General features: G+C 72.0%; 96 protein-coding genes and 1 pseudogene (2 of these 97 cut by a window edge). 56 read left to right on the forward strand and 41 right to left on the reverse strand.

What is annotated here, in order from left to right:
- Together OHT01_RS26410 and OHT01_RS26415 are read right to left on the reverse strand one after the other, a co-directional pair.
- On the reverse strand, nt 1-933 hold the 5' portion of the coding sequence (locus OHT01_RS26410) for an NADH-ubiquinone oxidoreductase-F iron-sulfur binding region domain-containing protein (protein ID WP_328555595.1). 684 nt of this gene lie to the left of the window's left edge; 933 of the gene's 1,617 nt are visible here — the first part of the coding sequence; the start codon lies at nt 931-933; the stop codon falls past the left edge of the window.
- The gene (locus tag OHT01_RS26415; RefSeq protein WP_328555596.1) at nt 930-2,216 is read right to left on the reverse strand and encodes a cytochrome b/b6 domain-containing protein; all 1,287 of its coding nucleotides are present in this window, start codon (nt 2,214-2,216) and stop codon (nt 930-932) included. Before OHT01_RS26415 ends, OHT01_RS26410 begins: the two co-directional genes overlap by 4 nt.
- Before the next feature lie 422 nt (nt 2,217-2,638).
- Here OHT01_RS26415 and leuS point away from each other — a divergent pair, with 422 nt between their 5' ends.
- The 8 genes from leuS to holA all read left to right on the forward strand — a co-directional run bounded on the left by leuS (nt 2,639) and on the right by holA (nt 14,206).
- Nucleotides 2,639-5,527: a leucine--tRNA ligase gene (gene leuS, locus OHT01_RS26420; RefSeq protein WP_328555597.1), complete on the forward strand. Its 2,889-nt coding sequence runs from the start codon at nt 2,639-2,641 to the stop codon at nt 5,525-5,527.
- Between the two features lie 186 nt (nt 5,528-5,713).
- Nucleotides 5,714-6,445 (forward strand): hypothetical protein, encoded by a 732-nt coding sequence (locus tag OHT01_RS26425; protein WP_328555598.1) that lies wholly within the window; start codon nt 5,714-5,716, stop codon nt 6,443-6,445.
- A 72-nt stretch (nt 6,446-6,517) separates the two neighbouring features.
- Complete coding sequence (locus OHT01_RS26430; protein WP_328555599.1) at nt 6,518-7,363, forward strand: DegV family protein; 846 nt, start codon at nt 6,518-6,520, stop codon at nt 7,361-7,363.
- A gap of 651 nt (nt 7,364-8,014) precedes the next feature.
- On the forward strand, nt 8,015-8,863 hold the full coding sequence (locus tag OHT01_RS26435) for a helix-hairpin-helix domain-containing protein (RefSeq protein ID WP_443043550.1): 849 nt from the start codon (nt 8,015-8,017) through the stop codon (nt 8,861-8,863).
- 179 nt (nt 8,864-9,042) lie between these two features.
- Nucleotides 9,043-11,667: a ComEC/Rec2 family competence protein gene (locus tag OHT01_RS26440; protein ID WP_328555601.1), complete on the forward strand. Its 2,625-nt coding sequence runs from the start codon at nt 9,043-9,045 to the stop codon at nt 11,665-11,667.
- A gap of 4 nt (nt 11,668-11,671) precedes the next feature.
- Entirely contained in the window at nt 11,672-12,502 is an 831-nt protein-coding gene (locus OHT01_RS26445) for an arylamine N-acetyltransferase family protein (RefSeq protein WP_328555602.1), read from the forward strand.
- A 109-nt stretch (nt 12,503-12,611) separates the two neighbouring features.
- Entirely contained in the window at nt 12,612-12,857 is a 246-nt protein-coding gene (locus OHT01_RS26450; protein ID WP_328555603.1) for a hypothetical protein, read from the forward strand.
- Between the two features lie 362 nt (nt 12,858-13,219).
- Entirely contained in the window at nt 13,220-14,206 is a 987-nt protein-coding gene (gene holA / locus OHT01_RS26455; protein ID WP_328555604.1) for a DNA polymerase III subunit delta, read from the forward strand.
- A gap of 620 nt (nt 14,207-14,826) precedes the next feature.
- Here holA and rpsT read toward each other — a convergent pair.
- Complete coding sequence (rpsT, locus tag OHT01_RS26460; protein ID WP_328555605.1) at nt 14,827-15,093, reverse strand: 30S ribosomal protein S20; 267 nt, start codon at nt 15,091-15,093, stop codon at nt 14,827-14,829.
- Between the two features lie 291 nt (nt 15,094-15,384).
- Here rpsT and lepA point away from each other — a divergent pair, with 291 nt between their 5' ends.
- Entirely contained in the window at nt 15,385-17,253 is a 1,869-nt protein-coding gene (lepA, locus tag OHT01_RS26465) for a translation elongation factor 4 (protein ID WP_328555606.1), read from the forward strand.
- A gap of 212 nt (nt 17,254-17,465) precedes the next feature.
- Complete coding sequence (locus tag OHT01_RS26470; RefSeq protein WP_328555607.1) at nt 17,466-19,337, forward strand: AMP-dependent synthetase/ligase; 1,872 nt, start codon at nt 17,466-17,468, stop codon at nt 19,335-19,337.
- Nucleotides 19,338-19,418: 81 nt separating this feature from the next.
- Here OHT01_RS26470 and OHT01_RS26475 read toward each other — a convergent pair whose 3' ends face one another.
- A complete protein-coding gene (locus OHT01_RS26475; protein WP_328555608.1) occupies nt 19,419-20,003 on the reverse strand; it encodes a response regulator in 585 nt (194 codons plus the stop codon).
- Nucleotides 20,004-20,319: 316 nt separating this feature from the next.
- Between OHT01_RS26475 and OHT01_RS26480 the strand changes: the two genes are divergently transcribed.
- From OHT01_RS26480 to OHT01_RS26490, 3 genes are all read left to right on the forward strand, one after another.
- Complete coding sequence (locus OHT01_RS26480) at nt 20,320-22,497, forward strand: SpoIIE family protein phosphatase (RefSeq protein WP_328555609.1); 2,178 nt, start codon at nt 20,320-20,322, stop codon at nt 22,495-22,497.
- 338 nt (nt 22,498-22,835) lie between these two features.
- Nucleotides 22,836-24,068 carry a radical SAM family heme chaperone HemW gene (gene hemW, locus OHT01_RS26485; RefSeq protein WP_328555610.1) on the forward strand — a complete coding sequence of 411 codons (1,233 nt, stop codon included), beginning with the start codon at nt 22,836-22,838 and terminating at the stop codon, nt 24,066-24,068.
- A 27-nt stretch (nt 24,069-24,095) separates the two neighbouring features.
- The gene (locus OHT01_RS26490) at nt 24,096-24,806 is read left to right on the forward strand and encodes a hypothetical protein (RefSeq protein WP_328555611.1); all 711 of its coding nucleotides are present in this window, start codon (nt 24,096-24,098) and stop codon (nt 24,804-24,806) included.
- On the opposite strand, the gene OHT01_RS26495 is transcribed toward OHT01_RS26490, so the two are convergent.
- Entirely contained in the window at nt 24,790-25,596 is an 807-nt protein-coding gene (locus OHT01_RS26495; RefSeq protein WP_328555612.1) for a DUF3097 domain-containing protein, read from the reverse strand. The two genes, OHT01_RS26490 and OHT01_RS26495, sit on opposite strands and share 17 nt — an antisense overlap.
- 31 nt (nt 25,597-25,627) lie before the next feature.
- Complete coding sequence (locus OHT01_RS26500; RefSeq protein ID WP_328555613.1) at nt 25,628-26,368, reverse strand: MBL fold metallo-hydrolase; 741 nt, start codon at nt 26,366-26,368, stop codon at nt 25,628-25,630.
- 178 nt (nt 26,369-26,546) lie between these two features.
- On the opposite strand from OHT01_RS26500, the gene hrcA reads away from it, so the two are divergent.
- The 10 genes from hrcA to OHT01_RS26550 all read left to right on the forward strand — a co-directional run bounded on the left by hrcA (nt 26,547) and on the right by OHT01_RS26550 (nt 37,583).
- Nucleotides 26,547-27,563 (forward strand): heat-inducible transcriptional repressor HrcA, encoded by a 1,017-nt coding sequence (gene hrcA / locus OHT01_RS26505; RefSeq protein ID WP_328555614.1) that lies wholly within the window; start codon nt 26,547-26,549, stop codon nt 27,561-27,563.
- On the forward strand, nt 27,564-28,700 hold the full coding sequence (dnaJ, locus tag OHT01_RS26510) for a molecular chaperone DnaJ (protein ID WP_328555615.1): 1,137 nt from the start codon (nt 27,564-27,566) through the stop codon (nt 28,698-28,700). It abuts the gene before it with no gap.
- A 112-nt stretch (nt 28,701-28,812) separates the two neighbouring features.
- Nucleotides 28,813-29,907: a nitronate monooxygenase gene (locus OHT01_RS26515; RefSeq protein ID WP_328555616.1), complete on the forward strand. Its 1,095-nt coding sequence runs from the start codon at nt 28,813-28,815 to the stop codon at nt 29,905-29,907.
- Nucleotides 29,904-30,653: a 16S rRNA (uracil(1498)-N(3))-methyltransferase gene (locus OHT01_RS26520; protein ID WP_328555617.1), complete on the forward strand. Its 750-nt coding sequence runs from the start codon at nt 29,904-29,906 to the stop codon at nt 30,651-30,653. The genes OHT01_RS26515 and OHT01_RS26520 overlap by 4 nt, the downstream gene beginning before the upstream one ends.
- Nucleotides 30,654-30,707: 54 nt before the next feature.
- Nucleotides 30,708-31,100, forward strand: a complete 393-nt coding sequence (locus tag OHT01_RS26525; protein WP_328555618.1) for a VOC family protein — start codon at nt 30,708-30,710, stop codon at nt 31,098-31,100.
- 197 nt (nt 31,101-31,297) lie between these two features.
- Entirely contained in the window at nt 31,298-31,816 is a 519-nt protein-coding gene (locus OHT01_RS26530) for a hypothetical protein (protein WP_328555619.1), read from the forward strand.
- Nucleotides 31,817-31,889: 73 nt separating this feature from the next.
- A complete protein-coding gene (locus tag OHT01_RS26535) occupies nt 31,890-35,102 on the forward strand; it encodes a S41 family peptidase (protein WP_328555620.1) in 3,213 nt (1,070 codons plus the stop codon).
- A 113-nt stretch (nt 35,103-35,215) separates the two neighbouring features.
- The gene (locus OHT01_RS26540; RefSeq protein WP_328555621.1) at nt 35,216-35,593 is read left to right on the forward strand and encodes a histidine triad nucleotide-binding protein; all 378 of its coding nucleotides are present in this window, start codon (nt 35,216-35,218) and stop codon (nt 35,591-35,593) included.
- A 6-nt stretch (nt 35,594-35,599) separates the two neighbouring features.
- Complete coding sequence (locus OHT01_RS26545; protein ID WP_328555622.1) at nt 35,600-36,505, forward strand: ribonuclease Z; 906 nt, start codon at nt 35,600-35,602, stop codon at nt 36,503-36,505.
- Nucleotides 36,506-36,590: 85 nt separating this feature from the next.
- Nucleotides 36,591-37,583 carry an adenosine deaminase gene (locus OHT01_RS26550; RefSeq protein ID WP_328555623.1) on the forward strand — a complete coding sequence of 331 codons (993 nt, stop codon included), beginning with the start codon at nt 36,591-36,593 and terminating at the stop codon, nt 37,581-37,583.
- Between the two features lie 98 nt (nt 37,584-37,681).
- Here OHT01_RS26550 and OHT01_RS26555 read toward each other — a convergent pair whose 3' ends face one another.
- Nucleotides 37,682-39,010, reverse strand: a complete 1,329-nt coding sequence (locus OHT01_RS26555) for an MFS transporter (protein WP_328555624.1) — start codon at nt 39,008-39,010, stop codon at nt 37,682-37,684.
- Between the two features lie 400 nt (nt 39,011-39,410).
- Between OHT01_RS26555 and OHT01_RS26560 the strand changes: the two genes are divergently transcribed.
- From OHT01_RS26560 to OHT01_RS26580, 5 genes are all read left to right on the forward strand, one after another.
- Complete coding sequence (locus OHT01_RS26560) at nt 39,411-40,520, forward strand: carbohydrate kinase family protein (protein ID WP_328555625.1); 1,110 nt, start codon at nt 39,411-39,413, stop codon at nt 40,518-40,520.
- Nucleotides 40,521-40,702: 182 nt separating this feature from the next.
- Nucleotides 40,703-41,761 (forward strand): PhoH family protein, encoded by a 1,059-nt coding sequence (locus OHT01_RS26565; protein WP_328555626.1) that lies wholly within the window; start codon nt 40,703-40,705, stop codon nt 41,759-41,761.
- A gap of 12 nt (nt 41,762-41,773) precedes the next feature.
- Nucleotides 41,774-42,271: an rRNA maturation RNase YbeY gene (ybeY, locus tag OHT01_RS26570; RefSeq protein ID WP_328555627.1), complete on the forward strand. Its 498-nt coding sequence runs from the start codon at nt 41,774-41,776 to the stop codon at nt 42,269-42,271.
- Entirely contained in the window at nt 42,268-43,581 is a 1,314-nt protein-coding gene (locus tag OHT01_RS26575; protein WP_328555628.1) for a hemolysin family protein, read from the forward strand. Before ybeY ends, OHT01_RS26575 begins: the two co-directional genes overlap by 4 nt.
- Entirely contained in the window at nt 43,578-43,937 is a 360-nt protein-coding gene (locus OHT01_RS26580) for an MmcQ/YjbR family DNA-binding protein (RefSeq protein WP_328555629.1), read from the forward strand. Before OHT01_RS26575 ends, OHT01_RS26580 begins: the two co-directional genes overlap by 4 nt.
- A 25-nt stretch (nt 43,938-43,962) precedes the next feature.
- Here the strand turns inward: OHT01_RS26580 and OHT01_RS26585 are convergent, their stop codons facing one another.
- Entirely contained in the window at nt 43,963-45,507 is a 1,545-nt protein-coding gene (locus OHT01_RS26585; protein WP_328555630.1) for an MFS transporter, read from the reverse strand.
- 141 nt (nt 45,508-45,648) lie between these two features.
- Between OHT01_RS26585 and OHT01_RS26590 the strand changes: the two genes are divergently transcribed.
- A complete protein-coding gene (locus OHT01_RS26590) occupies nt 45,649-46,470 on the forward strand; it encodes a helix-turn-helix transcriptional regulator (protein ID WP_328558271.1) in 822 nt (273 codons plus the stop codon).
- Nucleotides 46,471-46,530: 60 nt separating this feature from the next.
- Nucleotides 46,531-46,884: a cytidine deaminase gene (locus OHT01_RS26595; protein ID WP_328555631.1), complete on the forward strand. Its 354-nt coding sequence runs from the start codon at nt 46,531-46,533 to the stop codon at nt 46,882-46,884.
- A 76-nt stretch (nt 46,885-46,960) separates the two neighbouring features.
- Here OHT01_RS26595 and era read toward each other — a convergent pair whose 3' ends face one another.
- Entirely contained in the window at nt 46,961-47,926 is a 966-nt protein-coding gene (gene era, locus OHT01_RS26600; RefSeq protein ID WP_261702641.1) for a GTPase Era, read from the reverse strand.
- Nucleotides 47,927-48,172: 246 nt separating this feature from the next.
- Between era and OHT01_RS26605 the strand changes: the two genes are divergently transcribed.
- Together OHT01_RS26605 and OHT01_RS26610 are read left to right on the forward strand one after the other, a co-directional pair.
- Complete coding sequence (locus tag OHT01_RS26605; protein ID WP_328555632.1) at nt 48,173-49,480, forward strand: ammonium transporter; 1,308 nt, start codon at nt 48,173-48,175, stop codon at nt 49,478-49,480.
- On the forward strand, nt 49,477-49,815 hold the full coding sequence (locus OHT01_RS26610; protein ID WP_328555633.1) for a P-II family nitrogen regulator: 339 nt from the start codon (nt 49,477-49,479) through the stop codon (nt 49,813-49,815). The genes OHT01_RS26605 and OHT01_RS26610 overlap by 4 nt, the downstream gene beginning before the upstream one ends.
- Here OHT01_RS26610 and OHT01_RS26615 read toward each other — a convergent pair.
- From OHT01_RS26615 to OHT01_RS26630, 4 genes are all read right to left on the reverse strand, one after another.
- Complete coding sequence (locus tag OHT01_RS26615; RefSeq protein WP_328555634.1) at nt 49,709-50,734, reverse strand: WxL protein peptidoglycan domain-containing protein; 1,026 nt, start codon at nt 50,732-50,734, stop codon at nt 49,709-49,711. The genes OHT01_RS26610 and OHT01_RS26615 overlap by 107 nt on opposite strands.
- A gap of 99 nt (nt 50,735-50,833) precedes the next feature.
- Nucleotides 50,834-52,162 (reverse strand): beta-xylosidase, encoded by a 1,329-nt coding sequence (locus OHT01_RS26620; RefSeq protein ID WP_328555635.1) that lies wholly within the window; start codon nt 52,160-52,162, stop codon nt 50,834-50,836.
- 312 nt (nt 52,163-52,474) lie between these two features.
- Entirely contained in the window at nt 52,475-52,951 is a 477-nt protein-coding gene (locus OHT01_RS26625; RefSeq protein WP_328555636.1) for a hypothetical protein, read from the reverse strand.
- A 312-nt stretch (nt 52,952-53,263) separates the two neighbouring features.
- Nucleotides 53,264-54,106, reverse strand: coding sequence for a helix-turn-helix transcriptional regulator (locus OHT01_RS26630; protein WP_328555637.1), 843 nt, complete (start codon nt 54,104-54,106; stop codon nt 53,264-53,266).
- A gap of 119 nt (nt 54,107-54,225) precedes the next feature.
- On the opposite strand from OHT01_RS26630, the gene OHT01_RS26635 reads away from it, so the two are divergent.
- On the forward strand, nt 54,226-55,104 hold the full coding sequence (locus tag OHT01_RS26635) for an NAD-dependent epimerase/dehydratase family protein (protein WP_328555638.1): 879 nt from the start codon (nt 54,226-54,228) through the stop codon (nt 55,102-55,104).
- 132 nt (nt 55,105-55,236) lie between these two features.
- On the opposite strand, the gene OHT01_RS26640 is transcribed toward OHT01_RS26635, so the two are convergent.
- The 5 genes from OHT01_RS26640 to OHT01_RS26660 form a co-directional block, all read right to left on the reverse strand.
- Entirely contained in the window at nt 55,237-56,079 is an 843-nt protein-coding gene (locus OHT01_RS26640; RefSeq protein ID WP_328555639.1) for a GNAT family N-acetyltransferase, read from the reverse strand.
- Between the two features lie 87 nt (nt 56,080-56,166).
- Nucleotides 56,167-57,432, reverse strand: a complete 1,266-nt coding sequence (locus OHT01_RS26645) for an MFS transporter (protein WP_328555640.1) — start codon at nt 57,430-57,432, stop codon at nt 56,167-56,169.
- On the reverse strand, nt 57,429-58,733 hold the full coding sequence (locus OHT01_RS26650) for a GH1 family beta-glucosidase (RefSeq protein ID WP_328555641.1): 1,305 nt from the start codon (nt 58,731-58,733) through the stop codon (nt 57,429-57,431). Before OHT01_RS26650 ends, OHT01_RS26645 begins: the two co-directional genes overlap by 4 nt.
- A gap of 99 nt (nt 58,734-58,832) precedes the next feature.
- Nucleotides 58,833-59,099 carry a protealysin inhibitor emfourin gene (locus OHT01_RS26655; RefSeq protein WP_328555642.1) on the reverse strand — a complete coding sequence of 89 codons (267 nt, stop codon included), beginning with the start codon at nt 59,097-59,099 and terminating at the stop codon, nt 58,833-58,835.
- A gap of 84 nt (nt 59,100-59,183) precedes the next feature.
- Nucleotides 59,184-60,248: a M4 family metallopeptidase gene (locus OHT01_RS26660; protein WP_328555643.1), complete on the reverse strand. Its 1,065-nt coding sequence runs from the start codon at nt 60,246-60,248 to the stop codon at nt 59,184-59,186.
- Nucleotides 60,249-60,568: 320 nt separating this feature from the next.
- On the opposite strand from OHT01_RS26660, the gene leuA reads away from it, so the two are divergent.
- The 6 genes and pseudogenes from leuA to OHT01_RS26690 all read left to right on the forward strand — a co-directional run bounded on the left by leuA (nt 60,569) and on the right by OHT01_RS26690 (nt 69,294).
- Nucleotides 60,569-62,320, forward strand: coding sequence for a 2-isopropylmalate synthase (gene leuA / locus OHT01_RS26665; RefSeq protein WP_328555644.1), 1,752 nt, complete (start codon nt 60,569-60,571; stop codon nt 62,318-62,320).
- 185 nt (nt 62,321-62,505) lie between these two features.
- A complete protein-coding gene (locus tag OHT01_RS26670; RefSeq protein WP_328555645.1) occupies nt 62,506-63,201 on the forward strand; it encodes a tellurite resistance TerB family protein in 696 nt (231 codons plus the stop codon).
- Between the two features lie 255 nt (nt 63,202-63,456).
- Nucleotides 63,457-65,556, forward strand: coding sequence for an MMPL family transporter (locus OHT01_RS26675; RefSeq protein ID WP_328555646.1), 2,100 nt, complete (start codon nt 63,457-63,459; stop codon nt 65,554-65,556).
- A 202-nt stretch (nt 65,557-65,758) separates the two neighbouring features.
- A pseudogene (locus tag OHT01_RS26680) lies at nt 65,759-66,934 on the forward strand (sensor histidine kinase); the annotation flags it as partial.
- A gap of 281 nt (nt 66,935-67,215) precedes the next feature.
- Nucleotides 67,216-67,893, forward strand: a complete 678-nt coding sequence (locus OHT01_RS26685; protein WP_328555647.1) for a response regulator transcription factor — start codon at nt 67,216-67,218, stop codon at nt 67,891-67,893.
- A gap of 180 nt (nt 67,894-68,073) precedes the next feature.
- Nucleotides 68,074-69,294: a sialidase family protein gene (locus OHT01_RS26690; protein WP_328555648.1), complete on the forward strand. Its 1,221-nt coding sequence runs from the start codon at nt 68,074-68,076 to the stop codon at nt 69,292-69,294.
- Here OHT01_RS26690 and OHT01_RS26695 read toward each other — a convergent pair.
- From OHT01_RS26695 to OHT01_RS26720, 6 genes are read right to left on the reverse strand one after another with little or no spacing between them, the layout of a single operon-like run.
- Nucleotides 69,260-70,258 carry a dihydrodipicolinate synthase family protein gene (locus tag OHT01_RS26695; protein ID WP_328555649.1) on the reverse strand — a complete coding sequence of 333 codons (999 nt, stop codon included), beginning with the start codon at nt 70,256-70,258 and terminating at the stop codon, nt 69,260-69,262. The genes OHT01_RS26690 and OHT01_RS26695 overlap by 35 nt on opposite strands.
- Nucleotides 70,258-71,358, reverse strand: a complete 1,101-nt coding sequence (locus OHT01_RS26700; protein WP_443043442.1) for an oligopeptide/dipeptide ABC transporter ATP-binding protein — start codon at nt 71,356-71,358, stop codon at nt 70,258-70,260. The genes OHT01_RS26695 and OHT01_RS26700 overlap by 1 nt, the downstream gene beginning before the upstream one ends.
- Entirely contained in the window at nt 71,355-71,510 is a 156-nt protein-coding gene (locus tag OHT01_RS26705) for a hypothetical protein (RefSeq protein WP_328555650.1), read from the reverse strand. Before OHT01_RS26705 ends, OHT01_RS26700 begins: the two co-directional genes overlap by 4 nt.
- Before the next feature lie 14 nt (nt 71,511-71,524).
- Complete coding sequence (locus OHT01_RS26710) at nt 71,525-73,501, reverse strand: dipeptide/oligopeptide/nickel ABC transporter permease/ATP-binding protein (protein WP_328555651.1); 1,977 nt, start codon at nt 73,499-73,501, stop codon at nt 71,525-71,527.
- A complete protein-coding gene (locus tag OHT01_RS26715; RefSeq protein WP_328555652.1) occupies nt 73,498-74,460 on the reverse strand; it encodes an ABC transporter permease in 963 nt (320 codons plus the stop codon). The genes OHT01_RS26710 and OHT01_RS26715 overlap by 4 nt, the downstream gene beginning before the upstream one ends.
- Before the next feature lie 19 nt (nt 74,461-74,479).
- Entirely contained in the window at nt 74,480-76,108 is a 1,629-nt protein-coding gene (locus OHT01_RS26720; protein ID WP_328555653.1) for an ABC transporter substrate-binding protein, read from the reverse strand.
- Nucleotides 76,109-76,378: 270 nt separating this feature from the next.
- Here OHT01_RS26720 and OHT01_RS26725 point away from each other — a divergent pair, with 270 nt between their 5' ends.
- From OHT01_RS26725 to OHT01_RS26735, 3 genes are all read left to right on the forward strand, one after another.
- Nucleotides 76,379-77,119: a FadR/GntR family transcriptional regulator gene (locus OHT01_RS26725; RefSeq protein ID WP_328558273.1), complete on the forward strand. Its 741-nt coding sequence runs from the start codon at nt 76,379-76,381 to the stop codon at nt 77,117-77,119.
- Between the two features lie 408 nt (nt 77,120-77,527).
- Nucleotides 77,528-78,943: a sensor histidine kinase gene (locus OHT01_RS26730; RefSeq protein WP_328555654.1), complete on the forward strand. Its 1,416-nt coding sequence runs from the start codon at nt 77,528-77,530 to the stop codon at nt 78,941-78,943.
- Nucleotides 78,940-79,617 carry a response regulator transcription factor gene (locus OHT01_RS26735; RefSeq protein WP_328555655.1) on the forward strand — a complete coding sequence of 226 codons (678 nt, stop codon included), beginning with the start codon at nt 78,940-78,942 and terminating at the stop codon, nt 79,615-79,617. The genes OHT01_RS26730 and OHT01_RS26735 overlap by 4 nt, the downstream gene beginning before the upstream one ends.
- A 92-nt stretch (nt 79,618-79,709) precedes the next feature.
- Here the strand turns inward: OHT01_RS26735 and OHT01_RS26740 are convergent, their stop codons facing one another.
- Complete coding sequence (locus OHT01_RS26740) at nt 79,710-80,546, reverse strand: PIG-L deacetylase family protein (RefSeq protein ID WP_328555656.1); 837 nt, start codon at nt 80,544-80,546, stop codon at nt 79,710-79,712.
- Between the two features lie 421 nt (nt 80,547-80,967).
- Between OHT01_RS26740 and OHT01_RS26745 the strand changes: the two genes are divergently transcribed.
- From OHT01_RS26745 to OHT01_RS26760, 4 genes are all read left to right on the forward strand, one after another.
- Nucleotides 80,968-81,201 (forward strand): hypothetical protein, encoded by a 234-nt coding sequence (locus OHT01_RS26745; RefSeq protein ID WP_328555657.1) that lies wholly within the window; start codon nt 80,968-80,970, stop codon nt 81,199-81,201.
- Nucleotides 81,202-81,269: 68 nt separating this feature from the next.
- On the forward strand, nt 81,270-82,016 hold the full coding sequence (recO, locus tag OHT01_RS26750; RefSeq protein WP_328555658.1) for a DNA repair protein RecO: 747 nt from the start codon (nt 81,270-81,272) through the stop codon (nt 82,014-82,016).
- A 136-nt stretch (nt 82,017-82,152) separates the two neighbouring features.
- Nucleotides 82,153-82,998 carry an isoprenyl transferase gene (locus OHT01_RS26755; protein ID WP_328555659.1) on the forward strand — a complete coding sequence of 282 codons (846 nt, stop codon included), beginning with the start codon at nt 82,153-82,155 and terminating at the stop codon, nt 82,996-82,998.
- 75 nt (nt 82,999-83,073) lie between these two features.
- Nucleotides 83,074-83,652, forward strand: a complete 579-nt coding sequence (locus tag OHT01_RS26760) for a YcxB family protein (RefSeq protein WP_328555660.1) — start codon at nt 83,074-83,076, stop codon at nt 83,650-83,652.
- Nucleotides 83,653-83,692: 40 nt separating this feature from the next.
- Here the strand turns inward: OHT01_RS26760 and OHT01_RS26765 are convergent, their stop codons facing one another.
- The 4 genes from OHT01_RS26765 to OHT01_RS26780 are packed head-to-tail and all read right to left on the reverse strand — an operon-like array spanning nt 83,693 to nt 86,829.
- A complete protein-coding gene (locus tag OHT01_RS26765; RefSeq protein WP_328555661.1) occupies nt 83,693-84,109 on the reverse strand; it encodes a Fur family transcriptional regulator in 417 nt (138 codons plus the stop codon).
- A 58-nt stretch (nt 84,110-84,167) separates the two neighbouring features.
- The gene (locus tag OHT01_RS26770) at nt 84,168-85,082 is read right to left on the reverse strand and encodes a metal ABC transporter permease (RefSeq protein ID WP_328555662.1); all 915 of its coding nucleotides are present in this window, start codon (nt 85,080-85,082) and stop codon (nt 84,168-84,170) included.
- Nucleotides 85,082-85,861 (reverse strand): metal ABC transporter ATP-binding protein, encoded by a 780-nt coding sequence (locus OHT01_RS26775; protein ID WP_328555663.1) that lies wholly within the window; start codon nt 85,859-85,861, stop codon nt 85,082-85,084. The genes OHT01_RS26770 and OHT01_RS26775 overlap by 1 nt, the downstream gene beginning before the upstream one ends.
- Nucleotides 85,862-85,866: 5 nt before the next feature.
- On the reverse strand, nt 85,867-86,829 hold the full coding sequence (locus OHT01_RS26780) for a metal ABC transporter substrate-binding protein (RefSeq protein WP_328555664.1): 963 nt from the start codon (nt 86,827-86,829) through the stop codon (nt 85,867-85,869).
- Between the two features lie 197 nt (nt 86,830-87,026).
- Here OHT01_RS26780 and OHT01_RS26785 point away from each other — a divergent pair, with 197 nt between their 5' ends.
- Entirely contained in the window at nt 87,027-88,409 is a 1,383-nt protein-coding gene (locus OHT01_RS26785) for a glycine--tRNA ligase (RefSeq protein WP_328555665.1), read from the forward strand.
- A 144-nt stretch (nt 88,410-88,553) separates the two neighbouring features.
- Here the strand turns inward: OHT01_RS26785 and OHT01_RS26790 are convergent, their stop codons facing one another.
- The 4 genes from OHT01_RS26790 to OHT01_RS26805 all read right to left on the reverse strand — a co-directional run bounded on the left by OHT01_RS26790 (nt 88,554) and on the right by OHT01_RS26805 (nt 92,990).
- A complete protein-coding gene (locus OHT01_RS26790) occupies nt 88,554-89,606 on the reverse strand; it encodes a chitinase (protein ID WP_328555666.1) in 1,053 nt (350 codons plus the stop codon).
- 116 nt (nt 89,607-89,722) lie between these two features.
- Nucleotides 89,723-89,929, reverse strand: coding sequence for a hypothetical protein (locus OHT01_RS26795; protein WP_328555667.1), 207 nt, complete (start codon nt 89,927-89,929; stop codon nt 89,723-89,725).
- A gap of 106 nt (nt 89,930-90,035) precedes the next feature.
- Nucleotides 90,036-91,310 carry a M14 family zinc carboxypeptidase gene (locus OHT01_RS26800; protein ID WP_328558274.1) on the reverse strand — a complete coding sequence of 425 codons (1,275 nt, stop codon included), beginning with the start codon at nt 91,308-91,310 and terminating at the stop codon, nt 90,036-90,038.
- Between the two features lie 249 nt (nt 91,311-91,559).
- The gene (locus OHT01_RS26805) at nt 91,560-92,990 is read right to left on the reverse strand and encodes an MFS transporter (protein ID WP_328555668.1); all 1,431 of its coding nucleotides are present in this window, start codon (nt 92,988-92,990) and stop codon (nt 91,560-91,562) included.
- A 110-nt stretch (nt 92,991-93,100) separates the two neighbouring features.
- Between OHT01_RS26805 and OHT01_RS26810 the strand changes: the two genes are divergently transcribed.
- Complete coding sequence (locus tag OHT01_RS26810) at nt 93,101-94,210, forward strand: helix-turn-helix transcriptional regulator (protein WP_405918517.1); 1,110 nt, start codon at nt 93,101-93,103, stop codon at nt 94,208-94,210.
- A gap of 29 nt (nt 94,211-94,239) precedes the next feature.
- Here OHT01_RS26810 and OHT01_RS26815 read toward each other — a convergent pair whose 3' ends face one another.
- Complete coding sequence (locus OHT01_RS26815; RefSeq protein WP_328555670.1) at nt 94,240-95,685, reverse strand: MFS transporter; 1,446 nt, start codon at nt 95,683-95,685, stop codon at nt 94,240-94,242.
- Between the two features lie 96 nt (nt 95,686-95,781).
- Between OHT01_RS26815 and dusB the strand changes: the two genes are divergently transcribed.
- Complete coding sequence (gene dusB / locus OHT01_RS26820) at nt 95,782-96,945, forward strand: tRNA dihydrouridine synthase DusB (protein ID WP_328555671.1); 1,164 nt, start codon at nt 95,782-95,784, stop codon at nt 96,943-96,945.
- 24 nt (nt 96,946-96,969) lie between these two features.
- Here dusB and OHT01_RS26825 read toward each other — a convergent pair whose 3' ends face one another.
- On the reverse strand, nt 96,970-98,907 hold the full coding sequence (locus OHT01_RS26825; protein WP_328555672.1) for an amylo-alpha-1,6-glucosidase: 1,938 nt from the start codon (nt 98,905-98,907) through the stop codon (nt 96,970-96,972).
- Nucleotides 98,904-100,532 carry an MGH1-like glycoside hydrolase domain-containing protein gene (locus OHT01_RS26830; protein WP_405917181.1) on the reverse strand — a complete coding sequence of 543 codons (1,629 nt, stop codon included), beginning with the start codon at nt 100,530-100,532 and terminating at the stop codon, nt 98,904-98,906. Before OHT01_RS26830 ends, OHT01_RS26825 begins: the two co-directional genes overlap by 4 nt.
- Before the next feature lie 119 nt (nt 100,533-100,651).
- On the opposite strand from OHT01_RS26830, the gene OHT01_RS26835 reads away from it, so the two are divergent.
- From OHT01_RS26835 to OHT01_RS26845, 3 genes are all read left to right on the forward strand, one after another.
- Entirely contained in the window at nt 100,652-101,878 is a 1,227-nt protein-coding gene (locus OHT01_RS26835; protein ID WP_328555673.1) for an ROK family transcriptional regulator, read from the forward strand.
- A gap of 509 nt (nt 101,879-102,387) precedes the next feature.
- Nucleotides 102,388-105,138, forward strand: a complete 2,751-nt coding sequence (ppdK, locus tag OHT01_RS26840) for a pyruvate, phosphate dikinase (RefSeq protein ID WP_328555674.1) — start codon at nt 102,388-102,390, stop codon at nt 105,136-105,138.
- Nucleotides 105,139-105,313: 175 nt separating this feature from the next.
- On the forward strand, nt 105,314-106,249 hold the full coding sequence (locus OHT01_RS26845; protein WP_328555675.1) for an oxidoreductase: 936 nt from the start codon (nt 105,314-105,316) through the stop codon (nt 106,247-106,249).
- 11 nt (nt 106,250-106,260) lie between these two features.
- On the opposite strand, the gene nirD is transcribed toward OHT01_RS26845, so the two are convergent.
- Together nirD and nirB are read right to left on the reverse strand one after the other, a co-directional pair.
- Nucleotides 106,261-106,623, reverse strand: coding sequence for a nitrite reductase small subunit NirD (gene nirD, locus OHT01_RS26850; protein WP_328555676.1), 363 nt, complete (start codon nt 106,621-106,623; stop codon nt 106,261-106,263).
- Nucleotides 106,620-109,265, reverse strand: a complete 2,646-nt coding sequence (gene nirB, locus OHT01_RS26855) for a nitrite reductase large subunit NirB (RefSeq protein ID WP_443043551.1) — start codon at nt 109,263-109,265, stop codon at nt 106,620-106,622. Before nirB ends, nirD begins: the two co-directional genes overlap by 4 nt.
- A gap of 344 nt (nt 109,266-109,609) precedes the next feature.
- Here nirB and OHT01_RS26860 point away from each other — a divergent pair, with 344 nt between their 5' ends.
- From OHT01_RS26860 to OHT01_RS26875, 4 genes are all read left to right on the forward strand, one after another.
- Nucleotides 109,610-110,188 carry a hypothetical protein gene (locus tag OHT01_RS26860; RefSeq protein WP_328555677.1) on the forward strand — a complete coding sequence of 193 codons (579 nt, stop codon included), beginning with the start codon at nt 109,610-109,612 and terminating at the stop codon, nt 110,186-110,188.
- 10 nt (nt 110,189-110,198) lie between these two features.
- Nucleotides 110,199-111,476, forward strand: a complete 1,278-nt coding sequence (locus OHT01_RS26865) for a sensor histidine kinase (RefSeq protein ID WP_328555678.1) — start codon at nt 110,199-110,201, stop codon at nt 111,474-111,476.
- Between the two features lie 20 nt (nt 111,477-111,496).
- Entirely contained in the window at nt 111,497-112,144 is a 648-nt protein-coding gene (locus OHT01_RS26870; protein WP_328555679.1) for a response regulator transcription factor, read from the forward strand.
- Nucleotides 112,145-112,256: 112 nt separating this feature from the next.
- A complete protein-coding gene (locus OHT01_RS26875) occupies nt 112,257-113,039 on the forward strand; it encodes a sulfite exporter TauE/SafE family protein (RefSeq protein WP_328555680.1) in 783 nt (260 codons plus the stop codon).
- 90 nt (nt 113,040-113,129) lie between these two features.
- Here the strand turns inward: OHT01_RS26875 and OHT01_RS26880 are convergent, their stop codons facing one another.
- The 3 genes from OHT01_RS26880 to OHT01_RS26890 form a co-directional block, all read right to left on the reverse strand.
- Complete coding sequence (locus tag OHT01_RS26880; RefSeq protein WP_328555681.1) at nt 113,130-113,750, reverse strand: class F sortase; 621 nt, start codon at nt 113,748-113,750, stop codon at nt 113,130-113,132.
- A 165-nt stretch (nt 113,751-113,915) separates the two neighbouring features.
- The gene (locus OHT01_RS26885; RefSeq protein WP_328555682.1) at nt 113,916-114,434 is read right to left on the reverse strand and encodes a hypothetical protein; all 519 of its coding nucleotides are present in this window, start codon (nt 114,432-114,434) and stop codon (nt 113,916-113,918) included.
- 602 nt (nt 114,435-115,036) lie between these two features.
- Nucleotides 115,037-115,343 carry the 3' end of a M4 family metallopeptidase gene (locus tag OHT01_RS26890; protein ID WP_328555683.1) on the reverse strand. Its footprint extends 1,337 nt past the window's final position, so 307 of the gene's 1,644 nt are visible here — the last part of the coding sequence; its start codon lies beyond the right edge, outside the window; its stop codon occupies nt 115,037-115,039.

Consider the following 115,343-nt stretch of genomic DNA (forward strand, 5'->3'; position numbering starts at 1 on the left):
GCCGAGCGCGCCGCCCACCGCGGCCAGGGAGTCCCGCGAGACGATCGCCTCGCTGACGGTCGCCGCGTCCAGCCACTTGCCGTGGTAGCCGCCGGTGAGCACACCCTGCGGCATCGCCGGGGCGCCGGCCAGCTGGAGCACGTACCGCAGGGGTACGCCGGTGGGGACCTCGATCACCATGGGGCGCGCCACCGCGCCCGAGACGGTGAGCATGACGGTGCCGGGCTCGTCGTACAGACCCGTGTTGCGGTAGCGGTCGGGGCCGATGCGGGCGGCGATGGCCAGCTGCGCGAACGTCTCGGCGTTCGACAGCAGGGTGGGCGCGCCGCCGACACCGGTCTGGGACGCGCTGACCTTGCGGCCCGGCGGAACGGCCGGGCCGCCGTCGATCGAGCGGATCAGCGACGCGGCTGCTCCGGTCACCATGCGTATCGGATTGCGCTGCACACGCGCGCGAAGGGGCGATCCCCTGCGGTTGCTCAGCCCCCGCTCGGCCAGCGCCGCTTCCATGGAGCGCTGGGTGGACTCGCGGGTCACACCGATCACGAGCGTGCGGGCGCCCATGGCCTCCGCGACCAGCAGGGCGCCGTCGAGGATGAGGTGCGGGGCACGGTTGATGAGCACCGTGTCCTTGCGGCAGGCCGGTTCGTCCTCGCTTCCGTTGACGACCACCACCGGGCGGATGCCCTTCTTGATGGCCGACTCGGCGACCGAGCGCAGTTTCTTGCCGAACGGGAAGCCGGCCCCGCCGCGGCCCTTCAGGTTGATGGCCTCGGCGAGGCCCGCGAGCTCCTCCCCGCCCAGGGGTTCGAGCGGACCGTGCACCTTGAGGTGCATGGGTAGATCAAGACGTTCAACCAGGTCGAAACCCGACGTGAGCTGCGGAAGTCCGACGACGCGGACTTCCGGGACGTCGGGCAGGGCCTCGTTCACTTAAAGCCTCCGGAAGGGGCATTCCAGGATTCACCGGAGCCAGGAGCGTCGAAGGCGCCCGGCAGTACGTCAGTCGTGGGACCGCTGTCGTACGTGTCGTTGGTGTTGTACGTGCGGTAGGACGCGTTCGTCTCACCGGTGTTGTACACATCACTCGTGCCGTAGCCGCCGGCGGGTGAATTGCCATAGACCGGGGTGGTGTATCCGGTGTCCTGGAGCGGGTCGTACGCCGACGCCGGTGCCTCGCCGACGGGGGGCGGCGAGGGGACGGGCCAGCTGCTCGGGTTGCCGCCGTTGTCGACACGGGGGAACGTCTGGGTGGGCTGCATGTTCGCGGGCATCTGGAACTGCTGTGTCCCGGGGGCCGCGGGGCCGTCGCCGGGAGGGGTCACGGCCCGGTAGGCCGCCGCGAAGCCGCCCGTGTCCGCGGGGTCGGGCGCGCCGCCGTACTGCGGGGAGGCGGTCTCCTTGCGCTGGGACGGGACGAAGTTGTCGCCGGCGGACCGCTGGGCGGAGCGTCCACCGGAGCCCTGCTGCGGCGACTCCATCGCGGCGGCGCGGGAGGCGTCCAGGTCGTCGCGGAACCCGCGGGGGCTGCCGCCGCCGGTGAGCGCCAGGATCCGCGCCGCGACCTTGTGCTTCACGGAGTTCGGGGCGGCACGCAGCGCGAGGGCGGCGATGACACCGACCAGGCACAACTCGTACGAGATCATGAAGAAGGGCTTGGCCGCGCGCCCCGCGAACAGGCCGTGGATCAGGGCCGCGCACAGTGCGGGGTAGGCCAGCATGTGCATGGCGCGCCAGCGGGCGGCGACCACGGCGGGTGCGGCGAACCGATTGCGCAGTGCGCCGGTGATGCCGACGAAGATCATGAGCAGACCGGCCAGCGAGCCGAGGCCGATGAGTCCGCCGACGCCCTTGACGCCCAGGCTGAAGGGGATCAGCGCGGCGATCAGGACGGTGTGGTCCAGGGCCAGCTTGACGGTGATGTGCACCAGGAGGAACGCGATCGAGGCGATGGCGGTCACCCGGTGGATACCCTGCGCGACGATCCGCTGACGTGTGTCGAGGATGAGCCGGTCCTGGGCGACCAGGCCCCAGATCACCGAGCAGGTCAGGGAGACCAGCGACAGGACGCCGGCGCCGAAGTTCAGGAAGTCCTGGACTGCGTTGCCTCCCACCAGCACGATCGCGGGTATGAGGAGCAGGACGGCAGCCGTAGCCGCCCCGTAGGCCGAACGGCCCACCCGGGGAAGCGAGCTGTTGTTACGACGAGGGTCCATGAGGGGGTACTCCCAAGGGTTCGGGGAAGCGGTCCCGAAGGCGCACTCTAAGTCGAGAAATACCGACGAGTTCCAGGTTTGAGTTATTGCGTTGTTACCAAAGGGCAATGAGGTCTTTGTGTTGTCCGTAAGCGTCCGTTAAGCGAAGTAAAATTTGAACATCGTTCAACGTTTTTGGAGGCCACGAGGGGTGGCACGGGGTGCCGCGCGGTCCCGAAAGTTCGTCGCGGCCCGCACGGGGGCTGCGGTACCCTGACGCCATGCGTGCCGTACGCCTTCTGCTTAGCGAGCCGCGCTGATCAGCCCCGACCACTGACGCATCGTGGTCGGCATCAGCGCGGCGTCCCCTCCTGTGCGAGGGGTTTTTTCATTTCTTGAGTGTCACAGCCGCTGGCAGAGACGATCGATGGAGCTTTGAGGACATGAGCGAGACGAACACCGCTGCCACCGCCGAGCAGGCCGCGCCGCACCGCTACACGGCCGCTCTGGCCGCCGACATCGAGGCACGCTGGCAGGACTTCTGGGACGCCGAGGGCACGTACGAGGCTCCGAACCCCACCGGCGACCTGGCCGGCGACCCCGAGCTGGCCGCCAGGCCCAAGAAGTTCATCATGGACATGTTCCCGTACCCGTCGGGTGCGGGTCTGCACGTGGGTCACCCCCTGGGCTACATCGCCACCGATGTGTACGCCCGGTTCCAGCGGATGACCGGCCACAACGTCCTGCACACGCTGGGCTTCGACGCCTTCGGCCTGCCCGCCGAGCAGTACGCCGTGCAGACCGGCACGCACCCGCGCGTGTCCACCGAGGCCAACATGGAGAACATGAAGGTCCAGCTGCGCGCGCTGGGCCTGGGCCACGACAAGCGCCGGTCGTTCGCCACGATCGACCCGGAGTACTACAAGTGGACGCAGTGGATCTTCCTGCAGATCTTCAACTCCTGGTACGACGACGAGGCCGGCAAGGCCCGTCCCGTCTCCGCGCTGGTCGCCCAGTTCGAGAGCGGTGAGCGTGCCGTCCCCGCCACCGGCTCCACCACGCGCGCGTGGAACGAGCTGAGCGCCACCGAGCGCGCCGACGTCCTGAGCGGCTTCCGCCTGGCGTACGCCTCGGACGCGCCGGTCAACTGGTGCCCCGGCCTGGGCACCGTCCTGGCCAACGAGGAGGTCACCTCCGACGGCCGTTCCGAGCGCGGCAACTTCCCCGTCTTCAAGGCCAAGCTGCGCCAGTGGAACATGCGCATCACCGCCTACGCGGACCGCCTGCTGGACGACCTGGACGCGCTGGACTGGCCCGAGGCCATCAAGCTGCAGCAGCGCAACTGGATCGGCCGCTCCGAGGGCGCCCGCGTCGACTTCCCGATCGACGGCGAAGCGATCACGGTCTTCACCACCCGCCAGGACACCCTGTTCGGCGCCACCTACATGGTGCTGGCGCCGGAGCACCCGCTGGTCGAGAAGTTCACCCCGGACGCCTGGCCCGAGGGCACCCACGAGGTGTGGACCGGCGGTCACGCGACGCCCGCCGAGGCCGTCGCCGCCTACCGCGCGCAGGCCGCCTCCAAGTCCGACGTCGAGCGGCAGGCCGAGGCCAAGGACAAGACCGGCGTCTTCACGGGCACGTTCGCCACCAACCCGGTCAACGGCGAGAAGGTCCCGGTCTTCATCGCCGACTACGTACTGATGGGCTACGGCACCGGCGCGATCATGGCCGTCCCGGCGCACGACACCCGGGACTTCGCCTTCGCGCGCGCCTTCGAACTGCCCATGCGCTGTGTGGTCGAGCCCTCGGACGACCGCGGCACCGACGCCTCCACCTGGGACGACGCCTTCGCCTCGTACGACGCGAAGATCGTCAACTCCACCGGCGACGACATCTCCCTGGACGGCCTGGGCGTGGTCGACGCCAAGGCGCGCATCACGGAGTGGCTGGCGCGCCGCGGCATCGGCGAGGGCACCGTCAACTTCCGGCTGCGCGACTGGCTGTTCAGCCGCCAGCGCTACTGGGGCGAGCCCTTCCCGATCGTCTACGACGAGGACGGCGTCGCCCACTCGCTGCCCGAGTCGATGCTGCCCCTGGAACTGCCGGAGGTCGAGGACTACTCGCCGCGCACCTTCGACCCGGACGACGCGAACACGTCCCCGGAGACCCCGCTGTCCCGCAACGAGGACTGGGTCGCCGTCACCCTGGACCTGGGCGACGGCCGTGGCCCGCAGAAGTACCGCCGCGAGACCAACACCATGCCCAACTGGGCCGGTTCCTGCTGGTACGAGCTGCGCTACCTGGACCCGCACAACGACCAGAAGCTGGTCGACCCGGCCATCGAGCAGTACTGGATGGGCCCGCGCGAGGGGCAGCCGACCGGCGGCGTCGACCTGTACGTCGGCGGCGCCGAGCACGCCGTGCTGCACCTGCTGTACGCCCGCTTCTGGTCGAAGGTCCTGTTCGACCTGGGGCACATCTCGTCGGCCGAGCCGTTCCACAAGCTGTTCAACCAGGGCATGATCCAGGCCTACGTGTACCGCGACAGCCGCGGTATCGCCGTACCGGCGGCCGAGGTGGAGGAGCGCGAAGGCGCCTACTACTACCAGGGCGAGAAGGTCTCCCGGCTGCTGGGCAAGATGGGCAAGTCCCTGAAGAACGCGGTCACCCCGGACGAGATCTGCGCCGAGTACGGAGCGGACACGCTGCGCCTGTACGAGATGGCGATGGGTCCCCTGGACGTGTCCCGCCCGTGGGACACGCGCGCGGTGGTGGGCCAGTACCGCCTGCTGCAGCGGCTGTGGCGCAACGTCGTCGACGAGGCGACCGGCGAGGTCACGGTCTCCGCGGCCGAGCCGGACGAGGACACCCTGCGTGCCCTGCACAAGGCCATCGACGGTGTGCGCCAGGACCTGGAGGGCATGCGGTTCAACACCGCCATCGCCAAGGTCACCGAGCTGAACAACCACCTGACCAAGGCGGGCGGCCCGGTCGCCCGCCCGGTCGTCGAGGCCCTGGTGCTGATGGTCGCGCCGCTGGCCCCGCACATCGCCGAGGAACTGTGGCGCAAGCTGGGCCACACCGACTCGGTCGTCCACCGGGACTTCCCCGTCGCCGACCCCGCGTACGTCATCGACGAGGCCGTGACCTGCGTCGTCCAGATCAAGGGCAAGGTCAAGGCGCGCCTGGAGGTCTCCCCGGCGATCTCCGACGAGGAACTGGAGAAGGTGGCGCTGGCCGACGAGAAGGTCGTCGCGGCGCTGGACGGCGCCGGGATCCGCAAGGTGATCGTCCGCGCGCCGAAGTTGGTGAACATCGTCACCGCGTAGCCGTGACAGTGCCGCCGTCGTGACCCGGGCCCGGGTGCGACGCCCCCACGCGGGTCCCGGCGCCGAAGGCTCGGGGTAGTCCCCTACGGGCAGGTTCGGGGTTCTTTCGGAACTCCGAACCTGCCCGCAGCGTTTACCGTTGAGAGCGCGGCGAAAGCTGCCGCGACCGGTCGGAGGAGGAGTGTGATGGGAACCGTGATCACCGTAATCGCCTTGCTCTTCCTGCTGTTCGTGGTGTTCGGCGCGTACGCGACCGTGAAGGTGATCGGCGCCGCCAAGCGCGGCGTGGACCGCACGATCTCGCAGGCCCGCCGCACGGTCGAGGACACCACTCTGCGCGCCAAGACCTTCGCCCAGCCCGGCCCCCAGGGCGAGCTCGCGCAGCTCAGGCTGACGCTGCGCACCTCGATGCGGGCCACCCAGGACGCGCTGCACGCGAGCGTGGCGGAGGACGAGTCCCTCAAGGAGTCCCTGAGCCTCTTCGAGCGGCTCAGCACGCACGGACGCGAGCTGGACGCCGAGCTGAAGCGCCTGGAGACCGAGCCCGACCGGAACACGCTCGCCACGCGGCTGCCCGGCCTGCGCGAGCGCACCCAGCGGATCACGGGGTCGGCGGACTCGCTGCGCTGGGCCGCCCGCGACCGGGCCCTCCGCTTCGCGGGCGACGACCTGGACACCCTGAGCGCCCAGATCGACGTGGAGGCCGGCGCGCTGCGTCACTGGACCAAGGAGCCGGGTCCCGCCGAGTCCTGGCCCGACGCCACCCCGGCGGACGCGGGCACCCCCGGCGGGCAGGCCAGGGCCCAGGCCCCGGACTCCGGCACGAAGGACCGGCCGAAGCGTTCCGCCATCACACCGCCCGGCCAACGGCCCACCTACCCTTGGCAGAAGAAGCCCCGCCCGGAGAGCACGACATGATCAGGCCGCCCCGACCGCGGGTGGAAGGGGCCGGGCTGCCGCCCACCCGCCCCGCCAGGTAATCTCCAGCTCATGTCCCGCCATGTCGCGATCGTCACCGATTCAACGGCCTACCTGCCGCCGCGGACGATGGAGCGCCATGGCATCACGGCGGTTCCCCTCACCGTGGTCCTCGGAGACCAGGCGCTCGAAGAGGGCACCGAGATCTCGGCCCGGTCGCTGGCGCAGGCCCTGCAGAAGCGGCGCCCCGTCACGACCTCCCGGCCCAGCCCCGAGACGTTCGCCGCGGCCTACCGCAAGGTCGCCGAGTCCGGGGCCACCGGCATCGTCTCCCTGCACCTTTCCTCGGAGTTCTCGGGCACCTACGACGCGGCGGTGCTCGCGGCGCGCGACGCCCCGGTCCCGGTCCGGGTCGTCGACACCGGGATGGTCGCGATGGCCCTCGGGTTCTGCGCGCTGGCCGCCGCCGAGTCCGCCGAGCTGGGCGGCACCATCGACGAGGCGGTCACGGCCGCGGAGAAGCGGGCCGCAGGCACGGCCGCGTACTTCTACGTCGACACCCTCGACTACCTCCGCCGTGGCGGCAGGATCGGGACCGCGCAGGCTCTGCTGGGTTCCGCGCTCGCGGTGAAGCCGCTGCTCCAGCTCAACGACGGCCGTATCGAACTTCTCGAAAAGGTCCGGACGGCGTCCAAGGCGATCGCCCGCCTGGAGGAGATCGTCGCCGACCGCGCCGGCAGTTCGCAGGTGGACATCGCCGTTCACCATCTGGCGGCTCCCGAGCGGGCGTCGGCCCTCGCGGACCGCTTGCGGGCGCGGGTTCCGGGGCTTGCCGAGCTGCATGTGAGCGAGGTGGGCGCGGTGATCGGAGCCCACACCGGACCCGGGCTGCTCGGGGCGGTCGTGTCGCCCCGGTGACCCGGCCGCCGACGCCTGTGCGGTGCGTGTCGCGGTTCGTGTCCGCCGCCCGTACGGGTGATGGAGTTGTCCACAACTGGGCTGCTTTCCACCGGAATTGAGCAAGATCATCGCGGGAGTGCCGGGATGCCGGATCCTCGCCGCATGGCACTTCGATCGAGCTCACGCACCGCCACCCCGACCAGCGGCCCGGGCCGTGGCCACCTATCCGACAGCCGCAGCCGCAGCCGCAGCCGCCATCGCCGTCGCGATCAGAGCGGGCGGGTCCAGCGCCACGACGCATCGGCCGCGGCTCTCCGTCTGCGCGCCGAGGCACTCTTCACCGAACGAGCCCAGGGGCGAAGGGAGTCGGGGAACGCGCCGCCGGGGACGGACCACGACGTCGGAGACGCCCTCAGGGCGAACACGGCGGTGGGCACAGCGGTTCCACGGGTTCCTGACCTCGGTCGGAACCCGTGGAACCCCGGCGCCGCGGCCGACAGCCGCAGCGCCACAACGGATACCGGCGGGATCCCGCGGATTGACCGCCCGCCGGTCGACCGCGGACCGGTCGACCGCGGACCGGTCGACCACGGATCGGTCGGCCGGGGGCTGGCTGACCACGGGCCGATCGGCCGACCGCCGGCCGACGGGACGGTCACCGCGCGGGCGCTGGTCGCGAATGCGCCAGCCGCAGCCGTGTCGGGCGTGACTGCGCAGGCTGCGAAGGCGGCAGCCGTGACCGTTCCCACAGCGGAGGGGCCGGTCGTGGAGGCCGACGGGTGGCGGGACCGGGCCGGGCTCGCCGTGCGGGAGCGGCTGCCCTTGTGGTTGCAGTCGAGGTGCGGTCTGGAACGCAGGAGCGTGGCCGCGCTGACCATGCTGCTGGTCGTGGCCGCGGTCTTCGCCGTGCAGCACTTCTGGGCGGGCAGGACGCGACCGGTCCGAGCGCCTGAGGTGATGAGTGCCGCGGCACCGTACGGCGCGAGGAGCGGGCGGGGCGACCCGCAGGGCCGGAAATCCGGTGCGCCGGACGGACCATCGAGCGCCGCTGCCGGTACCGGCGGGAGCGTTCTCGTCGTGGACGTGGGCGGGAAGGTTCGTGCCCCCGGACTCCAGCGGTTGCCGGTCGGGTCCCGCGTCGAGGACGCCCTGCGAGCCGCCGGCGGTGTGCGTACGGGGACGGACACCGAAGGCCTCAACCGCGCACGTCTCCTCGTGGACGGTGAACAGATCGTGGTCGGCGCGTCCCCGCCCTCGACGGGAGCCGGCTCGGACGGCTCAGGGCCGGTCGGCGCGGGAGGAGGCGCGGCGGGCGCGGTGCCTTCCGCGCCGATTCCCCTCAACACGGCCACCGTCGACCAACTCGACGGTCTGCCCGGGGTCGGTCCCGTCCTGGCCCGGCACATCATCGACTACCGCACGGCGCACGGCGGTTTCCGCTCGGTCGACGAACTCCGCGAGGTGAGTGGAATCGGAGACCGCCGCTTCGCCGATCTCCGGAACCTGGTGCGGCTATGAGCGATCCCGGCAGGAGGGTTGAGCGAGCCGCCTCGGTGACGAGCGCGCGGAGGGACCGACCAGCGGGGTCGGACGCCTCGCGAGGGCTCTGCGGGTCGGCGGGGATCGAGGAACCCGGGGCGGGAGAGGACGCCCCGGCGGGGAGGTCAGGTTCCCCCGGTGTCCCCGGCCGAAGTCCCGTGCACGCCGGCTCGGGGAGGCGGCTGGGGGCCTCTCACCCCAGGGCGGAGGGGCCCACCGATCTGAGGCTCGTGATGCCCGCGGCGGCGGTCTGGCTGACGGCGGCCGTGACCGTCGGGTTGTCACCGGACCGGGTCACGGCTGTCGTGGCCGTGTCCCTGGTCGCCGGTGCTGTCGCACTGGTGGCGGCGGGAAGGAGGGACGCGCCTGCAGGCCGGAGCGACGCCCACGCGGCGCGGGGTCGAGAGACGGCCCGCGCGGTGCCTGGGAGAGAGACGGCGCCTGCGTGGCAGAGCCGAGGGACAACGCGCACCGGGCGGGGGCGGGAGACCGCGCGGCCGGGGGCATCGGCGGGGTCATGGCCGTGGGTGTCCGTCGCCGCGGTGCTGCTCTGTGTCGGAGCGGCCGCGGCCTCCGCGGGGCTGCACGGAGCGGACCTGCGACGCGGACCCGTTCCCGCGCTCGCGAAGCGGTTCGCCGACGTGAGCGCCGAGGTGGAGATCACCTCCGATCCCCGGCTCACCCGGCCCCGGATCAACGGGGATCACCTTGCCCCGACGGCCCTGCTGTTCGACGCGGTCGTCACGCGGGTCACGCGGGCGGACGGCACGGCGTCGGCCACCCGGACGCCCGTCCTGGTGATCGTCGACGCGCGCTCGCGACGGGGCGCGCCCCGGGAGACCGGTGGGCGCTCGCCCTGGCTGTCGCTGCTGCCGTCCACCAGGCTGCGGGTCGCGGCTCGGGTCGTGCCCGCCCTGTCGGACGGGGACGACATCGCGGCGGTCCTGCGGGTACGGGGGAGCGCGCCGCCGGAGGTGGTGGGCGAGCCGTCCGGACCGCAGCGGTTCGCCGGCCGGCTGCGCGAAGGGCTGCGGGAGGCGACCGACGGTCTGGACCCGGACGCGCGGGCGCTGCTGCCGGGCCTGGTGGTCGGGGACACCTCACGCGTCACGCCGGAACTGGACGACGCTTTCAAGGCCACCGATCTCACCCACCTCCTCGCCGTCAGCGGAGGCAACCTCGTCATCATCCTCGCGCTGTTCATCGGGCCACCGGGTCTCGCCCAGCGGGTGGAGCGCCGGGGCCTCGCATCCCGGCTCGGGGTCCCGCTCCGGGCGACCGCCCTGCTCGGCGGAGCGCTCACGCTCGCGTTCGTGATCGTGTGCCGGCCGGACCCGAGCGTGCTGCGGGCGGCGGCCTGCGGATCGATCTCGCTGCTCGCGATCGCGACCGGTCGCCGCAGATCGCTGATCCCGGCGCTCGCCGCTGCGGTCCTGCTTCTGGTGCTGTACGACCCGTGGCTCGCCCGCAGTTACGGATTCCTGCTCTCCGTCCTCGCCACCGGAGCCCTGCTCACCCTCGCCCCGCGGTGGAGCTCGGCGCTCCAGCGGCGTCGGGTGCCTGCGCGTCCGGCCGAGGCGCTCGCCGCTGCGGCCGCGGCACAGGCTCTGTGCGCGCCGGTGATCGCCCTGCTGTCGGCCCGGGTGAGCCTGGTGGCGGTGCCGTGCAATCTGCTCGCGGAGTTCGCCGTCACGCCGGCCACGGTGCTGGGTTTCGCGACGCTCGCGACGGCCTCCGTCGCGATGCCCGTGTCCAAGGCCCTTGCCTGGGGGGCGAGTTGGCCCGCCCGATGGATCGCGGGCATCGCGCGTACGGGGGCGGCGCAGCCCGGTGGGGGAGTGGACTGGCCGGGGAGTTGGACGGGCGCGCTGCTGCTGGCCCTCGTCACGGTGGCCGTCGTGGTCCTCGGCCGTCGGCTGCTGAGGCATCCGGTGCTGAGCGGTGCCTGCGCGGTGCTGTTCCTGCTGGTCGTGGTGCGTCCGCCGCCGCTCACCCGGGCGATCACCGGGTGGCCGCCGCCAGGCTGGCGGTTCGCGATGTGCGATGTGGGGCAGGGCGACGCGTCGGTGCTCGCGGCCGGGGACGGGAGCGCGGTGGTGGTGGACGCGGGGCCCGACCCGCTGCTCGTCGACCGTTGCCTGAGCACGCTCGGCGTCACCAGGATCCCGCTCGTCGTTCTGACGCACTTCCACGCGGACCATGTCGCGGGGCTGCCGGGCGTGCTCCGTGGACGTTCGGTGGGCGCGATCGAGACGACCGGCTTCGAAGAGCCTTTGGACCAGGCCGAGTTCGTCCGGAAGGAGGCGGCCGCACGGCGCATTCCCGTGACCCGGGCCGTGGCGGGGGAGCGGCGACGCACGGGAGGTCTCGACTGGCGTGTGCTGTGGCCGCCGCCGGATCCGGTCCCGCCGCCGGACGGTCCGAACGACGCCAGCGTCACCCTGCTCGTCCGGACGGCGGGGCTGCGGCTGCTGTTGCTCGGTGACCTGGAGCCGCCCGCCCAGCAGGCCTTGGCGAGTTCGCCCGAGGCCGCGGAACTCGACGGTGTGGACGTGCTCAAGGTCGCCCATCACGGTTCGGCGTATCAGGATCCCGGGCTCATACGCAGGGTGGCTCCGCGGCTGGCGCTCATCTCCGTGGGCAGGGACAACCCCTACGGTCATCCTGCGCCGAGTACGGTCGCGGCACTGCGGGCCGGGGGCGCGGTGGTACTGCGGACCGACGTGGACGGTGATCTCGCCGTCACCGGTGCGGGCGGAGGGCTGAGCGTGGCGCGACACTGAGGGTATGAACTCCGCACAGGCCGACGCCTACCTCCGCCGCATCGGGGCCCAGCACCCGGCATGGCCCACGTCCGATGTGCTCCGCGAGCTTCACCTGCGCCATCTGCTGACCGTGCCGTTCGAGAACCTGTCGATCCACCTCGGGGAGGAGATCGTGCTGGAGGAGAAGAGGCTGCTGGACAAGGTGGTGGGCGCGCGCAGAGGGGGCTTCTGCTACGAACTGAACGGCGCGTTCGGGGCGTTGCTGGGGGCGCTCGGCTTCGACGTGACGTATCTCGCGGCGCGGGTGTACGGAGACGACGGGAAGCCCGGGATTCCGTACGACCATCTCGCGCTGCGGGTGCGGACGGTGGACGGGGGCGACTGGCTGACCGACGTCGGTTTCGGGGCCCACAGCCACTACCCCCTGTCCTTCATGGAACGAGGGGAACAGCGGGACCCCGGCGGGCTGTTCCGGGTCGTGGAGTCGGGTCCGGACGCGGCGGGAGTGCGGGGCTCCGGCGGATCGCGGGAGCGCGAGGACCTCGACGTCCTCCTCGGCGACAAGCGTCAGTACCGCCTGGAGGTGAGGCCGCGCGTGCTCGGGGACTTCGTCGTCGGTGCCTGGTGGCACGGCACTTCGCCGCAGTCGAATTTCACCCGGTCACTGGTCTGTTCGCGGGTCACGAAGAACGGAGGCCGGATCACCCTCAGCGGCCGCCGGTTCACCGTGTCGACGGCCGACGGGGCGAAGGATGTGTCGGAACTGGCCACCGACGACGAGGTGCTGGCCACCTACCGGGAGCGTTTCGGAATCGAACTGGACCGGGTACCGGAGGTCAAGGGGGCTCGGTGACTCCGGAACTCCGGTTCGGCCGGCCTTACAGGCCGCGGAGGTTGTGGAGGTCACGCAGGTCACACCGACCCCGGCGTCGGCCGGGCCGGGCGTATCGGAAAATGTTCGGGTGAGCAATGTGAGACATGTACTTGTGCTGCCCGACCGTGATGCCGCGGAAGAGGCGGCGGAGGCCGTCGGTGACCGGTTCGGGCTCGCCGAGGAGCCGCAACTCGTCCGGGACGCACTGGCGGGCGAGGACGATGCCGAGGACGCGCAGTGGCTGGTGGTGCTGACGGATCCCGAGGCACGGCTGGACCGCAAGGAACTGGACGAGTTCGCGGCGGAGTGGGACGGCTGGCACGAGGAGCCGTAGCCCGGGCTGAGCGGGCTTGGCACTGGCCTTGGCCTGGACACTGGCCTGGCCCCGGCCATCCAGCTAGGGCGCCTGATCCAGTGATAGGACGCCAGGCCTCGGCTCAGGCTCAGGCCTGGCATCGGCCCCGGCCTGGCCAGGCTTGGCCCCGACCCGAGCCCTGGCCCCGGCCCGACCCTGGCCCCGACCCCGGCCCGGCCCCGGTCTGGCCCCGACCCCGGCCCGACCCCGGCCCGGCCCCGGTCTGGGCCCTACCCCGGCCCGAGCCCCGACCCCGGCCTCGCCCGAGCCCCGGCCGGGGCTCGGGCGAGGGACGCTGCTTGCGGCACGTGTTGTCAGTGGCGCGTGGGATGCTTTCCGAGATGGCCAAGAAGACCGCACAAGACGACCCTCTCGCCCCTGTCACGCTGGCAGTGGGCCAGGAGGATCTCCTGCTCGACCGTGCCGTGCAGGAGGTGGTGGCCGCCGCCAGGGCCGCCGACGCCGACACGGATGTACGGGACCTCGCCCCGGATCAGTTGCAGCCGGGCACGCTCGCCGAGCTGACGAGCCCCTCGCTCTTCTCCGAGCGCAAGGTCGTGGTCGTACGCAACGCGCAGGATCTGTCGGCCGACACGATCAAGGACGTCAAGGCGTATCTGGGGGCGCCCGCCGAGGAGATCACCCTGGTGCTCCTGCACGCGGGCGGGGCCAAGGGCAAGGGGCTGCTCGACGCCGCGCGCAAGGTGGGGGCGCGGGAGGTGGCGTGTCCCAAGATGACGAAGCCGGCGGACCGGCTGGCGTTCGTGCGGAGCGAGTTCCGGGCGCTGGGCCGGGCGGCCACCCCGGAGGCCTGCCAGGCGCTGGTGGACTCCATCGGGAGCGATCTGCGGGAGCTGGCGGCCGCCGTGTCGCAGCTGACCGCGGATATCGAGGGGACGATCGACGAGGCGGTCGTCGGGCGGTACTACACCGGGCGGGCCGAGGCATCCAGCTTCACCGTGGCCGACCGGGCCGTGGAGGGGCGGGCCGCTGAGGCGCTGGAGGCGCTCCGCTGGTCGCTGTCGACCGGGGTGGCTCCCGTCCTGATCACCAGCGCGCTCGCGCAGGGGGTGCGGGCGATCGGAAAGCTGTCCTCCGCGCGGGGCGGCAGGCCCGCCGATCTGGCCCGTGAGCTCGGGATGCCGCCCTGGAAGATCGATCGGGTGCGGCAGCAGATGCGGGGCTGGACGCCGGACGGGGTCGCCATGGCGCTCACGGCCGTCGCGGCGGCGGACGCCGGGGTCAAGGGCGGCGGGGACGATCCCGAGTACGCCCTGGAGAAGGCGGTCGTGGCCGTCGCGCGGGCAGCTCGCTCCGGTCGGCGTTAGCCGCGGGCCGGGCCGGACGGGCCGGATTCCTCCGACGTCGCCGACGTCGGCACAGGTACCAGCGCCGGCACGGACACCGCACAACGAAGGCCGCAGCTCGCTCCGGTCGGCGTTAGCCGCGGGCCGGGCCGGACGGGCCGGATTCCATCGACGTCGCCGACGTCGGCACAGGTACCAGCGCCGGCACGGACACCGCACAACGAAGGCCGCAGCTCGCTCCGGTCGGCGTTAGCCGCGGGCCGGGCCGGACGGGCCGAATTCCTCGGACGTCGCCGACGTCGGCACAGGTACCAGCGCCGGCACGGACACCGCACAACGAAGGCCGCAGCTCGCTCCGGTCGGCGTTAGCCGCGGGCCGGGCCGGACGGGCCGAATTCCTCGGACGTCGCCGACGTCGGCACAGGTACCAGCGCCGGCACGGACACCGCACAACGAAGGCCCCGCTCGTTCTCCCGGGGAGGGAGGGGCGGGGCCTTCGGCGCGAGCTTTTGGATTCACGCCCGCGTGGCGAACGCAGATCGTGCGTGAATCCGGGGTGTCGGTCGGGAGCGGGAGAGAGGGCCTGCTCGGGTCCGGCCGACGGTCAAGTCAGGGGTCGAGCCCCGGAGGGCTCAGCCGACTCAGCCCTGGAGGGCGGCGACCTTCGAAGCAAGCGCCGACTTCTTGTTGGCGGCCTGGTTCTTGTGGATGACGCCCTTCGAGACGGCCTTGTCGAGAGCGCGCGACGCGGCGCGCGTGTACTCGGTGGCCTTCTCGACGTCACCCGCGGCAGACGCCTCGCGGGCCTTGCGGATCGCGGTCTTCAGAGAAGACTTGACGGCCTTGTTGCGCAGCCGGGCCTTCTCGTTGGTCTTGATCCGCTTGATCTGGGACTTGATGTTCGCCACGAATGAGCCTTTACAGGTTCAGGCGCGCGAGACAGCACGTCTCACTCGCCGTTTGATTTTCTTGGGTGCGTCTCCTGCTGAGAGGGCACGAGACACAGCTACCCAGGCTACCAGTCCCCGTACGACCGGCCCAAACCGGCCGTCCGCCCTCGTAGGGAGGCCCCCGGACCGGGGCGCGGCGGACCCCGCTCGCGCGGCCCAAACCGGTCGCAGCTCCCCGCGCGTGGGACCATGGAACCTACGTATCGATCCGACCCGAGGCGACAGGCGCCTCAAGAGACAGGACCCTGCGTGCCCGCGACCCCTAACAATGTGCCCGAGCCGAGCCGTACCGACCCGGCTCTGATTCGCAATTTCTGCATCATCGCGCACATCGACCACGGCAAGTCCACGCTCGCCGACCGCATGCTCCAGCTCACGGGGGTGGTCGACGCGCGGCAGATGCGTGCTCAGTACCTCGACCGTATGGACATCGAGCGCGAGCGCGGCATCACGATCAAGTCCCAGGCGGTCCGGCTGCCCTGGGCGTCGACCGAGGACCCGGGCAGGACCCACATCCTCAACATGATCGACACCCCCGGGCACGTCGACTTCACGTACGAGGTGTCCCGGTCCCTCGCGGCCTGTGAGGGCACGGTCCTGCTGGTCGACGCGGCCCAGGGCATCGAGGCGCAGACTCTCGCCAACCTCTACCTGGCGATGGAGAACGACCTCAGGATCATCCCGGTACTGAACAAGATCGACCTGCCGGCCGCCCAGCCGGAGAAGTTCTCCGAGGAGCTCGCCAACCTCATCGGCTGCGACCCCGAGGACGTTCTCAGGGTCTCCGCCAAGACGGGCCTCGGGGTCGAGGCGCTGCTCGACAAGGTCGTCGCCGAGATCCCCGCCCCGATCGGCGTCCAGGACGCCCCCGCCCGCGCGATGATCTTCGACTCGGTCTACGACTCCTACCGCGGTGTCGTGACGTACGTGCGTGTCATCGACGGGCAGCTCAACAAGCGCGAGCGGATCCGGATGATGTCCACCGGAGCCACGCACGAGCTGCTGGAGATCGGGGTCTCGGCCCCGGAGATGAAGGCGGCCGACGGGCTCGGTGTCGGTGAGGTGGGCTACATCATCACCGGCGTGAAGGACGTCCGTCAGTCCAAGGTCGGTGACACGATCACCACCCTGCACAAGGGTGCGACCGAGGCGCTCGGCGGGTACAAGGACCCCAAGCCCATGGTCTTCTCGGGCCTGTATCCGCTGGACGGGTCCGACTACCCCGAGCTCCGTGACGCCCTGGACAAGCTCCAGCTCAACGATGCCGCGCTGGTGTACGAGCCGGAGACGTCGGCGGCGCTGGGCTTCGGTTTCCGCGTCGGTTTCCTCGGGCTGCTGCACCTCGACGTGATCCGTGAGCGGCTGGAGCGCGAGTTCGGGCTCGACCTGATCGCGACCGCGCCGAACGTGGTCTACCGGGTCGAGATGGAGGACCGCAGCGAGCACGTCGTCACCAACCCGAGCGAGTTCCCCGAGGGCAAGATCGACAAGGTGTTCGAGCCTGTCGTGCGGGCGACCATCCTCGCGCCCTCGGAGTTCATCGGCGCGATCATGGAGCTGTGCCAGACCCGGCGCGGCACCCTGCTCGGCATGGACTACCTCTCCGAGGACCGGGTCGAGATCCGCTACACCCTGCCGCTCGCCGAGATCGTCTTCGACTTCTTCGACCAGCTGAAGTCGAAGACCCGCGGCTACGCCTCGCTCGACTACGAGCCCACCGGCGAGCAGGCCTCCAGCCTGGTCAAGGTCGACATCCTGCTGCACGGCGACAAGGTCGACGCCTTCTCGGCGGTCACGCACAAGGACGCGGCGTACGCGTACGGCGTCCGGCTGGTCGCCAAGCTGCGCGAGCTGATCCCGCGGCAGGCCTTCGAGGTGCCGATCCAGGCGGCCGTCGGCTCACGGGTCATCGCCCGCGAGACCATCCGCGCCATCCGCAAGGACGTCCTCGCCAAGTGCTACGGCGGTGACATCTCGCGTAAGCGGAAGCTGCTGGAGAAGCAGAAGGAAGGCAAGAAGCGGATGAAGATGGTGGGCTCTGTGGAGGTTCCGCAAGAGGCCTTCATCGCCGTGCTGTCCAGCGACGACAGCGGCCCCGCGGCCAAGGGCAAGAAGTAGCCGCTCCGATTGCCGCAATTCAGGGCCCGTCGCGCTTCGGCGCGGCGGGCCCTGTGCTTGTCTCCTGGGTGTGTCCTGGAGGAAGAGACGGGCCGTCGCCTCTTACGCACCGGCCGGACGCGCTCTAGTCTGATCTCGCTCGGTAGTTACTCGCGAGTTAAACAACAGCCGCAATTGAGCCAGCCGCACTGCCGCGGGCCCCGGAGGATGTCGTGAGCGACACACAGACTTTGATCGAGAACCGTCCGCCGTCCGTCGCGGCCCTCTTCCTGGAGCGGGTGGCGGCCACACCCGACGCCGAGGCATACCGGTACCCGGTACCGGCCTCGGGCGAGGGCCCGGACGAGTGGAAGTCGCTGACCTGGGCGCAGGCCGCCGAGCGGGTCTACGCCGTCGCGGCCGGTCTGATCGAACTCGGAGTGGAGCCGGAGCAGCGCGTCGCGCTCGCCTCCTCGACCCGGGTCGAGTGGATCCTGGCCGACCTCGGCATCCTCTGCGCGGGCGCGGCCACCACGACCGTGTATCCGCAGACCAACGCCGAGGAGTCGGCGTTCATCCTCTCCGACTCGGCGAGCAGGGTGCTCATCGCGGAGGACGCGGCGCAGCTCGCCAAGGCCCGTGAGAAGCGCGCGGAGCTTCCCGAGCTCACGCGTGTCATCGTCATCGACCCGCAGGGCGTGGAGACCGACGACTGGGTCCTCACGCTGACCGAGCTGGAGGCGCGCGGTACCGCGTACCTGGAGAAGCACCCCGAGCTGATCAAGGAGCGCGTCGGCGCGATCACCGCCGACCAGCTCGCGACCCTCATCTACACCTCCGGCACCACCGGCCGCCCCAAGGGCGTCCGGCTGCCGCAGGACAACTGGTCGTACATGGCGAAGGCGATCGCCGCGACCGGCCTGGTCAGCCAGGCCGACGTCCAGTACCTGTGGCTGCCGCTCGCGCACGTCTTCGGCAAGGTGCTCACCTCCGGCCAGATCGAGGTCGGGCACGTCACCGCCGTCGACGGCCGGGTGGACAAGATCATCGAGAATCTGCCGGTGGTGCGGCCGACCTACATGGCGGCCGTGCCGCGCATCTTCGAGAAGGTCTACAACGGGGTCGCGGCCAAGGCGCGGGCCGGCGGTGGCGCCAAGTACAAGATCTTCCAGTGGGCCGCCGAGGTCTCCCGCGAGTACGCGAAGGCCAGCCAGGACAACTTCCGCCGCACCGGCTCGGCGTCCGTGCCCTTCGCGCTCGGCGCCAAGCACAAGGTCGCCGACGCGCTCGTCTTCGCCAAGATCCGCGAGGCCTTCGGCGGCAACCTGCGCGCCTGTGTCTCCGGCTCCGCCGCGCTCGCACCCGAGATCGGCTACTTCTTCGCCGGCGCCGGCATCCACATCCTGGAGGGCTACGGACTCACCGAGTCCTCCGCCGCCTCCTTCGTGAACCCGGGCGAGGCCTACCGCACCGGTACGGTCGGCAAGCCGCTGCCCGGCACCGAGGTGCGCATCGCGGACGACGGCGAGATCCTGCTGCGCGGCCCCGGCATCATGGAGGGCTACCACGGGCTGCCCGAGAAGACCGCCGAGGTGCTGGAGGCCGACGGCTGGTTCCACACCGGCGACATCGGCGAGCTGTCCCCGGACGGCTACCTGCGGATCACCGACCGCAAGAAGGACCTCATCAAGACCTCGGGCGGCAAGTACATCTCGCCCGCCGAGGCCGAGGGCCAGTTCAAGGCCGTCTGTCCGTACGTCTCCAACATCCTCGTGCACGGCGCCGACCGGAACTTCTGCACCGCGCTCATCGCCCTCGACGAGCCGTCCATCCTGGAGTGGGCGAAGGACAACGGCCTGGCGGGCAAGTCGTACGCCGAGGTCGTCGCGGCGCCCGCCACGGTCGCCATGGTCGAGGGCTACGTGAAGGAGCTCAACGGGGGCCTGCAGCGCTGGCAGACCATCAAGAAGTTCCGTCTGCTGCCCCGCGACCTGGACGTCGAGCACGGCGAGATCACCCCGAGCCTGAAGCTGAAGCGCCCGGTCGTCGAGCGGGAGTACAAGCACCTGATCGACGAGATGTACGCGGGAACCCGCGAGGCGTAGCCCCCGGCCCGCGGCCCCAGGCGCGTATCAGGGCGGCCGTGCGGGGCCCTCCGCGATCGAGCGGAGGGCCCCGCACGGCTCCTACGTCTCCCGCCTCCGCCGCATCGTCCCCAGCAGTCTCTCCATCTGCCCTACCCGGTCGAGGAGTTCGGCCGGGTCCGGGCGGCTGCCGGGCGCGAGGTGTGTCCTCATCCTCCCGAGGTGGTCGGCGAGTTCGTCGAACCGGACCTGTTCGCGGGCGAGCAGCCGCTCCAGTTGCCGGTTCTTGCGGTGCAGGTCGAGGAAGACGGTGACCTTGGCGCGCAGGACCCACGGGTCGAACGGCTTCGTCAGATAGTCCGCGGCTCCGGTCGCGTAGCCGCGGAAGGCGTAGCCCGCGTCGGCGTCCGTGCCCGTCAGGAAGATGATGGGCACGTCCTTGGTCCGGTCGAGCCGCTTGATGTTCGCGGCCGTCTCGAATCCGTCCATGCCCGGCATCCTGATGTCGAGCAGGACGACCGCGAACCGCTGCCGCAGCAGGGCCTGAACCGCCTCCTCGCCCGAACGCGCGCGCACCAGCGGCTCGTTGAGGGATCCCAGGACGGCCTCCAGCGCGACCAGGTTGTCCTCCATGTCGTCGACCAGGAGGATGCTGGCGCGCTCGTCGGTCGTTGCCTCAGCGCTCATGATGACGGTGCCCCGCTCGGTCCGCGGTTCCCCGGGGCCTGCCGCTCCGGCGCCGGGTGTCGCCCCGGGCCCTTCGCCGAAGCCGTCGCTCGGTGCCGCTCCTTGCTGCGCCGGGCGGCCTCGCGCCGGGGTCGTCGCGGCGAGCGGTGGACGCGGACCGGATGCTCGAATCTGTCCGTCCTCGGGCACATGCATACCACTGTTCCCACTCATGGCGGCCCACTTCGGTGACTCGGTGCTTATGGGCGCCGCCAGTCTGTCACCCTGGCCGCATCGTCCGAGGTGTATTCGTCCGAACTGCCCAGGGAGCCGCACAGTGGGGGCCATTCCGACGCAACGGGAATCCATGGCGTGCGCCCCGGACGCGCCCGAACAGCACCGCGTCGGCCAGGACCTCGTGTCACGTACCTCGTTGCCGGGTACCCCGCTCGCCCCCGGAGCCGCTCGCCGGTTCCTCCGCGACACGCTCGTGAGCTGGGCCGAACTGGCCCTGCCCGGCTCCGAGATCATCGACGACCGGCTCACCGAGGACGCCGCCGTGGTGGTCAGCGAGCTCGTCACCAACGCCGTCGTGCACGCGGGCACCGACGTCGAGCTGCTGTGCCGTCTGGAGTGCCCGGCCGGCGGCCCGCCCGGCCCGCTGGTCGTCGAGGTCTCCGATCACCACCCCTCGCGGGCCATACGGGACGACGGCGCCGAACCCCCCTACGGGACACCGGAGTACGGGCGGGGCCTGCGCCTCGTCTCCGCGCTCTCCGAGGCCTGGGGGATCACCTACCGTCCGGGCGTCAAGACGGTGTGGTCGAGGCTGCTGGACGACGGGGGCGCCGGAGCGGTGCCCGGGACGTACGTCTTCGCCGACGCGGTCGACGCGCGCCGGGCGGGCCCGTTCGCCGACGCGGACGGGCTCCCCGGCACCAGGGGGTTCGCGGGCACCGGCGGGCTCCCCGGTCCCGGCGGGTTCGCGGGCCCCGGCGGCCTTCCCGGTCCCGGCGGGTTCGCGGACGCCGACCGACTCACGGGCGCGGTGGGCGCGGTGGGCGGGATGGGCGGGAACGGCGGGGTGGAGCGGGCCGGAGCCGTCGGGTACGCCGAGGGGTGGGCTCCGGGGTACTCGACGGGGGCCGACGGCGAGCCGCGTCCCGCGATCTCCGGCCCCGGGGCGATCCGGAGCACCGCGCGGGCTCACGACTGGCTCGACCGGGGAGCGCTCTCCTTCCTCGCCGAGGCCTCCGACCTGCTCGCCGGGCAGCTCGACGAGGATCTGGTCGCCGCGCTCGCCGGGCAACTGCTCGTCCCGCGCCTCGCCGACTGGTGCGCCGTGTGGCTGGAGGACGAGGCCACCGACCGGGCGGGCGGACTCGGCCTCGCCCTCGGACCCCGTCTCGCCCGCGTCTGGCACGGCAGCGAGAACCTCGTCGAGGGACTGCGCCGCTCCCTGGAGGAGGACCCGCCGCGGCTGCCCGACGCGGTGCGGTCCCGTGCCGTCCCGGTGCCCTGGCCCGGCGAGGCGCTGGGTGCGCGCGGGGCGAGCGGGGCGGCGCTGGCGTACCGGCTCATCGCGGGCGGCCGGCCGCTGGGCACGCTCGTCATCGGGCGCGCCGGACTGCCCGGCTTCCCGGACGAGGTCACCGGGCTCGTCGAGGACCTCAGCCGCCGGATCGCCCTCGCCATCGGCGCGGCCCGCCAGTACGCGCGCCAGGCCACCATCAGCCGGGTCCTGCAGCGCGGACTGCTGCCGGGCGCGGTCGCCGAGATTCCCGGGGTGCGCAGCGCCCTCGTCTACGAGCCGCTCGACAAGGGCGGTCCGAGCGGCGACTTCTACGACGTGTTCCCGGCCGGCGACGGGCGCTGGTGCTTCGCCGTCGGCGATGTGCAGGGCAAGGGCCCCGAGGCCGCCGTCGTGATCGGTCTGGCCCGGCCCTGGCTGCGGCTGCTGGCCCGCGAGGGCTACGACGTCGCGGACGTCCTCGACCGCCTCAACCAGCTCCTCCTCGACGACGCGACGGAGGTCGCGGACGCGGCGGCCCGCGCGCTCGTGGCCGCCGGAGGGCCGGGGCTCGGCAGCGACCTCGGCCCGCAGACGCGCTTCCTGTCCATGCTCTACGGCGAGCTGGTCCCCTTCGACGGCGGAGTGCGCTGCACGCTGGCCTCGGCGGGCCATCCGCTGCCGCTGCTGCTGGGCCCCGACGGCGACGTACGGGAGATGGCCAGGCCGCAGACCCTGCTCGGCGTCTTCGAGGACCCCGAATACACCTCCGACTCCTTCGAGCTGTACCCCGGGGACACGCTGCTGTGCGTCACCGACGGAGTGACGGAGCGGCGCGACGGCTCCCGCCAGTTCGACGACGACGACGGTCTCGCGCAGGCCCTCGCGGGCTGCGCGGGCCTGAACGCCGAGCTGATCGCGGAACGGATCCGCGGGCTGGTCCACGCGTTCGGCACCCGCCCGCCGGAGGACGACATGGCCCTGCTGGTGCTCCAGGCGGAGTAGCCCCCGGCCTGCCCGCCCAGCACCGGTCCAGCGCGTTCCGTGCCCCGCCCGGGGCGAGGCCGGTACCTCGCGGGTGCGTGCCGCGTACCCCGTCCAGGACGAGGCCCGTACCCCGCCCCGGGCCAGGCCGCGCGCCCAGCTGGTGCGAGGCCCGCGCCCAGTCCCTCCGCGCCCGGCGCCTGCCCCCGCCCGCCCGTGCCGTGTGCCCCGGAGCGCTTCCCGTGCCTGCCCCCGCAGCACGCGTGCGAGGCACCTGGCCGTCCCGTTTCGGGCAGGTGAGGGCCGGTCCGGGCGACGGACGGAACCGTGCGCGCCGCCCGTACTGGACAATGGAACGCATGCCTTCCGCACTTCCCGACGGTGAGCCCGTCCCCGACGACGGGGCGCTGCCCGCGCACGCCCTGGACGGGGCGGCCGAGCGGCCCCTCGGGTTCTACCTCCATGTGCCGTACTGCGCGACCCGCTGCGGCTACTGCGACTTCAACACCTACACGGCGACCGAGCTGCGGGGCAGCGGCGGTGTGCTCGCCTCCCGCGACAACTACGCGGACACCCTGACCGACGAGGTCCGCCTCGCCCGCAAGGTCCTGGGTGACGACCCGCGTCCCGTCCGCACGGTCTTCGTCGGAGGCGGCACGCCCACGCTGCTGGCCGCCGACGACCTCGTACGGATGCTGGGGGCGATCCGCGACGAGTTCGGGCTCGCGGACGACGCGGAGATCACGACCGAGGCGAACCCGGAGTCGGTCGACCCCGAGTACCTCGCGACGCTGCGCGCCGGAGGCTTCAACCGGATCTCCTTCGGCATGCAGAGCGCCCGGCAGCACGTCCTGAAGGTGCTCGACCGCACGCACACCCCCGGCCGCCCCGAGGCCTGTGTCGCCGAGGCCCGCGCGGCCGGCTTCGCACATGTGAACCTGGATCTGATCTACGGCACCCCGGGAGAGTCGGACGACGACTGGCGGGCGTCGCTCGAAGCGGCCCTGGGCGCCGGTCCTGACCACATCTCCGCGTACGCGCTCATCGTCGAGGAGGGCACGCAGCTGGCGCGCCGCATCCGCCGCGGCGAGGTCCCCATGACGGACGACGACGTGCACGCGGACCGCTATCTCATCGCGGACGAGGTGATGTCGGCGGCGGGCTTCGACTGGTACGAGGTGTCGAACTGGGCCACGTCGGAGGCCGGGCGCTGTCTGCACAACGAGCTCTACTGGCGCGGTGCCGACTGGTGGGGAGCGGGCCCCGGCGCGCACAGCCACGTGGGCGGTGTTCGCTGGTGGAACGTGAAACATCCGGGGGCCTACGCGGCCGCGCTGGCCTCGGGCCGCTCGCCGGGCGCGGGGCGTGAGCTCCTCTCCGACGAGGACCGCCGGGTCGAGCGCATCCTCCTCGAACTGCGGCTGCGCGAGGGCTGCCCGCTCTCCCTGCTCCGCCCCGACGGGCTCGCGGCCTCCCGCCGCGCCCTGTCCGAAGGACTCCTCGAAACCGGTCCGTACGACGCCGGGCGCGCCGTTCTCACCCTGCGCGGGCGGCTGCTGGCGGACGCCGTCGTCCGGGATCTGGTGGACTGAACGCCAGTTCGCCTACGGTCCCTGTCCATGATCATGGACAGGCGGCCGGACGAGGACGCGACCGTCGTTCGGTACGGGGTACGACGGCTCCTCTGGGCGCTGCCGCTGGTGGTGGGGTACGTCGCGGTTGGGGCGTTGGGTGTCGCCTTGGCCCGGCTCGCTGTCCAGGACAACCCACCCGGACTCTTCTGGATACCGATCGCCCTGTTCCTGGCGGTAGGGACTGGCGGTGTGGGGCTTTTTGTCTCCCGCTGGCGGGCCCGCCGTTGGACCATCGCGCTGGACTCGACCGGGTTCTGGTGGCTGCGGGGCGGCGAGACCGCGCTGATCCGCTGGGACTCGCTGGCCGGTGCGGGCATCTACTGGGCCCGCGGCAGCAAAAGCCTGGTCTTCACGCTCGAACTGTGCCCGCAGGGCGAGATCGACCGCGACGATCCGCTGTTGTGGAAGTTCGTCCGTGACACGGATCCGATCCGGCCGGGCCTGCCCCGGCTTCGCTACCGCGTCGACATCGGGTACTCCCACAAGGGGTACGAGAAGGCCCTGCGGCAGTGGGCGCCCGAGCTGTGGTTCGGACGCGAGGAAAAGCCGCTGTCGTACCCGGGCTCGCCGGACGACGCGGGCCACCGGGAGCGAACGGCCGGGCGGGCGGGTGCGGCGGCAGGCGGCCCCGACATGAAGGGCCACCGCCGGCGGATCCGGAAGGCTGCCGGCCCGCGCGTCACTCCGGAGCCGTGACGAAGTCGATCAGCTCCTCCACCCGGCCCAGGAGTTCCGGCTCCAGGTCCTTGTAGGAGCGCACCCGGGACAGGATGTGCTGCCAGGCCGCGCCGGTGTTCTCCGGCCAGCCCAGGGCCCGGCACACGCCCGTCTTCCAGTCCTGGCCGCGCGGGACCCGGGGCCAGCCCGGGATGCCCACGGAGGACGGCTTCACGGCCTCCCAGACGTCGATGTACGGGTGGCCGAGCACCAGGGCGTGCTCGCTCGTGACCGCCTCGGCGATCCGGGACTCCTTCGAACCCGGGACCAGGTGGTCGACGAGGACGCCGAGCCGGGCGTCCGGGCCCGGATCGAACGCGGCGACGATCGCCGGGAGGTCGTCGACGCCCTCCAGGTACTCCACGACGACGCCCTCGACGCGCAGGTCGTCGCCCCAGACCCGCTCGACCAGTTCGGCGTCGTGGCGGCCCTCGACGTAGATGCGTCCGGCCCGCGCGACCCGCGCGCGGGCGCCCGGCACCGCCACCGAGCCGGACGCCGTACGGCCGGGGCGTGCGGGAGCGGCGGCGGACGGGCGCACCAGCGTCACCACCCTGCCCTCCAGCAGGAACCCGCGCGGCTCCAGCGGGAACACCCGGTGCTTGCCGAAGCGGTCCTCCAGGGTCACCGTGCCCGCCTCGCAGCGGATCACCGCGCCGCAGAAGCCGGTGCCGGGTTCCTCGACCACCAGACCCGGGTCCGCCGGGACCTCGGGCACGGGCTTGGGCTTCTTCCACGGCGGGGTCAGGTCCGGAGAGTACTGGCGCATTCGGATGACGATAGGAGAAGCCCGGCGGTGATCACCGCGACACGCCGGAACCCGCCACGCCGAAACGCGCGGCCAGGGCGTCCCGCTGGGCGCGCACGAACGCGGCGTCCACGACCGCCCCGTGGCCGGGTACGTACCGCGCGTCCTCCCCGCCGAGGGCGAGCAGCCGGTCCAGGGCCGCGGGCCAGCGCGACGGTACGGCGTCGGGGCCCGCCTGCGGCTCGCCGGACTCCTCGACCAGGTCGCCGCAGAACACCACCGTCGGGTCGCCCGGCACGACGACCACGAGGTCGTGGGCGGTGTGGCCCTCACCCGTCCGCACCAGCCGGACCTCCACGCCGCCGCCGAGCTCCAGGTCGCAGGTGTCCCGGACGTACCGCCGGGGACGTACGAGGGTGTCGGCCGCCTCCTCCGCCGCCCGCGGGTCGAGGCCGTTGCGCACCGCGTCCGCGCACAGCTCCCCGCGGCCGTTCTCGTACACCTCCGCCGAGCCGCCCGCGACGAACAGCTCCGCGCCCGCGAACGCCGCGGCGCCGAAGACATGGTCGAAATGCGGGTGGGTGAGCGCGAGAAGCGTCACACGGTGTCCGGCGGCGGCCTGCGCCTCCCGGCGCAACCGCGCGCCCTCCGCGAGGCTCGACCCGGCGTCGATCATCAGCGCCGCGCCCTCGCCGACGACCAGCCCGACCGTGCAGTCCCAGTCCGGAAGCCGACGCCGCCCGACCCGGGGCGCCACCCTTTCCCACCCCAGCTCTTCCCAAGTCAGCCTCATGCGGCGACGCTAGCGGTGACCGGGTGCCGTGCACGACATCGCAGGCCCGCCCTTGCCGGGGTCGTGCCTCACCGCCGTACACTGGGCCGGGGAACGCTGGCACTCCCGTGTGCTGAGTGCCAGACGAAAGCCACGAAGGCCACGAAGACCACCGAGTCGATTTCTGGAGGTGTGCGCGATGCTCAGTGAACGCAGGCTCGAGGTGCTCCGCGCCATCGTCCAGGACTACGTGGGCACCGAGGAACCGGTCGGTTCCAAGGCGCTCACCGAGCGGCACCGGCTGGGGGTATCCCCGGCGACCGTCCGCAACGACATGGCGGCCCTGGAGGACGAGGGCTACATCGCCCAGCCGCACACCAGTGCCGGACGCATCCCCACGGACAAGGGATACCGGCTCTTCGTCGACAAGCTCGCCGGCGTCAAGCCGATGACCGCGCCCGAGCGGCGGGCCATCCAGAACTTCCTGGACGGCGCCGTCGACCTCGACGACGTCGTCGGACGGACGGTGCGGCTGCTCGCGCAGCTCACCCGCCAGGTCGCCGTCGTGCAGTACCCCTCGCTGACCCGCTCGACCGTGCGCCATGTGGAGCTGCTGTCGCTCGCCCCCGCGCGGGTGATGCTCGTGCTCATCACGGACACCGGCCGGGTCGAGCAGCGCATGATCAACTGTCCGGTTCCGTTCGGCGAGACCTCGCTGGCGGATCTGCGCGCCCGGCTCAACAGCCGGGTCGCGGGACGCCCCTTCGCGGACGTCCCACAGCTCGTCCAGGACCTCCCGGACGCCTTCGAGTCGGAGGACCGGGGTACGGTCTCGACGGTGCTCTCCACACTGCTGGAGACACTCGTCGAGGAGACCGAGGAGCGGCTGATGATCGGCGGTACCGCCAATCTCACCCGTTTCGGACATGACTTCCCTCTCACCATCCGGCCGGTGCTCGAAGCGCTGGAGGAGCAGGTCGTGCTCCTCAAGTTGCTTGGAGAGGCCGGGGATTCGAGCATGACCGTGCGAATCGGGCACGAGAACGCTTACGAGGGACTCAACTCCACGTCCGTGGTCTCCGTCGGCTACGGTTCGGGCGGCGAGGCAGTAGCCAAACTCGGCGTGGTCGGCCCGACCCGCATGGATTACCCGGGAACGATGGGAGCGGTACGAGCGGTGGCACGGTACGTCGGACAGATCCTGGCGGAGTCTTAAGTGGCCACGGACTACTACGCCGTACTCGGCGTGCGCCGCGACGCGTCCCAGGACGAGATCAAGAAGGCGTTCAGGAGGCTCGCTCGCGAGCTGCACCCGGACGTCAATCCCGATCCGAAGACGCAGGAGCGGTTCAAAGAGATCAACGCCGCGTACGAGGTGTTGTCGGACCCGCAGAAGAAGCAGGTCTACGACCTCGGTGGCGACCCGCTGTCCCAGCAGGGCGGCGGTGGCGCCGGCGGCTTCGGCGCGGGCGGCTTCGGGAACTTCTCCGACATCATGGACGCCTTCTTCGGCACGGCGTCGCAGCGCGGACCGCGCTCGCGCACCCGCCGCGGCCAGGACGCCATGATCCGGCTGGAGATCGAGCTCGACGAGGCGGCCTTCGGCACCACGAAGGACATCCAGGTCGACACGGCCGTCGTCTGCGCCACCTGCAACGGCGAAGGCGCCGCGCCCGGGACCTCCGCGCAGACCTGTGACATGTGCCGCGGTCGCGGCGAGGTGTCCCAGGTGACGCGGTCCTTCCTCGGCCAGGTCATGACCTCACGGCCGTGTCCGCAGTGCCAGGGCTTCGGCACCGTGGTCCCGACCCCGTGCCACGAGTGCGCGGGCGACGGCCGGGTCCGGTCCCGTCGCACCCTGACGGTCAAGATCCCGGCCGGTGTGGACAACGGCACGCGGATCCAGCTCGCGGGCGAGGGCGAGGTCGGCCCCGGTGGCGGCCCCGCAGGCGACCTGTACGTCGAGATCCACGAACTGCCGCACTCGACGTTCCAGCGGCGCGGCGACGACCTGCACTGCACGGTCACCCTCCCGATGACCGCGGCGTCCCTCGGCACGAAGGTGCCGCTGGAGACGCTCGACGGCCTGGAGGAGGTCGACATCCGTCCGGGCACGCAGTCCGGCCAGTCGATCCCGCTGCACGGCCGGGGCGTCACCCACCTGCGCGGCGGCGGCCGTGGCGACCTCATCGTGCACGTCGAGGTCACCACGCCGACCAAGCTCGACGCGGAGCAGGAGCGGGTGCTGCGCGAGCTCGCCATACTGCGCGGCGAGGAGCGGCCCACCGGTCAGTTCCAGCCCGGTCAGCAGGGGCTCTTCTCCCGGCTGAAGGACGCCTTCAACGGCCGCTGATCCAGGACGGACGCGGGGTGGCCGTGCCACCCCGCGTCCGACCGTCCCGGTGGCCCGTGCCGGGCCGACGGCCGGATTCGGACTTGCCCTGGGGACGTGACAACATGCCGTCATGTCCACCGCGCTGACCGATCTCTTCCCGTATCCGATCGTGCAGGCCCCCATGGCGGGCGGCGTCTCCCTCCCGCAGCTCGCGGCCGCCGTGTCCGAGGCCGGCGGTCTCGGATTCCTCGCCGCCGGGTACAAGACGGCCGACGGCATGTACCAGGAGATCAAGCAGCTGCGCGGGCTGACCGGGCGTCCCTTCGGCGTCAATCTCTTCCTGCCGCAGCCCGAGCACGCGGACCCCGCCGTCGTCGAGGTGTACGCCCACCAGCTCGCCGGTGAGGCCGCCTGGTACGAGACCGAGCTCGGCGACCCGGACAGCGGCCGCGACGACGGTTACGACGCCAAGCTCGCCGTCCTCCTCGACAACCCGGTGGCGGCGGTCTCCTTCCACTTCGGCGTCCCCGGCAAGGACGTGCTCGACTCGCTGCGCCGTGCCGGCACCTTCACCCTGGTCACCGCCACCACCGCGGAGGAAGCCCTCGCCGTCCAGCGGGCCGGCGCCGACGCGGTCGTCGTGCAGGGCATCGAGGCCGGCGGACACCAGGGCACCCACCGCGACAACCCGGAGACGGACGGCACCGGCGTCGGCCTGCTCTCCCTGGTCGCGCAGGTCCGCGAGACCGTGCGGATCCCGGTCGTCGCGGCCGGCGGCATCATGCGCGGCAGCCAGATCGCCGCCGTCCTCGCCGCGGGCGCGAACGCGGCCCAGCTCGGCACCGCCTTCCTCGCCACCCCCGAGTCCGGCGCGAGTGCCGTGCACAAGCAGGCGCTGACCGACCCCCTCTTCGTCCGCACCGAGCTCACCCGGGCCTTCTCCGGACGCCCGGCGCGCGGGCTCGCCAACCGCTTCATGCGTGAGCACGGCCCGTACGCCCCCGCCGCCTACCCCGAGATCCACCACCTCACCCTGCCGCTGCGCAAGGCGGCGGCCAAGGCGGGCGACGCGCAGGGCATGGCCCTGTGGGCGGGACAGGGCCACCGCATGGCGCGCGAGCTGCCCGCCGGGCAGCTCGTGGAGGTACTGATCGCCGAGATCACGGCGGCCGAGACAGCGTTGTCGGCCGCCGAGGAGACCCCGGAAGAGGGAGCGGCCCGATGACGGCACCGGTGTTCCTGGTCGAGCACTTCGACGCGGACGGCGGCGGACGCTACGTCCTCGACGGCCCCGAGGGACGGCACGCCGTCTCCGTGAAGCGGCTGAAGCCCGGCGAGGAGGTCGTCCTCACCGACGGGGCCGGGCGCTGGGCGGACTGCGTGGTCCTCGACACCGAGGGCAAGGACCGGCTGATCGTACGAAGAGGAGCGGTGGCCGAGGAACCGGCCGAGGAGCCGCGCATCACGGTCGTCCAGGCCCTGCCCAAGGGCGACCGGGGCGAGCTGGCCGTCGAGACCATGACCGAGACCGGCGTCGACGCGATCGTCCCCTGGGCCGCGTCCCGCTGCATCACGCAGTGGAAGGGCGAGCGGGGTCTGAAGGCGCTCACCAAGTGGCGCGCCACCGCCCGGGAGGCGGGCAAGCAGTCCCGCCGGGTGCGCTTCCCGGAGGTCGCGGACGCGATGACGACCAAGCAGGTTGCCGCACTTCTCGCCAAAGCCGATCTCGCCGCCGTACTCCACGAGGACACCGACCTCGGCACCGAACCCTTCGCGACGGCCGCGCTGCCCGGCTCCGGGGAGATCGTCCTGGTGGTCGGCCCCGAGGGCGGGATCTCCCCCGAGGAGGTCGCGCTCTTCACCGAGGCCGGGGCGAAGACGTTCCACCTGGGGCGCACGGTGCTGCGCACCTCGACGGCGGGGACCGTGGCCACGGCACTGCTGCTGGCCCGCACCGGCCGCTGGTCCTGACCCACCGCCGCCGGACCCGACCCGACCACCGCCCGCACATCCACCGGGGAACTCATGGAACTCGCCCAGGTACGGCTGCTCGTCTCCGACTTCGCCGCCTGCTACCGCTTCTACGCCGAAGTCCTCGGCCTCAGGCCCCAGTCGGGCGCCACCGAGGGCCCGTACGAGAAGTTCAGTCCCGTCGCCGGATCGGCGGGCATCGCACTCCAGGACCGCACGATGATGGCGGAGGTCCTGGGGGAGCTCGGCGACGTGGTGACCGGGCACCGGTCGCTGGTGGTGCTGCGGGTGGACGACCTCGACACCTACTGCGAGCAGGTCGTCTCGCGCGGCGCGGTCCTGCTGCACGGCCCGGCGCCCATGACCGACCGCATGCGCGTCGCCCACCTCAAGGACCCCGAGGGCAACCTCGTGGAACTCCAGGAATGGCTGCTGCTGCTCGGCTGACGAGCGGCCCGGGGCCCGCCCGACCGGGGGACGAAGAACTCGTCCGTCGCCCGGCCTCGGGGACGGGCAACTCCTTCGGGTGGTTGTGCCCCCGATGGCCGCATGCGGTCTATCGCGCATCGCCGTGCGGTGGCACGCTGCCGTGCATGGGGGCTTTGAGGCATATCAGGCGCCGGACGGGGCGCGGGCGAACTCTGATGGCCCTCGGGCTGGGCGCGGCCGGAGTGTTCACGGTGACCGCGTGTCAGCCCGGGGACGGACTCAGCACCGCCGCCGTGGCCTACACGACCGACCAGACGGCGACCAGGCAACTCGAACGGCAGCACGTGGATGTCCGCTGGCTGACCTGCACGGCCAACTACGGCACCGCCGGCAAGGCCTCCACACCCGGGAAGACGCCCTCGCCGACGGAGAACACCGTGGCGACCGTCGACTGCCGGGGCCAGACCGGCGACGGCCGCGCCATCGTCGTCAAGGGAAAGGTCACCCGGGCGGTCAACGGCGCCTGCGTACGCGGCGACCTGCGGGCCACCGTCGGCGGCAAGCAGTGGTTCCACGTCACCGGCCTGGGCGACTGCGGTGCGACCAACGGGCCCACCCCGCCGGTCACCTACCACCCCACGAACGGACAACCCAACCCCACCGTCACCGTCACCGTGACGAAGACCATGTGGTGCAAGGGCGACCCCACCTGCTGGCCCTCGCAGGGCAAGTGACCTGCCGGGCCGTACAAGGATCAAGTGATCCGAACCCCTGTCGGGGCACGCGTGGGCTGCATAGGGTGACCGGGTGACTGAGTCCGCACCCTCCGCGTATCTCCGGTTTCCGCACCTGCACGGCGAGTTGGTCGTCTTCACGGCCGAGGACGACATCTGGGCCGCCCCGCTGGACGGCGGCGGCCGCGCCTGGCGGGTCAGCGCCGACAACGTACCGGCCGGCCATCCGCGCGTCTCCCCGGACGGCACGACCGTCGCCTGGACCTCGACACGCGACGGAGCCCCCGAGGTCTACGCCGCCTCCCTGTCCGGTGGACCCTCCCGACGCCTGACGTACTGGGGCAGTTCGAAGACCCAGGTGCGCGGCTGGACCTCCGACGGACAGGTACTCGCCCTCAGCGCCCAGGGCCAGGCCAGCCTGCGCCGCACCTGGGCACGGTCCGTCCCGCTCGACGGCGGCCCCGCGACGACCCTGCCGTACGGTCCCGTCGGCGACGTGGCCCACGGCGCGCCCGGCGTCGTCCTGCTGTCCGCCCCGATGGGGCGCGAGGCCGCCTGGTGGAAGCGGTACCGGGGCGGCACGGCCGGCAAGCTGTGGATCGACCGGGACGGCGACGGCGAGTTCGTCCGGCTGCACGAGGACATCGACGGAAACCTCGAATACCCCTTCTGGGTGGGCGAGCGGATCGCCTTCCTGTCGGACCACGAGGACGTCGGGGCGCTGTACTCCTCCCTCGCCGACGGATCCGACCTGCGGCGCCACACGCCCGTCGACTCCTTCTACGCCCGCCACGCGGCCACCGACGGCACCCGCGTCGTGTACTCCTCCGCCGGTGAACTGTGGCTCCTGGACGACCTCGACGGCGCCGAGCCGCGACGGCTGGACATCCGGCTCGGCGGCCAGCGCGTCGACCAGCAACCGCACCCCGTGAGCGCCGCGCGCTGGTTCTCCGCCGCCGCGCCCGACCACACCGGGCGCGGCAGCGCGGTCTCCGTGCGCGGCGCCGTCCACTGGGTCACCCACCGCGCCGGACCGGCCCGCGCGCTCGCCGCCGAACAGGGCGTCCGCGCCCGGCTGCCCCGCACCTTCCGCGCCGAGGGCGAGGAACACGTGGTCTGGGTGACCGACGCGGAGGGCGACGACGCCCTCGAATTCGCCCCGGCCACCGGCGTCGCCCCCGGAGCCACCCCCCGACGGCTCGCCGCCGGCGCGCTCGGCCGGGTCCTCGGCCTCGCCGTGGCACCCGACGGCAGCCGTGCCGCCGTCGCCTCCCACGACGGGCGCGTGCTGCTCGTCGAGCGCGAGAGCGGCGAGGTCCGCGAGGTCGACCGCAGCGAGGACGGCGAGGTCACCGGCCTCGTCTTCTCGCCCGACTCGGCCTGGCTCGCCTGGTCGCACCCCGGACCGCGCCCGCTGCGCCAGCTCAAGCTCGCCAACACCACCGACCTGTCGGTGACCGAGGCGACCCCGCTGCGCTTCCGGGACTACGCACCCGCGTTCACCCTCGACGGCAAGCACCTCGCCTTCCTGTCGGCCCGCGCCTTCGACCCCGTCTACGACGAGCACGTCTTCGACCTGGCCTTCGTCGGCGGCTCCCGGCCGTATCTGATCACCCTGGCCGCGACGACCCCGTCCCCCTTCGGACCGCAGCGCCACGGCAGGCCCTTCGAGGCCCCCGACAAGGACGAGACACCCGACAGCGAGGGCACCCCCAGTACCCGTATCGACCTGGACGGACTCGCCGACCGGATCGTGCCCTTCCCCGTCGAGGCCGCCCGCTACTCCGGGCTGCGCGCCGCCAAGGACGGACTGCTGTGGCTGCGCCACCCCGTCCGGGGCGTGCTCGGCGCCTCCCGCGCCACCCCGGACGACCCGGACCCGAAGACCGAACTGGAGCGGTACGACCTCGCCCAGCAGCGCATCGAGCACCTCGCCGCCGACGCCGACCACTTCACCGTCACCGGCGACGGCAAGCGGGTCCTGCTGTGGACCGACGGCAAACTCAAGGTCGTCCCCAGCGACCGGCGTGCCTCGAACGACGACGAGAGCGACACGAACATCACCGTCGACCTGTCGCGGGTGCGCCAGACCGTCGACCCGGCCGCCGAGTGGCGCCAGATGTACGACGAGACCGGTCGCCTCATGCGGGACAACTTCTGGCGTGCCGACCTGGGCGGTGTCGACTGGGACGCGGTCCTCGACCGGTACCGGCCGGTCCTGGAACGGGTCGCCACCCACGACGACCTCGTCGACCTGCTGTGGGAGGTGCAGGGCGAACTCGGCACCTCGCACGCCTACGTCACCCCACGCGGCCGGTGGAGCGGCCAAGACCGGGCACAGGGGCTCCTCGGGGCGGACATCTCCCGTCACGAGGACGGCAGTTGGCGCATCGACCGGATCCTCCCCTCGGAGACCTCCGACCCCGAGGCGCGGGCCCCGCTCGCCGCGCCCGGCGTCGCGGTGCGCGCCGGGGACACGATCGTCGCGGTCGGCGGCCGGCCGGTGGACCCGGTGGCCGGACCCGCGCCGCTGCTCGTGGGCACGGCGGGCAGACCGGTCGAGCTGACGATCTCCCCCTCCGGCGGAGGCGATCCGCGCCACGCGGTCGTCGTACCCCTCGCGGACGAGGAACCGCTGCGCTACCACGCGTGGGTCGCCGACCGGCGCGCCTACGTCCACGAGCGGTCCGGCGGACGCCTCGGCTATCTGCACGTGCCGGACATGGTCGGCTCCGGGTGGGCGCAGCTCCACCGCGATCTGCGCATCGAGGTGGCCCGCGAGGGCCTCGTCGTGGACGTCCGCGAGAACCGCGGCGGCCACACCTCCCAGCTCGTGGTGGAGAAGCTCGCCCGGCGGATCGTCGGCTGGGACCTGCCCCGCGGCCTGCGCCCCTACAGCTACCCGGAGGACGCGCCGCGCGGCCCCGTCGTCGCCGTCGCCAACGAGTTCTCCGGCTCCGACGGCGACATCGTCAACGCGGCGATCAAGGCGCTGGGCATCGGACCGGTGGTCGGCACCCGCACCTGGGGCGGTGTCATCGGCATCGACAGCCGCTACCGCCTCGTCGACGGCACCTCCGTCACCCAGCCCAAGTACGCCTTCTGGATGGAGGGTTACGAGTGGAGCGTCGAGAACCACGGCGTCGATCCCGACGTCGAGGTCGTCCAGACGCCGCAGGACCACGCGGCCGGGCGCGACACCCAGCTCGACGAGGCCATCAGGATCGCGCTGGCCGCGCTGGAGGAGAACCCGGCGAAGACCGCGCCCGCGCTGCCGCCGCTGTGACCGGCGCGGGCGGCTCGCGAGCGGACGGCGACGCGAGCCGCCCGCGAGCCGACCGGCCCGTCGGGCCGCTAGCATGCGGAGGTAATGATCGGCTGGCGTGAGGAGGCACACGCATGGCGCAGGAGCCGAGGCGGGACGAGGGCGGGGAACCGCAGGACGACTGTCTGTTCTGCAAGATCGTGGCGGGGCACATCCCGGCGACCCTGGTGCGCGAGAGCGACACGACCGTGGCGTTCCGCGACATCAACCCACAGGCACCGACCCACATCCTGGTCATCCCCCGGGTGCACTACCGGGACGCGGCCTCCCTGGCCGCCGCCGAACCCGCCGTCGCCGCCGACCTGTTGCGTGAGGCCGGCGAGGTCGCGGTCGAGGAGAAGCTGGAGAGCTACCGCATCGTGTTCAACACGGGCAGCGGTGCCGGACAGACCGTGTTCCACGCGCACGCCCACCTCCTGGGCGGCCGCGGCATGCAGTGGCCGCCGGGATAACCGGCCTTGTCCGCACGTGAACTGGTCGTCCTCGGCACCGCCAGCCAGGTCCCGACCCGGCACCGCAACCACAACGGCTATCTGCTGCGCTGGGACGGCGAGGGTCTCCTCTTCGACCCCGGCGAGGGCACCCAGCGCCAGATGCTGCGTGCCGGGGTCGCCGCGCACGACCTGAACCGCATCTGCGTCACCCACTTCCACGGCGACCACGCGCTCGGACTCGGTGGGGTGATCCAGCGCATCAACCTCGACCGGGTACCGCACGAGGTGACCGCGCACTACCCGCTCTCCGGACAGCACTTCTTCGAGCGCCTGCGCTACGCCACCGCCTACCGCGAGACCGCCCGGCTCACCGAGGCGCCGGTCGGGGACGACGGCGTCCTCGTCACGACCCCCGCGTACACCCTTGAGGCCCGCAGGCTCTCCCACCCCGTCGAATCCTTCGGGTACCGGCTGGTCGAACCGGACGGGCGGCGGATGCTGCCGGAGCGGCTCGCCGAGCACGGGATCAAGGGGTCCGACGTCGGGGCGCTGCAACGGGAGGGCTCGCTGCGGGGCGTCACGCTCGACGACGTCAGCGAGGTCCGGCGCGGACAGCGGTTCGCGTTCGTCATGGACACCCGGCTGTGCGAGGGCGTGGACGCGCTCGCCGAGGACTGCGACCTGCTCGTCATCGAGTCGACCTTCCTGGACGGTGACCACCAACTGGCCGCCGACCACGGGCATCTGACGGCAGGTCAGGCGGGCCGGGTGGCCAAGGAGGCGGGCGTACGGCACCTCGTGCTCACCCACTTCAGCCAGCGCTACTCCGACCCCGGCGAGTTCGAGCGCGAGGCCCGCGCCGCGGGCTTCGACGGGGAGCTGACGGTGGCGCACGACCTGGTGAGGGTGCCGGTCCCGAAGCGACGGTGAGAGCGGCAGCGGGGCGACGGAAGCGATGCGGTGTCGGGAAGGTGCCGGTTTCGGTGTGCCGGGGGATCGACCGTACGATGCTTCGATGTCCCTCCCCAAGGCTGAACTGCACCTCCACATCGAAGGCACCCTCGAACCCGAGCTGGCCTTCGCGCTCGCCGCGCGCAACGGCGTCACGCTGCCGTACGCGGACACCGAGGAACTGCGCAAGGCGTATCTCTTCGACGACCTCCAGACGTTCCTGAACCTGTACTACGAGCTGATGGCCGTCCTGCGGACGGAAGCGGACTTCGCCGACCTGGCCGACGCCTACCTCGCCCGCGCCGCAGCCCAGGGAGTACGGCACGCGGAGATCTTCTTCGACCCGCAGGCGCACATCGCCCGGGGCGTGCCGATGGGGACGGTCGTCGAAGGCCTGTGGCGGGCGCTCGGGCGCAGCGAGGAGACCCACGGAGTCTCCACCCAGCTGATCATGTGCTTCCTGCGCGACGAGTCCGCCGAGTCCGCCATGGACACCCTTCAGGCCGCGAAGCCCTACCTCGACCGGATCGTCGGCATCGGCCTCGACTCCGCCGAGGTCGGCCACCCGCCGGTCAAGTTCCGAGCGGTGTACGAGGCCGCCGCCGAGCTCGGTCTGCGCCGCGTCGCGCACGCGGGCGAGGAGGGGCCGCCGTCGTACATCACCGAGGCCCTCGACGTCCTCGGCGTCGAGCGCATCGACCACGGGCTGCGCTGCATGGAGGACCCCGAGCTCGTCGAACGCCTGGTCCGGGAGCGGGTGCCGCTGACCCTGTGCCCGCTGTCGAACGTACGGCTGCGCGCCGTCGACGTCCTGGCGGAGCACCCGCTGCCCGCCATGCTGGACGCCGGGCTGCTGTGCACGGTCAACTCCGACGACCCCGCCTACTTCGGCGGGTACGCCGGTGACAACTTCCACGCGGTGCGCGAGGCCCTCGGTCTCGGGGAGGACCGGCTGCGGGAGCTGGCCCGCAACTCGTTCGAGGCGTCCTTCCTGGAGCACGACGAGGAGCGGCGGGCACGCTACATCGCCGAGGTCGACGCGTACGAGTTCGCGTAGCCCGGCCATGTCCGTGAGCTCGTGAGCTCGTGAGTCCGCGCGTCTGCCCGGTCGCCGACCGGGGGACGGACGGCAGGACGGCGGACGGACGGCGGGCGTCAGACGGTCACGGACCCCGGCGCGGACGCGGTGGCCGCCGGGTACCGGGGCCCCGCCGCGCCGTGCGCCTCCCGCTGGGCGGGTACGCCCTCCAGCGGCATCTCCCTCTCCACGACGTCCGCGAAGGCGGCCTCCGGGCCGGCGGTGTCCACGACCGGGACCGGCGCCACGGAGATCTCCACGACCGGGATCTCGACGATCTGGGTGGCGCGGCGGAGGCGCAGGGCCACGAAGGTCATCGGGACGCCGACCAGCAGCAAGCCGGCCGCCAGGACCACTCCCATCGCCGGGTAGCCCGCCCGCGCGGACAGCAGGCTGCCGGTGAGCGGGCCGCACGCCGTGCCCAGCGAGGACGCGGAACCGACGAGGACCGCCCACCGGCCGCGCGGGTCCATGGACGCTGCGAGGCCGATCACGTACGAGAGCACGACCGGGTACAGCGCGTTCCAGGCGATCTCCCCGGCGGCGAAGGACGTCAGACCGGTGGCCGCCGCGCTCAGCGCGATACAGCCGGCGATCAGCGCCGTGCCCAGGCCGATCGGCAGCGCCCGGCCGAGCCGGGGGCCGAGGGCGCCCGCGCCGACGGTCCCCAGCAGTCCGGCGCCGAGCGCCACCGCGAAGACCGCGCCGACCTCGACCTCGGTGAGGCCCGCCTGCGTCAGACCGATCCGGCCGCTCACCCCCCACAGCGAGTTCTGCGCGAGCGACCAGAAGAGCATCGCGCCGGCGAGGAGCAGTCCGGAGCGGCGGTGCGGGAGCGGGGCGGCGGAGCGCCGGGTCCGGGCGGCCGGCGTGCCCGCGGGAAGCCGTCCCGTCAGGAGCAGCGCGAGCAGGGCTGTGCAGCCGATCGCGGCGAGCGGGACACCGTGCCCGGGGCCCAGACGGGGGATCGTCAGATACAGCACGCCCGCGAGGGCGGAGACGCCGAGCAGCCCCAGGGTGGTGACCCGGTGCGGATCGCGCCGGCCGGCGATTCCGGTCGCGGCGACCGTGGTGGCCGTACCGGAACCGAAGCCGCCGACGATCGCGCCGGTGACCACGAGCGGGACGTCCGCCGAGAGCGCGGCCGTGCCGAATCCGGCGGCCGCCAGGAGCAGACCGGCGCGGGCCAGCCCGCGCGGGCCGAAACGGTCGACGCGCGAGGCGAGCAGGAAGCCGGCCGAGGCCGAACCCAGCAGCAGGACGCTGCCGACGGCTCCGGCCTGGGTGGCCGACAGCGGGAGCCCCGCGTCCAGGCGGCCGACGGTGGTGGGGAGCAGATACGCGGCGAGGTACCCGGCCGTGAAAAGGGCGACGAGGGGCCAGGGCGTGGGGGTGCGGGCGGACACGGGCGTTCCCAGGGCAGGCGAGAGCGGCTCAAGAAGAGGGGGAGGGGCGGCTGTCGACGGACAGGAACGCGCGGGCAATTTGTATCAAGGTGGGGGGTCCGCGAAGAAGGCCGAAAGATGTGATCTGGGGCACTCTTCGTTTCGCGGCGAGGGGCCCGGGGTACGAGCGCCGGTCCCGCGGGCGCCGAGCGGGGCCGGGTGCAGGCTCCCCGTCACGGGGGCGAGGGCGTTTCGGCAGGTGAGGGACCGGAGCGCGTACCCGGACGCGGGGCGGGCGCGGGCCCTGAGGGGACGACACCCACGCGCAGCACGGGCGGGGGCCGCCCCGGCGTGACCCACGGGCTCGTGGGGCCGGTGTGGTGCACACTGGCCAGATCCGGACCACCCCAGGGAGCGCACCGTGATCGCGTCCAACGGCGAGGGACCGTTCCGCCAGGCCCATGTCGACCCGCTCGCCGGGCTGCGCGCGGCCGGAGACCCGCCCTGGGACGTCTACCTCACGGGAACCGTCTTCCTGGACATCATCTTCACCGGGCTGGACTCCGCCCCCGTGCGCGGCACCGAGTCCTGGGCGCGCGGCATGGGTTCGAGCCCCGGCGGAGTCGCGAACATGGCGACCGCCCTCGCCCGGCTGGGCCTGAAGACGTCCCTCGCCGCCGCCTTCGGGGACGACCACTACGGCGAGTACTGCTGGGACGCCCTGGAGCAGGGCGAGGGCATCGACCTGACGCCGTCGAGGACCGTGCCCGACTGGCACTCGCCGGTCACCGTGTCGATGGCGTACGAGGGCGAGCGGACCATGGTCAGCCACGGGCACGAGCCGCCCTACGAGGAACCGGCCCCGGACCGCCCGCCACGCGCGCGTGCCGCCGTCGCCTCGCTGACCCCGGGAATCCGCGCGCCCTGGATCGCGCAGGCCGCGAGCCGGGGCACCCGGATCTTCGCGGACGTCGGCTGGGACGACACCGGCCGCTGGGACCTCGCGGGCCTCGCCGATCTGGCGCACTGCGAGGCGTTCCTGCCGAACGCCGAGGAGGCCATGCGGTACACCCGCGCCGACTGCCCCCGCGCGGCGGCGCACGCCCTGGCCGAACACGTACCGCTGGCCGTCGTCACCCTCGGCGCCGAGGGCGCCTACGCCGTGGACGGCCGCTCGGGGGAGAGCGCCGAGGTTCCGGCGATCGCCGTCGAGGCGCTGGACCCCACCGGTGCCGGTGACGTCTTCGTCGCCGGGTTCGTCATGGGGACCCTGGCCGACTGGCCGCTCGCCGACCGGCTCGCCTTCGCCGGGCTGACCGCCGCGCTCTCCGTCCAGGAGTTCGGCGGTTCGCTGTCGGCGCCCGGCTGGTCGGAGATCGCCGCCTGGTGGCGCCGGGTCCAGTCGGTCGACGACCAGGACCCGGCGGCCCTCAGCCGGTACGCCTTCCTGGAGGGACTGCTCCCGGAGGTCACCCGCCCCTGGCCGCTGCGCCGGGCGGTGCCGACGATCGGGTTCGGCCGCTCGGCGTGAGACCACCTGGTCGCGAGGCCGGTGCGTCCTCGGGTCCCGGCCCGGCCTGAGGTCACGACCTCGTGACCTCAGGAAAAGCCCTACGGCTCCGGGAGTGCCGCGACGTAGGCTGGGAACCGCAAGGCTGCCCGTGTGGCAAGCGTGCCGACCGAGGAGGATACGCAGGCCTACAGAGCCGGCCCATGACTCAGACTCCCACAGCTCACGGCCCCGCACAGGGGCAGGCGCGCGCGCACTTCGCCGTCCCGGCCAAGCACCCCATGGTGACTGTTCTGGGTTCCGGGGACGCCCTGCTGCGCGTGATCGAGAAGGCCTTCCCGGCGGCCGACATCCACGTCCGGGGAAACGAGATCAGTGCGGTCGGCGACGCCGGTGAAGTCGCTCTCGTCCAGCGCCTGTTCGACGAGATGATGCTGGTGCTCCGCACGGGGCAGCCCATGACGGAGGACGCAGTGGAACGCTCGATCGCCATGCTCAGGGCGAGCGAGAACGGGGAGGGCGACGGCCAGGAGACTCCGGCCGAAGTGCTCACGCAGAACATCCTGTCCTCGCGAGGCCGCACCATCCGCCCCAAGACGCTCAACCAGAAGCGCTACGTCGACGCCATCGACAAGCACACCATCGTGTTCGGCATCGGCCCCGCCGGTACCGGCAAGACGTACCTGGCCATGGCGAAGGCCGTCCAGGCGCTCCAGGCCAAGCAGGTCAACCGGATCATCCTGACCCGCCCTGCGGTCGAGGCCGGCGAGCGGCTCGGCTTCCTGCCCGGCACCCTCTACGAGAAGATCGACCCGTACCTGCGCCCGCTGTACGACGCCCTGCACGACATGCTCGACCCGGACTCGATCCCGAAGCTGATGGCCTCGGGCACGATCGAGGTGGCGCCGCTGGCGTACATGCGCGGCAGGACCCTCAACGACGCCTTCATCATCCTGGACGAGGCCCAGAACACGAGCGCCGAGCAGATGAAGATGTTCCTCACCCGGCTCGGCTTCGACTCGAAGATCGTGGTCACCGGTGACGTGACGCAGGTCGACCTGCCGAGCGGCACGAAGTCGGGGCTGCGGCAGGTGCAGGACATCCTGGAGGGTCTCGACGACGTCCACTTCTCGCGGCTCACGTCCCAGGATGTCGTCCGGCACAAGCTGGTCGGCCGTATCGTCGACGCGTACGAGAAGTACGACAGCGAGAACGGCACCGAGAACGGCTCCCACAAGAGCCGGGGCCACAAAGGGAAGTAGACCAGCACCGCCATGTCGATCGACGTCAACAACGAATCCGGAACCGAGGTCGACGAGCAGGCGATCCTCGACATCGCCCGCTACGCGCTCGCACGGATGCGCATCCACCCGCTCTCCGAGCTCTCGGTGATCGTCGTGGACACCGACGCCATGGAGCAGTTGCACATCCAGTGGATGGACCTGCCGGGACCGACGGACGTCATGTCCTTCCCGATGGACGAGCTGCGCCCGCCGTCGAAGGACGACGACGAGCCGCCGCAGGGACTGCTCGGCGACATCGTGCTCTGCCCCGAGGTCGCCGAGCAGCAGGGCAAGGACGCGCCCACGCAGCACTCCATGGACGAGGAGCTCCAACTGCTCACCGTCCACGGTGTGCTGCACCTGCTCGGCTACGACCATGAGGAAGCCGACGAGAAGGCCGAGATGTTCGGCCTGCAGGCCGCCATCGTGGACGGCTGGCGCACGGAGAAGGGCATCACGGGTCCGTCTCCGGCCCCGACCGTGTCATGAGTCCGCAGCTGGTCATCGGTGCCATCGCCCTCGTCGTCGTCGCCTGGCTCGCCGCCTGCGCGGAAGCGGGCATCGCCCGCGTCTCCAGCTTCCGCGCCGACGAAGCGGTCCGCAGCGGCCGGCGCGGCAGCGCCAAGCTCGCCCAGGTCGCCGCGGACCCGACGCGTTATCTGAACGTGGCGCTGCTGGTCCGCGTCGCCTGTGAGATGGCTGCCGCCGCGCTCGTCGTGTTCGCCTGCCTGAAGGAGTTCGACCGGACCTGGCAGGCCCTCGCCGTCGCCATCGCCGTGATGGTCCTCGTGTCGTACGTCGCGGTCGGTGTCTCACCGCGCACCATCGGCCGCCAGCACCCCCTGAACACCGCGACGGCGGCGGCGTACGTCCTGCTGCCGCTGGCCCGGATCATGGGGCCGATCCCGCCGCTGCTGATCCTGATCGGCAACGCGCTGACACCCGGCAAGGGCTTCCGGCGCGGCCCGTTCGCCTCCGAGGCGGAGCTGCGGGCGCTGGTCGACCTCGCCGAGAAGGAGTCCCTCATCGAGGACGACGAGCGCCGCATGGTGCACTCCGTCTTCGAACTCGGCGACACCCTCGTGCGCGAGGTCATGGTGCCCCGCACGGACCTCGTCGTCATCGAGCGGTACAAGACCATCCGGCAGGCCCTCACCCTCGCCCTGCGCTCGGGCTTCTCGCGCATACCCGTCACCGGGGAGAACGAGGACGACATCGTCGGGATCGTCTATCTGAAGGACCTGGCCCGCAAGACGCACATCAACCGGGACGCCGAGTCGGAGCTGGTGTCCACGGCCATGCGGCCCGCCGCCTTCGTGCCCGACACCAAGAACGCGGGCGATCTGCTCCGCGAGATGCAGCAGGAGCGCAATCACGTCGCCGTCGTCATCGACGAGTACGGCGGTACGGCCGGCATCGTCACCATCGAGGACATCCTGGAGGAGATCGTCGGCGAGATCACCGACGAGTACGACCGCGAACTGCCGCCCGTCGAGGACCTCGGCGGCGACAGCTTCCGGGTGACCGCCCGCCTCGACATCGGCGACCTCGGCGAGCTGTACGGCTTCGAGGCCTACGACGACGAGGACGTGGAGACCGTCGGCGGACTCCTCGCCAAGGCACTGGGACGGGTCCCCATCGCCGGTGCCTCCTCGACGGTCGAACTGCCCGACGGGCGCGAGCTGCGGCTGACCGCGGAGGCCGCGGCCGGCCGCCGGAACAAGATCGTCACGGTGCTCGTCGAGCCGGTCGAGCCGGCAGGAGAGGCCGGGGCGGCCGAGGAGGAGAAGCCGGAGTGACCCCGCAGCGACTGCGCGAGTTCTGCCTGTCCCTCAACGCGACCGTCGAGGACTTCCCGTTCAACCCCGAGACCTCGGTCTTCAAGGTGCTGGGCAAGGTCTTCGCGCTGACGAACCTGGACGGGCGCCCGCTCAAGGTCAACCTCAAGTGCGACCCGCAGGACGCGATCCGGCTGCGCGAACAGCACCCCGGGCTGATCATCCCCGGCTATCACATGAACAAGCGGCACTGGAACACGGTGACCGTCGACGGCGAGCTCCCGGACCGCCTGGTCCGGGAGCTCATCGAGGATTCGTACGATCTCGTCGTGGCCGGTCTGCCGCGGGCCGAGCGGCTGCGCCTCGACCGTCCCTGACGCTCGGCCGGAGCGTTCCCGACCCTCAGCGGGTGCTCGCCGCGCCGCGCCGCCCGAGTCCGGCCGCCACCAGGGCCGCGGCCACCAGCACGATCGCCGCGTCCAGGGCGAGGACCGTGTGGACGCCGCTCAGCAGGTCGTCCGACGTGGTCGCGAGGACACCGAGCAGCGGGATGCCGATGGTGATGCCCACCTGCTGGGTGGAGGTCACCAGGCCGGTGGCCAGGCCCTGCTCCTCGTCGGGGACACCCGAGGTGACGGTCAGGCCGTACGAGATGATCGCGCCCAGATGGCACATGCTGGCCAGCGACACCCCGGCGGCGGCGATCCAGACGGACCAGGTGTGCGCGTTCAGCAGCAGCATCCCGGCGACGAACAGACCCTGCCCGGCCAGCGAGCCGACCAGCGTACGGCGGGCGCCGAAGCGGCCGATGACCTTCGGGGCGTACACCCCGGCGGCTGCCGACAGCACCCCCTGCGCGCCGAAGACCAGGCCGGTCTCGAAGGCGGAGAGGCCGAGCGTCTCCTGCAGGTACAGCGTCAGCACGAACACGACCGTCGACATCATCGAGAAGGTGACCAGGCCACCCAGGTTGCCCCACGCCACCGTGCGGCGGCGCAGCATCGCCAGGCTGACGAGCGGGGCGTCCGCACGGGACTCGATCCGGACGAAGGCGCCGAGCAGCAGCACGCCCGCGACGAGCGTCGCGATGACGTCCGTACCGCCGAAACCGCGCTCCGCCGCCGTCGACAGGGCGTAGATCAGGGCCAGCAGGCCGCCGGTGACGGTGACCGCCCCCGGGACGTCCAGGCGGGGGCGGTCACCGTCACCCGCCGTGCCCTCGGCGCCGGACGCGGGCAGCAGACCGGGGGCCAGCGGAAGCACGATCAGCGCGAACAGCGACAGCAGGCCCATCGTCGAACGCCATCCCAGTACGTCGGTCAGGACACCGCCCGCCACCATGCCGACTGTGAAGCCGAGCGACAGGAGCGTGCCGGAGATGCCCAGGGCGCGGTCCCGCGCGGGACCTTCCGGGAAGGTCGTGGTCAGCAGCGACATGCCGGTCGGCACGATCGCCGCCGCGCCGAGGCCCTGCAGGGCCCGTCCGGTCAGGAACGACGCCGGGTCCCAGGCGAGGGCCGCGAGCAGCGAGGCCGTCCCGAACAGGGCCAGCCCGGCGAGGAAGAGCCTGCGGCGGCCGAAGAGGTCGCCGATCCGGCCGAAGAGGAGCAGGAAGCCGCCGGACGGCAGCGCGAAGGCGGTGATCGCCCACTGGAGCGCGGACCGGCTCATGCCGAGGTCGGTGCCGAGCACGGGCAGCGCCACGTTCAGGACGGAGAAGTCCAGCGCGACCATGAACTGGGCCGCGCACAGCACGAAGAGCACGAGCCCGTCGCGCCGCGACAGCCGGGCGGCCCGGGGTGGCCGGCTGTCCTCGCCCGGAGCGGGTGGAGCGGGTGGAGCGGAGGAGGTGTCGGCCCGGGGGCCGTTCGTGGTGCCCTGACCGGTGCCCGGCGTGCCGCCGTAGGGGGTGCGGTCGGTGGACTCGGTCGTCGTCTCGGTGGTCATGGCAAGAGCTTGCGGCGGCCGGAATATCCGTGGGGAGCCGGAACTTATGCTGGTGGCCGCACCACCAGTCACCGAAGGGGGAGACACGTGACGGAGGCCGCGCCGAAAACCCAACGACGCCCGGAACTGCGCGAGTTCCTGATGAGCCGCCGGGCGCGGGTGTCACCGGCCGAGGCCGGGCTCCCGGACGGCGGAGCCCGCCGCCGTACGCCGGGGCTGCGCCGCGAGGAGGTCGCCGTCCTCGCGGGCGTGGGCGCCTCCTGGTACCAGTGGCTGGAGCAGGGGCGGGACATCTCCGTGTCGCCGCAGGTCCTGGACTCGGTCGCCCGCGTGCTGAGGCTCAGCAACACCGAGCGGCGGCATCTGTACACGCTGGCCGGACTGAACCCGCCCGCGCCCGAAGTCGCCCCCGGGGACCGGGACATGTGCGAGGGGCTGCGTCGGCTGATCGACACGTGGATGCCGTATCCGGCGCACATCATGGACCCGTACTACAACTGCGTCCTGTACAACGACGCCGCCGCGGTGGTCCTCGGCATGCGTCCCGAGATCACCCAGAACTGCATCGTCGACTTCTTCACCGACCCGCTCTACCGGGGCCGTTCCCGGACCTGGGAGCACAACGCGCGTACCGTCGTGGCCCAGTTCCGCGCCTCGTGCGCCGCCGCGCCGGACGACGAGGGGTTCCGCGAGCTGCTGGCCGAACTGACCGGGGCCAGCGCCGAGTTCGCCGAGCTGTGGGAGCGTCGGGACATCGAGGACGCCGGGCAGATCCGCAAGGAACTCGACCATCCGCTGGTCGGACTGCTCGCCGTCGAGTCCACCGCGATGAAGGTGCCGGTCCGGCCCGATCTCACGATCGTGCTGCACACACCGCTGCCGGAGGCGAACACGGCCGCGAAGCTGGAGTGGCTCGCCTCGCCGGAGGGCCGGCGCGGGTCGATGTACCCGGTGGCCGGCTGACCTGCCGCGTCGGGTGACCCGTCGGCGGGGACCCGGGCCGGCACTTCGTATGCTCTGGTCATGACCGACAGCAGCGCGCTCGACCCCGAGGACCGCAAGATCGTCACCCTGGCCCGTTCCACCCGGGCCCGCAACGGAGTGCCCGAGGGCGCGGCCGTACGCGACGAGACGGGGCGTACCTACGTCGCCGGGACCGTGGAGCTGGAGTCGCTGCGGCTGAGCGCCCTGCAGACGGCCGTGGCGATGGCCGTGGCGTCCGGGGCCAGGTCCCTGGAGTCGGCGGCCGTGGTGTCCGAGGCGGAGGCCGTCACGGACGCCGACCGCGCGGCCGTACGGGACCTCGGCGGCCCCGGGACGCCGGTGCTGCTGGCCGGGCTCGACGGGGTCGTACGCGTGACGGTGACGGCCGGCTGAGGCCTTCTCCCCTTTCGGAAACGACGGACGGCCCGGAGAACGGGCCGTCCGTCGTGCCTTCAGGGGCCGAGACCGCTCAGAAGCCGAGCTTGCGCAGCTGCCGCGGGTCGCGCTGCCAGTCCTTGGCGACCTTCACATGGAGGTCGAGGAAGACCGGCGTGCCGAGCAGCGCCTCGATCTGCTTGCGGGACTTGATGCCGACGTCCTTCAGACGCTTGCCCTTGGGGCCGATGATGATGCCCTTCTGGCTGGGACGCTCGATGTAGACGAAGGCGTGGATGTCGAGCAGCGGCTTGTCGGCCGGGCGGTCCTCACGGGGCAGCATCTCCTCGACCACGACGGCGATGGAGTGCGGAAGCTCGTCGCGGACACCCTCCAGGGCGGCCTCACGGATCAGCTCCGCGATCATGACCTGCTCCGGCTCGTCCGTCAGGTCGCCCTCGGGGTACAGGGCGGGCCCCTCCGGCAGCAGCGGGACGATCAGATCGGCCAGCAGACCCACCTGCGAGTCGCCCACCGCCGACACCGGGACGATCTCCGCCCACTCGAACCCGAGCTCCCGGCCGAGCTGGTCGATCGCGATGAGCTGCTCGGCGAGCGTCTTGCTGTCGACGAGGTCGGTCTTCGTGACGATCGCGATCTTCGGCGTCTTCTTGATCGACGCCAGTTCCTTCGCGATGAAACGGTCACCCGGGCCGAGCTTCTCGTTCGCGGGCAGGCAGAAGCCGATCACGTCGACCTCGGCCCAGGTGGTGCGCACGATGTCGTTGAGCCGCTCGCCCAGCAGGGTGCGCGGTTTGTGCAGGCCGGGGGTGTCGACGAGGATCAGCTGCGCGTCGGGCCGGTGCACGATGCCCCGAACGGTGTGCCGCGTGGTCTGCGGCTGGTTCGCGGTGATCGCCACCTTCTGGCCGACCAGAGCGTTCGTGAGGGTGGACTTGCCCGCGTTGGGGCGGCCCACGAAACAGGCGAAGCCGGCGCGGTGGTTCCCCACTGCCTCGGACGGCTCGGATGACTGGTTGCGAACGCTCATGGCGCCCATTCTCCCTGATCGTCGGGCGCCCGCCGTACCAAGCTGTTCGATACCCGTGAAGCGGGCGTTCCGGCCCCTCCGCACAGGGGTGCGCGGCACTCGCCCGCCGGGCGGTCCGACGCCGTGTTCCGGACACCTCATCCGTGAGGATCCGGAAATCCCGGCGCAATGAAACACGGCGGAAACGCGGGTGTGCGCAACCGGAAATGCGCGCCCGTGACGCTCTGACGACGCCCCCACCCCGTTGGAGAGACCGTGACTCTGGCCGCTGCCCGGATCGACACCGGCGACACAGCCTGGCTGCTCGCCGCCACCGCGCTCGTCCTCCTGATGACGCCCGGCCTCGCCCTGTTCTACGGCGGCATGGTCCGGGCGAAGAGCGTGCTCAACATGCTGATGATGAGCTTCGTGTCGATCGCCCTGGTCACGGTGGTGTGGCTGGCCGCCGGGTACTCCCTGGTGTTCGGCCCCGACACGTTCGGCGGGCTCATCGGCGGGCTCCGGCACGCGGGGATGGCCGGGCTCGGGCCGGACAGCGTGCGGGGCGGTGTCCCCACCCTGCTCTTCGCCACCTTCCAGCTCACCTTCGCGATCATCACCGCCGCGCTGGTCAGCGGGGCGGTCGCCGACCGGGCGAAGTTCGGTGCCTGGCTCGTCTTCGTGCCCGTCTGGGCGCTGCTCGTATACGTTCCCGTCGCGCACTGGGTGTGGGGTCCGGGCGGCTGGATCCGCGACGGTCTCGGCGCGCTCGACTTCGCGGGCGGTATGCCGGTCGAGATCACCTCGGGTGCCTCCGGGCTCGCGCTGTGCCTGGTCCTCGGGCCGCGGCTCGGCTTCAAGAAGGACGCCATGCGCCCGCACAACCTCCCCATGGTCATGCTCGGCGCCGGTCTCCTCTGGTTCGGCTGGTTCGGCTTCAACGCCGGGTCCGCCCTCGGCGCCAACGGTCTGGCCGCCGCGGCCTTCCTCAACACCCTCACCGCCGGCTGCACGGGCCTGCTCGGCTGGCTCCTCGTCGAGCAGCGCCGCGACGGCCACCCCACCACGCTGGGCGCCGCCTCCGGCGCGGTCGCCGGTCTGGTGGCCGTCACCCCGTCCTGCGGGTCGGTGTCCCTGCTGGGCGCGCTCGCCGTCGGGCTGGCCGCCGGTGTCGTCTGCTCGTACGCCGTGAGCTGGAAGTTCAAGCTGAACTACGACGACTCGCTGGACGTCGTCGGCGTCCACCTGGTCGGCGGTGTCATCGGCACGCTGCTCATCGGGGTCTTCGCCGTCCACGGGATGACGGGCGGGGTCGAGGGCCTGCTGTACGGCGGCGGGCTCGGCCAGCTCGGCCGGCAACTGGTCGGGGTGCTGGCCGTCGGGACCTACGCGTTCGCCGCCACGTACGGCATCGGCAGGCTGCTCGACCGGCTGATCGGCCTGCGCGCGGACGAGGAGCACGAGCAGACCGGCCTGGACCTTACGGTGCACGCCGAGAGCGCCTACGATCACGGGGTCCTGGGCCACGGCGCCCCGGTGTCGTCGTCCCTCACCACCGCTCAGAAGGCCAAGTCCCAGGCATGAAGCTCATCACCGCGATCATCAAGCCCCACCGCCTCGACGAGGTCAAGGCGGCCCTTCAGGAGCTCGGCGTGCACGGGCTGACCGTCACCGAGGCCAGCGGCTACGGGCGTCAGCGCGGGCACACCGAGGTGTACCGCGGCGCCGAGTACCGCGTCGACCTGGTCCCCAAGGTCCGGATCGAGGTCGTCGTGGAGGACGCCGAGGCCGACGCGGTCATCGACGCGGTGGTCAAGGCCGCGCAGACCGGGAAGATCGGGGACGGAAAGGTGTGGTCCGTGCCCGTGGAGACAGTCGTACGGGTACGGACGGGTGAACGCGGGCCCGACGCACTCTGATCGTCACCACCACCGCGGCGGCCGCGGCTCCCGCCAGCACGGCCACCAGCCACGGCAGCGCGAGGAACGACGCGCTCGCCGACTCCCGGGTCCCGGGCGCGCTGGCCGTCAACGTCACATCGCCCCAGTCGAGTTGGGGCGCGCCGTGCCAGGGCGCGGTGAGCCGGACCCGCTGGCCCGGGAGCAGCTCCGAGGGGATGCCCGTGAGGTCGCGGGACAGCAGGGTCCGCCCGAAGAGGCCCTCGGCCTTCAGGCGCACCTTCGGGTTCAGCGTCACGTTCCCCGTGTTGTGCAGGGTGTACGAGACGGTCGTCCCCGAGGCGCCCGTGCCCGGGATCAGCGGCTGGTGGTGGGTGAGGCCGACCTTCTCCACGGCGAGGGCGGGAACCGTCGGCCCGCCGACCCGGAGATAGACCCGGGCGGCGACCGCCCGCTGTACCCCGACCGACAGGGAGCCCGAGCCCGTCTCGATCCGTTCGTCGAGCGCCACCAGCGCGCCCGGATGGTCGCCGGGTTCGGCCCGCTCCGGGACGTGGAGTGTGAACGGCACGGTGATCCTGCCGTGGGCGGGCACCGTGATCCGGGAGCGGGCCGGCCGGGCCCACGCCCCCACCCCGCGTTGCTTCTCCTTCAGTGTGCGCACGGCGAATCCGCCGTCGCGCGCGGTGTTGTAGGCGTCCGCCGCGTACAGCCGGAACGTCAGCGGACCGCTGGTCTTGTTGGCGACCGTGACCTTGTCCCGCAGGGTCTGTCCGGGGTCGGCGGAGAGGTAGAAGTACGGCCGTGCGGCGATGCGCGAGGAGACCGGGTAGACCGACCAGCTGCCGTTGTCGGCCGCGTACGAGGGCGTGGCCCACAAGGCCGAGAAGGCCAGCAGGGCAGGGAGCAGGCTCAGGAGGAGGGCGTACGGCTTGCGCATGGGTGCGGACCCCCGCGGACGGCATGGGCGGACGAGGTGGACGGGCGGGTGCGCGCCCGGCCACCGGGGTGCGGACGGACCGGTCGAGTGGCGGACCGGTCAGCTGAGCGTCAGCGTGAGCACGCCGGAGTAGGAGCCGGGGGGCGTGAACTCCGGTACGTTCAGCGACAGTCCGGCGTCGACGGTGAACTCACCACCGGTGAGCGTCCCGTTGGGGGTTGACGCCAGCGTCGCTCCCGAGGTGCCCACCGTGCCGGACGAGCCGGACTGGCAGGTGCTCGGGCTGCCAGCCTTGGTGGCGCAGGCCGGGGTCCAGCTCAGGGCGCCGGCGTCGATCTTCGCGCCGGGGCCGGTGAAGTCGGTGACCTTGCCGGTCAGGGACCAGCCCGCGGGTCCGCCGCGGAAGTCCTTGACCGTCACCGTCTGCAGGGCGCCCGTGGAGGCACCGCCCTTGCCGAAGTCGACCGCCGACAGTGCGACGGCGTCCCCGGCCTGGGTCATCGACAGCGTTCCCGCCCTCACCGTGGTGGTGAGCTTCTGACTGCCGTCCGGGACGGGTGTGTTGTCGACGACGACATACGCGGCGGGACCCGCGCCGGTGTCCGCGTTCCAGCTTCCTCCCTCGTACGCGACCACGCCGGTCGTCGTCTTGTCGTTGACGACGAGCGAGCCGCTGAAGGAGCCCTCGGCGTTCGCGGTCACGGTCGCCGTGTCGGCGGTCTGGGTGGCCCCCGACCGTCCGGCGAGGGTGACGCTGGCGCCCGGGGTGAAGTCGCTGCCGGTGACGGTCACGCTGTCACCGGGGTTACCGGAGGCCGAACCGAGCTGGATGGCCCGGGTGTTGGTCTGTCCGCCGCCCGTCGCGGTGACCGTCTCGGACACCGGAGCGGGCGGGTTGGTGACCGTGCACGGGGTGTCCAGCTCCAGGATGTAGCTGGTGTGGATGTTGTAGTCGCCGGGCGAGAGGGTGATCGCGCCGGGAGCGGTGACCGTGAACGTGCCGGTCATGGAGAACGACGGGAAGGCGCCTCGCCCCGGCACCGGGTCGTTCTTCTTCGGCCCCGCGACCGTGACGCTGCCCGTCTGCGCACCGCCGACGGTGACCTTGCCGGTCGGCGTCATGATGTCGGCCGGCAGGGCGAGGTCGGTGGGGTTGCTCGCGGCGGGCGTGACCACCGTGTAGGTCACGGTGACCGTGTCGCCGACCTTGGGGCTGGCGTTGTCCACCGTGATCTTCGCGGTGGTGGTGCCGTCGATCGGGGGGAGGCCCGCGATCGCCGGCGGGATGCAGTGTGTGGCGAAGTCCACGTTCGTGGGAGCGGCTCCGGCCGGGGCGGCCAGCGCACCTCCCGCGGTGAGCGCGAGGGCGGCCGCCCCGAGCAGTGCCGCGAGGCGGCGTCTTCGGGTTGTCGGACCCGTGGTTGACATGGTTGTGCCCCCTCCTGAGGGATGCGGGCGCAGCGGCTCTTCTGCGCCGACAGGGGGCCATTGATGTGCTGGTTGTGTGAGAAGTCAATGGAGTCCCGGCGCAGTGACTGATGGGCCATCAGTTTCTGTCATGGTCATCGACCTGATCGCCGACCTGATCGCCGACCTGATCGCCGACCTGATCGCCGACCTGATCGCCGACCCGGGCCGGGGGCGGGGGAGTTGCGCCGAGGAGTCGGCCGGGGAGCCACGGGAGAGCCGGTGCCGCTGCGCGCGGCGGCACCGGCTCTCGTCACGTCGTCGCGCGGTGGGTCAGTCGAAGACGAACGGGCCCGGGGACTGCGGCGCGTCCGTCGTGCAGGTGATGGTGATGCCGAAGACCACCATCTTCAGGGAGCCACCGTAGGTCTCCAGGCTGTCGCCGGAGGCGACGGTGCCGTCCAGGGGGCCCACCGAGACTCCGCCGCCCGCGGCGATCGCGGGGTTCTTCTTGCCGCTGAAGGCGGTGGTCCCGCCGCTCGCGTTCACCAGGGTCAGCGTGGAGGTGACCGAGTTCTCGGCGAGGGGGAGCGGGGACGTGATGGTGGTGGAGCTGAGGGTGATGGTCGCGGCCGTGCCGTCCTGGGTGGCCGTGAGGGTGGCCGCACCGCCGCCACCGAGGGTGCAGGTCGCGTTGATGGTGGCCGTCTGGGGAGTGACGGCCGCGGCGGCCGGCGCGAAGGCCAGACCGGTCGCGGCCAGGGTGCCGGCGGCTAACGCCGCGACGGTACAGAGTCGCTTGCCTCTCATCGGATTCCCTTCCCTTGTGGGGGAATTGCCATGTGGGGATGGTCGGGACGGGGCCGTCCGCCCTGGTCCGGGCACACGGGCTGCTCACCTCTGTGCTCGGTGAGGGTGCGGGGAGACGTGTACGCGGACCGTCCGCGGGTGGGGTGCGGGACGCCGTGCGGAGGCGTATCTGACGGTCCGTCGGAATGTGCGGTTCCATTGAGGCGCGGGTGTCTCACGATTGCAAGGGAAGCGGACCCTTTCCTTCAACGGTTGGGGAAAGTGGCCGAAGTTGGCCCTGGCACGAGCCCGGTCCGGGCCGCGCCCGGGAGGTCACCGCGGTCCGGCCGCCGGAGCGAGGTTCTGCAGGCCCACCACGCGCAGCAGTTGGAGCCGCTCGTGAGCCTCGGTGCCGGGGCGCGCCGTGTGGACGACGAGGAGCTGGTTGTCGCCGGAGCTGAGGAGGAACTCGCAGTCGAGTTCCAGCAGACCCACCGCGGGGTGCAGGAAGCGCTTCGTGGCGGAGCGCCGCACCGCGACCTCGTGGGACTCCCAGAGGGTCGCGAACTCCTCGCTGGCGGAGCGGAGTTCGGCCACCAGGGCGGCGGGGGCCGGGTCGGCGGGGCGGGCCGCGGTGACCGCGCGCAGATTGGCGACGTGGGAGCGGGCGTGCTCGGGGCGGTCCTCGGGCGGGAAGAGGGTGCGGGAGCGCGGGTCGGTGAAGAACCGTCGTACGACATTGCGCCCGGGGGCCGCCTCACCGGTCAGCGCGGACGCCATCGCGTTCTGCGCGAGGACCTCGCCGTAGTCGGTCATGACCTGTGCCGGTGCGTCGTTCAGCCGGTCGAGGATCAGCAGCAGCCCGGGGCGCACGTGCGGGGAGGCGCTCCCGGCCCGCGGCGGCTCCTCGCCCACCAGGTGGAACAGGTGGTCGCGCTCGTCGCCGGTGAGCCGCAGCGCCCGCGCGAGCGCGCTCAGCATCTGGCGGGACGGGTGCGGTCCGCGCGACTGTTCGAGCCGGGTGTAGTAGTCGACGGACATGCCCGTGAGCGCCGCCACCTCCTCGCGGCGCAGGCCCGGGGTGCGGCGGCGGGAACCGGCAGGGAGCCCCACGTCGGAGGGCTCCAGACGGGCCCGGCCGCGGCGCAGGAAGTCGGCGAGTTCGGCTCGGTTCACCTCTCCAGCGTGGCGCAGGCCGCCGGACTTATCCAGGCACTGCCGGTCCCTGGATCAGCGGGGCTCTCCCGCCCCGCCGGGCGCGGGGGGACGGTGGAGGCCGACGAGAGGAGCAGAACATGCTGACACTGGTGACCGGGACCACCGGCGAGGTCGGACGCCGCTTCGTGCCCCGCCTTCTGCAGCAGGCACCCCCCGGCGACCGGGTACGGGTCCTGGTCCGTGACGAGTCCGGGGCGACGGCCCTCGCCGCACTCACCGGTCCGACCGGCCTGGGGGCGGAGATCGCCGTCGGGGACCTGCGCGACGCCGAGGCGCTCGGCAAGGCGCTCGCGGGCGTCGACGCGGTGGTGAACATCGCGGCCGCCTTCCGGGGCGTACCGGACGACGAGGCCTGGTCGGTCAACCGCGACGCCGCGCTGGAGCTGGGCCGCGCCGCGGTCTCCTCCGGGGTACGCCGGTTCGTGCAGGTCAGCACCACTCTGGTGTACGGGACCGGCCGGGGCCGCCCGCTGACCGAGGACGACCCGAGCAGGCCCGGCGGCGAGATGTGGGGTGCCTACCCGGCGTCCAAGGCGGAGGCGGAACGCGGCCTGCTGGCCCTGGAGGGCGACCTGGACGTCCGGATCGGCCGCCTCGCCTTCGTCTACGGGGAGGGCGACCCGCATCTCTCGGCGTCGCTGCGGTGGGCCGCGCACTGGGCCGCCGGCCAACGGCTCCAGATGGTCCACCACGCCGACGTCGCCCAGGGCCTGCACCGCCTGCTGTACGCCCCCGGCGTGGGCGGCGGCCGGATCTACAACATCGCCGACGACGCCCCCGTCACGGCCCTCGACCTCCACCGGCTCAACGGTGCCGAGGTCCCCGGTGCCCTGTACGAGCGCACCGACCCGGACCCCTGGAACGGCGTCGTCTCCACCGCCCGCATCCGCCACGACCTGGGCTTCCGCCCGGTGTACCCGTCCGTGTGGACGGCCAGGGACGCCGGGGCACTGTGACCGGACCGTTCGGTCGGGCCCGGCGGGGCTGCCCGGGGCGCTCGGCCGCGCCGAGATCGCGGGGACCGCTCGGTCCGGCGGGGTCACCCGGATCGCCCGGCCCGGAGGGACGGTCACGGGCGGCCGGTCCGGTCAGTCGCCCGGCTCGGCGATCAGGGCCGTGGCCACGCGCCGGAAGCCGAGCCGGGCGTAGATCCGGGCCACGTCGTCGTCACCGGCGGACAGGAACACCGTCTCGACGCCGCGCGTCCCGGCGTCGGCCACCAGGGCGGCGGTCACCGCGAGGGCCAGACCGCGACGGCGCGCGGCGGGCAGCGTACCGACACCCGTGATCTCGCTCACCCGGCCGACCGGCACATGCATCCCGGAACAGAGGACCACGCCGTCCTCGACGGCCGCCGACACCACCGTGCGGCCCACGCGGACGCGCTCCGCCGCGGCGGGCAGATCACCGGCCCGGGCAGCGGTCTCGGCGGCCAGTTCGGCGGACCCCGCCGCGCCGACGGCCGTACCGGGCGCCGCGAACGCCACGTGCGGGACCGCCAGCGCACCGGCCAGGGACGGGTCGTCGGGGCCGAGCACGCGGACCAGCGGGTGCGGGCCCGGGAGGGCGACGTCCGGACCGTCGCCGTCCCGGACCATCAGCGGGTGGGTGTGCACCCGCAGTCCCGACGCCTCGGCGGCCTCCCGCAGGGCGGGCGTCACCTCGGCCACCCACTCGAACGCCTCCGGCACCCCGAGCTCGCGCTGCCTCGCCCGCACCCGGTCGACGTCCTCGGCGGTCGCGGCCGGGCCCGTCCAGTCCCGCGCGGGGCGCGCGTAGTACGGCCAGCCCGGGGACTCCCGGACGAAGAGGGTGAGCGGGCCGAAGTCCTCGGCCCGTGCGGCGGCACGCGGCACCGCGTCGTAGTACCGCTCCAGTCGGCCGAGCGACGGGTTCGGGGACGAGCCGAGGGAGGGGGAAGTGGCGGTCATGGCGTCATCCAAGACGACCGTCGCACCGGAGTCACCCGATTTCGGACCGCCTCCGCCGGCCCCTCGACGACTCCCTCGATCCACCCGTCAGTCCACCCCCTTGATCCGCCCCACCAGCACCGCCCCCGCGAGACCGATCACCGCAGCGACCAGGTACAGGACCCGGTAGCCGCCCAGGTACGTCACGATCGGGGCCGCCAGTACGGGGGCCGCGACCTGGGGGAGGGCGTTGGCGATGTTGATGACGCCGAGGTCCTTGCCGCGGTCGAGGGCCTTCGGCAGGACGTCGGTCATCAGGGCGAAGTCGACGGAGGTGAAGACGCCGAAGCCGATGCCGAGGACGGCCGCGGCGGCGATCGCGCCGGGCCAGGTCTGCCAGCCGGCCAGCACCGCCGTGGCCACCGCCATCAGGACGCCGGACCAGATCACGAACGGCTTGCGCCGGCCCAGCCGGTCCGACCACACCCCGCCCACCACGACGGTGGCGAGCAGCGTGACCCCGTTCACCGCCGTGAGGATCAGGACACCCTGCTCGGGGTCGCCGTAGTGCAGCCGGTCGCGCAGGTAGTAGAGCAGGTACAGCAGCACCAGGGCGTTGCTGAGGTTGATCAGGAAGCGGGTCAGCCAGGCCCACGCCAGGTCGGGGTGCTCGCGGGGGCTCAGCCGGAAGGAGGCGAGGAACGCGCGCCCGGACCAGGGCGGCCTGGCCGACTCCGGCAGGCGCAGGTCCGGGTGGCGGAGCACGTACGGCAGGACGCCCACCAGGGTGAACACCGCGCACGCCGCGTACCCGCCGCCGGTGCCCCCGGCCACCGTCGCGAGTCCCGTGCCGCCGACCACACCGAGGATCTGCGCCGCGCCCAGCCAGCCGCCCACGGAACCCCGTTGCAGCCGCGGCACCCGGTCGGGGACGGCCGCGGTGACCGCGGCGAACGCGGCGTTCAGGGTGAGCTGGACCAGGCACCAGCCCGCGGCCATCGTCCACACGCCGCCCGCTCCCGCGAGAAGCAGCAGGGACAGCGCCCCGCCCGCCGCCCCGCCCACGATCCACGGCGTACGGCGGCCCCGGCGCGCGGTCGTACGGTCCGACAGCGCGCCGAACAGCGGGTTGGCGATCAGCGAGACGACCGCGCCCGCACCCGTCACCCAGGCCAGCATCGCCTCCTTGGACATGCCGGTGCCGGGCGCGAAGTCCTCCGCCTGGGAGGCGAGCAGGATCTGCAGCGGGCCGTACCAGCCCACCCAGATCGCGCCGTTGGCGAGCGAGAGCGCGGAGGTCCAGCCCCGGCCGACCCGTTCGACGGGCTCGGCGAGGGCGGCCACGGGTATGACCGGGTGGTCGGCCGCGGTCATCTCTGCGCCCGCAGGGCGTCCCGCAGCCAGTTGTACGACGCCTTCGGGGTCCGTTCCAGGGTGTCGAAGTCGACGTGCACGAGACCGAAGCGGCGCGCGTACCCCTCCGCCCACTCGAAGTTGTCCATCAGCGACCAGACGAAGTAGCCGCGTACGTCGACGCCCTGCTCCAACGCCCGGTGCAGCGCCCGGACATGGCCGTCCAGGAAGGCGATCCGCTCCTGGTCGTCGATGCCGTCGTAACTGCAGCCGTTCTCGGTGATGACGACGGGCGGGAGCCGGTCCCCGTAGCGCTCGCGGAAGCCGGTGAGCAGCTCGGTGAGTCCCTCGGGCACCACCGGCCAGCCGAAGTCGGTGATCGGGTAGCCCTCCAGTTCCTTGACGGTGAAGGGCAGTTCGGCGGGCAGCGTGAGTCCGCTGAACTCGATCTCCGCGCCCTCGGGAGCGCCCACCTTCGTCGGCTGGTAGTAGTTGATCCCGTACCAGTCGACCGGCTCACCGATGATCTTCAGGTCCGCCTCGACGTCGCCGGGCATCAACTCGCCGATGCCTTCCGGGTACCGGCCGAGCAGGACGGGATCGGCGAAGAGGCGGTTGAGCAGCAGGTCGTAGAAGTCGGCCGCCTCCACGTCCTCGGCACGGTCCGAGGCCGCCCAGGTCGGGCCGTGCGAGTTGGCGATCCCGATGTCGCCGGCGTCGGCCGCGCGCAGCGCCCGTACGGCGAGACCGTGGGCGAGGAGCTGGTGGTGGGCCACCGGCAGCGCGTCGAACAGGAGCTGCTTGCCGGGGGCGTGCGCGCCGAGGGCGTGGCCCAGCAGGGTGTGCTCGGCGGGCTCGTTGAGGGTGATCCACTTCTTGACGCGGTCGCCGAGGCGTCCGGCGACGACCGAGGTGTACTCGGCGAACCGCTCGGCGGTGTCCCGGTCCAGCCAGTCCAGCTCCGCCGGCAGGTCCCAGTGGAAGAGGGTCGGTACGGGCCGGACGCCCGCCTCGCACAGGGCGTCGACCAGCCGGTCGTAGAAGTCGAGGCCGCCGGGGGAGTTCACCCGGGGCCAGGAGACGGAGAAGCGGTACGCGTCCACCCCGAGGCCGGCGAGGAGGGCCACGTCCTCGGGGTAGCGGTGGAAGTGGTCGCAGGCCACCGCCGCCGTGGAGCCGTCCTTGATGTGTCCGGGCCCGGCGCTGAAGGCGTCCCAGACCGAGGGGGCGCGTTCGGCCACGGCCCCCTCGATCTGGTGGGCCGAGGTGGACACGCCCCAGAGGAAGCCGGACGGGAACTGCGGGAGGGGGTTGGTCGCCATGCGCGATCATCTGTACCGGCGGTAAGGGAAGTCAACGGTTCGGCGGCAACCTGTGGTCTCCCGGCCTCCTCGTTCCCGGGCCCGTCCGGTGCGCCGGGTTCAGGCGCCCTCCTTGAGCACCCGTGAGATCAGCTCGCGCTGGTCCTCCGTGAGTCTCGGGTCGGCGGCGTAGACCGTCCTCCCGTCCACGGTGATCCGGTAGCCGAAGCCGTCCGGGACGCCGACCGGGGGAGAGCCCCGGCCGGCGGCGAGCGCCCGTTCCGCCAGGGCGTGCCACTCGGGGGCGTCGGGCCGTGCCGAGGTGTCCACCTCGGCACGGCGCTCGATGCCCGCGAATCCGCCCGTGCGCCGTACCTCGATACGCATGGGTCCTGTCTAGTACGAGTCGGGTGTCCGGGGCCATGCCTCCGGGCCGCGGGTTGCGGGTCCGGAGCGCCGGACCCGGTCGGTCTACGTGGACGGGACGCCGACCTGTTCCCAGGCCTTCGTCACGGCCAGCAGTTCCTCCCCCTCGTTGTACCGGGTCCGCGCCGCGGCCAGCGTGAGCCGCGCGAAGTCCGAGAAGAGGGCCTGCTGCGGCAGCTCCCCGCCGGTGAGGACGTCGTACCAGATCTGTCCGGCCCGCTCCCACGCGTGGCCGCCGAGCGCCTGGGCGACGAGGTAGAAGGCGTGGTTCGGGATGCCGGAGTTGATGTGCACGCCGCCGTTGTCGCGGCCGGTGCTGACGTAGCCGTCCATCGTCCCGGGCTGAGGGTCCTTCCCGAGGACGTGGTCGTCGTACGCCGTGCCCGGTTCCTTCATGGAGCGCAGGGCGGTGCCGGTGACCCGCGGGGCGAGCAGGCCCGCGCCGATCAGCCAGTCGGCCTCGGCGGCGGTCTGGCCGAGCGCGTACTGCTTGATCAGCGAGCCGAAGACGTCCGACATGGACTCGTTCAGGGCGCCCGGCTGGCCGAAGTAGGTGAGGTTCGCCGTGTACTGGGTGACGCCGTGGGTCAGCTCGTGGCCGATGACGTCGACCGGAATGGTGAAGTCGAGGAAGATCTCGCCGTCACCGTCGCCGAACACCATCTGCTCGCCGTTCCAGAAGGCGTTGTTGTAGTTCGTGTCGAAGTGCACGGTGGCGTCGAGCGGCAGGCCCTCGCCGTTGATCGAGGTGCGGCCGTAGGCGTTCAGATAGAGCTCGAAGGTCGCGCCCAGGCCCGCGTACGCGCGGTTGACCGTGGCGTCCTTGCCCGGCTTGTCGCCCTCGCCGCGGACCTTCCTGCCGGGCAGGTCCTGGCGATGACGGGCGTCGTAGATCGTGCGGTGCGGTGTGCGCTCGTCGGTGCCCGCGGGCACGGCAGGCGCGCCGATGACGGTGGTCAGCCGCCGGTGGGTGCGCTCGTACGCGTCGCGCTCCAGGGTCTGGCGCGCGGGACCGGAGAGCGCCGGGTCCTCGTGCTGGGAGAGCTTGTCGAGGATGTGGGGCGGCACGATGGTGCAGTGGACGGGCTCGAAGCCCCCGTTGGTCGTCATGCCCGGCACCCTTGCACTGAGTGATCTGTATGTCACTACGTGCAACCATGATTGGTGAAATGCGGCGATAAGGAGCCGGGGATTCCGCCCGGAAGTGGTATGGCGCACTTTTTGTACCTTTTGGGGGGTGCGATCCCGCATACTGATACAGCCCTCCGTACGGAGCGAGGCTCCGCTAGGCTGCGGAGCATCATGCGTTTCGGGCTGCTTCTCCTTAGCTGCCGCGGCGAGGGCCTGTAGTCGAGGCCGACCCCCTCCCCGCGGAGTCTGGCGTTGCGCCGTCGGCCGTCCTTTCGGACATCCTGAGGAGCCCACGCATCATGGCGAACAGCCACAGCAGCGAGCAGACCCGCGCCAACCGTCAGCGTCCCACGTCGATGCCGGTCCACAAGTACGGCCAGTACGACCAGGTCGACATCGCCGACCGCGACTGGCCGAACAACCGGATCACGGTCGCCCCCCGCTGGCTCTCCACCGACCTGCGCGACGGCAACCAGGCCCTGATCGACCCCATGTCGCCCGCTCGCAAGCGCGAGATGTTCGACCTGCTGGTGAAGATGGGCTACAAGGAGATCGAGGTCGGCTTCCCGGCGTCGGGCCAGACGGACTTCGACTTCGTCCGCTCGATCATCGAGGACGGGACCGCGATCCCGGACGACGTCACGATCTCCGTACTGACCCAGGCCCGCGAGGACCTGATCGAGCGGACCGTCGAGTCGCTGAAGGGCGCCAGGCGCGCCAACGTGCACCTGTACAACGCCACCGCCCCGGTCTTCCGCCGGGTCGTCTTCCGCGGCTCCAAGGACGACATCAAGCAGATCGCCGTCGACGGCACCCGCCTGGTCGTCGAGTACGCGGAGAAACTGCTGGGCCCCGAGACCGAGTTCGGGTACCAGTACAGCCCCGAGATCTTCACCGACACCGAACTGGACTTCGCCCTGGAGGTCTGCGAGGCGGTCATGGACGTCTGGCAGCCCGGTCCGGGCCGCGAGATCATCCTCAACCTGCCCGCCACGGTGGAGCGTTCGACCCCCTCCACGCACGCGGACCGCTTCGAGTGGATGGGCCGCCACCTGTCCCGCCGCGAGTACGTCTGCCTGTCGATCCACCCCCACAACGACCGCGGCACCGCCGTCGCCGCCGCCGAGCTGGCGCTGATGGCCGGCGCCGACCGCGTCGAGGGCTGCCTGTTCGGCCAGGGCGAGCGCACCGGCAACGTCGACCTGGTCACCCTGGGCATGAACCTGTTCTCGCAGGGCGTCGACCCGCAGATCGACTTCTCCCACATCGACGAGATCCGCCGTACGTGGGAGTACTGCAACCAGATGGAGGTCCACGCGCGCCACCCGTACGTGGGCGACCTGGTCTACACGTCCTTCTCCGGCTCCCACCAGGACGCCATCAAGAAGGGCTTCGACGCGATGGAGGCCGAGGCGGCCGCCAAGGGCGTCACGGTCGACGACATCGAGTGGGCCGTCCCGTACCTGCCCATCGACCCGAAGGACGTCGGCCGCTCCTACGAGGCCGTCATCCGGGTCAACTCGCAGTCGGGCAAGGGCGGTATCGCGTACGTCCTGAAGAACGACCACAAGCTGGACCTGCCGCGCCGGATGCAGATCGAGTTCTCGAAGATCATCCAGCAGAAGACGGACGCCGAGGGCGGCGAGGTCACCCCGAAGGACATCTGGGCGACCTTCCAGGACGAGTACCTGCCCAACCCCGGCAACCCGTGGGGCCGTATCCAGGTCAGGACCGGCCAGTCCACCACGGACAAGGACGGCGTGGACACGCTGACCGTCGAGGCCACGGTCGACGGCGCGGACACCGTCCTGAGCGGCACCGGCAACGGCCCGATCTCCGCGTTCTTCGACGCCCTGCAGTCCATCGGCGTCGACGTGCGCCTGCTCGACTACCAGGAGCACACGATGAGCGAGGGCGCCTCCGCGCAGGCCGCGTCGTACATCGAGTGCGCGATCGGCGACAAGGTCCTGTGGGGAATCGGCATCGACGCGAATACGACACGCGCCTCACTGAAGGCCGTCGTCTCCGCCGTCAACCGCGCGGCCCGCTGACCGCGTTCACCTGGCTCTTTCCGGCCCCGTCCGCCTTTTCAGGCGGGCGGGGCCGTGTCGTGTCCCGGCCAATCCCTGTGCAGGTCACGAGCAGGTCTCGTCCTAGGTACTGACTACACCTCAACAATGTGGCTAACATCACGCCAGCACGGCGATGTTGCCGTGGCATTACGGAGGTGTGCGACGTGCTGCCAGGATGGGGACGAAACGGTCGTGCAGTTCAGGTTCCCCGTGTCCTGGGCACCCGTACCGCGTGGAGCACCGTCGGCGACGGGGAGTTCTTCTGCCCCGGCTGCGGCGGCGACCGCAACTACCAGCGGCTCACGGGCCGACGCCGCTTCACTCTTCTGGGTGTTCCCGTTCTCCCGGGAGGCGAGACGGGACCCGTCGTCGAATGCGCCGCCTGTCGGCACCACTACGGCGCCGACGTCCTCGACCACCCCACCACCACCCGCTTCTCCGCGATGCTCCGCGACGCCGTCCACACCGTCGCCCTCGCGGTCCTCGCGGCGGGCGGCGGCTGCGCCCGTGCGTCCCTGGAGACCGCCGCCGCGGCCGTGCGCTCGGCCGGTTTCGACGACTGCACGGAGGACCAGCTCGGCGCCCTCGTCGAGGCCCTCGCCGCCGACACGGGCCGCTTCTTCGGCGAGCCCTGCGGAGCGAGCCTGGCCATAGAGCTCCACGAGGCCCTGGACCCGCTGGCCCCGCACCTCGCCCCGACGGGCCGCGAGGCGATCCTGCTCCAGGGCGCCCGCATCGCCCTCGCCGACGGCCCGTACACCCCCGCCGAACGCGACGTCCTCGCCACCGTGGGCGCGGCCCTGACGATCTGCTCGGACGACGTGACCCGCCTCCTGGCCACGGCGCGGACGCCGTCGTAGGCCCGCCCCGCCTCCAGGCGAGGCGCTGACGCCGTCGTCACGTCCTTGCCTCCTGGCGAGGGCGCCGACGCCGACGCCGACGCCGACGCCGTCCTGCCCGTCCCGCTCCCGCCGGTACTCCCCAGGGAGTAGTCCGGCCCCCGCGCCACCCCTAGCAGTACCCCCGAACTCGCCCTTCCGCGCGACGTATGCCATCCGCCGTGCCGGGAGTCTGGAGCCTGTCCAGACATTCCGCGAGAAGGGGAGGACCCCGCCATGGGGCCCGAGAAGGCCGGAAAGACGAGCAGGGGCCCACGGCGACGGACGGCCGTGCCCTGGCTGCTGCTCGCGCTGTGGATCGGGCTGCTCGCCGTCGTCGGGCCGTTCGCGGCGGAACTGTCGGGGGTGCAGCACGACCGGGCCGTCGACTATCTGCCCTCCGGCGCCGACTCCACCCGGGTCGCGAAGATCGAGGACCGGCTGCCCGGCGGGTCGGCCACCGAGCTGGTGCTCGTCTACCACCGCGACGGCGGCCTGCGCTCCGCCGACCGGGCCACGGCGTCCCGCCAGGTCGCCGCGATCACCCGGGCGAACCCGCTCACCGGCACCCCGGAGGCCGTGCCGTCCCCCGACGGCAGCACCCTGATGTACGCGGTCTCCAGCAACGCGCCCGGCACCGACGAGAAGAAGCGCGACGCGTTCGTGAACGACGTACGCGAGGCCGCCCGGGGGACGGACGGGATGAGCGTCCTCGTCGGCGGGCCCGGCGCCCTGGCCACCGACGCCGGCGAGGTCTACGACTCGCTCGGCGGACCGCTGCTCTACACCACCGTCGCCGTCGTCGCCGTGCTGCTGATCCTCATCTACCGCAGCCCGCTGCTGTGGCTCGTCCCGCTCGCCGTCGCGGGCGTCGCCGACTACCTGTCGATGGGCGTCACCTACGGCCTGCACCAGGCGTTCGGCACCAGCGTCTCCGGCCAGAGCACGGGCGTGATGACGATCCTCGTCTTCGGCGCCGGCACCGACTACGCGCTGCTGATCATCTCCCGCTACCGGGAGGAACTGCGGCGCGTGGAACGGCCCTACGACGCCATGAAGGAGGCCCTGCGCGGCTGCGGGCCCGCCGTCCTCGCCTCCTCCGGAACCGTCGCCGCCGGACTGCTCTGCCTGCTCGCCGCCGACCTCAACAGCAGCCGTGGCATGGGCCCGACGGGCACCGTCGGCGTGCTCTGCGCCCTCCTCGCCATGCTGACCCTGCTGCCCGCCGTGCTCGTCCTGCTCGGGCGGCGGGTGTTCTGGCCGCTCGTCCCCGCCTTCGGCAGCGAGCCCAAGCGGCGGCGGAGCCTGTTCGCCGCGATGGGGACCTCCGCCGGCCGCCGGCCGCTCGTCGTCCTGGCGAGCGGAGCCGTCCTGCTCGGGGCGCTCGCCCTCGGCACCCTGAACCTGCCCGGCCCGCTCAAGCAGCAGGACTCCTTCGCCCACCGGCCCGACTCGGTCGCCGCGATGGAGACGCTGGCCCGCGCCTACCCGGGGCGGGGCACCCAGCCGATCACCGTGATCACCCCGACCGGGCGGGCGGACACGACACTGGCCGCGGTGCGCGGTCACGCCGGGGTGGCGAGCGCCGAGCGCGGACGCAGCGGCGCGGGCGGCTGGACGGAGATCTCCGTCATCGCGCGCGGCGCCCCGCAGTCGGCGGCCGAGACCGCCACGATCGAGGCCCTGCGGGCGGACCTCCGCGGATCGTACGTCGGTGGACCGAGCGCCCAGCAGATCGACCTCCAGGACACCGACGCCCGCGACCGGCTCGTCGTCGTACCGATCGTCCTCGTCTCGGTGCTGCTGATCCTGGTCCTGCTGCTGCGGTCGCTCGTCGCCCCGCTGATGCTCGTCGCCGCCGTGATCGCGGTGTGGGGAGCGGCGCTCGGCATCGGCGGCCTCGTCTTCGGCCCGCTGCTCGGGTTCGAGGGCACCGATCCCGGCCTCGGCCTGCTGTCCTTCGTGTTCCTGGTCGCCCTGGGTGTCGACTACGGGATCTTCCTCATGCACCGGATGCGGGAGGAGTCCCTCTCCGGTGCCGAACCGGCCGCCGCCGCGCTCACCGCGCTGCGCACCACGGGAGGGGTGATCGCCTCGGCCGGCCTCGTCCTCGCGGCCACCTTCGCGGTGCTCACGAACATGGGCCTCCTCCAGCTCGTCCAGCTCGGCTTCGTCATCTCGGTCGGTGTGCTGCTCGACACGTTCCTCGTCCGTACGTACCTGGTGACCAGCGCGAGCGTGGCCCTGGGACGGAAGGTGTGGTGGCCGGGCGGCCTCTCCCGCGAGCCGGACGCCGAGGCGGTGGCCGGGCAACAGGAGCCCGTCGCGGTCGCCTGAGCCACCGGGCGCCCGGAGCCCGGGCGTCCGCGTCGGACCGGCCGGTGGGGGCGGCCGGGCCCGGTGACCCCGCACACTGGATGCCGGGCCACGGCCGGCCCCCGCCCGCCGCGGCCCGGCCGGCCCTCACACAACGGACATCGGGCGCCCCTCTCCCGGAGGGGCGCCTCTCACGGAGGACGAAGCGGTGGACGTCAGACGCGTGCTGCACCTCAACGGCCCCGGACAGCGGGGGAACGCCGACCCGGCGCGGATCCTGCGCCAGGACGCGCTGCTCGCCGGCGTACTGCTGATCCTCGACATCACGGTGGCACTCACCGTGCACACCGACGGCCGGCGACCGGACGCGCTCGGCTGGTCCCTGCTGATCGGCGCGCACCTCGCGTCGATCTTCCGGCGGCGCGCCCCGCTCGCCGCGTTCCTCGCGCTCGTCGCCTGCGTCGCCCCGTACCACGCACTCGACTTCAACCACAACGCGCCGCAGCTCGTCTCGATGACCGCGCTGTTCACGGTCGCCGCCACCGGGGGCCCGCTGCGCTCCCTGGTCATCGGCAGCGGCGTCATCGGGATCATGCTCGCGGTCAAGTTCGCGCAGGGCACCACCGAGGGCACCCAGGCGCTGCGCGTCACCGGCTGGATCGTCTCGTTCATCGTGCTCGGTGTGTGCGCCCGGGTGCACGGGCAGTACTTCGCCTCGGTCGTCGAACGCGCCGAGCGCGCCGAACGCACCCGTGAGGAGGAGGCCCGTCGACGGGTCGCCGAGGAACGTCTGCGCATCGCCCGTGACCTGCACGATCTGCTCGCCCACAGCATCACCCTGATCGGCGTGCAGACCTCCGTCGCCGCGCACGTGCTGGCCGCGGACCCCGACCGCCTCGACCGTACGGCCGTCGCCAAGGCCCTCGACGACATCTCCGAGACCTGCCGGAGCGCGCGCGGCGAACTGCGGACCACTCTGGAGGTGCTGCGCGACTCCGAGAACGGCGGCGGCGACGGGCGGGGGCCGCTGCCCGGCCTCGACGGGGTACCCGATCTGGTGGCGGCGGCCCGTTCGGCGGGCGCCGAGGTGGAGTCGGCGGCCGTGCCGGGGGCGGACGGCGTTCCCTCCGCAGTGGGGGCCGCCGCCTACCGCATCGTCCAGGAGGCGCTGACCAACGCGGTACGGCACGCGGGCCCCGGGGTGAGCGTCCGCGTGGACCTGAACACGGACGGCTGGGCGCTGCGCGTGACGGTCACCGACGACGGCATCGGCGACGCGGGCGGCCCGCCCGGCTTCGGCCTGGTCGGGATGCGGGAGCGGGCCCGCAGTGTGGGCGGCACGCTGGCGACCGGGACGCGGGACGAGGGCGGATTCGCGGTGGTGGCGGTGCTGCCCCTGGGTACCGCGCTGCCGGAACAGAGGCCGGCAGCGGACGGCTCGGTCCGGCTCACGGCGCCGGGCGGCTTCGAGGGCGTACGGGTTTCCGCCGGTGGCCCCGGGTGCGATTCCGGGCCCGGACCCGGACTCGGCTCCGGGCGGCCTGGCCCCGGCTCCCGCTCCGGCTCCGGCCAAGGCTCCGGCTCCCGCTCCCGCTCCGGCCCCGGCTCCGGCTCCGGCCAAGGTTCCGGTCCCGGACTCGACTCCGTGGCCGCGTCCGGGACCGGAAGGGGCGAGCCCCGATGACCATTCGCGTCGTCCTCGCCGATGACCAGAACCTCGTGCGGGCCGCGTTCGCCATGCTCGTGGAGTCGGCGCGGGACATGGAGGTGGTCGGGCAGGCGGCCACCGGGCGGGAGGCCGTCGAGCTGGCGCGCGCCGAACGGGCCGACCTGATCGTGATGGACATCCGCATGCCCGACCTGGACGGCATCGAGGCGACCCGGCTCATCGCGGCCGACGAGAGCCTGGCCGGGATCAGGGTGCTCGTGCTCACCACGTACGACACCGACGAGCACATCGTGGAGGCGCTGCGCGCGGGCGCCTCCGGCTTCCTGGTGAAGGACACCCGGCCCGCCGAACTCCTCGACGCGATCCGCACGGTGGCCGCCGGGGACGCGCTGCTCTCACCGGGCCCCACCGCCCGCCTGGTCGCCCGCTTCCTGCGGGCCCCGTCGGTTCCCTCGCTCGCGGTGGGCGGCCCCGAGGGGCTCTCCGAGCGCGAGCGCGAAGTGCTCACCCTGGTCGCGCGCGGCCTCAACAACACCGAGATCGCGGCGGCGTTGGGGCTCAGCCCGCTCACCGCGAAGACCCATGTCAGCCGCATCATGGGCAAGCTGGGCGCCCGCGACCGCACCCAGCTCGTCATCGTGGCGTACGAGTCGGGCCTGGTGACCCCGGGAGACGCGGGCCGGGTCTGACCGGCAGACCGGCAGACCGGCCGAGGTCCGTCCGGCGCGGCGCCGGAAGTGGCTGACGAGACGTCAGTACGCGGTGAAGGAGCGGGTATCGCCGTGGCGTCCGGGGCACATTGACTTCACCGGGACGTCCGACGTCCCACGTTCCCTGTCCGATGCCGTCGACGTAGCCCAGGGAGTGCCATGACCAGCACGAGCCGCATGGCCGCGTTCGCAGCCGCCGCCGGACTCCTCACCGCCCTCACCACCCTCGCCGCCACCGGCGGTACCGCCTCGGCCGCACCCCTGGCGGGCCGGGGCTGCACCTCCTCCGTCCCGTACGCCGCGGGCCAGGAGGGCTATGACACCTACCGCATCCCCGCGACCGTCCTGACCCGGGCCGGCACCCTGCTCGCCTTCGCCGAGGGACGGCACGGCGGTGCCGGTGACACCGGGAACATCGACGTCGTCCTCAGGCGTTCGTCCGACGGCGGCTGCACCTGGGGCCCGCTCCGGGTCGTGGCGTCCGGCGGCGGCGACACCCGCGGCAACCCGGCGCCGGTGGTGGACCCCAGGACCGGCCGGATCGTGCTCCTCACCTCCTACAACAGCGGTGCCGTGACCGAGGCGCAGATCATGCGGGGCGAGGTCGCCGAGGAGCAGGGCCGGCGCGTCTTCGTCCAGGTCAGCCGTGACGACGGGCGGCACTTCTCCACCCCGCGGGACATCACGGCGCAGACGAAGCTGCCCGGCTGGCGCTGGTACGCCACCGGCCCCGGCCACGCGATCGCGCTGCGCCACGGGCCGCACGCCGGGCGCCTGGTCGTGCCCGCCGACCACTCCGCCGCCCCGCCCGCCGGGTCCGCCGACACCGGCCAGGAGCCCAGGTACTACGGGGCGCACGCGCTCTACAGCGACGACGGCGGGTTCACCTGGCGGCTCGGCTTCGTCGACGACTCGTACGACGGGGCAGACAACGCCAACGAGAGCGCGGTGGCCGAACTCCCCGACGGGAGGCTCTACTTCACCTCGCGAGACCAGAACGGGACGAGTCCGGGCAACCGCCTCGACTCCTATTCCAGCGACGGGGGCGAGACCCTGGACCGGCCCTTCGCCGTCCAGCCCGCACTGAACGACGTCCCTGTCGTCCAGGGCAGCGTCCTCCAGCCGACCGACCGCCTCTCCCCGCTCCTCTTCTCCGGACCCTCCGTCCCCACCGCCCGCCGGTCCATGGCCGTCTGGCGCAGTACCACCGGCGGCCAGACCTTCGTGAAGGCGGCCACCCTGTCCACCCGGCCGGCCGCCTACTCGGACCTCGTCCAGCTCGGCGCCACCCGGGTCGGCATCCTCTACGAGACCGGGGTCACGGGACCGTACGAGAGCGTCGAGTTCAGGCGGCTGCCGGTGAGCGGGCCGCTCGGGTAGCGGTACCCGGTCCCGGCCCGCACCCGTCCTGGAGGAGTCCCGCCGAGGCCAGGTACGCTCCCACCCGCTCGACCTCACCGGGCGACAGCGGCACCTGGGGTTCCGCTGTCGCCGGGCAGTCGATGACGCCCCGCAGGTACAGCGCGGCCTTGAACGCGCCGAGGGCCGAGGAACTGCCGCCCATCCGGGCCGGGTCGCCGACGCCCACCATGCCGAACAGCTCGCACAGCCGCTCCTGCTCCTCCCGGGCCCGTTGCCGGTCGCCCGCCGCGCACAGCTCGTACAGCCGTACGTAGCCTGCCGGGTCCACGTTGGCGAGGCCGGGGACCGCGCCGTCCGCGCCGAGGGCCAGGGCCGAGTCCACGACCACCTCGGAGCCGGTGAGGGTGGTGAAGCCGTCGATGCCGGGGTGGGCGCGCGTGCCGGTGACGACCGCGCGGAAGGAGCCGAGGTCGCCGCTGGAGTCCTTGAGACCGGCCAGGACGCCGTCGGCGGCGAGTTCGAGGACCAGCTCGGGGCTCAGCTTGGTGTGCACGGAGGCGGGCAGGTCGTACGCGAACACGGGGAGCGCCGCGCCGGCGGCGACGAGGCGGAAGTGGCGGGCGATCTCCGCGGGATGGGTGCGGGTGTAGAAGGGTGCGGTGACGACGATCGCGTCCGCGCCCGCGGTACGGGCTGCCCTCGCGTGGTCCAGGACGCGCGGGGTCGTCATGTCGATCGCACCGGCCAGCACGGGCAGTCGACCGGCGACATGCCCCACCGTCGTCTCCACCACCAGCCTGCGCTGAGCATCCGTCAGATAGGCCACCTCGGACGTCGAGCCGAGGACGAACAGGCCGTGCACCCCGCCCTCGACCAGGTGGTCGATCAGCCGGGTGAGCGACGGGACGTCCACCTCGCGGTCCGGTGTCAGGGGCGTGCAGACGGGCGGTACGACACCGGTCAGCGGGGCGGGGAAGGTCATCAAGGCTCCCTGATGTGCTGCTGGAACGGAACGTCGGCCGGGGCGGCGGCCTCGGCGGCGGACTCGGCCTGCGCGACCAGGGCGCGCGTCGGCCGGCCCTCCTCGACAGGATGGTGACACCGGAAGCGGTGACCCGGCGCCGACGCGGCCGTGAACTCCGGCATCCGGGTCGCGCACTCCTCGTCCGCCTTCCAGCACCGGGTACGGAAGGGGCAGCCGCTCGGCGGACGCGTCGCCGAAGGGACGGGCCCGGTCAGCGGAATCGGCTCGATCGGGTCCAGCAGCCCCGGAGTCGCCGAGAACAGCGCCCGGGTGTACGGGTGACGGGAGCCGTCGGTGACCACGTCGGCCGGGGACTCCTCCACGATCCGGCCCAGGTACATCGTGATCACCCGGTCGCTCATCCGTCGCACCGTCTGGATGTCATGGGACACGAACACCAGCGCCAGGCCCAGGCGTTCCCTCAGATCGAGCAGCAGGTTGAGGATCTGCGCGCGCACCGACACGTCCAGCGCGCTCGTCGGCTCGTCGGCCACCACCAGGCCGGGATCAAGTGCCAGGGCGCGGGCGATCGCCACCCGCTGGCGCTGACCGCCGGAGAGCCGGCCGGGCAGGGCGTCCGCGAGCGCCCGGGGCAGCCCGACCAGAGACATCAACTCCCGTACCCGGTCCTCCCGTTCGGCCACGGTGCCGCGACGGTGCACATCCAGCGGGTCACGCAGGATCCGGCGCACGGGCAGCCGGCGGTTCAGTGCCGTCGACGGGTCCTGGAAGATCATGCCCGTGCCGGCGCCGACGGCCGTGCGGCGCTCGTCCGGTGTCAGGGACCACAGGTCACGGCCGCGGAAGGTCACGCTGCCCGAGGTCGGCCGCTGCACGCCCACCAGCACCTTCGCGAGCGTCGACTTGCCGCATCCCGACTCGCCCACGACGCCGATCGTCTCGCCGGGCGCGATGGTGAGATCGGCACCCGTCAGGGCGTACACCCGGTCCCGGGTGAACACACCGCCGCTGCGCGCTCGGTGGACGACATGGGCGTCGGTGAGCCGCACGAGCGCGTCCGTCCGGCGGTCCCCGGCCTCCCGCACCGGCGCGGTCACGCGACGGCCTCGGTCGCCGTCGGCGGAATCACGTTCGGCGCGAGCGCGTCGGGCGCGAGCGCGTGCGGCGCGAACGCGCCGGACGGCATCACGTCGGACGCGAACACGTCGGACGGCATCACGTCGGGCCGAATCGCGTCGCGCGGCATCATGTCGGGCTGAGTCCTCACGTCACGGCCTCGCTCCGCGTGGTCGCCAGGTCGACGGCCGGATGGTGGCAGGCCGCCGTGTGGGTGGGCGTGCCGGCCAGGTCCGGCGCCGTCGTCCGGCAGACCTCGCTCGCCATCGGACACCGGTCGGCGAACCGGCAGCCGGCCGGGAAGTCGGCGGGGGAGGGGACGACCCCCTTGATCTGCGTCATGCGCTCCGCCCCCGACTCCAGGGACAGCACGCTGCCCAGCAGCCCGCGCGTGTAGTGGTGCGCCGGGAACTCCACCAGGTCGGCCGTGACGCCCGTCTCCACGATCTGGCCGCCGTACATCACGACCACCCGGTCGGTGACCGCCGAGACCAGCGCCAGGTCGTGCGAGACGAGGATCAGGGCGAAGTCCAGCTCCGCCCGCAGCCGCAGCAGCAGCTCCATGACCTGTGCCTGGACCGTCACGTCCAGGGCCGTCGTCGGTTCGTCCGCGACGATCAGTCCGGGTTCGCGGGACAGGGCCATCGCGATCAGGACGCGCTGGCGCTGGCCGCCGGAGAGCTCATGGGGGTAACTGCGCAGGGTGCGCTCGGGATCGAGGCCGACCAGGGCGAGCAGCTCGGCCGCCGTGCGCCTGCCGCCCCGCCGTATCACCTGCTTCAGCTGCGCCCTGACCGTCATCGCCGGGTTCAGGGACGACAGCGCGTCCTGGTAGACCATCGCCATCTCGTGGCCCAGCAGCGGGCGCCGTACCCGCATCGGCTCGCCCACCAACTGCCGCTGACCGAAGCGGACATGGCCGCGCACCCGGGCGCCCTTCGGCTCCAGGCCCATCACGGTCAGCGCCGTGAGCGACTTCCCGCAGCCCGACTCGCCCACCAGGCCCAGGACTTCACCGGGATACACCTCGAAGCTGATGCCGTCGACGATGTCCACACCGTTGTGCCGGTTCTCGAAGCCGATGGCCAGCCGCTCGACGGCGAGCACGGGCTGCCGGCCCGTGACCGGTGGCCGGGCGCGTGCGCGCAGCCGGGCCGCGGCCCGCGCCAGGCCCGGCAGTTCGACCACCGTGGCGCTGCCCGGCTCCGGGGCTTCCAGCCGGTCCGCGGCGGGCGGCACGGACACCTCGCGGGCGGCGGGAGCGGCCCACGCGTCGGAGACACCCTCGGAGAGGATGTTCAGCGACAGCACCGTGACCAGGATCAGCAGCCCCGGGAAGACGGTGGCCCACCAGCCGCCGGTCAGCACCATGTTCTTGCCGTCGGCGATGACACTGCCCCAGGACGGGTCCGGGGGCCGTACGCCCGCGCCGATGAAGGACAGCGAGGCCTCGAACACGATCGCCTCGGCGACCTGCACGGTGCAGAACACGAGGATCGGGGCGGCGCAGTTGACGGCCACGTGCCTGAGGACGATGTGCGGGGTACGGGCGCCGATCACCTGCTCGGCGGTGACGTAGTCCTCCCCGTACTGGTCGAGGACGTTCGCCCGTACGACCCGGGCGACGGGCGGGGTGAACAGGAAGGCGATGGCGCAGATCAGCACGGTGATGCCGCCGCCGAACACCGCGACGAGCACGGCGGCGAGCGCGATCCCGGGGAACGCCATCACCACGTCCAGGCAGCGCATCAGCGTCTCGTCGACCGCCTTGCGCGAGGTCGCGGCGAGGGCGCCGAGCAGGGCCCCGACGACCAGGGCGAGCGCGGTGGCGCCCAGACCGATCGCCAGCGACCAGCGCGCCCCGTACATCAGCCTGCTGAGGATGTCCCGGCCGAGACTGTCCTGCCCCATCCAGTGACCGGCCGACGGATGCCCGGTGCCGTCCGTGAGCGGCTGCTGGTCGAGCGGGTCGTGCGGCGCGAGCAGCGGGGCGAACACCGCCACCACGAGCACCACGGCCAGGAAGCAGACCGCGATCCTGGACACCGCCGGCAGCCTGCGCCAGCCGCGCAGCCGGATTCCGGGCCTGGCGAGGGCTCCGGCCGGCTCCTTCCGCGTGATCATCGGCTCGCTTCGCTCAGGCGTGGGTTGACCAGCAGATACAGGATGTCGATGGCGAGGTTCACGACCACGAAGCCGACGGCCGTGGTCAGGACGACGCCCTGCACGACCGCCGGGTCGCCGTTCTGCACGGCGTCGATCATCAGCTTGCCCATGCCGGGCAGCGAGAAGATCGTCTCGATGACGACCGCCCCGCCCAGCAGATAGCCGACCCGCAGCCCCAGCACGGTGAGCGGGTTCATCAGGGCGTTGCGCAGGACGTTGCGGCCCACGACCACCCGGGGCGGCAGCCCGCTGCCGATCGCGGTGCGCACGTAGTCCTTGTCGAGCTCCTCGACCACGGACGTCCGCACGATCCGGGTGAGCTGGGCGGCGACCGGCAGGGACAGCGCGAGCGCGGGCAGCGCCATCGTCCTCAGCCAGCCGGACAGCGAGTCGGCCGGATTGACGTAGCCGCCGGTCGGGAACCAGCCCTGGTCGACGGCGAGGTACTGGATCATGAGCAGGGCCAGCCAGAAGCCCGGTGCGGCGACCCCGGTCAGGGACACCACACGGATGATCTGGTCGGGCAGCCGGTCGCGGTGGATCGCGGCCGTGACCCCGCCGAGCAGCGCCAGCACCACCGCGATGCCGAGCCCCAGGAAGGTGAGCTGGAGCGTGAGCGGCAGCGCGGTGGTGACCTGTTCGACGACCGGCGCCCTGGTCAGCGCGCTGGTGCCCAGGTCGCCGTGCAGCAGGTCCCCCACGAAGTGGAAGTACCGCACCGGCAGCGGATCGAGCAGCCCGTTCCGCTCTCTGAAGTCGTGCAACTGCCGCGGGGTCGGATTGGCGCCCTGGAAGAACGCCGACGCCGGATCGACGTCGGAGAACCGCATCACCAGGAACACGAACAGGATGATCCCGAGCATCAGCGGCACGAGCAGCGCGACACGGCGCAGCAGGATCCTGACGATGGCGACCACGTACGAACTCCCCTGTCGCCTAGACCCACTTGGCCTGGAGCAGATTGATGCCCGGGTAGGGCTGGGGCCTTATCCCCGCGAGCCGGCGCGGATTCCACGCGGTCATCAGCTCGTTGTGCACGACCGGGTAGAGCACGGCCTGTTCGGCGACGACGTCGATGTAGTCCTGGATCATCGCCTTCTTCTTGTCGGCGTCCGGTTCCTGGGTCGCCCGGTCCATGTCCTTGAAGAGCTGCTTGGCGACCGGGTCCCCGGCCCAGCGGGCGTAGCCCATCCAGAGGTTCTGGGGGCCGTAGTTGTAGTGCATGATCAGGTCGGCGTCGAGGCCGAACTGGTTGGGGTTCGAGGCGGCGGCGACGACCTGGTAGTCCTGCTTCTGGTCCATCTTGGTGAACACGGCCGTGGTCTCCTGCGGGGACAGCGTCGTCTCGACACCGATCGCGTCCCAGGACGCCTTGACGGTCGGCAGGCAGTCGACGATCCAGCTCACGTTCACCGACAGGATCTCGATCCTGAGCCCCTTGACCCCGGCCGCCTTCAGGAGCTTCTTCGCCTTCTCCGGGTCGTAGGCGTAGACGGTCTTCGCGCGCCGGTAGGAGGGGTTGGCCTCGTTGAGGAAGGAACTCGACGGCTTCCCGTGCCCCCGGAGGGCGACCTCGACCATCTTGCCGGTGTCGATGGCGTAGCGCAGCGCCTGGCGGACGCGTACGTCGTCGAACGGCTTGTGCCGCGTGTTGAACATGAGGAACAGGTTGTTCATGCCCGCGCCGCCCTGGACGGTCATACCGCCCTTGCGGAGCTGCGCGATGTTGGCGTACGGGATGTTGTCGGCGATCTGGGCACCCGCGCTCGCTCCGGAGATCTTCGCGACGCGGGGCGCGGCGTCCACTATGGTCAGCCAGTTCATCTTCTCGAAGGCGGGCCTGCGCGGCCCGTTGTAGGCGGCGAACGCCTCGAACGTCGTGTTGGACTTCGGGTGGTGCGCGGTCTGCCGGTACGGGCCCGAACCGATCGCCTTGCCCTTGATCGCGTCGTCCCAGGCGCCCGGCCGGGAGAAGACGTGCTTGGGCATGATCTTCGCCAGGGTGAGCCGGGAGATCCCCTCGGGGAAGGGGAACTTGAGGACCAGCTCGACGTTCCGCGCGTCGGTCTTGCGCACTTCCTTCAGCCAGGGGGCGAAGAAGCCCTTGGCGAGCGTCTGGGTCCTCGGATCGAGTATCCGGTCGAAGACGAAGACCACGTCGTCGGCGGTCACCGGCTTCCCGTCGTGGAACGTGGCACCGGCGCGCAGGGTGAACTTCCAGGAGGTGCCGGTGAGGTCGGCGGGCACCTGGGTGGCGAGCGCGGCGTAGGGCTCGCGGGAGATCGGATCGGTGTCGAGCAGGCCCTCGTAGACGTGGTTGTTGGCGGCCATGCAGAAGGCGGACGCGGTCTGCGTCGGATCCCAACTGCCGTCGTTCCCGTAGCCGATCACGGCCGTAAGCGTGGCGTTCCGGCCGCTGCCCGAACCGCCCGTGTCGTTCGTGGACTCCGGCCCGGACGAGCAGGCGGCGAGGGCCGAGGAGAGGGCGGCGGCCGCGCCCATGGCCCCGGTGTACTTCAGGAACGAACGGCGGTGCGGCGTCGGAGTGGGGTTCACGTCGCGCACGGTTCCTCCAGCAAGGAGTGGTCCAGTTGAACGGTCCGGTGAGGTGGTGGAGCGGTCGGTGCGATGGCCCGGGGTGACAGGAGATACGACGTCCTACGTCATAGGGGGCAGCGCGACCATAGGAGGGGGCGCGGAGAGGGTCAAGGGCCCGCACACGAATGGCGTATCTTCCACAGGCGCGACCAATGGCGGTATGAAACAGGGACAGTTGGCCGAACTTGGCGTTTGATCAGCCCGGAGGTGGGACGTCCGATGTCCAGCGAGCGTACGATGCGGCGCATGCCTGAGGAGACCGGGAACCGGCGTCGGCCGGAGCGCCGGGTGAGCAGCCAGATCCAGCGCGAGGTCATGCAGCTGATCCTTGACCAGCAGCTTCCGGCCGGTGCGCCGCTGCCGACCGAGACCGAGCTGATGGCCGATCTCGGGGTGAGCCGCAACTCGGTCCGCGAGGCGCTCAAGGCCCTTCAGGCGCTCGACATAGTCGAGATCCGGCACGGCTACGGCACCTATGTGGGCGAGGCGTCCATGACGCCGTTCGTGGACGGACTCACCTTCCGCACGCTCGCCCGTCCGGACGATCCGACCGGGGCGCTGGCCGAGATCCTCCAGGTCCGCGAGGTACTGGAGGAAGGGCTGATAAGCCGGGTCGCCCAGGTACTGACCGAGGAGGAGCTGGACCGGCTCGAAGCGGTCGTCACTGAGATGGAGACGGCGGGCGCCGACGGACGTTCCTTCCCCGAACTCGACAGCGAGTTCCACGAGTTGCTGTACGCCTCGCTCGGCAACCCGCTCGTGCCGCAACTGCTCGGCGCGTTCTGGACCGTCTTCCGGCGGGTCGCCGTGGTGCGCGGCTGGACCGACGACATCACCCCGGAGGTGACGGCCCGCCGCCACCGCGACATCCTCACCGCCCTGCGGGTACGGGACGTCGAGGGAGCGCAGCGCGCGATGGCCGACCACTTCCGGGGAATCGAAGCACGCGCGGCCCAGGGATCCCGGGGCGTGAGCTGACCGAGACCCCACTGCACCGGGCCCGTCCACTCCGGGGCCCGCTCAGTCCCGGTCCGGCTCTCCCTGACCGGCTCGCTTCGACGGCCGGCACCGCGGCCCAGGCGGCGAAGGTGATCGAGGCACCCGTGATGGTGGCCCGATGGCGGGGGACCAGGGTGAACGGGTCGTGGCCGTGGGAGATGTCCGCCGGCCCCGCGAGCGCGCAGACCGGGGCGAGGAGCGCCGGGGCGCGGACGACGCGCGGCCGCCTTCGACCACGCCCACACCGTCCGCCGACGTCCCGTCGGACGCATCGGTCCCGCGCGGACGCATCGGTCCTGTGCGGACTCTCTCCGGCGACCCGTGTCGACTCCGGTTGTACGCCCATGGGCCGATGTCCACGCCCCACCGCCTGCCTACGATCGGCGCATGCATGTCACGCCGCCGCTTCCCCCGCTCAAGCGTTTACAGCCCGGCGCCTGGGTGGCCCTGGCCTGGTGCGCCAGCACCCTGTTCACGGTCCTCGCCCGGATCCGGCTGCCCGGCCAGAACGGGCCGAACGAGATGGCCGCCGCCCAGTTCTACCGCTGGGACGGATTGACGTTCTTCACCGTGGCATGCGCCCTGGCCCTGGCCGGCAGCGCCTGGCTCGGCCGCCGGCCCCTGGCCGCCCTGACCCTGCTGCTGGCGGCGGGCGCCCTGTTCACCACCAATCTCGCCGTCACGGCCATCCAGCTCCCCCAGTACCTCGCCGTCGACGTCGCCCTCTACTTCATCGCGGCCGGCCGCTCCCGCCGCACCGGAGTGACCGGGCTCGCGATGGCGCTCGCGGTCCTGGCCGCCTGGTTGACCGGACGGCTGGTGCAGGGCTGGGGGATCGGCACCCTCGTCGAACTGACCGTGGCCCTGACCGTCGTCGTCTCCTGGCTGCTCGGCGACGCGGGCCACCGCACCCGCGTCCACGCCGAGCAACTGCGTGTCAGGGCCGAGGGCCAGGCCGTCACCGCCGAACGCCTGCGCATCGCCCGCGAGATGCACGACATGGTCGCCCACAGCATCGGCATCATCGCCCTCCAGGCCGGCGCGGCGGCCCGCGTCGTACACACCCAGCCGGACGCCGCCCGCGAGGCGATGACCGCGGTCGAGACGGCAGGCCGCGAGACCCTTGCCGGGCTGCGCCGCATGCTCGTCGCACTGCGCCACGCCGACCACGCGGACCATGCCGACCACGCGGACGGTGCGGACGGCTCGGACCGTGCGGGTCGGGGCGGCCGGTCCCAGCCGGCCGGAACCCCGGGCGGCGGCACCTCCGACGCGCCGCGTGGCTCGCGCGAAGACGGCGACCCCGGCGCGCCGGGCGGGTCCCGTGACCACGACCCCGCTGAGCCGGCCCTTTCCCCGGAGTCCGGCGGGAACCCGTCCCCCGCCGCGCCGCTGCGCCCCGCCGAAGGGCTCGCCGATCTCGACAGGCTGGCCGCCGCGACGACGGCCGCCGGGGTCCGCGTGGATCTCCGCTGGAGGGGCGAGCGGCGTCAACTCCCTCCGGACATCGACCTGTCCGCGTTCAGGATCGTCCAGGAGTCCATCACCAACGTGGTGCGTCACGCGGCGACGGCCGTATGCAGGGTGACCGTCGACCAGCGCGACACGGAGGTCGCCGTCGAGATCACCGACGACGGCCGGGGAAGGGGCAGCACCACGGACACCGGGTTCGGCCTGATCGGCATGCGCGAGCGAGCCGCCCTGCTGCACGGCGAGTTCACCGCGGGCCCGCGCCCCGAGGGCGGCTTCCGCGTGAGCGCCCGTCTCCCGGTCCCGGCCCAGAGCCGGGCGGCCGCCCGATGACGGTCCGGGTGGTCCTCGCCGACGACCAGCAGCTCATCCGTACGGCCCTGCGCATGGTCATGGCCGACATCGAGGACATGGAGGTGGTGGGCGAGGCGGAGAACGGCGGGGAAGCGGTGGCCCTCGCGCTTCGACTGCGCCCCGATGTGGTGGTCATGGACATCCGGATGCCCGGCATGGACGGCATCGAGGCGACCCGTCGGATCACCGCGGACGCCGCCGGGCCGGGGAGCGAATCCAGGATCGTCATCCTCACCACCTTCGACGACGACGAATACGTCTACGGGGCGCTGCGCGCCGGCGCGTCCGGGTTCCTGGTCAAGGACATGGGCCTGGACGACATCATCACGGCGGTCCGCGTCGTGGCGGCGGGCGACGCCCTCATCGCCCCCGCCGTCACCCGCCGGCTCATCCAGGACTTCACCGCCGCCCGTCCCGAACTCGCCCGGGAACAACGCGAGTTGAAGGGGGTGACCGAACGCGAACGCGAGGTCCTGACGCTGGTCGGCAGCGGGCTGTCCAACACGGAGATAGCCGAACGGCTCTTCATCAGCGTGGCCACGGCGAAGACGTATCTCACCCGCCTGCTCTCGAAGTTGGACGCGCGCGACCGCGTCCAACTGGTGATCATCGCGTACGAGGCGGGGCTGGTGTCGGTGAACCGGTCGGCGTGAACCCGCCAGGGGGCGAACCGGTCGGCGTGAATCCGCGACGGGGCGAAGGGGTCGGATCCGGCGGCGGATCCACGGGCGGCAGGACCGCGTTCTCAGACGGTCAGGTCCGTCCCGGCCGGTGCCGCGGAAGCGGGTGACGCGGGCGCCGGTGGTAGGGAACCCGGTGGTACGGAACCCGGTGGCGCGGGCGCCGGTGACAGGGGCGCGGACTCATGGCGGATGAACCACTCCGTGGCCAGCACCCTCTCCCGGTCCGCCCGGGGAAGGGCGGCGAGCCGGCCCGGCAGCGCTCCCCGTTCGACCTCGGAGCGGTGGGCGAGCACGGCCTCGATCTTCCGGTCCAGCCAGGGACGTACATCCACCGTCGCGCCGACCCACTCGTCCGGGACGCTGAACATCGGCCTGCCCTCCCGGATCAGCAGCGCGCCCAGCGTCCGGGCGGCGGAGTCGGGATGGGTGGCCAGGTAGAGGGAGCGCGGACGCCATGCGGGGCCGGCGTCGGGGTGGAGCCGGTCCAGTCCGGCGGCCTGGACCGCGAGCACGGTGACCCGGTGGGTGTGGACATGGTCGGGGTGTCCGCTCAGGCCGCCGTAGCCGTCGTGCGTGACCACGATGTCCGGGCGGACCTCCCGGATGTGCGCGACCAGCCGCCGCACCGATTCGTCGAGCGGCGCGTCGCGGAGCCCGACGGCTCCGGGTGCGGACCCGGGCACCCGCGCGTCGGCGTAGCCGAGCAGGCGTGGCGGGCCCGCGCCGAGGACGCGCAGCGCGTCGGCCAGCTCCGCGGCACGGTGGGTGCCCTCCGCCCAGGTCGCCGTGACGACCGCGGTCCGGGCCCCCGACGCCGCGTGCCGGGCGAGGACACCGCCCGCCGACAGGGACTCGTCGTCGGGATGCGCGAACACCGCGAGCAGGCTCGGAAGGGTCATCGCCGGGATCGCCCTCCCATCGTCCGCGGTCCCTGGCCGCCCCGTCGACCGGGGCGGGGGACGTCTCGGGGGACGGTGCGACGGCCCTGAGTGGAGCGTAGGCGTGCCGTGCGCGCCTCACCACCGCCGGCGTCGAGACGAAAACTGGCACATCCAGCTCCGCTTGGGTGAAACCCGCGTCCTCCCTGCGTCGTTCCAGTTCTGAACCGGAAAACTCCCAGGCAGTCTGCCGAGAACCGTTGGCCACGGCCAACCCCCTTGCGCCGCGCCGTATTTGCGGTGAACCGAATCCTGTCGATTCCGGATGCGGAGCGGCACCACGAGGATGCGAAGCGTGAAACGAAAAGGGACGGGTGAGCAGAGTGAGAGAAGAACCGTCACCGGCACACGAAGGCGCCACCCGGCACGCGGCGGCCCTGCGATGAAGCCGCCGGAACCGCCGGAGCCTCCCGTCGGTTCCTACGCCGTCGACACGTACACGGGAAAGCTGGGCATGGTCATGGGGAGCGAGGGCTCCTACGTGCAGCTCAGGCCGCTCGGTGGCGGCCGGGAATGGGACTGCGCGCCGGAGGCCGTCCGGCGGGCCACCACGGCGGAACGGCTCAGCGCCGCGACCGCGTACGTCAACGCGCGCAGCCGCGGCGAGGTGCCGTGAAGCGCTCCCCGGACGCAAAGGGACCCATCGGGGCCGGGGCGCGGGCGCCGTAGGCGAGAATGGGCCGCATGAGTCTGTTCCGCGACGACGGCATCGTGCTGCGCACCCAGAAGCTGGGTGAGGCGGACCGGATCATCACGCTGCTCACACGCGGTCACGGCCGCGTACGGGCGGTGGCGCGCGGCGTCCGGCGGACCAAGTCCAAGTTCGGGGCCCGCCTCGAACCCTTCTCCCATGTCGACGTGCAGTTCTTCGCGCGGGGCAGCGAACTGATCGGCCGCGGCCTGCCCCTGTGCACACAGAGCGAGACGATCGCTCCGTACGGTGGCGGGATCGTCACCGACTACCCGCGCTACACCGCGGGCACCGCCATGCTGGAGACGGCCGAGCGGTTCACCGACCACGAGGGCGAGCCCGCCGTGCAGCAGTACCTGCTGCTCGTCGGAGGGCTGCGCACCCTCGCCCGGGGCGAGCACGAGCCGCACCTCGTCCTCGACGCCTTCCTGCTGCGCTCCCTCGCCGTCAACGGCTACGCGCCCAGCTTCAGCGACTGCGCCAAATGCGGCATGCCGGGACCGAACCGTTTCTTCTCGGTCGCCGCGGGAGGAACCGTCTGCGTCGACTGCCGGGTGCCCGGGAGCGTCGTACCCTCGCCTCAGGCCCTCGAACTCCTCGGTGCGCTGCTCACGGGAGACTGGGAGACCGCGGACGCGAGCGAGCCACGGCACGTCCGGGAGGGCAGCGGGCTGGTGTCGGCCTATCTGCACTGGCATCTGGAGCGCGGACTGCGTTCCCTGCGCTACGTGGAGAAGTAGCCGCCGCGTCCGGCAGGGGCCGGGGCGGCGACAGCGTACGAGCGCGGCACGAGCGCGCGAGAACAGCACAGAACAGCAAGCAGAGCGAGACGAGCGCCCGGCGCACGCGAGCACATAAGAAGGAGACGAGAAGCACATGGTCGTACGCGGGATCCTGGGCAGCCGGCGCCGCGAGTACAGGGCGCCGGAACCGCACCCCTCCGGTGCCCGCGCGCCCAAACTCCCCGGCGAGCTCGTCCCGAACCATGTCGCGATCGTCATGGACGGGAACGGCCGCTGGGCCAAGGACCGCGGGCTGCCCCGCACCGAGGGGCACAAGGTCGGTGCGGAGCGCGTCCTCGACGTCCTCCAGGGCTCGATCGAGGTCGGTATCGGGAGCATCTCCCTGTACGCCTTCTCGACCGAGAACTGGAAGCGCTCGCCCGACGAGGTGCGCTTCCTGATGAACTTCAACCGCGACTTCATCCGCAAGACCCGTGACCAGCTCGACGAGCTCGGTATCCGGGTGCGCTGGGTGGGCCGCATGCCGAAGCTGTGGAAGTCGGTCGCCAAGGAGCTCCAGGTCGCCCAGGAGCAGACCAAGGACAACGACCGGCTCACCCTGTACTTCTGCATGAACTACGGCGGCCGCGCCGAGATCGCCGACGCGGCGCAGGCGCTGGCCGAGGACGTGAAGGCCGGCCGCCTCGACCCGTCCAAGGTCAACGAGAAGACCCTCCAGAAGTACCTGTACTACCCGGACATGCCGGACGTGGACCTGTTCCTGCGCCCGAGCGGCGAGCAGCGCACCTCCAACTACCTGCTCTGGCAGAGCGCCTACGCCGAGATGGTCTTCCAGGACGTGCTGTGGCCCGACTTCGACCGGCGCGACCTGTGGCGGGCCTGCGTCGAGTACGCGCAGCGCGACCGCCGCTTCGGCGGAGCCGTCCCCAACGACCAACTGCTCGCGATGGAGCAGGCCATGCGAGGCGACGGGTCGTAACACCGGCCGCCCGGAGCCTTGTTCGAATCGGGCGCTACGATCACGGCTCATCACCACCGAACCGGGGGAGGGGCCGTGGTCGAGGGCCAGGGCGCTGCGCAGCAGCAGGAGTTGCCGGAACAGCCGCAGGAGCGGTCGCAGGAGCACGGGGGCGATGCCGTCGAGCTGGAGTACCGGCCGGTCGTCGGGGACTTCAGGTCGGCGCTGAAGGCGCGCGGCGGGGTCAGCAGGTCGGCTCGGATCCAGCGCCGGATGTTCGCTCTCGTGGGCTTCTGCGCCGTCATGGGGATCGTGGCCACGCTGATCAGCAGAGAGACGCCGGACTTCACCCTGGTCTGGCTCCTGCTCTGCGCGCTTCTGGTCAGCTTCATGCCCCGGCTCCTGGCCCGCCAGTTCCAGCGCCTCGGGGAGCGCCAGGGCACCTTCCGCGTGACCGTCACGGACGCCGGGGTGACGGTCGCCACGGACAACTCCAGCACCGCGCTCACCTGGGGCGCGCAGCCCCGCTACCGGGAGACGGAGGACGTCTTCGTCATGCTCAGCCCCGACAAGAACGCCAGTTGCTTCACCGTGCTGCCCAAGCGCGCCGTACGCACCCCCGAGGACGTCGACCGGCTGCGGGCGATCCTCGACCGCCATCTGACCCGCGTCTGAGCCCGCGGGGCTCTCACGTGCCGGCCCCCGGGGAGGGTGCTCAGCCCTTCGCCGCCGCGCACTCCGCGCACGTACCGAAGATCTCCACCGTGTGGGCCACGTTCACATAGCCGTGCTCCGCGGCGATGGCCTCCGCCCACTTCTCCACCGCCGGGCCCTCCACCTCCACGGCCTTGCCGCAGACACGGCAGACGAGGTGGTGGTGGTGCTCGCCGCTGGAGCAGCGCCGGTAGACGGACTCGCCCTCCGAGGTGCGCAGCACGTCGACCTCGCCGGCGTCGGCGAGGGACTGGAGCGTTCGGTAGACGGTCGTGAGCCCGACCGAGTCGCCCTTGTGCTTGAGCATGTCGTGGAGCTCCTGCGCGCTGCGGAACTCGGTCACCTCGTCGAGCGCGGCCGCCACGGCGGCACGCTGCCGGGTGGAACGGCCCCGGACGGGCGATCCAGCGGTTGTCACCGTTGCCTCCTCACGTCTGCCCTTGCCCGGCCATTGTGCCAGTCCGGGCTGTGCCCGGTCAGACGCCGACCGTGCTCTCCGGGCCGCGGGTGGCCGGAATCGCGCACTCCGTGGGGTCCTGGCCCGGCTGCGCCGCCGTCCGCGCCGCGCTCGCCGCACGGGCCCGGCGCCGGGCCAGCGGCGACGCCAGTGCCGTCAGCGCGATGAAGGCGGCGATGGTCAGCAGCACGATCGTCGAGCCGGGCGGCACATCCTGGTAGAACGACGTCACCGTGCCGCCGATCGTCACGCTCACCCCGATCGCCACCGCGCCGGCGAAGGTCGCCGCGAAGCTCCGGGTGAGCTGCTGGGCCGCCGCCACCGGGACGACCATGAGCGCGCTCACCAGCAGCAGGCCGACCACCCGCATCGCGACGGTCACCGTGACCGCCGCCGTGACCGCCGTCAGCAGGTTCAGGGCGCGCACCGGCAGACCGGTCACCCGCGCGAACTCCTCGTCCTGGCTGACCGCGAACAACTGCCGTCGCAGCCCCAGGGTGACGAGCAGGACGAAGGCGCCCAGCAGGCAGATCGCCGTCACGTCGGACTCGCTCACCGTCGACAGCGAGCCGAAGAGGTACGAGGTCAGGTTGGCGTTCGAGCCGCCCGGCGCGAGGTTGATGAACATCACGCCGCCCGCCATGCCCCCGTAGAAGAGCATGGCCAGCGCGATGTCACCGCGCGTCTTCCCGTACCAGCGGATCAGCTCCATGAGTACGGCGCCCAGCACGGACACGGCCGTCGCCATCCACACCGGTGACGTGTTGAGCAGGAAGCCGAGGCCGACGCCCGTCATCGCCACATGGCCGATGCCGTCGCCCATCAGGGCCTGACGGCGCTGGACGAGGTAGATGCCGACGGCGGGCGCGATGACGCCCACCAGGACGGCGGCGAGCAGCGCCCGCTGCATGAAGGCGTAGTCGAGGATGTCCATCAGCTCAGGAGTCCCGTCCGGATCGGTTCGGCGTCGTGAGCCGCGTGCGGGTGTACGTGGTCGTGGCCGGGCAGGGCGTGCTGGCCGACCGCTCTCGGCGGCGGGCCGTCGTGCAGGACGCAGCCGTCGCGCAGCACGACTGCGCGGTCGATCAGCGGCTCCAGCGGGCCCAGCTCGTGCAGGACGAGCAGCACGGAGGTGCCCTGGGCGACCTGGTCGCGCAGGGCGGCGGCCAGTACCTCCTGGCTGGCGAGGTCCACGCCCGCCATCGGCTCGTCCATGATCAGCAGTTCGGGTTCGCAGGCCAGCGCGCGGGCGATGAGGACCCGCTGGTGCTGTCCGCCCGACAGGGCGTTCACGGAGTCCTTGGCACGGTCGGCCATCCCGACGAGCTCCAGGGCCCGCCGTACGGCCGCGTGATCGGCCTTGCGCAGGATCCCGAAGCGGGCCCGGGACAGCCGCCCCGAGGCGACGATCTCGGTCACCGTCGCCGGCACCCCGCCCGCCGCCGTGGTCCGCTGCGGGACGTAGCCCACCCGGTGCCAGTCGCGGAAGCGGCGGCGCGGAACGCCGAAGATCTCGATCTCGCCCGCGCTGACGGCGACCTGGCCGATGACACTGCGCACGGCGGTCGACTTGCCGGAGCCGTTGGCGCCGAGCAGCGCGACGACCTCCCCGCGGCGCACCGTGAGATCGATGCCGCGCAGGACCGGGCGCGAGCCCAGCTCCGCCCGCACACCGCGCAGGGACACGACGGACTCGTTCACGACGTCCTCCATGGTGATCACTTGGTGCCGAGCGCTGTCTGCAGCGCCTTCAGGTTCGACCGCATGACCTGCATGTAGTCGCTGCCCCTGGACTTGCCGGTGATGCCTTCGAGGGGGTCGAGGACATCCGTGCGGAGCCCTATGTCCCGGGCGATCGTGCCGGCCGTCCTGTCGCTGACGAGCGTCTCGTAGAACACCGTCGTGACGCCGTCGGCCTTCGCCAGGTTCTCCAGGCCCTTCACCCGGTTCGCGCTGGGCTCCGACTCCGGGTCGAGGCCGTTGACGGCCTCCTCGGTGAGCCCGTAGCGCTCGGCGAGGTAGCCGAACGCGGCGTGGGTGGTGATGAAGGTCCTGGTCCTGGTGTGCGCGAGACCGTCGCGGAACTCGGTGTCCAGCGTGGTGAACTTCTTCCGCAGGGCCGCCATGTTCTTCGCGTAGTCCGCGGCGTGCTTCGGGTCGGCCTTCTCCAGCGCGGCCGAGACGCCCTCGGCGACCTGGCCGAACCGCACCGGGTCGAGCCAGACGTGCGGGTCGGTGGCGCCCGACTCCTCGCCCTCGCTGTGGTCGTGGGCGGCGGCGTGTCCGCCGACCTCGTTGCCGTGCTTCTCCAGCGTCGTCAGCGAGGCGGCGTCGATCTTGGTCCTGACCCCGGACTGGGCCACCGCGTCGTCGACGGCCGGCTGGAGGTTCTTGAGGTAGAGGACGACGTCGGCGTCCTGGAGCCGCGCGGTCTCGCGGGCGCTGATCTCCAGGTCGTGCGGTTCCTGGCCGGGACGGGTCAGGTTCGTGACGTTCACATGGGTCCCGCCGATCTGCTCGGCGAGGTACTGGAGGGGATAGAACGACGCGACCACATCGAGTTCTCCGTTGCTCTTGGCGTCGGCCGAGGCGGAACCCGAGCAGGCCGTGAGGGCGCCGAGGCCGAGGGCGGTGGCCGCCACGGCCGAGGCCCCCGATATGAGGCGTCGTCGTACGTTCATGACACTCATTTTCAACAAATCTGGAAACGATTGTCAACAAGCCCTCGTCCGGGGGCCCGCGCACCCCCCGGCAACAGGCATCAAGCGGAACCAATCGGCAGTAAGCGGCCCACTCCGTGAACCGATTTGATACAGGGGTGGGCGACGCCGGTAACCTGAGGCATTCGCTGCCGTCCGTTCGTAATGAAGAGAGCACCGTGGCCGCCGACAAGATCGACACCATCGTCAGCCTGAGCAAGCGCCGTGGCTTCGTTTTCCCCAGTAGTGAGATCTACGGTGGACAGCGTGCCGCCTGGGACTACGGCCCGCTCGGCGTCGAGCTCAAGGAGAACATCAAGCGCCAGTGGTGGCGTTACATGGTCACCTCCCGTGAGGACGTCGTCGGTATCGACTCGTCGGTGATCCTGGCCACCGAGACCTGGGTCGCCTCCGGCCACGTCGCCACCTTCTCCGACCCGCTCACCGAGTGCACCTCCTGTCACAAGCGCTACCGCGCCGACCACCTGGAGGAGGCCTACGAGGCGAAGCACCACCGCCTCCCCGAGAACGGCCTCGCGGACATCAACTGCCCCAACTGCGGCAACAAGGGCATGTTCACCGAGCCCAAGCAGTTCTCCGGCCTGCTCAGCACCCACCTCGGCCCCACCCAGGACACCGGCTCGGTCGCCTACCTGCGCCCCGAGACCGCCCAGGGCATCTTCACCAACTTCGCCCAGGTGCAGACCACCTCGCGCCGCAAGCCGCCGTTCGGCATCGCGCAGATGGGCAAGTCCTTCCGCAACGAGATCACGCCCGGCAACTTCATCTTCCGGACCCGCGAGTTCGAGCAGATGGAGATGGAGTTCTTCGTCAAGCCGGGCGAGGACGAGAAGTGGCAGGAGTACTGGATGGAGCAGCGCTGGAACTGGTACACCGGTCTCGGCCTGCGCGCGGAGAACATGCGGTGGTTCGAGCACCCGCAGGAGAAGCTCTCCCACTACTCCAAGCGCACCGCCGACATCGAGTACCGCTTCCAGTTCGGCGGCAACGAGTGGGGTGAGCTGGAGGGCGTCGCCAACCGCACCGACTACGACCTCGGCGCGCACTCCAAGGCCTCCGGCCAGGACCTCTCCTACTTCGACCAGGAAGCCGGAGAGCGCTGGACCCCGTACGTCATCGAGCCCGCCGCCGGTGTCGGCCGCGCCATGCTCGCCTTCCTGCTCGACGCGTACGTCGAGGACGAGGCCCCGAACGCCAAGGGCAAGATGGAGAAGCGCACCGTGCTGCGCCTCGACCCGCGCCTCGCGCCCGTCAAGGTCGCGGTGCTGCCCCTGTCGCGCAACCCGGAGCTCTCGCCCAAGGCGAAGGGCCTGGCCACCGCGCTGCGCCAGAACTGGAACATCGACTTCGACGACGCCGGCGCCATCGGCCGCCGCTACCGCCGTCAGGACGAGATCGGTACCCCGTTCTGCGTCACCGTCGACTTCGACACCCTCGACGACAACGCCGTCACCGTGCGCGAGCGCGACTCGATGAAGCAGGAGCGTGTCTCGCTCGACCAGATCGAGGGCTACCTGGCCTCCCGTCTCGTCGGCTGCTGACCCGGCCTCCGGCCGAAGCGTTCACGAAGCCCCCGGTTCCCGCGCAGGGAACCGGGGGCTTCGCTTGTCCCGGACCATGGGGTGTCCGGGCGTCGGGGGCACCGGCGGCCGGCCCGGTTCCGGCCTCGGGCGCGCCGGTGGGTCTCAACGGCCTTGCAGGGCCTTCACGTTGTCGCCGAAGGTCCAGTTCTTCGAGCCGTCCCAGTTGACCGACCAGGTCATGAGTCCCTTGAGCGCGGTGCCGTAGTGCCGCCAGGCCTGGGAGACCAGGCTCGGCGCCATGTAGCCGCCTCCGGCGCCGGACTGCGCGGGCAGCCCCGGTACCTGCTTGTCGTAGGGGACCTTGATGGTGGTCCCCTGCACCACGAGCCCCTTGGCGAGACAGTCCGTCTGGGCGGTGAACCCCTGGACGGTACCCGCGGAGTACGCGTCGCCGGAGCAGCCGTACATGCTCCCGTTGTAGTACTGCATGTTGAGCCACCACAGGCGCCCGTTGTCCGCGTACTTCTTGACGATCGGCAGGTACGCGCCCCAGATCGAGCCGTACGTGATGCTGCCCCCGGTGACGTACGCCGTCTCCGGTGCCATCGTCAGCCCGAAGCCGGCCGGCATCCGCGACAGCACTCCGTCGATGATCCGGATCAGATTGGCCTGCGAGGCGGAGAGCTGACCGATGTTCCCGCTGCCGACGAGACCGGTCTCGATGTCGATGTCGATCCCGTCGAAGTTGTACTTCTGCAGGATGGGCACGATCGTCGCGACGAAACGGTCGGCGACCGTGGACGAGCTCAGGTCGATCCCGGCGGCCGCCCCGCCGATGGACAGCAGGATCGTCTGCCCCGAGGCCTTGGCCGCGCACATCTCGGCGGGCGTCGCGACCTTCACGCCCGTGTCCATCCCGTCCTCCCACAGCGCGGTGCCGTCCGAACGGATGACGGGGAACGCCGCGTCGAGGACGTTGTAGCCGTGCGCGGCGATACGGGAGTCGGTGACCGGGGTCCACCCGAAGGGCGGATGCACACCGTTGGACGAGCCGTCCCAGTTCTCCCAGTAGCCCTGGAGAACCTTTCCGGCGGGACGGGACTTCACGGCGCAGGTGTCCGCGGCCGACGCGCCGGGAGCGCCCGCGATCGACAGGGGGGTGAGGACGGCCGCGGCCAGCGCGACGGCGAGCAGACGAAGCTTTCGGCGCATCATGCGAGGCCTCCCGGTGGGGGTGCGGTGAGGTGTCGTAGGCATGACAGTCGCGCGGTCCAGACCTTTCGTCAATAGGTCTGGACCAAAGTGGGGGTGGTTGCTCCCCAGGGTCGCCCCTAGGCCTCCTTGGGGTCGACCGTCGCCTGGTGTTCCTCCGCCAGGTGTTCCTCCGCCTTCAACCACGGGAGGAATTGGGCGTTTTTGCGCCAGTCGCACGTGTCGCATCTGATGGTGCGCTGCACGCCCGCTCGTTGTACGCGGACGGTGTGCTCGCGGCCGTGCTGGTCCCAGCGGCTCACTTTGCTCGTGTTGATCTGAAGCATGACACCTCCTGGTTCTACGGCTTCGTGTGCGCAGCAAGGAGTGTGCAGCATGGTGAAGATCAACGGGGGTTCTTCGGCGTCGAGTTCGGTGAGGGCAGGATCACGCTCAGGAGGGGGCCAAGTGCCCTTCGGCGGCCTCGACGGCGGCGGTGGTGACGTTGACCTGGTGTTCTATCTGCCGGTCCACCGGAACCCAGGTCGCCGTGAAACTCGCCGAGTAGGCGGCGCACCAGCGCGCGACGAGGGCTTCCAGCTCGGCGCGTTGAGGCGCGGTACCCGGGGTGGGCGCGTACTCCTCCAGGAGCCGCAGCAGCATGGCGGCGGCCCGCAGGGGAGTTCTCCGGGCGAAGCCCTCGATGCTCGCCGTGCGGGCCCGGGTGAGCCCGGGGAGCGGGGTGAAGGACGGGTGCGCGGGGTCCCAGCTGTCGGCCAGCGGACCGCAGACGCGCAGGGTTTCGGCCACCGCCCGGCGCATGCTGAAACCGGGGTCGGGGCCGGGCGCCGGGAGATGGGGGCGGGCCCGTTCGTAGTGTTCGCGGACGGTGTGGGCGTAGGCCCGCAGACGCTCCGCCCAGTGCTGGAGCCGTTGTTCCGGAGCGCGATGGGGCGCGAGGTCGGCGAACCGGGGGGCGGCCCAGACCGGTACCTCCACCACCGCGGTGACGCCGCCGTAGGCGTGCGGGGCGAGCCAGGTGGAGCGGTGGGCGTTCTCCGGGAAGGCGGTGGGGCGTTCGGGCGCTCCGGGCGGTGGCAGCACGAAGACACCGGGAGCGCTCGTGGGCCAGTGCAGGGCGTCCAGCGGTGCCCTTTCGACCGGGATGCCGAGCTGCTCGGCGGAGACGGCGAGGATCCGGTCGAGGCCGGGGACGTCCCGGGTGAGCTGGGCGAAGGTGCCGCCGATGTCCGTGCCGTGCAGGGAGATCTGGATGTAGGGACGCAGGCGCCGGATGACGTCGAGCAGGGCGCGGCTCTCCGGCAGGAACCGCGGCCGGGGGAGGGAGGGCGCCCATTCGGGTTGTTCGTCACCGGCGGGACGGAAGAAGGCGCGGTAGTGGCCGAAGACGGTGTCCGCGCGGTGTCCGCCTTCGTTGAGACGGGCTCCGTCCGGGTCCAGGCACAGCACCAGATGCCATACGGTGCCGGGCCGTTCACCGCCCAGTGCCCGGTGGGCCAGCGCCACGAGGGTGCCCCCGCCGACGTACTCGTTGGGATGTGCGCCCGCGACCACCAGGGCGTGCCGTGACCCTTTCCCGACGCTCAGCATCTTCAGCGGGACGCCGTGCCGGGAGTGGCCGATCGTGCTCAGCCGGCACAGGCCGGGATGCCGGGCGGCCAGGGTTTCGGCGGTGCGGGTGACGTCGGCGGGCGTCGGGTAGCTCAGTGTCCGGAACCGCTGTCGTCCCCGGTCTCTCTCTGGTCCAGCGCTCGGAGCTTGGTCTCGGCCACGGAGTCTCCTCGGATCACGGATCGTGGATCGGCCGGACGGAACGCCCCGGGCCGGTGCCGGGCGCGTTCCGTTCGACTCCAGTGCGACTCAGTACGACATGACGCATCACCGGTGTCAACAGCCCCTGTAGGAAGGGGAGTTGGATTCACGGCCGACGCATATGCCGCTGGCCGCACGGGGGATTCAGCTGATCGTGCGCGGCAGCCGCAGGCTCAGTGCCGTCGTCAGGGCCACGCCCGCCAGTTGGACCAGGAGGGTCGTCACCAGGGCGTCCCGCATGCCGTGGGCCGGGGCGAGGGACAGGAACAGGGTGCCGAGCGTGGCCACCCCGACGGCGAACGCCGCCTGCTGGGTGGTGGCCATGACGCCGCTGCCGACACCGGCCCGCACCGCCGGCACCTCGGAGAGGACGATCCGGATGAGGACGGGCAGTTGGAGCGCCTGACCCGCGCCGGCGACGGCCGCTCCGGGCAGCAGTTCCACCACCCCGAGGTCCGGCCAGGAACGCCAGGCGGCCAGCGCGATGAGGCTCAGGCCCACCGCCTGGATCAGCCCCCCGGCGGTGACGACCCGGGTACCGTACCGGCCGATCAGCCGGGGTCCGCACAGCGACGTGATGAAGAAGACGACGGCCATGGGCGCGAGGGCCAGCCCCGCCGGGACGGGACCGAGGCCCTCGCCGCGCTGGAGGGCCACCGCGATCACGAACATGAAGCCGCTGAATCCGATCGAGAACGGCACGATGATGATCAGGCCCCGGCGCAGCGAGGTCAGCTCGAACAGGCTCGGCGGGACCAGGGGGGTGCGGCCGTTGCGGTCCGCCCGGCGTTCGACGAGGTAGAAGGCGGCGGCCGCGAGCGGGAACAGGGCGAGGGACACCCAGGTCCACAGCGGCCAGCCCGCCGCCCGGCCCTCGGTGAGCGGGATGAGCAGGGCCAGCAGGGAGACCGCGAGCAGGACCGTGCCGGGGGCGTCGATGGGCTCCGGGCGCTGTGAGCGGGTCTCGGGGACGGCGCGGCGGGCCAGGATCAGACCGAGCACGACGACGGGCACGTTCACGAGGAACACCGAGCGCCAGCCGGTGCCCGCGATGTCGGCGGCGACCAGCAGGCCGCCGAGGATCTGGCCGGCCACCATGGACAGGCCGGCCGTGGCGCCGTACAGACCCATCGCCTTGGCGCGGCGGGGCCCGGAGGTCGTCGACTGGATGGTGGCGAGGACCTGGGGCAGCATCGCCGCGGACGCCGCCCCCTGGGCGACGCGCGCCGCGACCAGGGTCCATGCCGTGGGCGCGAGACCGCAGGCGAGCGAGGTCAGGCCGAAGGCCGCCATGCCGCCGAGGAAGAGCCGGCGGCGCCCGAACAGATCGCCGAGGCGTCCCCCGAGGACGAGCAGGACGGCGTACGCGACCCCGTAACCGGCGACGACGAGTTCGAGGACGGCCTCGCTCGCGTTCAGGTCCTGCCCGATGGTCGGGAGGGCCACGTTGACGATGAAGAAGTCGATCAGCGGCAGTGCCGCGCCCAGCAGCACGGTGAAGAGTCCGAGGCCGCCGAGAGCGGGTGGCGCGGTGGGTGAACGGACGGGGGTGATGAGAGTTCCGGTTTCGGTCACGTCCTCCAGACTTCTCCGGTACTCAAGGGGGTACCAGAGTCTTCTTATCCTGGTACAAGCACTACCTGGCAACAGGCTGCGGTGAGCGGCAGGCTGGAGGCATGACAACCATGGCACGGGAAACGACCACCGGCCCGGACGTGGAGCGACCGGCTTCGGACCGGGCCTCGGCGCGATCGACCGCGGGCCGGGACGCGGCACGAACGGCCACCGGCCGGGGCACGCGTCCGGCCACCGGTGGGGCCCCGCGTCCGGCCACCGGCGCGGACCCCGCGCGGCCCGCCCCGGGCGGGACCGGTCCGGCCGCCGCCGCGGCGCCCCGTGGCAGTGAGATCCGGCGGCACGAGCTGGCCACCTTCCTGCGCAGCCGACGCGAGCGCATCACGCCCGAGCAGGTCCAGCTTCCCCGGGGCCGCCGCCGGCGTACGCCGGGCCTGCGCCGTGAGGAGGTCGCCCAGCTCTCCGCGGTGGGTGTCACCTGGTACACGTGGCTCGAACAGGCGCGTGACATCCAGGTCTCCGAGCAGGTCCTCGACGCCCTGGCCCGCACCCTGCTGCTGGACACCAGCGAGCGGGCCCACCTCTTCCAGCTCGCCGGAGCCGCCGACCCCTCGCCCGCCGCCCAGTGCGCGGTCATCACCCCGGCGCTGCGCCTGCTCCTGACGCAGTTGGAGCCCGTCCCGGCCTGCATCCAGAACAGCCGGTACGACATCCTGGCGTACAACCGCACCTACGCGCGGCTGATGATGAGCGACCTCGGCACGGTCCCGCCCGCCGACCGCAACTGCGTCCTGCTCGCCTACACCAACGCGGAGTGGCGCGAGTCGATCGTCCTGCTCGAAGAGACCACGCGGCTGATGGCCGCGAAGCTGCGCGCGTCGATGGCCGGGCACCTGGGGGAGCCCGCCTGGAAGACCCTGCTGAAGCGGCTGCGGGCCGAGTCGGCCGAGTTCCGCGAGAACTGGGACCGGTACGAGGTGGCCGCCACCCGGGGCAAGACCAAGAAGTTCATGAACCCCTATGTCGGGCTCGTCACCGTCGATCACACGGACCTGTGGCTCGCGCCCGACCTGGGTGCCCGCATGGTGACGTACGCGCCCCACGACGAGGAGACCCGCGAACGGCTGGAGAGGCTGTACGCCATCGCGCTGGAGGCCGAGGCGGCTGCCGAGGCGGCGGTCGCAGCGGTGTCCCGGGTCGAGACGGCGGGGGCCGCCTGACCCGGGGGGCGGGTCCGGGTCGTCGCGGGTCAGGCCCCCACGCCCGCCGCTTCCCGGATCTCCGGGGATTCCAGGAGACGGGCCGTGCGGTCGGCCGAGGCGCGGGCCCGGCGGCCGCTGGTGAGCGCGCCGAGGACGAGGACGGCGACACCGCAGGCGGTGATGATCCACCAGCCGGGCCGGGAGGCCGGGACGAAGGTGTCCCGGTACGCGGAGGCGCTGATGCCGGAGGCGAGGGCCGCGCCGATGACCGCGACACCGAGGGTGCCGCCGATCTGCCGGCTGGTCGAGGCGACGGCGGCGGCGACACCCGCCTGGGAGCGGGGCATCCCGGAGACGGCGGTGTTGGTGATGGGCGCGTTCACGAACCCGAAGCCGATACCGAAGAAGACGTAGCCGATGACGAGCGTGACGTTCGAGGTCTCCGCCTCGAACGCGGCGAACAGCACTCCGCTCACGGTCATCGCCACACCCGCGATCAGCAGGGAGGGCCGGGGGCCGCGACTGCCGACCAGGCGTCCGGAGACGGGCGCGCAGACGAAGCACAGGGCCGCCATGGGCAGCATCCACAGGCCGGCATGCAGGGCGTTGAGCCCGCGCACGTTCTGCAGGTACAGCGTCGACAGGAACAGGAAGCCGCTGAGCGCGGCGAACGCGCTCACCGCGATGACGGTGGCGCCGCTGAACGGCACCGAGCGGAAGAAGCGCAGGTCGATGAGGGGTTCGTCGCGCCGGGGCTCGTACCACAGGAGTCCGAGGAGCGCGGCGAGGGCGATCACCGAGAAGCCGAGGGTGTGGACGAGGCCCGAGGTGGGGGCCTCGATGATCGCGTACGTGAGGGAGCCGAGCAGGGCGATCACGAGGAGCTGGCCGACCGGGTCGGGGCGGCGGGCCCTGGGGGCGCGGGACTCCGGGACGAAGCGCAGGGTCAGCAGGAGCGCGGCGAGACCGACGGGGAGGTTGATCCAGAAGATCGACCGCCAGCCCACCGTGTCGACGAGCAGCCCGCCCACCAGCGGTCCGGCGGCCATGGAGATGCCGACCACGGCACCCCAGACGCCGATCGCGCGGGCCCGTTCGCGCGGGTCCGTGAAGGTGTTGGTGATGATCGACATCGCCACCGGGTTCAGCATCGAGCCGCCGACGGCCTGGACCATCCGGAAGACGATGAGCGTGTCGAGGTTCGGGGCGAGGGAGCACAGCACCGAGCCGATGGTGAACAGGACCAGGCCCGCCGTGAAGACCTTGCGCCGGCCGATGCGGTCGGCGGTGGAACCCGCGAGCATCAGCAGGGAGGCCAGCACGAGGGTGTAGGCGTCGATGGTCCACTGCATGCCCGCGACGCTCGCGTGCAGTTCCTGCTGCATCGAGGGCAGGGCGACATTCAGAACCGTGACGTCGAGGCTCACGATCAGCAGACTCATGCAGCAGATCGCGAGCACCAGCATCCGGTGACGGTGGCTGAGCTCAGGCATTCCCCAAGCCTACGCCGCTGTCGATAGTGTGTCTAACTAATGACCTCTACACGATCTTCCGCGCGAGCACCCGGCGCCGTGCGCCACAATGGGGGAATGCCCACGCCCACGTCCACCGTGAACTCCACGCTGAACTCCACGCTCTCGATCGGCCCCCACCAGGTGCAGCCGCCCGTCGTCCTGGCTCCCATGGCCGGGATCACGAACGCGCCGTTCCGCACGCTGTGCAGGGAGTTCAGCGGCGGCAAGGGACTGTTCGTCAGCGAGATGATCACCACGCGGGCGCTGGTCGAGCGCAACGAGAAGACCATGCAGCTGATCCACTTCGACGCGACCGAGACACCGCGCTCGATCCAGCTGTACGGCGTCGACCCCGCCACCGTCGGCAAGGCCGTCCGTATGATCGCGGAAGAGGGCCTCGCCGACCACATCGACCTGAACTTCGGCTGCCCGGTCCCCAAGGTCACCCGCAAGGGCGGCGGCTCCGCCCTCCCGTACAAGCGCCCCCTGCTCCGCGCGATCCTGCGCGAGGCCGTCAGCGGCGCCGGGGACCTGCCCGTCACCATGAAGATGCGCAAGGGCATCGACGACGACCACATCACCTTCCTCGACGCCGGACGGATCGCGGTCGAGGAGGGCGTGACGGCCATCGCGCTGCACGGCCGTACGGCGGCCCAGCACTACGGCGGCACCGCGGACTGGGACGCCATCGCCCGGCTGAAGGAGCACGTGCCGGAGATCCCCGTCCTCGGCAACGGTGACATCTGGTCGGCGCACGACGCGCTGCGGATGGTGCGCGAGACCGGGTGCGACGGGGTCGTCGTCGGGCGCGGCTGCCTCGGCAGGCCGTGGCTGTTCGGCGATCTGGTGGCCGCCTTCGAGGGCCGCGAGGAGTACGCCCGCCCGACCCTCCGCGAGGTCGCCGCGGTCATGGTCCGCCACGCCACCCTGCTCGGCGAGTGGATCGGCGACGAGGCGCGCGGCGTCATCGACTTCCGCAAGCACGTCGCCTGGTACCTCAAGGGCTTCGCGGTCGGCTCGGAGATGCGGGGGCGTCTCGCCATCACCTCGTCGCTCGCCGAACTCTCCGACGGGCTGGCCGAGTTGGACCTCGACCAGCCGTGGCCCACGGGCGCCGACGGACCCCGCGGCCGTACCTCGGGCAACAACCGGGTCGTCCTGCCGGACGGCTGGCTGAAGGACCCCTACGACTGCGCGGGCGTGTCCGAGGACGCCGAGCTGGACACCTCCGGCGGCTGAGCCGCCGGAGGCCGCCCCGGCTCTCTAGGCTCCGCCCACCGCCGTGAGCAGGGCCAGCGGCGCCGCCGCCGAACGGGACTCCCGTACGCAGGCGTGCGGGTAGGGCACCGGCTCGGCATGGGTGTCACGGCCGTAGCCCGCGAGGACCTCGGGGAGGCGGTGACCGGCGGCCGTGGCCGCGTCCACGAGCGCGTGGGCCACCGTACGGGCCTCGTCGTGCAGGCCGTACCGCGCGAGCCCCAGGGTGATCAGGGCGTTGTCGTGCGGCCAGACGGAACCCCGGTGGTACGACAGCGGGTGGTACGCGGACTGGCCGGAGGCGAGCGTGCGCACACCCCAGCCGGAGAAGAAGTCCGGTTCCAGGAGCCGGCGGCCGACCAGCTCGCCGTACTCCTTGTCCAGCAGCCCGGACCACAGCAGATGGCCCGCGTCCGAGGCGAGCGCGTCGACATGCCGGCCGTCGCCGTCCAACGCCAGGGCGGGGAAGGAGTGTTCGCTCATCCAGAAGTCCCGCTGGAAGCGGTCGCGCAGATCGGCGGCGGCCTGTTCCAGGAGCGCCGCGTAGACCTCGTCGTCCCAGACCGTGCGGGACAGGTGCGCGGTGCGGCGCAGCGCGTCGTACGCGTAGCCCTGCGCGCCCGCCGCCATCACCGGACCGGAGGGGCGGCTGCCGTCGGCCGAACAGATCGCGCCGGGGGAGTCCTTCCAGTTCTGGTTGGCGAGGCCTCCGCCGTCCGCGCGGTACACGAGATAGCCGCGCGAGGTCAGCCCGCCGTGGTCCAGCATCCAGCCGATCGCCGCACGGGCGTTGGGTTCGAGGCGGCGGGCCAGGGCCACGTCGCCGGTCTGCTCCGTGTAGGCGCCGAGCAGCACCAGGAACAGCGGCGTCGCGTCCACCGAACCGTAGTAGCGCCCGTACGGCACCTGCCCGAAGTGCGCCAGCTCGCCGTGCCGCACCTCGTGCACGATCTTGCCCGGCTGGGCGACCGCGCCCAGCCCCACCTCGACCGCCTGGGTGGCGGCCAGCGCGGGCAGGGTGGAGGCGGCCAGCTGGGGCCGGTAGGGCAGCGCGAAGAGCGAGGTGAGCAGCGCGTCGCGGCCCAGCAGGGTGAGGAACCAGGGGACCCCGGCCGCCGGGACCCGCAGTTCCTCGCCGTCCAGGCCCGTCGCCGGCACCTGGAGCGCCGCGAGATCGGACAGACCGCGCGCGCAGGCCGCGGCCAGCTCGGGCCAGCCGGTCGGGAAGGGCACTCCTTGCGCGAACTCGCCCTCCAGGGCGAGGAGCCGCTCGTTGGCCGCGGCGGGGGAGACGGGCACGCGTGGCTCGTGCGCCGCGCCGTGCGGACGCGCCGCGACCCGCAGCGCCAGCTCCGCCGAGCCGTGCGGTTCCAGGTCGAGGGTCCACACGAGGCGGCGCGCGCCCGTGCCGGTCTCCTCCACCCCGTCCGGCGCGGGCTCGGAGGTGACCGTCGTACGGGACTGCCACTCCCCGCGCCGGTAGCTGAACTCCACGCCGTCGTCGAGGACTTGGCGCTGGCGGACGACGCCCGTCTTGGCGTACGTGCGGTAGTCGGAGCGCAGTTCGAACTGGTCCGTGAAGTCGGCGTCCGCGGTCACCGCGATCCGGACCGTGGTGGCCGTCGGACGGTTGCTGGTGACGCGCAGCGCCTCCACGAACGAGCCCTCGGCGACGGCCTGTTCACGGAAGAGCGTGTACGCGGGCGGCTCGTTGCGACCGCCCCGCGGCACCAGCACACAGCGTGCCGTGTCGCCGTCGGCGACCGGTGTGAGTGCCTCGGGCACCGCGCCGTCCACCGTGAGCTGCCAGCGGCTGAGGTGCCGGGCGTCCCGTACGAATAATCCGTCCGGAGAGCTGCCGCCCCGCACTCCGCTGATGTCCCCGCCGTCGCCCACGGCGGCGAACGTTCCACCGTGCACGAGCAGATGATGCCGGTCCGTCATCCCCGGTCCCCTCCCTTGGCGCCCGTCTCGAACTCGAATACGCGCTGTCCCGCAGCGCTGTGTGCCGTGTCGGTCAACGCGTCGCGCCCCATGGGGGACACGATCGGTGCGGCCCCGGAGGGCTCGTGCAGCAGGTCGAGCGCCAGCGCCGCCGTCCAGCTGAATCCGAGCGCTCCGCAGGCCTCGCCGGTGAACGGGTCCACGTACTCCGCGAACCCGGACTCCCCGGCGGTGTCCAGCAGGGCGGTCCGCAGGGCGTCCGCCCGTCCGTGCTCCCCGTGCAGCCGCAGCCCGCGCTCCAGCAGCCAGTTGGTGTTGAACCAGGCGGGCCCCCGCCAGTACCGGTGCGGGTCGAACGCCTCGCCCGTCAGGTCGTAACTGGGGGCGAGGCGCGCCGCCCCGCCCAGCCCGAAATGCGGCCCGCCCGCGGTCCGTACGAGCGTGGCGGCGATGTCGCGCGGCAGCGTGGGGAGGATGAGGGGGAGCAGCCCGGCGACACTGCGCTCGGGGATCAGCGCGCCGCCCGCGCTTCCCCCTTGGCTCCGCCCGCCCTTCCCGTCGCTCTCCCCGCCGCCACCGCCGGCCCGCTCGTCGCGGCAGAAGAACATGCCCTCCGCCGGATCCCACAGGCGCTCCACCAGGGCCGCCGTCAGCCGTTCGGCGCGCGCGTGGCGGGCGGTGCCCGTCGCGCCCAGTTCCCGCGCGATGCGGGCCAGCGCGTGTTCCGAGGCGATCAGCAGGGCGTTGAACGCCGGGTCCTCGACGGCGAACTCGCCGCCGCCGTCGGCGTACCCCCGGTCCCGGTAGTCCGTGGCCAGCCGCACGTACCGCCCGTAGTCGAGATCCGTCGGCCGGTCCTCGGGGGCCCCGTGGTCGAGGTCGGCGCGCCGGAAGGAACGGGCGGGTGCCGGGGCGACACGGCCGAGCGGCGCGTCCCAGCAGGGGCTGTTGTCCATGCCCTGCTCCCAGGGGTGGACCACGCTGGCGAGACCGCCGCCGCCCAGATCCCGGCGGTGCAGGAGATAGCGGTGCCAGGCCGCCAGCCGGGGATACATCCGGGAGAGGAAGGAGCGGGACCGGGACAGCCCCGGGTCCGCCCGGTGCACCAGCCACACCGCGAGCGCGTGCACCGGTGGCTGCACGATGCCCGACGTCTGTACGGTGCGCGGGGCGCCCGCGGCGCGCCCGGCGGTCGAGGAGCGCCAGAAGTCGGGGCTCGGGAAGTACGCGTCGAGCGGGACGGAGGGGTTGAACACGATGTGCGGGACACGCCCGTCGGCCCACTGCGCGCCGAGCAGGGTCTCCAGTTCCGTCTGCGCCCGCAGCGGGGACAGATGCCGCAGCCCGATCGCGATGAACGCGGAGTCCCAGGACCACTGGTGCGGATACAGACCGCGCGAGGGAACGGTGGACGTTCCCGTCCAGTTGCCGTTCAGCACCCGGGACGCCCTGAGGTGCAGGGACCCCGAAGGGCTCGCGGGATCGTATACGGGTGATCCGGTACGGACGATCCCGTCGGGGCCGGGCGGAGCGGGCGGACCGGAGGCGTGCGCGGGTGCGCCGGAGGTACGCACGGGGGTGATGGGCCCCCTGCGCAGGGCGGTGAGCTGGGTTGTGCTGTCCACTCAGGTCTCCCCGAAGACGTCCGACCGGCCAGTTCGGCAGTAGCTGCCGTAGGGTTACGTCTATTTAACACGCAAAACTCAATATGTAATGCAGAGTTGGGGAACGCAAGAGGGTGCGCATGACAGAAAGGGCGGGGAGGACCGTGAAGACCGGTAACCAGGCAAGCTCCGGAGAACTGCTCGAACTGGTGCGCAGCGGCCGGGCGACCACGCGCGGGGCGCTCCAGCGGGCCACCGGTCTGTCGCGGGCCACGGTCGGCCAGCGTCTCGACCGGCTGTTCCGCGCGGGCTGGCTCCGCGAGGGGGCCGGCGGGCCCGTCGACTCACCGCTCGGCGGCCGGCCCTCCATCACCCTGGAGTTCGACGACGAGCACGCCGTCGTCCTCGCCGCCGATCTCGACACCCGGCACGGCCGGGCCGCCGTCCTCACGCTGACCGGGGAGATCCTCGCCGAGCACGGGGGACCCCTGGTGATCGACGACGGCCCCGAGGCGGTCCTCGGCGAGCTCGGACGCTGGTTCGCCGAGCTGGTGGACAAGTCCGGCCGACGCGCCGACGCCGTCTGCGGCATCGGCCTCGCGGTGCCCGGACCGGTCGACAGCGAGACCGGCCGCGTGGTGCAGCCGCCGATCATGCCGGGCTGGGACGGCTACGACATACGGGGCCGGCTGGGACGCGCCTTCGCCGAACACGCGGGCACCGGCGCCGCGCGCGTCCCCGTGCTCGTCGACAACGACGCCAACCTCATGGCGTACGGGGAGCAGCGCGCCGGCTATCCGGACTGCTCGGCGTTCGCCCTGGTCAAGGTCTCCACCGGTATCGGCGCGGGCATGGTCGTCGGCGGCACCGTCTACCGGGGCATCGACGGCGGGGCCGGCGACATCGGGCACATCCGGGTGGGTGCCGAGGCGCTGTGCCGGTGCGGCTCGTACGGCTGTCTGGCCGCCGTGGCCAGTGGTGGCGCGGTGGCGCGACGGCTCGCGGAGTCCGGGGTCCCTGCCGCGTCCGGCTCGGATGTCCGGGACCTGCTGGCCGCCGGGCACCCCGAGGCGATGGCGCTGGCCCGGGAGGCGGGCCGGCAGGTCGGGGACGTCCTGGCCACCGTGGTGACGCTCCTCAACCCGGGCGTGCTGATGATCGCCGGGGATCTGGCCGGGACCCCCTTCCTCACGGGTGTCCGCGAACTGCTCTACCAGCGGGCGCTGCCCCGCTCGACCGCTCATCTGGACGTGGTGACCTCCCGGCTCGGCGAGCGGGCCGGGCTGGTGGGTGCGGGGGCGATGGTCGTGGAGTACCTGTACGCGCCGGAGCGGGCCGAGGAGCGGCTGGCGGCGCTCGGCGTGTGACGGCGCCGGCGCTCCGGCCCCGACGCCCGTCCCGGGGCGTCCGCCCCCGGGTGCCCGTGCGGGGCATCGGCACGGGGCATCCGTGCGTGATGCCCGTGTGTGACGTCCGTGTGTCGTGTCCGGATGGTGGTCCGGATGATGAAATCCGACGTCTCCCGGGGGCGTGATTCTCGCCACCCTTGATAGGGGTCACGCTCAGATGAGCGGATCTTGAGCGGTTGCACTTCCCTAAGGGGTGGCACTCAGTGCCACCCTCTGATCGTTCATCGATTAAACTCAGACGTGTCGAAGGCCGCTCGCATGAGCGCCTCAAGCGATCTACGTGCGTTGATTCGTTCAAGAAGTGAAAACATCGCCACCCGATGGCTTGCCAAGCCTTGACTTTTGATCTGGTGGCGGACGAGTGGTTACAGGCGCATGACGCGCAAGTGGACGTACCCAGACGCCTTCGATCTGGGTATGTTCCCCGTCGTCAGGGCAGCCACCGCGACGTCGAGGAGTCGAGACTCGTGTCGGAAAACAAAGATCCCCACGTAGCTGAGAGCGGCGAAAGCGGCGTTGGCGAAGTGAAGTTCGTTTATGACTTCACGGAGGGCAACAGGGACCTCAAGGACCTCCTCGGGGGCAAGGGCGCCAACCTTGCCGAAATGACCAACCTGGGCCTTCCCGTCCCGCCCGGCTTCACCATCACCACCGAGGCGTGCAAGACGTACCTCGACAGTGGCGAGGAGCCGGCGGCACTGCGTGACGAGGTGAGTGCGCACCTCGACGCCCTTGAGGCCAGGATGGGCAAGAAGCTCGGCCAGGCCGACGACCCCCTGCTCGTGTCCGTCCGTTCCGGGGCGAAGTTCTCCATGCCCGGCATGATGGACACCGTCCTGAACATCGGGCTCTCCGACAAGTCGGTCCAGGGCCTCGCCAAGCAGGCAGGCGACGACCGCTTCGCGTGGGACTCGTACCGCCGGCTCATCCAGATGTTCGGCAAGACGGTCCTCGGGGTGGACGGCGAGCTCTTCGAGGAGGCGCTGGAGGCGGCGAAGGTCCTCAAGAAGGTCACCGTCGACACGGACCTCGAAGCGGCCGATCTGAAGAAGCTCGTCACCAAGTTCAAGCGGATCGTCAAGACCGAGGCCGGCCGGGACTTCCCGCAGGAACCGCGCGAGCAGATGGACCTCGCCATCCACGCGGTCTTCGACTCCTGGAACACCGACCGCGCCAAGCTCTACCGCCGTCAGGAGCGCATCCCGCACGACCTCGGCACGGCCGTCAACGTCTGCTCGATGGTCTTCGGCAACCTCGGCCCCGACTCCGGCACCGGCGTCGCCTTCACCCGCGACCCCGCCTCCGGCCACCAGGGCGTGTACGGCGACTACCTCCAGAACGCCCAGGGCGAGGACGTCGTCGCGGGCATCCGCAACACGGTCCCGCTCGCCGAGCTGGAGTCGATCGACAAGAAGTCGTACGACCAGCTCATGCAGATCATGGAGACCCTGGAGAACCACTACAAGGATCTCTGCGACATCGAGTTCACCATCGAGCGCGGCCAGCTCTGGATGCTCCAGACCCGTGTCGGCAAGCGCACGGCGGGCGCGGCCTTCCGCATCGCCACGCAGCTCGTGGACCAGGGCCTGATCGACGAGGCCGAGGCGCTCCAGCGGGTGACCGGCGCCCAGCTCGCGCAGCTCATGTTCCCGCGCTTCGACGAGGACGCGAAGGTCCAGCAGGTCGGCCGGGGCATCGCCGCGTCGCCGGGCGCCGCGGTCGGCAAGGCGGTCTTCGACTCGTACACCGCCGTCAAGTGGTCCCGTTCCGGCGAGAAGGTCATCCTGGTCCGCCGGGAGACCAACCCCGACGACCTGGACGGCATGATCGCGGCCGAGGGCATCCTCACCTCGCGCGGCGGCAAGACCTCCCACGCGGCCGTCGTCGCCCGCGGCATGGGCAAGACCTGTGTCTGCGGCGCCGAGGAGCTGGAGGTCGACACCAAGCGCCGCCGGATGACCGTGCCCGGCGGGCACGTCGTCGAGGAGGGCGACCTCATCTCGATCGACGGCTCCAGCGGCAAGGTGTACCTCGGTGAGGTCCCCGTCGTCCCGTCCCCGGTCGTCGAGTACTTCGAGGGCCGGATGCACGCCGGCGCCGACGACGCCGACGAGCTGGTCGAGGCCGTCCACCGGATCATGGCCTTCGCCGACCGCAAGCGCAGCCTGCGCGTACGGGCCAACGCCGACAACGCCGAGGACGCGCTGCGCGCCCGCCGCTTCGGAGCCCAGGGCATCGGTCTGTGCCGCACGGAGCACATGTTCCTGGGCGACCGCCGCGGGCTGGTCGAGCGCCTGATCCTCGCGGACACCGAGGCCGAGCGCGAGGAGTCGCTGAAGGCGCTCCTGCCGCTCCAGAAGAAGGACTTCGTGGAGCTGTTCTCGGCGATGGACGGCCTCCCGGTCACCGTCCGTCTCCTGGACCCGCCGCTGCACGAGTTCCTGCCGGACATCACCGAGCTGTCGGTGCGGGTCGCGCTCGCCGAGTCCCGCAAGGACGCCAACGAGAACGACCTGCGCCTGCTCCAGGCGGTGCACCGCCTGCACGAGGCGAACCCGATGCTGGGCCTGCGCGGTGTGCGCCTCGGCCTCGTCATCCCCGGCCTGTTCACCATGCAGGTACGGGCCATCGCGGAGGCGGCCGCCGAGCGCAAGAACGCCAAGGGCGACCCGCGCGCGGAGATCATGATCCCGCTCGTCGGCACCGTCCAGGAGCTGGAGATCGTCCGCGAGGAGGCCGACCAGGTCATCGCCGAGGTCGAGGCGGCCACCGGCGTGCACCTGAAGCTGGCGATCGGCACGATGATCGAGCTGCCGCGCGCCGCGCTGACGGCCGGCCAGATCGCCGAGGCGGCGGAGTTCTTCTCCTTCGGCACCAACGACCTCACCCAGACGGTGTGGGGCTTCAGCCGCGACGACGTGGAGGCCTCCTTCTTCACGGCGTACCTGGAGAAGGGCATCTTCGGCGTCAGCCCGTTCGAGACGATCGACAGGGACGGCGTCGGCGCCCTGGTGAAGTCCGCGGTGCAGGCCGGCCGCGCGACGCGCCCCGACCTGAAGCTCGGCGTCTGCGGCGAGCACGGCGGCGACCCCGAGTCGGTCCACTTCTTCCACGAGGTCGGACTCGACTACGTCTCCTGCTCCCCCTTCCGGATCCCCGTCGCCCGCCTGGAAGCGGGCCGCGCGGCCTCCACCTCGAAGGGCAGCGACCACCGGTAGAGACCCCGGAGCCCAGGCCGGTCACCTCACCCTCACCGACCGGCGACGGGCCCCGGCATCCAGAACGAAGGGGCGGCACCCTGTGCGGGGGGCCGCCCCTTCGCGCTCGGTACGTCGTCCCGGGCGCGGGGACCCCCTAGGCTGGGCCGCCCTCAGTCACCTGGAAGGAAACGCCATGTCCGGCTGGAACGCGCAGGACGTCCCCGAGCAGAGCGGGCGCACCGCCGTCGTCACCGGGGCCAACAGCGGGCTCGGTTACGTCAGCGCGCGCGAGCTCGCGCGCAAGGGGGCCCGCGTGGTGCTCGCCTGCCGCAGCGAGCGGCGGGGCGCCGAGGCCGTGGACCGGCTCGTGGCCGAAGTGCCGGGCGCGAACGTCGAGTTCATACGCCTCGACCTCGGAGAACTGGACTCCGTGCGGGAGTTCGTGAGCGTCTTCGAGCGGACGCACGACCGGCTCGATCTCCTCCTCAACAACGCCGGGGTGATGGCCCTGCCCCTCGGCCGCACCGCCGACGGCTTCGAGACGCAGTTCGGGGTCAACCACCTGGGCCACTTCGCGCTGACCGGGCTGCTGTTCCCGGTGATCGCCGAGACCCCCGGCGCGCGGATCGTCACGGTGTCCAGCATGGTGCACGCGCTCTCCGACCTCGACCTCGACGACCTCAACAGCGAGAAGGGGCCCTATCGGAAGTGGATCGCCTACGCCCGGTCCAAGTCCGCCAACCTCCTCTTCACCCGCGAGCTCGCGCGACGGCTGTCCGGCGCCGGGTCCGATGCCGTCGCCGCCGCCGCGCATCCCGGCTACGCCTCCACCAACCTGCAGACCGCAGGGCCGCGTCTTGAGGGGCGCAAGGCCGCCGAGCGGCTGATGGAGCTCGGCAACCGCGTCTTCGCGCAGAGCGCCGAGGCCGGGGCCCTGCCGACGCTCTACGCGGCCACCGCGCCCGGTGTGGAGCCCGACACCTTCGTCGGACCCTCCTTCGCGATGTGGCGCGGCTCGCCCGCGACGTCCTGGCGGGCCCGCTGGACCCGCGACGACACCAGGGCCCAGCAACTGTGGGCCGCGTCGGAACGGCTGACGGGCGTCACCTACGAGGGACTCAAGGGCTGATGGCGACCTGATCAGGCGGTCCGCACCTCGTACGTCGCCACCCGCACGCCGTCGTCGTCCAGGCACCGCCCCGACTCCAGGTCGAAGCGCTGCTTGAGCAGCGGCGAGGCCACGAACGGGCGGCCCCGGTGGGTGCCGGTCAGCCCGCGCGAGAGCACCGCCGCCCCGCTGAACGGGTCACGGTTGTCGATGGCGTACGTCCGTCCCGCCCGGTCGGTGAACAGGGCGGCCTGGCGGCCGTCCGGGAGGAGGGCGGCGACACCCCGCCCCGGGGTCAGCAGGGACAGCTCGCAGACCGTGAACCAGTCGTCCTCCAGCAGGAGCTGGAGCGTGAGGGCGGTCGTCGTCCGGGTCGTCTCGGGTGCCAGGGTCATCGCTGGGCACTTCCTTCCAGGGCTTGCAGGGGACGGTGTCCGATGGTCAGCAGCGGCAGGTCGGGCTTGATCTGGTCGCGCTCGGGAACGAAGCCGACGACCGGGTCCGGGGTGTCCGGGGCGTTCACGAAGGACACGAACCGGCCCAGCCTCTCGGGGTCGTTGATGGTCTCGGCCCACTCGTCCCGGTAGTTCGCGACATGCGCGCTCATCAGCGACTCCAGCTCCTCGCAGATGCCGAGGGAGTCCTCGACCACGACCTCCCGGACGTGGTCCAGGCCGCCCGGAATCCGTTCCAGCCAGGTCGAGGTGCGCTCCAGACGGTCGGCCGTGCGGATGTAGAACATCAGGAAGCGGTCGATGAGCCGGACCAGTTCGGCGTCGCTCAGATCCTGGGCCAGCAGATCCGCGTGGCGGGGGGTCGCGCCGCCGTTGCCGCCGACGTACAGGTTCCAGCCGTTGGAGGTGGCGATGACGCCGAAGTCCTTGGACTGGGCCTCGGCGCACTCGCGGGCGCACCCGGAGACCGCAGACTTCAGCTTGTGCGGCGAGCGCAGACCCCGGTAGCGCAGCTCCAGGTCGATCGCCATCCGGACCGAGTCCTGCACGCCGTACCGGCACCAGGTCTGCCCGACGCAGGACTTCACCGTCCGCAGCGACTTGCCGTACGCGTGCCCGGACTCGAAACCGGCATCCACCAACCGTGCCCAGATCAGCGGCAGTTGCTCCACCCGCGCACCGAACATGTCGATGCGCTGACCGCCCGTGATCTTCGTGTAGAGCCCGAAGTCCCGCGCCACCTCGCCGATCACGATGAGCTTCTCGGGAGTGATCTCGCCGCCGGGGATGCGCGGCACGATCGAGTACGAGCCGTTCTTCTGGAGGTTGGCGAGGAAGTGGTCGTTGGTGTCCTGGAGCGCGGCCTGTTCGCCCGCCAGGACGTAGCCGTCGGCGCCGATCGTCGGGGCGAGGGAGGCGATGACCGAGCCGACGGCGGGTTTGCAGACCTCGCAGCCGTCACCGCCCCGCGCGTCCTCGCGGCCGTACCGGTCGAGCAGCGTCCGGTACGAGGTGATCCGCAGGGCGAGGACGATCTCGTACAGCTCCTCGCGGGTCTGCGCGAAGCAGCCGCACAGGCCGTGGTCGACCTCGACACCGCTCGCGGCCAGTTCCTCGTTGACGAGCTGGCCGAGGACCTTGACGCAACTCCCGCAGCCCGTACCGGCCTTGGTGCACTTCTTGACCTCGGGGACGTTCGTGCAGGAGTGCTCGGTGACCGCGCCGCGGATCGTTCCCTTGGTGACGTTGTGGCAGGAGCAGATGACGGCGGAGTCAGGGAGCGCCGAGGGGCCGAGGGCCACCGGGGCGCCCGCGCCCGCCGGCAGCACCAACTGCTCGGGGGCGATCGGCGGCACCGAGCCGGTGAAGGCGCGCAGGGTGCCGTAGGCGTCGGCGTCGCCGACCAGGATGCCGCCGAGGAGCCGTCCGTCGCGGCCGATGACCAGCTTCTTGTAGATGCCCGAGCGGGAGTCCGAGTAGACGACGTCGAGGCAGTCGGCGGCGGCCCCGTGCGCGTCGCCGAACGAGGCGACGTCGACGCCGAGGAGCTTCAGCTTCGTCGACAGGTCGGCGCCGGTGAAGCTCGCCTCGTCGGCGGCGATCGTGGCGGCGGCCGTCGCGGCCATCTCGTAGCCGGGCGCGACGAGACCGTAGACGCGGCCGTCGGAGGCGAGCGCGCACTCGCCGATCGCGAAGACGGCCGGGTCGGAGGTGCGGCACTGCTCGTCGACCGTGATGCCGCCGCGCTCGCCGACCGTGAGTCCCATGGCGCGGGCGAGCTGGTCGCGCGGCCGGACTCCCGCCGAGAACACCACCAGATCCGTGGGGAGTTCGGAGCCGTCGGACAGCCTCATACCGGTCACGGCGCCGTCGTCGCCGGTCACGATCTCCTGGGTGCCCGTGCCGGTGTGCACGCTCAGGCCCATGTCCTCGATGGTGCGCAGCAGCGCGGCACCCCCGCCGTCGTCCACCTGCACCGGCATCAGGCGCGGCGCGAACTCCACGATGTGCGTGGCCAGTCCGAGTCCCTTGAGCGCGCCTGCCGCCTCAAGTCCCAGCAGACCGCCGCCGACCACCGCTCCGGTCGTCGCCCGCGCCTTCGCGTACTCCTCGATGGCGAGCAGGTCCTCGATCGTGCGGTACACGAAACAGCCCTCGGCGTCCTTGCCGGGGACCGGCGGCACGAAGGGGTAGGAGCCGGTGGCGAGCACGAGAGTGTCGTAGCGGACCGTCAGGCCGGACCTGGCCGTCACCGTGCGCGCGGCCCGGTCGATCGACTCGGCGGGGTCGCCGAGGTGCAGCTCGATGCCGTGCTCCTTGATGAACTCCGCGTCCGTGAGCGAGAGTTCGTCGGGCGTGCGGCCCGAGAAGTACGAGGTGAGCCGGACCCGGTCGTAGGCGGGGCGGGGCTCCTCGCAGAGCACGACCACGCGGTGCGTGGCGGTCGTTCCGCGTTCGGCGAGCGCCTCCAGGAAATGCTGGCCGACCATGCCGTGGCCGACGAGCACGATCGTGTGCGCGTTCCCGGCCGAGGCGTCCGGGACCGTCGCCGTCCCGGTCGTCGCAGTCGTCGCCGCCGTCATCGTCGTATGCGAGGTCATGACCACACCGTGCGGTGCCGGTGTTACCCGGTGGCATCACACCTGTTTCCCGGGAGGAACGCTGCCCTCAGCGGGGACGGGGCCCCGGTGTGAGGGCTCCCGGCGGTACGGGACGGGGCCGGGGGTGGGGTCAGCCGTACCCCCGGTTCACGTGCGGGCACGATCGATCGAGGCGTCCTCGCGCGGAATCCTCTGAAGGGCCGGACCTTGCTCACGAGGGTCGGCCGGATCTTCTGAGGGAAGGCCGGATCTCCCGCGGGAAAGGCCGGACCTCATCCGTGAAGGGCCGGACCCCACTCGCCCAGGACCAGCCGGAGGAACCCGCCATGGCCACCAGCCGCGCACACCGCACCCCGACCGCCCATGACGTCCGGCACGGGCCGCCGCCGGACGACGGCCTCCGGGACCGGCCGGCCCCCTCCCGTGACGAAACCTCCGTACGCGTCCGGCGGTTCGTCCGGGAGCCGTTCACGGCCGACACCTGGCGGCGGGTCGCGTACGCACTGGCGGCCCTGCCGCTGGGGGTGGCCTGCGCCCCGCTGTCGCTGCTGGGAGCCCCGACCGGACGGTGGCAGCGGGCACTCGCCCGGCGCCTCCTCGGCCTCCCCGCGGGCGCCGAGCCGCCGGGTCCCCGGAGGGGGCTCGCCCGCGCGCTCCTCGCGGCGCCCCTCAACCTCCTCGTCCTCGCCGTCACCGGCTACGGCTGGTCCGTCGTGCCGATGAACCTCGGCCGGCCGCTGCGCGCGGGCTCCGACTACGCCGACTCCTGGGGCGGACCCACCTTCGCCGGCGCCTGGGCCTTCCACGCCCTCCTCGGCGGCGTCGGCTTCCTGCTCGTCATGCCGTGGCTCGGCCGGGCCATGGCCGCCGTCCAACTCCGCCTCGCGGCGGCGCTCCTCTCCTAGGTTGGGATTCATGAACCGCCTCCGCGCCACGCTGGGCTTCCCCTTCGGTCGGCGGGCCCTCGCGGCCCTCCTCTACGCGCTGATCGCCTTCCCGCTCGCCCTCGTCGGCTTCGTCCTCACGCTCGTGGGTCTGCTGGTCGGCGGCGCGCTGTCCGTGACCACGCTCGGGCTGTGGCTGATCGCCGGCACCGTACGCGGGGCACTCGCCCTTGGCGGGCTCCAACGCGCCCTGGCGCGCGGCCTGCTGGGGATGGACATCGAGGAACCGGAACGCCGCCCGGGTGCCGGGCCGCTGGGCCGGCGGCGGGCGCTGCTCGCCGACCGGAGCGGCTGGCGCGCCGTCGCCTGCGCGCTGGCGACGCCCTTCACCGCCGTCTTCGGTTACGTCGCCGTCGTCGTCGGCTACGTCTGGGGTGTCCTGCTCACCCTCCACCCCGTCCTCGAACACTGGAACTACGACACCCGGCGGGCCGGCGACGGCACGGAGCGCCGGGTGTCGCTGGAGTTCTTCGGCTTCCAGGTCGACTCCTGGCCGCGCTGGCTGATCCCGGTGGCCCTCGGGCTGCTGCTGCTCGCGACCGCCGCCTGGCTGCTGCGCCAGGCGCTCGCCCCGCACCGATCCTGGATCGCCACCCTGCTCGGCCCGGACCCCGCCGACCGCCGCATCCGCACCCTGGAGGAGACCCGCGCCCAGGCCGTGGACGACGCGGCGGCGACCCTGCGGCGCATCGAACGCGACCTCCACGACGGCACCCAGGCCCGGCTCGTCGGTCTCGCGATGCACCTCACGATGATCAGGGAGCTGATCGGCGCCGGAGCCCCCGAGGACCGGCTGCTCGCCGTCGTCGACACCGCACAGGGCAATGCCCGGCAGGCCATCGCCGACCTGCGCAATCTCGTCAAGGGCATCCATCCGCCCGTACTGGACCAGGGCCTGGACACGGCGCTGGCCACCCTCGCCGCCGACAGCCCGCTGTCCGTCGAGGTGAGCGCCGGCATCGGGGAGCGGCCGATCCCGGCGGTCGAGTCGATCGCCTACTTCTGCGCCGCCGAACTCCTCGCCAACGCCACCAAGCACAGCGGGGCCACCCGGGCCACCGTCACGGTGACCGCCCGGGACGGGCTGCTGCGGCTGACCGTCCGCGACGACGGCCGCGGCGGAGCGGTGATCGGCGCGGGCTCGGGGCTGACCGGACTGCTGGCCCGCGCGCGGACCGTCGACGGCACGCTGGCCTGCGACAGCCCGCCCGGAGGGCCTACCGTGGTCACCGTCGAACTGCCCTGCTGACCCTGGTGAACGGGAGCCCCATGCGCGTCGTCATCGCCGAGGACTCGGCCCTGCTGCGTGACGGTCTTGCCCAACTGCTCCAACTGCGCGGCGTGGAGGTCGTCGCGGCGGTGGGCGACGCGGACGCCCTGCTCGCCGGTGTCGCCGAACACGAGCCGGACGTCGCCGTCGTCGACATCCGGCTGCCGCCGACCCAGACCGACGAGGGCATCCGCGCGGCCGTGCGGCTGCGCCGGGACCACCCCGGCACCGGGGTACTGGTCTTCTCGCAGTATGTGGAGACGACGTACGCCACCCAACTGCTCGGCAATCCTGCGGGGTTCGGCTACCTCCTCAAAGAACGCGTCGTCGACATCGGCGAGTTCGTGGACGCCATGGAGCGCGTCGCCTCCGGCGGTACGGCCCTCGACCCCGAGGTCGTCTCGCAGCTCTTCGGCGCGAGCCGCCGGGTCCGCGCCCTCGACGCCCTCACGCCCCGCGAGCGCGAGGTGCTCGCCCTGATGGCCGAGGGCCGCACCAACCACGCGATCGCCGCCGCCCTCACCGTCTCCGAACGCGCCGTCGAGAAGCACATCGCCAACATCTTCCTGAAGCTCGACCTGCCGCCGTCGGACACCGGCCACCGGCGCGTCCTCGCGGTCCTGCGCTACCTGGACTCGGTGAACTGAGCCGAAGGGACCCGGGCCGTCCCCAGGACCCCGTCGAGGCGAACCTCAGGAGTCGCTCAAGCTTCCCGGCCCCGTGCACAGGGCATCCATCCCGTCCCTTAGGGTCGCGATCATGCCCGACATATCGCTGACCGTGATCCTTGTGCTCTGCGCCGCCGCCCTGGCGGCCGGCTGGATCGACGCCGTGGTCGGCGGCGGAGGGCTGCTCCTGCTGCCCGCCATGCTGCTCGGGCTGCCCGCCGGCACCGCGGCGGCGTACGCGCTCGGCACGAACAAGGCGGTGGCGATCGTCGGCACCACGGGGGCCGCCGTGACGTACGCGCGCAAGACGACCGTCGACGTACGCCTCGCCGTACGGATCGGATGCGCGGCCCTCCTCGGCTCGACGGCGGGGGCGTTCGTCGCGGCCGGGCTGAGCACCGAGGTGCTCAAACCGGTCGTCATGGTCGTCCTGCTCGGCGTCGGCACCTTCGTGATCCTTCGGCCCGCCTTCGGTACGGCCCCGCCGACCACCCCGGTCTCACCGCGCCGCGTGCTCGCCGCGATCGGGCTCGCGGGCCTCGGCATCGGCTTCTACGACGGACTCATCGGCCCCGGGACGGGCACCTTCCTGGTGCTCGCCCTCACCGCGCTGCTCCACCTCGACCTGGTGACCGCGTCCGCCACCGCCAAGATCGTCAACTGCTGCACCAACGCGGGCGCCCTCGCGACCTTCGCCTGGAAGGGCACGGTGTTCTGGGAGCTCGCGGCCCTGATGGCCGTGTTCAATCTGGCCGGCGGCATGGTGGGGGCGCGGACCGCGCTCAAGCAGGGCAGCGGTTTCGTCCGGGTGGTGCTGCTGACGGTGGTGTTCGCGCTGGTGGCGAACCTGGCGTACCAGCAGTGGCTCGCCTGATCTCCGGCCGCCGCCCTTCGCTCCCTCGGACCCCCGCCGCCACGGCCGGACCCCGCCCCCGGCCGGACTCCCGGCGCCCCGGCCGAACTCTCAGCGGCTGCCGGTGAGATGGGCGAAGACGACCACGTTTCCCTGGTAGCCCGACGTCTCCGAGTAGCCGCCGCCGCAGGTGATGACCCGCAGCTCGGGCCGGCGCGCGGCGCCGTAGACCTTGGCGTCCGGGAAGGCGCGGGAGTCGTACACCTCGACCGCGTCGACGGTGAACAGGGCCGTCCGGCCGTCGAGCCGGTCCACCTCGACCGTGCTGCCCTTGCGCAGGGAGCCCAGGTCGTAGAAGACGGCGGGGCCCTCCGCGTTGTCGACGTGCCCGGCCACGATGGCGGTGCCGCGTTCGCCGGGGCTGGTCCCGGCCTCGTACCAGCCGGCCAGGTTCTTCTTCCCGGCGGGCGGCACGTTCAGGCTGCCCTGCGGGGTGAGGCCGAGGCCCATCAGCGGGGCGTTCACGCCGATGGCGGGGATGCGGATGCGGTCCGGCGGGGAGTGCGGCATCGCGGGGGCGCCGGACCGTGCCCGGTCCCCGGCGGCCGCCGCCTGCGCCGCGGACGGCTGGGGCGGCGGGTGCTCCTCGGCGCCGCTGCGCAGCAGCCAGGCACCGGAGCAGAGGGCTACGACGGTGACCGACGCTATGGCGGCATTGCTGACCCGGCGCACGCGAGCCTCCTCACGGGTTCCTTTCCGGTGCCGGGACCGGCCGGGGCCCGGCGGCTGGGGGTGTGCTGACGGTGCCGGTCCCTTCCCTCTCCGGGCCGCGAGGGGCGTCGGGCCACGGAGAGGGAGGGACGGCGGTACCGGCGGACGGACAGCGGAGGATGTCCGTCAGATCCCGTCGCCTCTCGCCCGGCGATGCAGGAGCCAGGTACCGCCCGCGGCGGCGACGGCCAGCGCCGCCACTCCCGCCGCGGTCTGTACGGGGTCGGGGCCCAGCGCGCCGCCGACACCCGTGTTCACATGCCCGCGCGGCTCGATCTCCTCGCGGGTGGAGGCCAGGGTCACCATCAGGTCGCCGGTGACCCGCCGGCCGTGGGAGCACGTCGCGACGATCTCGTACGTCCCCGGCTGCGCGCTCGGCGGCACCCGGAACTGACCGATCGCGTCCTGCTCGTGCGCGCTGGCGGCGAGCGTGAAGGTACCGCCGCCCACCGCGTCGGCGTCCCCGTTCGCGGTGCCGTCCGAGCCGCACGCGGCCGTGTTGACGGTGACGTCGGCGCCGGGGACGGCGCTGGAGGGGAACACCTCCAGGCTCCCGGTGTCCCCGCCGTACACGGGCGCGGCGCCCAGACCCGCGGCGGCGACGGCGAGCGCGGTACCGGTCAGAAGACGTGCGGTACGTCGCATCGTGCTAGCTCCTCCGAGGGGGCGCGGCCCGCGACACCCCCAAGTGCCGCAGCGTCGGTCGTGCCCCTGCCCTTTTGAGGTAAGTGGCACAGGACCGCGCCCGCTCTCTGATGGGTCGTCAGAAATGATGTGAACGGGTGGCAGGACGGGACTCCGGAAGGGGGAAGGCCCTCGGTGTTCCGGCAGGTCACCGGTGTGTGCCCGGCGCGCCGCACACGAGAACCCGAAGGGCCGGGGGCCGGGGGTGTGAATGGGTGACCGGGGCCCGCTCGCCCGCCGTTCGAGGGCTCGGCCGAGCCGGTGGACCGGTCGGTGAACTCCGGTCGCGAGGCGCCCGTTCGAACACGTTTCCACCGTCACCGGCGGAGGGATGTGGATGTCGTGTGGAGACCGGCCGGCGGAGGAGGACTAGGACCCGCCCTCGGCGGACATGCTCCGGACAAGTCGTGGGCAGGCGAACCTGACGGCGCCTGCCCACGGCGACCGGAGGGCGTCCGGGGCCGGAGACCGCCCGGGTCCGGAGGGCTCCCCGGTCCGGGGAGCCCACGGGGTGCGCGGCCGACGGGGACGCGCGGCGTCCGGGACCGAAGTGCCCGGGGCGGTCAGCCCACGGAGACCGCCGACCAGGCCGCCGCCACGGCCTCGTGCTCGGTGCTGCCCGCTCCGTACAGGTCCTTGGCCGCGTTCAGCGTGGCGGTGCGCGCGCCCGCGTAGTTGGTCGACGAGGTCATGTAGACCGTCAGCGCGCGGTACCAGATCTTGCCGACCTTGTCGTGGCCGATGCCGTTGACCGTGGCGCCGTTGCAGGTGGGGGAGTCGTAGGCGACCCCGTTGACCGTCTTCGCGCCGCTGCCCTCGGAGAGAAGATAGGCGAAGTGGTTGGCGACGCCGGAGGAGTAGTGGACGTCG

The organism is Streptomyces sp. NBC_00358, from assembly GCF_036099295.1.
Classification (GTDB): Bacteria; Actinomycetota; Actinomycetes; order Streptomycetales; family Streptomycetaceae; genus Streptomyces.

Coding starts and splice junctions, on each gene's coding strand:
- era (WP_261702641.1), bottom strand. CDS start 47,926: ATGGGCGCCATGAGCGTTCGCAACCAGTCATCCGAGCCGTCCGAGGCA.
- OHT01_RS26815 (WP_328555670.1), bottom strand. CDS start 95,685: ATGCCTGAGCTCAGCCACCGTCACCGGATGCTGGTGCTCGCGATCTGC.
- OHT01_RS26495 (WP_328555612.1), bottom strand. CDS start 25,596: ATGCGCCAGTACTCTCCGGACCTGACCCCGCCGTGGAAGAAGCCCAAG.
- OHT01_RS26875 (WP_328555680.1), top strand. CDS start 112,257: ATGCCCGACATATCGCTGACCGTGATCCTTGTGCTCTGCGCCGCCGCC.
- ybeY (WP_328555627.1), top strand. CDS start 41,774: ATGTCGATCGACGTCAACAACGAATCCGGAACCGAGGTCGACGAGCAG.
- OHT01_RS26415 (WP_328555596.1), bottom strand. CDS start 2,216: ATGGACCCTCGTCGTAACAACAGCTCGCTTCCCCGGGTGGGCCGTTCG.
- OHT01_RS26445 (WP_328555602.1), top strand. CDS start 11,672: ATGAACTCCGCACAGGCCGACGCCTACCTCCGCCGCATCGGGGCCCAG.
- OHT01_RS26660 (WP_328555643.1), bottom strand. CDS start 60,248: ATGACGACCAACGGGGGCTTCGAGCCCGTCCACTGCACCATCGTGCCG.
- OHT01_RS26690 (WP_328555648.1), top strand. CDS start 68,074: ATGACCAGCACGAGCCGCATGGCCGCGTTCGCAGCCGCCGCCGGACTC.
- OHT01_RS26640 (WP_328555639.1), bottom strand. CDS start 56,079: ATGACCGCCACTTCCCCCTCCCTCGGCTCGTCCCCGAACCCGTCGCTC.
- OHT01_RS26650 (WP_328555641.1), bottom strand. CDS start 58,733: ATGGCGACCAACCCCCTCCCGCAGTTCCCGTCCGGCTTCCTCTGGGGC.
- OHT01_RS26500 (WP_328555613.1), bottom strand. CDS start 26,368: ATGAGGCTGACTTGGGAAGAGCTGGGGTGGGAAAGGGTGGCGCCCCGG.
- OHT01_RS26845 (WP_328555675.1), top strand. CDS start 105,314: ATGTCCGGCTGGAACGCGCAGGACGTCCCCGAGCAGAGCGGGCGCACC.
- OHT01_RS26565 (WP_328555626.1), top strand. CDS start 40,703: ATGACTCAGACTCCCACAGCTCACGGCCCCGCACAGGGGCAGGCGCGC.
- OHT01_RS26860 (WP_328555677.1), top strand. CDS start 109,610: ATGGCCACCAGCCGCGCACACCGCACCCCGACCGCCCATGACGTCCGG.
- OHT01_RS26425 (WP_328555598.1), top strand. CDS start 5,714: ATGGGAACCGTGATCACCGTAATCGCCTTGCTCTTCCTGCTGTTCGTG.
- OHT01_RS26430 (WP_328555599.1), top strand. CDS start 6,518: ATGTCCCGCCATGTCGCGATCGTCACCGATTCAACGGCCTACCTGCCG.
- OHT01_RS26695 (WP_328555649.1), bottom strand. CDS start 70,258: ATGACCTTCCCCGCCCCGCTGACCGGTGTCGTACCGCCCGTCTGCACG.
- OHT01_RS26835 (WP_328555673.1), top strand. CDS start 100,652: ATGACAGAAAGGGCGGGGAGGACCGTGAAGACCGGTAACCAGGCAAGC.
- nirD (WP_328555676.1), bottom strand. CDS start 106,623: ATGACCCTGGCACCCGAGACGACCCGGACGACGACCGCCCTCACGCTC.
- OHT01_RS26770 (WP_328555662.1), bottom strand. CDS start 85,082: ATGGACATCCTCGACTACGCCTTCATGCAGCGGGCGCTGCTCGCCGCC.
- hrcA (WP_328555614.1), top strand. CDS start 26,547: ATGCTCAGTGAACGCAGGCTCGAGGTGCTCCGCGCCATCGTCCAGGAC.
- OHT01_RS26775 (WP_328555663.1), bottom strand. CDS start 85,861: ATGGAGGACGTCGTGAACGAGTCCGTCGTGTCCCTGCGCGGTGTGCGG.
- OHT01_RS26530 (WP_328555619.1), top strand. CDS start 31,298: ATGGCCCTCGGGCTGGGCGCGGCCGGAGTGTTCACGGTGACCGCGTGT.
- nirB (WP_443043551.1), bottom strand. CDS start 109,265: ATGACGGCGGCGACGACTGCGACGACCGGGACGGCGACGGTCCCGGAC.
- OHT01_RS26790 (WP_328555666.1), bottom strand. CDS start 89,606: ATGATGCGCCGAAAGCTTCGTCTGCTCGCCGTCGCGCTGGCCGCGGCC.
- OHT01_RS26610 (WP_328555633.1), top strand. CDS start 49,477: ATGAAGCTCATCACCGCGATCATCAAGCCCCACCGCCTCGACGAGGTC.
- OHT01_RS26595 (WP_328555631.1), top strand. CDS start 46,531: ATGACCGACAGCAGCGCGCTCGACCCCGAGGACCGCAAGATCGTCACC.
- OHT01_RS26685 (WP_328555647.1), top strand. CDS start 67,216: ATGACCATTCGCGTCGTCCTCGCCGATGACCAGAACCTCGTGCGGGCC.
- OHT01_RS26515 (WP_328555616.1), top strand. CDS start 28,813: ATGTCCACCGCGCTGACCGATCTCTTCCCGTATCCGATCGTGCAGGCC.
- OHT01_RS26585 (WP_328555630.1), bottom strand. CDS start 45,507: ATGACCACCGAGACGACGACCGAGTCCACCGACCGCACCCCCTACGGC.
- OHT01_RS26520 (WP_328555617.1), top strand. CDS start 29,904: ATGACGGCACCGGTGTTCCTGGTCGAGCACTTCGACGCGGACGGCGGC.
- OHT01_RS26870 (WP_328555679.1), top strand. CDS start 111,497: ATGCGCGTCGTCATCGCCGAGGACTCGGCCCTGCTGCGTGACGGTCTT.
- OHT01_RS26550 (WP_328555623.1), top strand. CDS start 36,591: ATGTCCCTCCCCAAGGCTGAACTGCACCTCCACATCGAAGGCACCCTC.
- recO (WP_328555658.1), top strand. CDS start 81,270: ATGAGTCTGTTCCGCGACGACGGCATCGTGCTGCGCACCCAGAAGCTG.
- OHT01_RS26475 (WP_328555608.1), bottom strand. CDS start 20,003: ATGAGCGCTGAGGCAACGACCGACGAGCGCGCCAGCATCCTCCTGGTC.
- OHT01_RS26620 (WP_328555635.1), bottom strand. CDS start 52,162: ATGTCAACCACGGGTCCGACAACCCGAAGACGCCGCCTCGCGGCACTG.
- OHT01_RS26575 (WP_328555628.1), top strand. CDS start 42,268: ATGAGTCCGCAGCTGGTCATCGGTGCCATCGCCCTCGTCGTCGTCGCC.
- OHT01_RS26635 (WP_328555638.1), top strand. CDS start 54,226: ATGCTGACACTGGTGACCGGGACCACCGGCGAGGTCGGACGCCGCTTC.
- OHT01_RS26590 (WP_328558271.1), top strand. CDS start 45,649: ATGAGCCGCCGGGCGCGGGTGTCACCGGCCGAGGCCGGGCTCCCGGAC.
- OHT01_RS26540 (WP_328555621.1), top strand. CDS start 35,216: ATGGCGCAGGAGCCGAGGCGGGACGAGGGCGGGGAACCGCAGGACGAC.
- OHT01_RS26655 (WP_328555642.1), bottom strand. CDS start 59,099: ATGCGTATCGAGGTACGGCGCACGGGCGGATTCGCGGGCATCGAGCGC.
- OHT01_RS26740 (WP_328555656.1), bottom strand. CDS start 80,546: ATGACCCTTCCGAGCCTGCTCGCGGTGTTCGCGCATCCCGACGACGAG.
- OHT01_RS26730 (WP_328555654.1), top strand. CDS start 77,528: ATGCATGTCACGCCGCCGCTTCCCCCGCTCAAGCGTTTACAGCCCGGC.
- OHT01_RS26825 (WP_328555672.1), bottom strand. CDS start 98,907: ATGACGGACCGGCATCATCTGCTCGTGCACGGTGGAACGTTCGCCGCC.
- OHT01_RS26710 (WP_328555651.1), bottom strand. CDS start 73,501: ATGATCACGCGGAAGGAGCCGGCCGGAGCCCTCGCCAGGCCCGGAATC.
- holA (WP_328555604.1), top strand. CDS start 13,220: ATGGCCAAGAAGACCGCACAAGACGACCCTCTCGCCCCTGTCACGCTG.
- OHT01_RS26675 (WP_328555646.1), top strand. CDS start 63,457: ATGGGGCCCGAGAAGGCCGGAAAGACGAGCAGGGGCCCACGGCGACGG.
- OHT01_RS26780 (WP_328555664.1), bottom strand. CDS start 86,829: ATGAACGTACGACGACGCCTCATATCGGGGGCCTCGGCCGTGGCGGCC.
- leuA (WP_328555644.1), top strand. CDS start 60,569: ATGGCGAACAGCCACAGCAGCGAGCAGACCCGCGCCAACCGTCAGCGT.
- leuS (WP_328555597.1), top strand. CDS start 2,639: ATGAGCGAGACGAACACCGCTGCCACCGCCGAGCAGGCCGCGCCGCAC.
- OHT01_RS26705 (WP_328555650.1), bottom strand. CDS start 71,510: ATGATGCCGCGCGACGCGATTCGGCCCGACGTGATGCCGTCCGACGTG.
- OHT01_RS26745 (WP_328555657.1), top strand. CDS start 80,968: ATGAAGCCGCCGGAACCGCCGGAGCCTCCCGTCGGTTCCTACGCCGTC.
- OHT01_RS26625 (WP_328555636.1), bottom strand. CDS start 52,951: ATGAGAGGCAAGCGACTCTGTACCGTCGCGGCGTTAGCCGCCGGCACC.
- OHT01_RS26725 (WP_328558273.1), top strand. CDS start 76,379: ATGCGGCGCATGCCTGAGGAGACCGGGAACCGGCGTCGGCCGGAGCGC.
- OHT01_RS26615 (WP_328555634.1), bottom strand. CDS start 50,734: ATGCGCAAGCCGTACGCCCTCCTCCTGAGCCTGCTCCCTGCCCTGCTG.
- OHT01_RS26645 (WP_328555640.1), bottom strand. CDS start 57,432: ATGACCGCGGCCGACCACCCGGTCATACCCGTGGCCGCCCTCGCCGAG.
- OHT01_RS26735 (WP_328555655.1), top strand. CDS start 78,940: ATGACGGTCCGGGTGGTCCTCGCCGACGACCAGCAGCTCATCCGTACG.
- OHT01_RS26525 (WP_328555618.1), top strand. CDS start 30,708: ATGGAACTCGCCCAGGTACGGCTGCTCGTCTCCGACTTCGCCGCCTGC.
- dusB (WP_328555671.1), top strand. CDS start 95,782: ATGCCCACGCCCACGTCCACCGTGAACTCCACGCTGAACTCCACGCTC.
- OHT01_RS26755 (WP_328555659.1), top strand. CDS start 82,153: ATGGTCGTACGCGGGATCCTGGGCAGCCGGCGCCGCGAGTACAGGGCG.
- OHT01_RS26865 (WP_328555678.1), top strand. CDS start 110,199: ATGAACCGCCTCCGCGCCACGCTGGGCTTCCCCTTCGGTCGGCGGGCC.
- OHT01_RS26490 (WP_328555611.1), top strand. CDS start 24,096: ATGATCATGGACAGGCGGCCGGACGAGGACGCGACCGTCGTTCGGTAC.
- hemW (WP_328555610.1), top strand. CDS start 22,836: ATGCCTTCCGCACTTCCCGACGGTGAGCCCGTCCCCGACGACGGGGCG.
- OHT01_RS26795 (WP_328555667.1), bottom strand. CDS start 89,929: ATGCTTCAGATCAACACGAGCAAAGTGAGCCGCTGGGACCAGCACGGC.
- OHT01_RS26885 (WP_328555682.1), bottom strand. CDS start 114,434: ATGCGACGTACCGCACGTCTTCTGACCGGTACCGCGCTCGCCGTCGCC.
- OHT01_RS26810 (WP_405918517.1), top strand. CDS start 93,101: ATGGCACGGGAAACGACCACCGGCCCGGACGTGGAGCGACCGGCTTCG.